Annotated in this window: 110 protein-coding genes and 1 pseudogene (2 of these 111 cut by a window edge); 64 read left to right on the top strand and 47 right to left on the bottom strand. The window is 72.2% G+C overall.

The features are described from left to right. The 10 genes and pseudogenes from DEJ48_RS06375 to DEJ48_RS06330 form a co-directional block, all read left to right on the top strand. Window positions 1-1032, top strand: partial view of a SpoIIE family protein phosphatase gene (locus tag DEJ48_RS06375; protein ID WP_150215235.1) — the 3' end only. The gene continues 1443 nt to the left of window position 1, outside the view; the window shows 1032 of its 2475 coding nt (coding positions 1444-2475); its start codon lies off the left edge, out of view; the stop codon is at window positions 1030-1032. A 144-nt stretch (window positions 1033-1176) separates the two neighbouring features. Then, window positions 1177-1902, top strand: a complete 726-nt coding sequence (locus tag DEJ48_RS06370; RefSeq protein ID WP_150215234.1) for a class I SAM-dependent methyltransferase — start codon at window positions 1177-1179, stop codon at window positions 1900-1902. Between the two features lie 37 nt (window positions 1903-1939). Further along, a complete protein-coding gene (locus DEJ48_RS06365; protein ID WP_150215233.1) occupies window positions 1940-2233 on the top strand; it encodes an ArsR/SmtB family transcription factor in 294 nt (97 codons plus the stop codon). Further along, entirely contained in the window at window positions 2230-2616 is a 387-nt protein-coding gene (locus DEJ48_RS06360) for a VOC family protein (RefSeq protein WP_150215232.1), read from the top strand. Before DEJ48_RS06365 ends, DEJ48_RS06360 begins: the two co-directional genes overlap by 4 nt. 107 nt (window positions 2617-2723) lie before the next feature. Further along, window positions 2724-3227, top strand: coding sequence for a DUF5709 domain-containing protein (locus DEJ48_RS06355; protein ID WP_150215231.1), 504 nt, complete (start codon window positions 2724-2726; stop codon window positions 3225-3227). A gap of 173 nt (window positions 3228-3400) precedes the next feature. Beyond that, window positions 3401-3652: pseudogene (locus DEJ48_RS06350) on the top strand (SDR family NAD(P)-dependent oxidoreductase); the annotation flags it as partial. Between the two features lie 304 nt (window positions 3653-3956). Beyond that, a complete protein-coding gene (locus DEJ48_RS06345) occupies window positions 3957-4565 on the top strand; it encodes a hypothetical protein (protein WP_223832437.1) in 609 nt (202 codons plus the stop codon). Next, on the top strand, window positions 4562-4816 hold the full coding sequence (locus tag DEJ48_RS06340) for a hypothetical protein (protein WP_150174055.1): 255 nt from the start codon (window positions 4562-4564) through the stop codon (window positions 4814-4816). The genes DEJ48_RS06345 and DEJ48_RS06340 overlap by 4 nt, the downstream gene beginning before the upstream one ends. Further along, complete coding sequence (locus DEJ48_RS06335) at window positions 4813-5553, top strand: metallophosphoesterase (RefSeq protein WP_150215229.1); 741 nt, start codon at window positions 4813-4815, stop codon at window positions 5551-5553. Before DEJ48_RS06340 ends, DEJ48_RS06335 begins: the two co-directional genes overlap by 4 nt. Before the next feature lie 122 nt (window positions 5554-5675). Beyond that, window positions 5676-6254, top strand: a complete 579-nt coding sequence (locus tag DEJ48_RS06330) for a GAF domain-containing protein (protein WP_150215228.1) — start codon at window positions 5676-5678, stop codon at window positions 6252-6254. A gap of 109 nt (window positions 6255-6363) precedes the next feature. Here the strand turns inward: DEJ48_RS06330 and DEJ48_RS06325 are convergent, their stop codons facing one another. From DEJ48_RS06325 to DEJ48_RS06295, 7 genes are all read right to left on the bottom strand, one after another. After that, window positions 6364-8100 (bottom strand): chitinase, encoded by a 1737-nt coding sequence (locus tag DEJ48_RS06325; protein ID WP_223831931.1) that lies wholly within the window; start codon window positions 8098-8100, stop codon window positions 6364-6366. A gap of 142 nt (window positions 8101-8242) precedes the next feature. After that, window positions 8243-9472: a multiple monosaccharide ABC transporter permease gene (gene mmsB / locus DEJ48_RS06320; RefSeq protein ID WP_223831930.1), complete on the bottom strand. Its 1230-nt coding sequence runs from the start codon at window positions 9470-9472 to the stop codon at window positions 8243-8245. 10 nt (window positions 9473-9482) lie between these two features. Next, window positions 9483-11042 carry a multiple monosaccharide ABC transporter ATP-binding protein gene (gene mmsA, locus DEJ48_RS06315; protein ID WP_190537234.1) on the bottom strand — a complete coding sequence of 520 codons (1560 nt, stop codon included), beginning with the start codon at window positions 11040-11042 and terminating at the stop codon, window positions 9483-9485. Then, complete coding sequence (gene chvE, locus DEJ48_RS06310) at window positions 11039-12157, bottom strand: multiple monosaccharide ABC transporter substrate-binding protein (RefSeq protein WP_150215227.1); 1119 nt, start codon at window positions 12155-12157, stop codon at window positions 11039-11041. The genes mmsA and chvE overlap by 4 nt, the downstream gene beginning before the upstream one ends. A gap of 3 nt (window positions 12158-12160) precedes the next feature. Next, window positions 12161-13147 carry a hypothetical protein gene (locus DEJ48_RS06305; protein WP_150215226.1) on the bottom strand — a complete coding sequence of 329 codons (987 nt, stop codon included), beginning with the start codon at window positions 13145-13147 and terminating at the stop codon, window positions 12161-12163. A gap of 138 nt (window positions 13148-13285) precedes the next feature. Continuing rightward, window positions 13286-14299, bottom strand: coding sequence for a zinc-dependent alcohol dehydrogenase (locus DEJ48_RS06300; RefSeq protein ID WP_150215225.1), 1014 nt, complete (start codon window positions 14297-14299; stop codon window positions 13286-13288). Further along, window positions 14296-15462, bottom strand: a complete 1167-nt coding sequence (locus DEJ48_RS06295; protein WP_150215224.1) for a mandelate racemase/muconate lactonizing enzyme family protein — start codon at window positions 15460-15462, stop codon at window positions 14296-14298. Before DEJ48_RS06295 ends, DEJ48_RS06300 begins: the two co-directional genes overlap by 4 nt. 229 nt (window positions 15463-15691) lie before the next feature. On the opposite strand from DEJ48_RS06295, the gene DEJ48_RS06290 reads away from it, so the two are divergent. Continuing rightward, on the top strand, window positions 15692-16462 hold the full coding sequence (locus DEJ48_RS06290; RefSeq protein WP_150215223.1) for an IclR family transcriptional regulator: 771 nt from the start codon (window positions 15692-15694) through the stop codon (window positions 16460-16462). Further along, the gene (locus DEJ48_RS06285) at window positions 16459-17310 is read left to right on the top strand and encodes an SMP-30/gluconolactonase/LRE family protein (RefSeq protein WP_150215222.1); all 852 of its coding nucleotides are present in this window, start codon (window positions 16459-16461) and stop codon (window positions 17308-17310) included. Before DEJ48_RS06290 ends, DEJ48_RS06285 begins: the two co-directional genes overlap by 4 nt. A gap of 13 nt (window positions 17311-17323) precedes the next feature. On the opposite strand, the gene DEJ48_RS06280 is transcribed toward DEJ48_RS06285, so the two are convergent. The 6 genes from DEJ48_RS06280 to DEJ48_RS06255 all read right to left on the bottom strand — a co-directional run bounded on the left by DEJ48_RS06280 (window position 17324) and on the right by DEJ48_RS06255 (window position 23432). Further along, on the bottom strand, window positions 17324-18331 hold the full coding sequence (locus DEJ48_RS06280) for an ABC transporter substrate-binding protein (protein ID WP_150215221.1): 1008 nt from the start codon (window positions 18329-18331) through the stop codon (window positions 17324-17326). A 40-nt stretch (window positions 18332-18371) separates the two neighbouring features. Continuing rightward, window positions 18372-19145: an ABC transporter ATP-binding protein gene (locus DEJ48_RS06275; RefSeq protein ID WP_150215220.1), complete on the bottom strand. Its 774-nt coding sequence runs from the start codon at window positions 19143-19145 to the stop codon at window positions 18372-18374. A gap of 1 nt (window position 19146) precedes the next feature. Further along, window positions 19147-20163, bottom strand: a complete 1017-nt coding sequence (locus tag DEJ48_RS06270) for a FecCD family ABC transporter permease (protein WP_150221000.1) — start codon at window positions 20161-20163, stop codon at window positions 19147-19149. A gap of 89 nt (window positions 20164-20252) precedes the next feature. Beyond that, window positions 20253-21545, bottom strand: coding sequence for an MFS transporter (locus DEJ48_RS06265; RefSeq protein WP_223831929.1), 1293 nt, complete (start codon window positions 21543-21545; stop codon window positions 20253-20255). Beyond that, on the bottom strand, window positions 21542-22381 hold the full coding sequence (locus tag DEJ48_RS06260) for a Rossmann-like domain-containing protein (RefSeq protein ID WP_150215219.1): 840 nt from the start codon (window positions 22379-22381) through the stop codon (window positions 21542-21544). Before DEJ48_RS06260 ends, DEJ48_RS06265 begins: the two co-directional genes overlap by 4 nt. A 40-nt stretch (window positions 22382-22421) precedes the next feature. After that, complete coding sequence (locus DEJ48_RS06255; RefSeq protein ID WP_150215218.1) at window positions 22422-23432, bottom strand: pyridoxal-phosphate dependent enzyme; 1011 nt, start codon at window positions 23430-23432, stop codon at window positions 22422-22424. 201 nt (window positions 23433-23633) lie between these two features. On the opposite strand from DEJ48_RS06255, the gene DEJ48_RS06250 reads away from it, so the two are divergent. Then, on the top strand, window positions 23634-24776 hold the full coding sequence (locus tag DEJ48_RS06250) for a kinase (RefSeq protein WP_223831928.1): 1143 nt from the start codon (window positions 23634-23636) through the stop codon (window positions 24774-24776). Continuing rightward, window positions 24773-25243, top strand: a complete 471-nt coding sequence (locus DEJ48_RS06245) for a Fur family transcriptional regulator (protein ID WP_150215216.1) — start codon at window positions 24773-24775, stop codon at window positions 25241-25243. Before DEJ48_RS06250 ends, DEJ48_RS06245 begins: the two co-directional genes overlap by 4 nt. On the opposite strand, the gene DEJ48_RS06240 is transcribed toward DEJ48_RS06245, so the two are convergent. Further along, entirely contained in the window at window positions 25174-25938 is a 765-nt protein-coding gene (locus tag DEJ48_RS06240; protein WP_150215214.1) for an NAD(P)H-dependent oxidoreductase, read from the bottom strand. The genes DEJ48_RS06245 and DEJ48_RS06240 overlap by 70 nt on opposite strands. Window positions 25939-26115: 177 nt before the next feature. On the opposite strand from DEJ48_RS06240, the gene DEJ48_RS06235 reads away from it, so the two are divergent. From DEJ48_RS06235 to DEJ48_RS06170, 15 genes are all read left to right on the top strand, one after another. Next, a complete protein-coding gene (locus DEJ48_RS06235) occupies window positions 26116-26346 on the top strand; it encodes a hypothetical protein (RefSeq protein ID WP_150215213.1) in 231 nt (76 codons plus the stop codon). Beyond that, window positions 26346-28655, top strand: a complete 2310-nt coding sequence (locus DEJ48_RS06230) for a heavy metal translocating P-type ATPase (RefSeq protein ID WP_150215211.1) — start codon at window positions 26346-26348, stop codon at window positions 28653-28655. Before DEJ48_RS06235 ends, DEJ48_RS06230 begins: the two co-directional genes overlap by 1 nt. Next, window positions 28652-29161 carry a copper chaperone PCu(A)C gene (locus DEJ48_RS06225; protein WP_150215209.1) on the top strand — a complete coding sequence of 170 codons (510 nt, stop codon included), beginning with the start codon at window positions 28652-28654 and terminating at the stop codon, window positions 29159-29161. Before DEJ48_RS06230 ends, DEJ48_RS06225 begins: the two co-directional genes overlap by 4 nt. Before the next feature lie 34 nt (window positions 29162-29195). After that, window positions 29196-29360, top strand: coding sequence for a hypothetical protein (locus DEJ48_RS40190; RefSeq protein ID WP_223831927.1), 165 nt, complete (start codon window positions 29196-29198; stop codon window positions 29358-29360). 46 nt (window positions 29361-29406) lie between these two features. After that, complete coding sequence (locus tag DEJ48_RS06220; RefSeq protein ID WP_223831926.1) at window positions 29407-29880, top strand: hypothetical protein; 474 nt, start codon at window positions 29407-29409, stop codon at window positions 29878-29880. 16 nt (window positions 29881-29896) lie between these two features. After that, on the top strand, window positions 29897-30730 hold the full coding sequence (locus DEJ48_RS06215) for a M55 family metallopeptidase (protein ID WP_150215207.1): 834 nt from the start codon (window positions 29897-29899) through the stop codon (window positions 30728-30730). Further along, complete coding sequence (locus DEJ48_RS06210) at window positions 30723-32078, top strand: M20/M25/M40 family metallo-hydrolase (RefSeq protein ID WP_150215205.1); 1356 nt, start codon at window positions 30723-30725, stop codon at window positions 32076-32078. Before DEJ48_RS06215 ends, DEJ48_RS06210 begins: the two co-directional genes overlap by 8 nt. A gap of 26 nt (window positions 32079-32104) precedes the next feature. Then, on the top strand, window positions 32105-34099 hold the full coding sequence (locus DEJ48_RS06205) for a prolyl oligopeptidase family serine peptidase (RefSeq protein ID WP_150220997.1): 1995 nt from the start codon (window positions 32105-32107) through the stop codon (window positions 34097-34099). Beyond that, a complete protein-coding gene (locus DEJ48_RS06200) occupies window positions 34096-35040 on the top strand; it encodes an LD-carboxypeptidase (protein ID WP_150215203.1) in 945 nt (314 codons plus the stop codon). The genes DEJ48_RS06205 and DEJ48_RS06200 overlap by 4 nt, the downstream gene beginning before the upstream one ends. Before the next feature lie 139 nt (window positions 35041-35179). Beyond that, window positions 35180-36964 (top strand): CocE/NonD family hydrolase, encoded by a 1785-nt coding sequence (locus DEJ48_RS06195; protein WP_223831925.1) that lies wholly within the window; start codon window positions 35180-35182, stop codon window positions 36962-36964. 136 nt (window positions 36965-37100) lie between these two features. Beyond that, a complete protein-coding gene (locus tag DEJ48_RS06190) occupies window positions 37101-37346 on the top strand; it encodes a DUF1049 domain-containing protein (protein WP_150174123.1) in 246 nt (81 codons plus the stop codon). Then, complete coding sequence (locus DEJ48_RS06185) at window positions 37343-37657, top strand: PASTA domain-containing protein (RefSeq protein WP_150215200.1); 315 nt, start codon at window positions 37343-37345, stop codon at window positions 37655-37657. Before DEJ48_RS06190 ends, DEJ48_RS06185 begins: the two co-directional genes overlap by 4 nt. 20 nt (window positions 37658-37677) lie before the next feature. Continuing rightward, complete coding sequence (locus tag DEJ48_RS06180) at window positions 37678-38259, top strand: GNAT family N-acetyltransferase (protein ID WP_150215198.1); 582 nt, start codon at window positions 37678-37680, stop codon at window positions 38257-38259. A 33-nt stretch (window positions 38260-38292) separates the two neighbouring features. Then, the gene (locus DEJ48_RS06175; RefSeq protein WP_150215196.1) at window positions 38293-39189 is read left to right on the top strand and encodes an arginase family protein; all 897 of its coding nucleotides are present in this window, start codon (window positions 38293-38295) and stop codon (window positions 39187-39189) included. A 40-nt stretch (window positions 39190-39229) separates the two neighbouring features. Then, window positions 39230-41203, top strand: a complete 1974-nt coding sequence (locus DEJ48_RS06170; protein ID WP_190537231.1) for a DUF5107 domain-containing protein — start codon at window positions 39230-39232, stop codon at window positions 41201-41203. A 13-nt stretch (window positions 41204-41216) separates the two neighbouring features. Here the strand turns inward: DEJ48_RS06170 and DEJ48_RS06165 are convergent, their stop codons facing one another. Next, window positions 41217-42542, bottom strand: a complete 1326-nt coding sequence (locus DEJ48_RS06165) for an amidohydrolase (protein WP_150215192.1) — start codon at window positions 42540-42542, stop codon at window positions 41217-41219. A gap of 34 nt (window positions 42543-42576) precedes the next feature. Then, window positions 42577-43875: an amidohydrolase family protein gene (locus DEJ48_RS06160; protein ID WP_150215189.1), complete on the bottom strand. Its 1299-nt coding sequence runs from the start codon at window positions 43873-43875 to the stop codon at window positions 42577-42579. A 255-nt stretch (window positions 43876-44130) separates the two neighbouring features. Between DEJ48_RS06160 and DEJ48_RS06155 the strand changes: the two genes are divergently transcribed. After that, entirely contained in the window at window positions 44131-44520 is a 390-nt protein-coding gene (locus DEJ48_RS06155; protein ID WP_150215188.1) for a VOC family protein, read from the top strand. A gap of 61 nt (window positions 44521-44581) precedes the next feature. On the opposite strand, the gene DEJ48_RS06150 is transcribed toward DEJ48_RS06155, so the two are convergent. From DEJ48_RS06150 to DEJ48_RS41025, 3 genes are all read right to left on the bottom strand, one after another. Beyond that, window positions 44582-45283: a GntR family transcriptional regulator gene (locus tag DEJ48_RS06150; protein ID WP_223831924.1), complete on the bottom strand. Its 702-nt coding sequence runs from the start codon at window positions 45281-45283 to the stop codon at window positions 44582-44584. Window positions 45284-45321: 38 nt separating this feature from the next. Then, the gene (locus DEJ48_RS06145) at window positions 45322-45678 is read right to left on the bottom strand and encodes a VOC family protein (protein ID WP_150215183.1); all 357 of its coding nucleotides are present in this window, start codon (window positions 45676-45678) and stop codon (window positions 45322-45324) included. Between the two features lie 150 nt (window positions 45679-45828). Then, window positions 45829-45906, bottom strand: a complete 78-nt coding sequence (locus DEJ48_RS41025; protein ID WP_370443954.1) for a 50S ribosomal protein bL37 — start codon at window positions 45904-45906, stop codon at window positions 45829-45831. Window positions 45907-46075: 169 nt separating this feature from the next. Between DEJ48_RS41025 and DEJ48_RS06140 the strand changes: the two genes are divergently transcribed. Both DEJ48_RS06140 and DEJ48_RS06135 read left to right on the top strand, forming a co-directional pair. Then, the gene (locus tag DEJ48_RS06140; protein ID WP_150215181.1) at window positions 46076-46633 is read left to right on the top strand and encodes a phage holin family protein; all 558 of its coding nucleotides are present in this window, start codon (window positions 46076-46078) and stop codon (window positions 46631-46633) included. A 7-nt stretch (window positions 46634-46640) separates the two neighbouring features. Next, complete coding sequence (locus tag DEJ48_RS06135; protein WP_150215179.1) at window positions 46641-46967, top strand: hypothetical protein; 327 nt, start codon at window positions 46641-46643, stop codon at window positions 46965-46967. 17 nt (window positions 46968-46984) lie between these two features. Here DEJ48_RS06135 and DEJ48_RS06130 read toward each other — a convergent pair whose 3' ends face one another. From DEJ48_RS06130 to DEJ48_RS06120, 3 genes are all read right to left on the bottom strand, one after another. Next, entirely contained in the window at window positions 46985-47374 is a 390-nt protein-coding gene (locus DEJ48_RS06130) for a VOC family protein (protein WP_150215178.1), read from the bottom strand. Window positions 47375-47451: 77 nt separating this feature from the next. Next, the gene (locus tag DEJ48_RS06125; RefSeq protein ID WP_150215176.1) at window positions 47452-48549 is read right to left on the bottom strand and encodes an enolase C-terminal domain-like protein; all 1098 of its coding nucleotides are present in this window, start codon (window positions 48547-48549) and stop codon (window positions 47452-47454) included. A gap of 31 nt (window positions 48550-48580) precedes the next feature. After that, complete coding sequence (locus DEJ48_RS06120; RefSeq protein ID WP_150215174.1) at window positions 48581-49573, bottom strand: TIGR03557 family F420-dependent LLM class oxidoreductase; 993 nt, start codon at window positions 49571-49573, stop codon at window positions 48581-48583. 221 nt (window positions 49574-49794) lie between these two features. On the opposite strand from DEJ48_RS06120, the gene DEJ48_RS06115 reads away from it, so the two are divergent. Both DEJ48_RS06115 and DEJ48_RS06110 read left to right on the top strand, forming a co-directional pair. Next, window positions 49795-51168, top strand: coding sequence for an NAD(P)/FAD-dependent oxidoreductase (locus tag DEJ48_RS06115; RefSeq protein WP_150215172.1), 1374 nt, complete (start codon window positions 49795-49797; stop codon window positions 51166-51168). Beyond that, the gene (locus DEJ48_RS06110; protein ID WP_150215170.1) at window positions 51152-53005 is read left to right on the top strand and encodes a transketolase; all 1854 of its coding nucleotides are present in this window, start codon (window positions 51152-51154) and stop codon (window positions 53003-53005) included. The genes DEJ48_RS06115 and DEJ48_RS06110 overlap by 17 nt, the downstream gene beginning before the upstream one ends. 15 nt (window positions 53006-53020) lie before the next feature. Here the strand turns inward: DEJ48_RS06110 and DEJ48_RS06105 are convergent, their stop codons facing one another. Beyond that, complete coding sequence (locus DEJ48_RS06105) at window positions 53021-53554, bottom strand: hypothetical protein (protein WP_150215168.1); 534 nt, start codon at window positions 53552-53554, stop codon at window positions 53021-53023. 222 nt (window positions 53555-53776) lie between these two features. Here DEJ48_RS06105 and ligD point away from each other — a divergent pair, with 222 nt between their 5' ends. From ligD to DEJ48_RS40185, 11 genes are all read left to right on the top strand, one after another. Further along, window positions 53777-54739, top strand: coding sequence for a non-homologous end-joining DNA ligase (gene ligD, locus DEJ48_RS06100; protein ID WP_150215166.1), 963 nt, complete (start codon window positions 53777-53779; stop codon window positions 54737-54739). Between the two features lie 47 nt (window positions 54740-54786). After that, entirely contained in the window at window positions 54787-55131 is a 345-nt protein-coding gene (locus DEJ48_RS06095) for a gas vesicle protein (protein WP_150215164.1), read from the top strand. A 69-nt stretch (window positions 55132-55200) separates the two neighbouring features. After that, window positions 55201-55629: a gas vesicle structural protein GvpA gene (locus DEJ48_RS06090; protein WP_150215162.1), complete on the top strand. Its 429-nt coding sequence runs from the start codon at window positions 55201-55203 to the stop codon at window positions 55627-55629. Continuing rightward, window positions 55626-56366, top strand: a complete 741-nt coding sequence (locus tag DEJ48_RS06085) for a GvpL/GvpF family gas vesicle protein (protein WP_150215160.1) — start codon at window positions 55626-55628, stop codon at window positions 56364-56366. The genes DEJ48_RS06090 and DEJ48_RS06085 overlap by 4 nt, the downstream gene beginning before the upstream one ends. A 7-nt stretch (window positions 56367-56373) precedes the next feature. Further along, window positions 56374-56613 carry a gas vesicle protein GvpG gene (locus DEJ48_RS06080; protein ID WP_150174161.1) on the top strand — a complete coding sequence of 80 codons (240 nt, stop codon included), beginning with the start codon at window positions 56374-56376 and terminating at the stop codon, window positions 56611-56613. A 2-nt stretch (window positions 56614-56615) separates the two neighbouring features. Continuing rightward, a complete protein-coding gene (locus DEJ48_RS06075) occupies window positions 56616-57305 on the top strand; it encodes a DNA primase (protein WP_150215159.1) in 690 nt (229 codons plus the stop codon). After that, window positions 57298-58473 (top strand): SRPBCC family protein, encoded by a 1176-nt coding sequence (locus DEJ48_RS06070; protein ID WP_150215157.1) that lies wholly within the window; start codon window positions 57298-57300, stop codon window positions 58471-58473. The genes DEJ48_RS06075 and DEJ48_RS06070 overlap by 8 nt, the downstream gene beginning before the upstream one ends. Next, complete coding sequence (locus DEJ48_RS06065) at window positions 58470-58895, top strand: gas vesicle protein (protein WP_223831923.1); 426 nt, start codon at window positions 58470-58472, stop codon at window positions 58893-58895. The genes DEJ48_RS06070 and DEJ48_RS06065 overlap by 4 nt, the downstream gene beginning before the upstream one ends. After that, window positions 58876-59712: a GvpL/GvpF family gas vesicle protein gene (locus tag DEJ48_RS06060; protein ID WP_223831922.1), complete on the top strand. Its 837-nt coding sequence runs from the start codon at window positions 58876-58878 to the stop codon at window positions 59710-59712. Before DEJ48_RS06065 ends, DEJ48_RS06060 begins: the two co-directional genes overlap by 20 nt. Beyond that, window positions 59709-59897, top strand: coding sequence for a gas vesicle protein (locus DEJ48_RS06055; protein WP_150215155.1), 189 nt, complete (start codon window positions 59709-59711; stop codon window positions 59895-59897). Before DEJ48_RS06060 ends, DEJ48_RS06055 begins: the two co-directional genes overlap by 4 nt. Before the next feature lie 4 nt (window positions 59898-59901). Further along, window positions 59902-60348: a gas vesicle protein K gene (locus DEJ48_RS40185; protein WP_223831921.1), complete on the top strand. Its 447-nt coding sequence runs from the start codon at window positions 59902-59904 to the stop codon at window positions 60346-60348. 28 nt (window positions 60349-60376) lie between these two features. Here the strand turns inward: DEJ48_RS40185 and DEJ48_RS06045 are convergent, their stop codons facing one another. Together DEJ48_RS06045 and DEJ48_RS06040 are read right to left on the bottom strand one after the other, a co-directional pair. Further along, a complete protein-coding gene (locus tag DEJ48_RS06045) occupies window positions 60377-61186 on the bottom strand; it encodes a methyltransferase domain-containing protein (RefSeq protein WP_150215153.1) in 810 nt (269 codons plus the stop codon). 93 nt (window positions 61187-61279) lie between these two features. After that, the gene (locus DEJ48_RS06040) at window positions 61280-62812 is read right to left on the bottom strand and encodes a bifunctional phosphatase PAP2/diacylglycerol kinase family protein (RefSeq protein ID WP_223831920.1); all 1533 of its coding nucleotides are present in this window, start codon (window positions 62810-62812) and stop codon (window positions 61280-61282) included. Between the two features lie 91 nt (window positions 62813-62903). On the opposite strand from DEJ48_RS06040, the gene DEJ48_RS06035 reads away from it, so the two are divergent. Beyond that, entirely contained in the window at window positions 62904-64532 is a 1629-nt protein-coding gene (locus tag DEJ48_RS06035) for an ABC-F family ATP-binding cassette domain-containing protein (protein ID WP_150215150.1), read from the top strand. A gap of 15 nt (window positions 64533-64547) precedes the next feature. Here the strand turns inward: DEJ48_RS06035 and DEJ48_RS06030 are convergent, their stop codons facing one another. Further along, window positions 64548-66098, bottom strand: coding sequence for an alpha/beta hydrolase (locus DEJ48_RS06030; protein ID WP_223831919.1), 1551 nt, complete (start codon window positions 66096-66098; stop codon window positions 64548-64550). Between the two features lie 277 nt (window positions 66099-66375). On the opposite strand from DEJ48_RS06030, the gene DEJ48_RS06025 reads away from it, so the two are divergent. Genes DEJ48_RS06025 through DEJ48_RS06015 form a run of 3 tightly spaced genes read left to right on the top strand, consistent with a single transcriptional unit; the run spans window position 66376 to window position 68242 of the window. After that, window positions 66376-66609, top strand: a complete 234-nt coding sequence (locus DEJ48_RS06025; protein ID WP_150215146.1) for a DUF6158 family protein — start codon at window positions 66376-66378, stop codon at window positions 66607-66609. Further along, entirely contained in the window at window positions 66606-67184 is a 579-nt protein-coding gene (locus DEJ48_RS06020) for a TIGR03086 family metal-binding protein (RefSeq protein ID WP_150215144.1), read from the top strand. Before DEJ48_RS06025 ends, DEJ48_RS06020 begins: the two co-directional genes overlap by 4 nt. A 50-nt stretch (window positions 67185-67234) precedes the next feature. After that, a complete protein-coding gene (locus DEJ48_RS06015; RefSeq protein WP_150215142.1) occupies window positions 67235-68242 on the top strand; it encodes a Ppx/GppA phosphatase family protein in 1008 nt (335 codons plus the stop codon). A 48-nt stretch (window positions 68243-68290) separates the two neighbouring features. Here the strand turns inward: DEJ48_RS06015 and DEJ48_RS06010 are convergent, their stop codons facing one another. Further along, window positions 68291-68851, bottom strand: coding sequence for a type 1 glutamine amidotransferase domain-containing protein (locus DEJ48_RS06010; protein ID WP_150215139.1), 561 nt, complete (start codon window positions 68849-68851; stop codon window positions 68291-68293). Between the two features lie 122 nt (window positions 68852-68973). Continuing rightward, window positions 68974-69411 (bottom strand): CBS domain-containing protein, encoded by a 438-nt coding sequence (locus tag DEJ48_RS06005; protein ID WP_150215137.1) that lies wholly within the window; start codon window positions 69409-69411, stop codon window positions 68974-68976. A 379-nt stretch (window positions 69412-69790) separates the two neighbouring features. Here DEJ48_RS06005 and DEJ48_RS06000 point away from each other — a divergent pair, with 379 nt between their 5' ends. Then, window positions 69791-70603 (top strand): RNA polymerase sigma factor SigF, encoded by an 813-nt coding sequence (locus DEJ48_RS06000; RefSeq protein WP_150215135.1) that lies wholly within the window; start codon window positions 69791-69793, stop codon window positions 70601-70603. On the opposite strand, the gene DEJ48_RS05995 is transcribed toward DEJ48_RS06000, so the two are convergent. After that, window positions 70584-71720: a PAS domain-containing protein gene (locus DEJ48_RS05995; RefSeq protein WP_150215132.1), complete on the bottom strand. Its 1137-nt coding sequence runs from the start codon at window positions 71718-71720 to the stop codon at window positions 70584-70586. The two genes, DEJ48_RS06000 and DEJ48_RS05995, sit on opposite strands and share 20 nt — an antisense overlap. A gap of 73 nt (window positions 71721-71793) precedes the next feature. Here DEJ48_RS05995 and DEJ48_RS05990 point away from each other — a divergent pair, with 73 nt between their 5' ends. Next, on the top strand, window positions 71794-72501 hold the full coding sequence (locus DEJ48_RS05990; protein ID WP_411757425.1) for an ANTAR domain-containing response regulator: 708 nt from the start codon (window positions 71794-71796) through the stop codon (window positions 72499-72501). A 102-nt stretch (window positions 72502-72603) separates the two neighbouring features. After that, window positions 72604-73851 carry an aminotransferase class I/II-fold pyridoxal phosphate-dependent enzyme gene (locus DEJ48_RS05985; protein ID WP_150215130.1) on the top strand — a complete coding sequence of 416 codons (1248 nt, stop codon included), beginning with the start codon at window positions 72604-72606 and terminating at the stop codon, window positions 73849-73851. Here the strand turns inward: DEJ48_RS05985 and DEJ48_RS05980 are convergent. The 3 genes from DEJ48_RS05980 to DEJ48_RS05970 are packed head-to-tail and all read right to left on the bottom strand — an operon-like array spanning window position 73845 to window position 76175. Continuing rightward, window positions 73845-74750: a phytoene/squalene synthase family protein gene (locus DEJ48_RS05980; protein ID WP_150215129.1), complete on the bottom strand. Its 906-nt coding sequence runs from the start codon at window positions 74748-74750 to the stop codon at window positions 73845-73847. The two genes, DEJ48_RS05985 and DEJ48_RS05980, sit on opposite strands and share 7 nt — an antisense overlap. A 34-nt stretch (window positions 74751-74784) precedes the next feature. After that, window positions 74785-75399 carry a DedA family protein gene (locus DEJ48_RS05975; RefSeq protein ID WP_150215127.1) on the bottom strand — a complete coding sequence of 205 codons (615 nt, stop codon included), beginning with the start codon at window positions 75397-75399 and terminating at the stop codon, window positions 74785-74787. Continuing rightward, window positions 75399-76175, bottom strand: a complete 777-nt coding sequence (locus DEJ48_RS05970; RefSeq protein ID WP_150215125.1) for an MBL fold metallo-hydrolase — start codon at window positions 76173-76175, stop codon at window positions 75399-75401. Before DEJ48_RS05970 ends, DEJ48_RS05975 begins: the two co-directional genes overlap by 1 nt. Window positions 76176-76285: 110 nt before the next feature. On the opposite strand from DEJ48_RS05970, the gene DEJ48_RS05965 reads away from it, so the two are divergent. The 3 genes from DEJ48_RS05965 to DEJ48_RS05955 all read left to right on the top strand — a co-directional run bounded on the left by DEJ48_RS05965 (window position 76286) and on the right by DEJ48_RS05955 (window position 80599). Then, on the top strand, window positions 76286-76690 hold the full coding sequence (locus DEJ48_RS05965; protein ID WP_150220992.1) for a hypothetical protein: 405 nt from the start codon (window positions 76286-76288) through the stop codon (window positions 76688-76690). A 346-nt stretch (window positions 76691-77036) separates the two neighbouring features. Beyond that, window positions 77037-79124 (top strand): alkaline phosphatase family protein, encoded by a 2088-nt coding sequence (locus DEJ48_RS05960; RefSeq protein WP_263399480.1) that lies wholly within the window; start codon window positions 77037-77039, stop codon window positions 79122-79124. An 83-nt stretch (window positions 79125-79207) separates the two neighbouring features. Then, window positions 79208-80599, top strand: a complete 1392-nt coding sequence (locus tag DEJ48_RS05955) for an amino acid permease (protein WP_150215121.1) — start codon at window positions 79208-79210, stop codon at window positions 80597-80599. A 13-nt stretch (window positions 80600-80612) separates the two neighbouring features. On the opposite strand, the gene DEJ48_RS05950 is transcribed toward DEJ48_RS05955, so the two are convergent. Then, window positions 80613-82250: a DUF6345 domain-containing protein gene (locus DEJ48_RS05950; protein WP_223831918.1), complete on the bottom strand. Its 1638-nt coding sequence runs from the start codon at window positions 82248-82250 to the stop codon at window positions 80613-80615. Between the two features lie 306 nt (window positions 82251-82556). On the opposite strand from DEJ48_RS05950, the gene DEJ48_RS05945 reads away from it, so the two are divergent. Both DEJ48_RS05945 and dnaK read left to right on the top strand, forming a co-directional pair. After that, window positions 82557-82982, top strand: a complete 426-nt coding sequence (locus DEJ48_RS05945) for an OsmC family protein (protein ID WP_150215119.1) — start codon at window positions 82557-82559, stop codon at window positions 82980-82982. Between the two features lie 149 nt (window positions 82983-83131). After that, window positions 83132-84991, top strand: coding sequence for a molecular chaperone DnaK (gene dnaK, locus DEJ48_RS05940; RefSeq protein WP_150215118.1), 1860 nt, complete (start codon window positions 83132-83134; stop codon window positions 84989-84991). Between the two features lie 21 nt (window positions 84992-85012). Here dnaK and narI read toward each other — a convergent pair whose 3' ends face one another. From narI to DEJ48_RS05920, 4 genes are read right to left on the bottom strand one after another with little or no spacing between them, the layout of a single operon-like run. Beyond that, complete coding sequence (gene narI, locus DEJ48_RS05935) at window positions 85013-85735, bottom strand: respiratory nitrate reductase subunit gamma (protein ID WP_150215116.1); 723 nt, start codon at window positions 85733-85735, stop codon at window positions 85013-85015. Continuing rightward, window positions 85732-86310: a nitrate reductase molybdenum cofactor assembly chaperone gene (gene narJ, locus DEJ48_RS05930; RefSeq protein ID WP_150215114.1), complete on the bottom strand. Its 579-nt coding sequence runs from the start codon at window positions 86308-86310 to the stop codon at window positions 85732-85734. Before narJ ends, narI begins: the two co-directional genes overlap by 4 nt. Beyond that, on the bottom strand, window positions 86307-87962 hold the full coding sequence (gene narH, locus DEJ48_RS05925; protein ID WP_223831917.1) for a nitrate reductase subunit beta: 1656 nt from the start codon (window positions 87960-87962) through the stop codon (window positions 86307-86309). The genes narJ and narH overlap by 4 nt, the downstream gene beginning before the upstream one ends. Window position 87963: 1 nt before the next feature. Beyond that, window positions 87964-91647, bottom strand: a complete 3684-nt coding sequence (locus tag DEJ48_RS05920) for a nitrate reductase subunit alpha (RefSeq protein ID WP_150215112.1) — start codon at window positions 91645-91647, stop codon at window positions 87964-87966. A 232-nt stretch (window positions 91648-91879) separates the two neighbouring features. Here DEJ48_RS05920 and DEJ48_RS05915 point away from each other — a divergent pair, with 232 nt between their 5' ends. Beyond that, entirely contained in the window at window positions 91880-92308 is a 429-nt protein-coding gene (locus DEJ48_RS05915) for a hypothetical protein (RefSeq protein WP_150215110.1), read from the top strand. Here the strand turns inward: DEJ48_RS05915 and DEJ48_RS05910 are convergent. Continuing rightward, window positions 92305-93174: a helix-turn-helix domain-containing protein gene (locus DEJ48_RS05910; RefSeq protein ID WP_150215108.1), complete on the bottom strand. Its 870-nt coding sequence runs from the start codon at window positions 93172-93174 to the stop codon at window positions 92305-92307. The genes DEJ48_RS05915 and DEJ48_RS05910 overlap by 4 nt on opposite strands. Before the next feature lie 71 nt (window positions 93175-93245). Between DEJ48_RS05910 and DEJ48_RS05905 the strand changes: the two genes are divergently transcribed. From DEJ48_RS05905 to DEJ48_RS05890, 4 genes are all read left to right on the top strand, one after another. Beyond that, a complete protein-coding gene (locus tag DEJ48_RS05905; protein WP_150215106.1) occupies window positions 93246-93557 on the top strand; it encodes a 4a-hydroxytetrahydrobiopterin dehydratase in 312 nt (103 codons plus the stop codon). A 6-nt stretch (window positions 93558-93563) separates the two neighbouring features. After that, window positions 93564-94316: a class I SAM-dependent methyltransferase gene (locus tag DEJ48_RS05900; RefSeq protein WP_150215104.1), complete on the top strand. Its 753-nt coding sequence runs from the start codon at window positions 93564-93566 to the stop codon at window positions 94314-94316. Window positions 94317-94412: 96 nt separating this feature from the next. Next, window positions 94413-95330: a class I SAM-dependent methyltransferase gene (locus DEJ48_RS05895; RefSeq protein ID WP_411757424.1), complete on the top strand. Its 918-nt coding sequence runs from the start codon at window positions 94413-94415 to the stop codon at window positions 95328-95330. A gap of 119 nt (window positions 95331-95449) precedes the next feature. Continuing rightward, window positions 95450-95797 (top strand): CU044_2847 family protein, encoded by a 348-nt coding sequence (locus DEJ48_RS05890; RefSeq protein ID WP_150215100.1) that lies wholly within the window; start codon window positions 95450-95452, stop codon window positions 95795-95797. Between the two features lie 73 nt (window positions 95798-95870). On the opposite strand, the gene DEJ48_RS05885 is transcribed toward DEJ48_RS05890, so the two are convergent. Further along, window positions 95871-96743, bottom strand: a complete 873-nt coding sequence (locus DEJ48_RS05885) for an aldo/keto reductase (RefSeq protein ID WP_150215097.1) — start codon at window positions 96741-96743, stop codon at window positions 95871-95873. A gap of 218 nt (window positions 96744-96961) precedes the next feature. Between DEJ48_RS05885 and DEJ48_RS05880 the strand changes: the two genes are divergently transcribed. Beyond that, window positions 96962-98020, top strand: coding sequence for a chitinase (locus DEJ48_RS05880; RefSeq protein WP_223831916.1), 1059 nt, complete (start codon window positions 96962-96964; stop codon window positions 98018-98020). A gap of 30 nt (window positions 98021-98050) precedes the next feature. Here the strand turns inward: DEJ48_RS05880 and DEJ48_RS05875 are convergent, their stop codons facing one another. The 4 genes from DEJ48_RS05875 to DEJ48_RS05860 form a co-directional block, all read right to left on the bottom strand. Beyond that, entirely contained in the window at window positions 98051-98851 is an 801-nt protein-coding gene (locus DEJ48_RS05875) for an ABC transporter ATP-binding protein (RefSeq protein ID WP_150215094.1), read from the bottom strand. 10 nt (window positions 98852-98861) lie between these two features. Continuing rightward, the gene (locus tag DEJ48_RS05870) at window positions 98862-101624 is read right to left on the bottom strand and encodes an ABC transporter permease subunit (protein ID WP_150215092.1); all 2763 of its coding nucleotides are present in this window, start codon (window positions 101622-101624) and stop codon (window positions 98862-98864) included. A 12-nt stretch (window positions 101625-101636) separates the two neighbouring features. Then, window positions 101637-102899: an ABC transporter substrate-binding protein gene (locus DEJ48_RS05865; RefSeq protein ID WP_150215090.1), complete on the bottom strand. Its 1263-nt coding sequence runs from the start codon at window positions 102897-102899 to the stop codon at window positions 101637-101639. A 135-nt stretch (window positions 102900-103034) separates the two neighbouring features. After that, the gene (locus DEJ48_RS05860; RefSeq protein WP_190537932.1) at window positions 103035-104834 is read right to left on the bottom strand and encodes an AMP-dependent synthetase/ligase; all 1800 of its coding nucleotides are present in this window, start codon (window positions 104832-104834) and stop codon (window positions 103035-103037) included. A gap of 322 nt (window positions 104835-105156) precedes the next feature. Here DEJ48_RS05860 and DEJ48_RS05855 point away from each other — a divergent pair, with 322 nt between their 5' ends. Further along, the gene (locus tag DEJ48_RS05855) at window positions 105157-105885 is read left to right on the top strand and encodes an alpha/beta hydrolase (protein WP_223831915.1); all 729 of its coding nucleotides are present in this window, start codon (window positions 105157-105159) and stop codon (window positions 105883-105885) included. Here the strand turns inward: DEJ48_RS05855 and DEJ48_RS05850 are convergent. The 4 genes in view from DEJ48_RS05850 to DEJ48_RS05835 are tightly spaced (at most 51 nt apart) and all read right to left on the bottom strand, a layout consistent with a single transcriptional unit that may run on beyond the window. Beyond that, entirely contained in the window at window positions 105861-108590 is a 2730-nt protein-coding gene (locus DEJ48_RS05850; protein ID WP_190537229.1) for a fumarate reductase/succinate dehydrogenase flavoprotein subunit, read from the bottom strand. The two genes, DEJ48_RS05855 and DEJ48_RS05850, sit on opposite strands and share 25 nt — an antisense overlap. A 51-nt stretch (window positions 108591-108641) precedes the next feature. Then, window positions 108642-109400 (bottom strand): ABC transporter ATP-binding protein, encoded by a 759-nt coding sequence (locus DEJ48_RS05845; protein WP_150215084.1) that lies wholly within the window; start codon window positions 109398-109400, stop codon window positions 108642-108644. Next, window positions 109397-110332: an ABC transporter permease gene (locus DEJ48_RS05840; RefSeq protein WP_150215081.1), complete on the bottom strand. Its 936-nt coding sequence runs from the start codon at window positions 110330-110332 to the stop codon at window positions 109397-109399. The genes DEJ48_RS05845 and DEJ48_RS05840 overlap by 4 nt, the downstream gene beginning before the upstream one ends. Next, window positions 110329-110843: the final stretch of an ABC transporter substrate-binding protein gene (locus DEJ48_RS05835; protein WP_150215079.1), read on the bottom strand. The gene runs 838 nt beyond the window's last position; only the last 515 of its 1353 coding nucleotides appear in the window; its start codon lies off the right edge, out of view — the gene reads right to left on this strand; it ends in the stop codon at window positions 110329-110331. Before DEJ48_RS05835 ends, DEJ48_RS05840 begins: the two co-directional genes overlap by 4 nt.

Here is a 110843-nt window from a genome sequence, read left to right as displayed (position 1 = left end):
GGCTGCGACATCGCCACCCGCTACCTCCCCGGCACGCTCCTCGGCCGGGTCGGCGGCGACTGGTTCGACTCGGTGAAGCTGCCCGGCTCCAGAACCGCCCTCGTCGTCGGCGACGTGATGGGCCATGGCCTCAACTCGGCCGCGATGATGGGCCAGTTGCGCACGGCCGTGCAGACCATGGCCGCCCTCGACCTGCCACCCGAGCAGCTCCTGCGCAACCTCGACGACCTCGCCCAGCGCCTCGGCGAGCACTACCTGGCGACCTGCCTGTACGCGGTCTACGACCCGATCGCGAGCGAGCTGTACCTCGCCAACGCCGGACACATCCCGCCCGTCCTGGTGCGCGCCGCGGACGGCCGCAGCGAGCTCCTCGACCTGCCCACCGGGGCACCCATCGGCGTCGGCGGTGTGCCCTTCGAGTCGGTCACGATGCGCGTGGCGCCCGGCGACCGGCTGCTGATGTGCACGGACGGCCTGGTCGAGGTCCGCGGCGAGGACATCGGCGTCGGCCTCGCCACGCTCACCGAGTCCGCCGCGCACCCCGCCGCCTCCATGGACGACGCCTGCGACACCATCATCCGTGCCCTCAACACGCGCGGCGGCCGCAAGGACGACGTGGCGCTCCTGATGGCGCGGCTCAACGGAATCCCGGCCGAGAACGTCGCGCACTGGCGGCTCGCCGTCGACCCCGCGGAGGTGGGCAGGGCCCGCGACATGGTCCGCGCCCAGCTGCGCGGCTGGTCCCTGGAAGGGCTGGGCGACACCGCCGAGCTGGTCGTCAGCGAGCTCGTCACCAACGTCGTGCGCCACTCCCGCAGCAGCCGGATCGACCTGCGCATGGTCCGCTCCGGGGTCCTGGTGTGCGAGGTCGAGGACGAGGACCAGACCCTGCCGACGCTGCTCAGCGCGGGCCCGACGGACGAGTTCGGGCGTGGCCTGCGTGTCGTGAGCGGTCTCGCGAAGGAGTGGGGGACCAGTCGCACGCGGGCGGGCAAGACGGTCTGGTGTGAACTGGCGCTGCCGCGACGGTAGGGCCTGTGCCGGCGGCTCCCCTCGCGTCGGCGCATCGAATGCACGGTGAAGGAACGCGCGGGCGCTTGTCCGTGCGACCGGAGCGCGGTAGACCGATCTTGTCGTCGGCTTCGGCGGCTTCGTCGCACCCCGGGGAGCACGGACATGAGCGTCACGAGTCGGTACAGGGCGGCGTGGGAAGGGTTCTGGCGGGAGGCCCCCGACGAGCCGGGGGCGGTCTTCTGGGACGCCGAGCCCATCCTCACCGCCGGCCTCCATCTCGCGCTCTTCGAACCGCACATGACCGCCGTCGGTCTTCCTGTCGTCGACCTCGGCTGCGGCAACGGCACCCAGACGCGGTTCCTCGCCGACCGTTTCCCGCGCGTGCTCGGCGTCGACCTGTCGGCCGCCGCCCTCGAACACGCCCGGCGCGCTGACCCCGCCGACCAGGTCGACTTCCGGGAGCTCGACGCCGTCGAGAAGAGCGAGGCGGAGCAGCTCCACGCGGAGATAGGCGACGCGAACATCTACATGCGGGGCGTACTCCACCAGTGCGACCCCGCCGACCGGCAGCCCCTGCTCGACAGCATCGCCACGCTGCTCGGCGAGCGCGGCCGCGCCTTCGTCGTGGAGCCCTCGGAGGCGGCGCGGCCCGTCCTGATGGGCCTGGCGCAGGGGCCCGCGGGGCCGCCGCCCAAGCTGGCGCCGATCTTCGCGCACGGTCTCGCGCCCGCCGAGGTCGAGGACGCGTCGGTGGGCTCGTACGTCGAGGCGGCCGGGCTCGTGGTGCTGGCCTCCGGTGAACTCCCGCTCACCACGACCGAGTTCACGTCCGACGGCACGCGCATCGAGCTGCCGTCGAGGTGGCTGGTGATCGGGGCCGGGCACTGACTTGTTAGGCAAGTCGCTGCTTGCATATGCTCTGGTCATGGATGAGGATGTCTTCAAGGCGCTGGCCGACCCCACCCGCAGGCGCATCCTCGACGGGCTCGTGGAGAGGGACGGCCAGACCTTGTTCGAGATCTGCTCGCGGCTGCTGACCGGGCCCGGACCGGCGCTGTCGCGTCAGGCGGTCAGCCAGCACCTGGCCGTGCTGGAATCGGCGGGTCTGGTCCACGCGCGGCGCCAGGGGCGCTACAAGTACCACGACCTCGACACGGCCCCCCTCGAACGCGTCATGACCAGATGGATCGGTCCCGAGACAACGGAGAGCACCCCATGAGGATCAACCTGACCAGCGTATTCGTCGACGATCAGCTCAAGGCCCTGGCCTTCTACACCGACGTACTGGGCTTCCGGCAGAAGAACAAGGTCGCGGTCGGCGAGGACTGGTGGCTGACCGTGGTCTCGCCCGAGGACCCCGAAGGGACGGAGCTCCTCCTCGAGCCCGACGGGCACCCGGCGGTGAAGCCGTACAAGGCGGCGCTGGTCGAGGACGGCATCCCGGCCGCCGCCTTCGCCGTGGACGACGTCGCCGCGGAGTTCGAGCGGCTGCGCGGGCTCGGCGTGTACTTCACCCAGGAGCCGCTCCAGATGGACGACGTCACCGTCGCGGTCCTCGACGACACCTGCGGAAACCTGATCCAGATCATGCACACGGCCTGACGGCTCGGCTGATCGTTTGGGGGAGTGCGTCGCGGGCACTACGAAGGGCTGTGCGCGACCATCAGAGGGCGAGCGCGACAAAACGGACCCCCGAGCGCGAGGTAGTCATGAGCGACCAGAACATGGCGGACGACGCCTACCAGCCCACCGGCGACAACGAGGAGCAGGCGGACGCGGCGCCGCTTGACCTGCAGGACGCGCTGGACGAGCGCACGTACGACGACATGCTCGACGAGGGCTACTCGCCGCCGGAGAAGCCGCTCGGCGTGACCAGGACGGGCACGACGGCTGCGGAGCAGCACGAGGGCGAGTCGCTCGACGAGCGGCTGCGGCAGGAAGTCCCCGACGAGGAGGTGCCCGACGCGGAGCGTCCGGGCCGCGACGGCATCGGGGACCTGCCGGACGGCGAGGGCGAGCCCATGGACCCGGAGGCCGGACAGGACCGCGCGGGCCGTCTGGTGGCCCCCGACGAGGGCGCCCACACCGACGTCGACAAGCAGGTCTTCGCCCGCGACGAGGGCATCGACGGCGGCGCGGCCGGCGCCGAGGAAGCCGCGGTCCACATCGTCTCCGACGAGGACCTGCCGTCGGCGCGGGACGACCGGGACTGAACACGGCCGACGGGCCCTTCCGCGCCGCCGGACTCCGGGTGACGGCGTCCGCGCCGGGTACCCGGCGGGCGCTCCCCGGTGTCCCGGCGCTCGCGGGCAGGCGGCACGCGGCGCTCTGTCCGAAGCTGGACGGAGGGCGACGCGTGATCCGTTCCACGAGCAGGAGGGCCTCCATGACCGTCCCCACCCCATCCGGTCCCGGCGTGGCCGTCGTCACCGGCGCGGACTCCGGCATCGGCCGGGCCACGGCCGTCCGGCTCGCCGCCGCCGGGATGGACGTAGGGATCACCTGGCACAGCGACGAGGACGGTGCGCAGCGGACCGCCGAGGAGGTGGGCCGGCACGGACGGCGCGCCGCCGTCGCCCGAATGGACCTGACCCGGCTGCCCGCTGCCGCGGACGTCGTCGACGACCTCGCCGAGCGCCGACCCCAGGCCGGTTCGCATCTGCGGAGCGACGAGTGGCGCCGTCCCTGAGACCGACCCGCGGGCCCGGGCCGCAACCGGCCCGTGTCGAACCCGGCGGCCCGGGTACCGGAGCTGCCTGGAGCAGGGATCGTCGGACATCGCCGACTCGCACGATCCGCACGTTCCGTGCGGGTGCGGACGCCGGTGTCCGGAAACGGAGCAGCAGGTGACGCCGAACGCAGAAGACCTCACCCGACAGGGCACCGCCCCCGACGCGCAGGGCGCGCAGGCACCGTACGCGGGCGGCTCCCCGCACCGCGACCTGCCCGCGGCGCACCACGACCTGCCCGCGGACGATCTCCCGCCGGACCTCAATCAGGCCATCCTGGAGGCCGCCAAACAGGTCGGTGCCCTCCTCAAGAGAGGCGGGCACGACTTCGCCCTCGCCGGCAGCGTCGCCGTGTACGCGCACGGCGGGACCGGCAACCTCCAGCACGACGCCGACTTCTGCGTCAGGCCCGAGAACGCCGAAGCGGTCGCGGCGACCCTGGAGGAGGCCGGCCTGACGGTGTACGCGCCGCCCGAGGACTGGCTGCTCAAGGCCAAGTGCCTCGGCCAGGACATCGACCTCATCTTCGTCCTGGGCGGCGAGCCGGTCACCTCGGAGCTGCTCGGCCGTGCCGTGCAGCTGCCGGTGGACTCCGTGCAGATGCCGGTCCTCGCCCCCACGGACCTCGTACGGGCACTGCTCGCCGCCTTCTCCGAGCACCACTGCGACTTCGGCGCCGTGCTGCCGATCGCCCGGCTGCTGCGCGAGAGGGTCGACTGGGAGTCGCTGCGCGACGCGTTCGGTGACGCACCGATGCCGGCGGCCTTCCTCTACCTGCTCGAACGTCTGGAAGTCATCGCACCGCGAGGAGGAGACGGATGAACGACCCGGCCCACGTCGAGTACCGCATCGCCCATCTGAAGGAGCGGCTCGCCGCGGAGGAACTGGGCGAGCTCGGCATCCGCGTCGAGCCCCGCGGATCGTCCGTGGCGGTCGTCGGAACCGTGCCCACCACCCACTGCCGCGACGAGCTGCTGCGCACCGTGAACGAGGAACTGGACGGCGAGACGGTCCACTTCGACGTCGTGGTCGCCGAATCCGCGGCCCCGGACCACCCGGAGGAACTGGCATGATCCGCATCGCAGCCGTGGGGGACATCCACATGGGCCTCGACAGCCAGGGCGTGCTCCGGCCCGCTTTCGAGACACTGCCCGACTGCGCGGACCTGCTGCTGCTGGCCGGGGACCTCACCCGCCACGGCACGCCGGAGGAGGCTGAGGTGGTCGCGCGGGAGGTGACCGGTCTGCCCGTGCCCGTCGTCGCCGTGCTCGGCAACCACGACCACCACGACGAACAGCCCGAAGCGGTCACCGCTGTCCTGCGCGAGGCGGGCGTCCGGGTCCTCGAAGGGGAGGGCACGGTCGTCGAGGTCGACGGGGCGCGTGTGGGCATCGCGGGCACCAAGGGGTTCGGCGGCGGCTTCGTCGGCCGCAGCGGCAGCGAGTTCGGGGAGCCCCTGATGAAGGAGTTCATCCGCTACACCCGCCGCTGCGCGGACGGTCTGCGCGCCTCCCTCGAAGACCTCGCCGAGCAGGGATGCGGTACGAGAGTGGCGCTGACGCACTTCGCGCCCGTGCCGGACACCCTCGCGGGGGAGCCCCTGGAGATCTACCCGTTCCTCGGCAGCTATCTGCTCGCGGAGGCGGTCGACGCGGCGGGTGCGGACCTGGCCGTCCACGGCCACGCACACGCGGGCACCGAACACGGCATGACCACCGGCGGCGTTCCGGTCCGCAACGTCGCCCAGCCCGTCATCCGCAAGGCGTTCGGCGTGTACCACCTGAAAAACCGCCACCCGGCCCGGGCGTAACCGGACTTCCTTACGGGCGTTCCCTCACAGGGGCCATAGGGAGTAGTCGCCGAATACGGAACGTGGCTGTGTTCCGGAGCCGGTACGCCTGACGAAGGTCGGCACCGTGAGTGGGCTGTGCGGTGCGCACCGAGGAGCCAAGGCGTCATGAGCCGAGAAAGAAGATCGCCGAAACCTTCGTCGAACTCGCCGGCACCCTCGTCGCGGACTTCGATGTCATCGACTTCCTGCGGCAGCTGACCGCTCGCTGCCGCGACATCTTCGCGGTCGCCGACGTCGCCGTCCTGCTGGCCTTCCCGGGACCGGAGCTGTACAGCCCCGCCCCGTGCGACCCCAGCCCCACCCTGGCCGCGGTCCTCGAACTCGCTCTCGGCGAAGGCCCGGCCCTGGAGGCCTACCGCACCGCGAGCACCGTCAGCCCCGGCAACCTCGCCACCGCCCCCGCGGAGTGGCAGGACTGCACCGCCCTGGCCCGCGAGGCCGGTCACACGTACGCGAGTGCCGTCCCCATGCGGCTGCGCGAGGACACGCTCGGCAGCATGCTGCTCCTGCGCGCCACCGACAGCCCGCTGCCCGCCGACGACCTCGTCATGGCCCAGGCGTTCGCCGACGCGGCCACCATCGGCCTGCCGCGTCGCCCGCATCCTCAGCGGCGAGTCGAGCCCGGGGAGGCCACTGGTCTAGACGGAGCTCACCGGTGAGTTCGGGGTCTCCAAGACGCCCGTGCGCGAGGCCCTCAGGGGGAGCGAGCGAGGGGGTGCCCGCTCTCACCCCCCGGGGGGGAGGAGGATGTCCGTCGGCCGTCGTTCGCTACGGCAGGCCGTGCACCTTCGGGCCGACCGCGTTCGACCACGCGTTGCCCGCCGTGGCGTCCCAGTTCGTCGACCACGTCATGGCGCCGCGCAGGGCCGGGTACGTCTTCGACGGCTTGAACGAGCCGCAGCCGGTGCCTCGGGTGAGGCAGTCGAGGGCGTTGTTCACGATCGTCGGGGAGACGTATCCGCTGCCCGCGCCGCGCGGTGACGCCGGGACGCCGATCCCGACCTGCGACGCGTCGAGGCCGCCCTCCAGCTGGATGCAGGCGAGCGCGGTCAGGAAGTCCACGCTGCCCTGGCTGTAGACCTTGCCGTCGCAGCCGAGCATCGAACCGCTGTTGTAGTACTGCATGTTGACGACGGTGAGGATGTCCTTCACGTTCAGCGCCGTCTGGAAGTAGCCGCCGGACGTGGACTGCATGTCGATGGTCTGCGGCGCCATCGTCAGGACCATCTTCGGGCCCGCCTTCGCCGAGAGCTGGCGCAGGGCCTTCGACATGTAGGTGGGGTTGAGGCCGTTCTCCAGGTCGATGTCGACGCCGCTGAAGCCGTACTCCTGCATCAGCGCGTACGCGCTGTTCGCGAAGGCGGTCGCGGAGGCGTCGCTGTTGACGGAGATGGTGCCCTTCTCGCCGCCGACCGAGAGGATCACGGACTTGCCCGCGGCCTTCTTCGCCGCGATGTCCGCCTTGAAGTCGGCGGTGGAGGCGTAGCCGACGGCGGGGTCCAGGTTGAAGGTGATCTGGCCCGGTGTGCTGGTGGCGTCGGCGAAGGAGACGGCGATGATGTCGTACTCCGAGGACACCTCGCGCAGCTTCTGCACGGTCGCGCCGTTGTTGAAGTTCTGCCAGTAGCCGGTCACCGCGTGCTTGGGCACCGTGCCGCCGTCCCCGCCGCCGCCCTTGGTGGTCCGCGCGGTCACGGCCGTCGACTTGGCCGACTCACCGGCCGCGTTGGACGCGCTCACCTGGAAGCTGTACGTCGTCTCGGGGGTGAGGCCGGTGACGGTGGTGGAGGCGCCGCTGACCGAGGCGACCTTCGTGCCGTCCCGGTAGACGGTGTAGCCGGTGGCCGTGGACACCGGGGACCAGGACAGGTCGACCGACGTGGACGTCGTCGTGCCCGCCGCGAGACCGGCCGGCACGGCCGGTATCTCGACCGGGTCGGTGCCGCCGCCCCCGTCGGGCCCGAAGACGCTCACATCGTCGACGTAGTACGCGCTCTGCCCGTACCAGCCGTGCGTGTACACGGTGACCGACGTGGTGTTCGCGCCGGTGGTGAAGCTGGTGGAGAGCTGCTGCCAGGACGAGGTGCCCGGCGTCCACGTCGACACGTCGGTGGTGCCGGTGCCGCGGGCGCCCAGGTAGGCATAGCCGCCCTGCACCCAACTGCTCAGCTTGTACGTCGAGTTGGGCTTCACCTTGACGATCTGGGAGCACTCGGCGTGGTTCTGGCCCGAGGGGGTGGCCTTCAGCGCCTTGGTGCCGCCGTGCACGGGTGACGTGACGGCGGCACCGCTGTTGGCGGCGCAGGTCCAGTTGCTCAGGTCCGACTCGAACCCGGCGTTCTTGGCGACGTTGACGTCCGCCGCCGCGGCGCCGGCCCGTGTGGCGTCCGCCGACTGCGCGGGCGCGGCGAGTGCGGTGACGGCGAGTGCGCTCGCCGCACCGACGGCGATCACCGCGCCGAGTCTCCGGCGAAAGCCGGGTCTGCCCTGACGTACACGGTCCACGGGGTGCCTCCAGGAAGAGGTGAGGAGCGGATGTGAACGACGGTGGCCACCGCTGCTGTGCGCATCGTTGGTCCAGACCAATCGGGTTGTCAAGATGTCAGGAGAGGGGAACCTGCTGGAGAGCCCCTGCCGGGGGCGGAGGTCAGCGGCCGACCTTGCGCTTGTTCCAGACGTCGAAACCGACCGCCGCGAGCAGCACCAGACCCTTGATGACCTGCTGGTAGTCCGTGCCGATGTTGACCAGCGACATGCCCTGGTTGAGCACGCCGAGGACCAGACCGCCGATCACGGCGCCCATCACCGTGCCCACACCGCCGCTCATCGACGCGCCGCCGATGAACGAGGCCGCGATCGCCTCCAGTTCGAAGTTCAGCCCCGCCTGCGGGGTGCCCGCGTTCAGGCGTGCCGCGTAGACACAGCCCGCGAGCGCCGCCAGCACGCCCATGTTGACGAAGATCAGGAAGGTGACGCGCTTGTCCTTGACGCCGGACAGCTTCGCCGCCGCCTTGTTGCCGCCCAGCGCGTACACGTGCCGGCCGATCACCGCGTTGCGCATCACGTAGCCGAGACCGATCAGCAGACCGCACATGATGAGCAGCACCACGGGCACACCGCGGAAGCTCGCGAGGGTCAGGGTGCAGGCGACGACGGCCGCGGTGATCGCCACCAGCTTGGCCACCCACAGGCTCGTCGGCGTCACGTCCAGGTCGTACGTCAGCTGCTGCTTGCGGCTGCGCCACTCCCGGAAGACCACGAACACGATCGTCGCGAAGCCGATCACCAGCGTCGGGTTGTGGTACTGCGTGTACGGGCCCATCTCCGGGATGAACCCCTTGGCGATGTTCTGGAAGCCGTCGGGGAACGGCGAGAGCGACTGGCCCTCCAGGACGATCTGGGTCAGACCGCGGAACAGCAGCATGCCTGCGAGCGTCACGATGAACGACGGGATGCCGACGTACGCGATGAAGAAGCCCTGCCAGGCACCCGCGACCGCGCCGATCAGCAGCGACAGGACGAGCGCCAGCACCCACGGCATGTCGTGCTTGACCATCATCACCGCCGACATGGCGCCGACGAAGGCGACCAGCGAGCCGACGGACAGGTCGATGTGGCCCGCGATGATGACGATCATCATGCCGATGGCCAGGATCAGGATGTACCCGTTCTGCTGGATCAGGTTGGAGACGTTGCTCGGAAGGAGCAGGACGCCGTCCGACCAGATCTGGAAGAGGACGACGATGAACGCCAGGGCGATGAGCATGCCGTACTGGCGCATGTGGGAGCGGACGCTCCGCAGCAGCAGCTCGCCGACGGAGGGCCGGGCGGGTGGCGCGGACGTCGTGTCGCGCGCGGGCTTGGTCGTGGTCGTCATGGCGGAGGCCTCAGCTTCTGTTCTTGGTCATGTGGCGCATCAGGAGTTCCTGGGTGGCGTCCGCGCGGTCGACCTCACCGGTCAGCCGGCCCTCGGCCATCGTGTAGATCCGGTCGCACATCCCGAGCAGCTCGGGCAGCTCGGAGGAGATGAAGAGCACCGCCTTGCCGGCCGCGGCGAGCCGGTCGATGACGGTGTAGATCTCGTACTTCGCGCCGACGTCGATGCCGCGCGTCGGCTCGTCGAGGATCAGCACCTCAGGGTCGGCGTGGATCCACTTGCTGAGCACGACCTTCTGCTGGTTGCCGCCGGACAGCCGCCCCACCTGCTCGAACACGGTGGGTGCCTTGATGTTCATCGACTTCCGGTAGCGCTCGGCGACGGAACGCTCGTGGTGGCCGTCCACGAAGCCGTCCCTGCGCCGCATGCCGGGCAGCGAGGCCAGGGAGATGTTGCGGTTGATGTCGTCGATGAGGTTCAGGCCGTACTGCTTGCGGTCCTCCGTGACGTACGCGATGCCGGCCTCGACCGCGGCGGGCACCGTCTTCGTCACGACCCCGCGGCCCCCGACCGACACCGTCCCGCCGACGTACTGGCCGTAGGAGCGCCCGAAGACGGACATCGCGAGCTCCGTGCGGCCCGCGCCCATCAGCCCCGCGATGCCGACGATCTCGCCGCGCCGCACGGTCAGCGACACGTCGTCGACGACCTTGCGCTGATGGTCTACCGGGTGCCGCACCGTCCAGTTGTCGACGGACAGGGCGAGCGTGCCCGCGTCCTCGCCCTCGTAGGGCGTGCGGTCGGGGAAGCGGTGGTCGAGGTCCCGGCCGACCATGCCGCGGATGATGCGGTCCTCCGACAACCGCGGTTCGCTGTCGGGGCGTTCGCGGACCGTGAGGGTCTCGATGGTCCGTCCGTCGCGCAGGATCGTCACCGAGTCCGCGACGGCCCGGATCTCGTTCAGCTTGTGGGAGATGATGATGCAGGCGATGCCCTGCTCGCGCAGTTCCACGATGAGGTCGAGGAGCTTCGCGCTGTCCTCGTCGTTGAGCGCGGCCGTCGGCTCGTCCAGGATCAGCAGCCTCACCTCCTTGGACAGCGCCTTCGCGATCTCCACCAGCTGCTGCTTGCCCACGCCGATGTCGGCGACCGGCGTCTGCGGCTTCTCGTCGAGACCCACCCGCTTCAGCAGCGCGCTCGCCCTGCGCAGCGTGCCGTGCCAGTCGATGAACCCGCGGCCGCCCTGCTCGTTGCCGAGGAAGATGTTCTCGGCGATGGACAGCTGGGGGACGAGCGCGAGCTCCTGGTGGATGATGACGATGCCGCGCCGCTCGCTGGCCCGGATGTCCTTGAAGGCCGTCCGCTCGCCCTCGAAGTGGATCTCGCCGTCGTAACTGCCGTGCGCGTGGACGCCGCTGAGGACCTTCATCAGCGTCGACTTGCCCGCGCCGTTCTCGCCGCAGATCGCGTGGATCTCCCCGGCCCGCACGGTCAGATTCACGTCGGAGAGCGCCTTGACGCCGGGGAACGTCTTGGTGATCCCGCGCATCTCCAGGACCGGGCGGCTCACCTGAGCTGTCCCGCAGTGAAGTACCCCTCGTCGACGAGCAGTTGCGTATTGCTCTTGTCGACGCTGACCGGGTCGAGCAGATAGGACGGCACGGTCTTCTTGCCGTTGTGATAGCCCGTGGTGTTGTTGACCTCGGGCTTCCTGTCGTGCAGGACGGCGTCGCCCATGGCCACGGTCTGCGCGGCCAGCTTGCGGGTGTCCTTGAACACCGTCTGCGTCTGCTCGCCCCGGATGATGGACTTCACCGACGCGAGCTCCGCGTCCTGACCGGTGATCACCGGCAGCGGCCGGCTCTTCGAGCCGTACCCCGCGCTCTTCAGCGCCGAGATGATCCCGAGCGAGATCCCGTCGTACGGCGAGAGGACCGCGTCCACCTTGGCCGAGCCGTAGTTCTTGCTGATCAGGTCGTCCATGCGCTTCTGCGCGGTGCCGCCGTCCCAGCGCAGGGTGGTGGCCTGGTTCATCTTCGTCTGCTTGCTGCGGACGGTGAGTCTGCCGTTCTCGAAGTACGGCCGCAGCACCTTCATGGCGCCGCTCCAGAAGTACTTGGTGTTGTTGTCGTCCGGCGACCCCGCGAACAGCTCGATGTTGTACGAGTCGCCGGACTTGTCCTGTGGCTTCCCCAGCTTCAGCTTGTCGACGATGTACTGCGCCTCCAGGCGGCCGACGCGCTCGTTGTCGAACGACGCGTAGTAGTCGACGTTCTCGGTGCCGAGGATGAGCCGGTCGTACGAGATCACGGGGATGCCCGCGTCGTGCGCCCGGCCGAGGACGTCGGTCAGCGCGGAACCGTCGATCGCGGCGACCACCAGGAGACTCCGCCCCTTGGTGATCATGTTCTCCAACTGGGCGACCTGGTTCTCGACCTTGTCGTCGCCGTACTGCAGATCGGTCTCGTAACCGGCCTTCCGGAACTGCTTCGCCATGTTCTCGCCGTCGGCTATCCACCGCTCGGAGGACTTGGTCGGCATGGCGAGGCCGATGGTGGCGCCCTTGCCGGCGTCCGGCTTGTACCGGCTGCCGCCCTTGGCCTCCTGGCCGCACGCGGTGAGCGTGCCGAGCAGGACGGCGGTGGTCACCGCGGCGGCGAGGCGGGTGCGTCTGCGGATGGTCACGGGTCAGCTCCCTTCGGGGAAGCGGTTCAGGTCGCCGGGCAGTCGGGAGCCGAGCGGCGACATGCCGGTGTCGGCACCGTGCCGGGCGAGGAGGTCAAGGGCGAGCCGGCCGCGGCGCACGCGCTCACGGGCGGTGTCGAGGGTGATGTCGCGCAGGTGGGCGCCGTAGGGATAGATGCCGGGCGCCTTCGCGAGCCCGAACTTCAGATACAGGGGAGCGCCGCGCCGGATCAGCTCACCGATCTCGTACATGCGGACGTAGCCGCCGAGGTCGTCCGGCGCCTCGACGTACAGGTCCATCGGAGCGGCCGACACCCGCCGGATCTCGGTGAGGTGAGCGGGCGTCAGATCACTCGGCACGTTCAGCGAGTCCGCGCCGAGCCGCTCGTACACGGCGTACGAGGCCGGATTGACCGGCCCGATCAGCGCCGACACCTTCAGCGTCGTGCCGCCCGGAATGATCCCGGCGGACCTGGCCCGGTGCAGCGTCCACAGCACGCCCTCATCAGCGACGAGCAGACACTTCACGCCCAACTCCGTGGCGCGCACGGCGTCTTCGACGCACCCGGCGACGGCATCGCGACCCCGGGCGCGCAGCCCGGCACCGTGCGAGTCGGTGCGCACGGAGGCCCCGGTGTCCCAGGTGCCGCGGGGCCCGGTGAACAGGCAGAGCTCGATGTCGCGCTCGGCGGCCGTCTCCACCATCTCGGTGATCTCGGCGTCGGACAGCATCCAGACGCCGCTGCCCTGACTGATCCGGTGGATCGGCACGTCGAGCCGCGCGGACTCCTTGAGCACGACGCCGAGCGCTTCCGGCCCCTCGACCGAGGGGATCTCGACCCGCCAGGTACCGCCGTCGGGGAAGGCGTGGGGTGACGTGTCGGCGGGATCGGGGGAGGGGGCGGCAAGCCCGAGGGTGCTGAGGGCGGGTTCGCCGGGTTGGCGGGGGAGGGGGGAGGGCTCGGTCACGGGTGTCCTTTGCAGGGTCATTGTGTTCGGCATATCGAACGAGGTTCGGGTCGTGTGGTGTACGCAGGTGCGGCTGTGTATGACGGGGGCGCCGCGGTGTCGTGCCCAGGGGCGCGGGGAACTGCGCGATCAGCCACACACAGCCCGCACCCGAACGGCTCAGGGCAGCAACAAGACCTTCCCGGTCTTGGGATCACCGCCCCCGACGAGGGCAACCGCCTCCCCGAACCGCTCCAACGGAAACTCATGCGTGATGAGAGGAGCCGGGTCGATCACCCCAAGGCCGAACGCCCGCACCGCATCCGCCCAAGCCGAGGATGACGCCCCGAAAACGGACCGCACCTCCAACTGACTCAAGGACAGATGCACCGGATCGATCCCCACGGCCCCCTCAGTGAACATCCCCGTGAGCACGACCCGCCCGCCCCTGCGCGCAAGCAGACAGGACGACGCGGCCGTGGTCGCCGCCCCCGCCGTCTCGACGACGAGGTCGAAGGAGCCGTACGCCGACGCCGCCTCGTCGGGTGACAGGGCCCGAGACCCCCCGAAGCCCAGCGCCAGCGCCCCGCGGGCCTCGCGCGGATCGACGACGGCCAGCTCGGCGGGGCTGCTCGCCGCGAGCAGCTGCACGGCGAGCAGCCCGAGCGTCCCCGCCCCCACCACCGCGACCCGCTCCCCGGGCCGCGCCCGCCCCGCCCGCACGGCCGCCACGATCACGGCGGCCGGTTCGAGCAGGGCCGCCGCCCGAAGGTCGGCGTCGTCGCGCAACGGATGCAGCAGCCGCGCGGGCACCACGACGTGGTCGGCGAAGGCGCCGGGCTCGGTGAAGCCGGTCTCCGCGTACCCGCCCGTGCACAGGCTCGTCTCGCCGCACCGGCAGCGCTCGCAGACGCCGCACGCCCGGAAGCCCTCGGCGACGGTCCTGCGGCCGACGAGCGCGGGGTCGGCGCCGGGGCCCGCGGCCACCACGGTGCCCGACCACTCGTGGCCCGGGATCACCGGGTAGCGGACGAATGCGGCGTCGCGGTGTCCGTCGTACACCTCGCGGTCGCTCATGCAGATCCCGGCGGCGGCGACCTCGACGAGGACCTCGCCGGGGCCGGGCTCGGGGCGCGGTCCGGTGGTGAGGCGGTGGCTGCCGGGGCGGTCGACGACGATCGCGCGGGACGTCATGCGCCGGCCCCGCCGGGCGCCCGCTTCTCCCAGCCCTCGGCCCACAGGTCGAACCGCGCCTGCTGCTGCGGGAACTCGGCGGCCGCGTCGACGTCCAGCTCGACGCCGAGGCCCGGTTCGTGCGACAGCTCGAAGCAGCCGGTCTCCGGGTCGACCCGCGGGGCGCCCTTGACGACCTTCTTGATGTCGGCGTCCGCGAAGTCGTTGAAGTGTTCCAGGACCTTGAAGTTCGGTGCGGTGAAACCGACTTGGAGGGACGCGGCGGTCAGCACGGGGCCGCCGACGTTGTGCGGGGCGACCAGCATGTAGTGCGTCTCGGCCGTGGCGGCGAGCTTGCGGGTCTCCCAGATGCCGCCGATGTGGCCGACGTCGGGCTGGAGGATGTCCGCGGCCTGGCTCTCGAACAGTTCGCGGAACTCGATCCGGTCGTGGATGCGCTCACCGGTCGCGATCGGCATGTCGACCTTCGCGGCGACCTTCTCCAGGGCCTTCAGGTTCTCCGGCGGCACCGGCTCCTCCAGCCACGCGGGACGGAACGGCGCGAGGTCGCGGGCGAGCCGGATCGCCGTGGCGGGCGAGAACCGGCCGTGCATCTCCAGCATCAGTTCCGCGTCGGGTCCGATCGCGTCGCGGACGGCCTCGATCAACGACACGGCGTACAGGCTCTGTTCGTGGTCCAGTTCGTAGTGCCCGGTCCCGAACGGGTCGATCTTCAGGGCGCGGTAGCCGCGCTCCATGACGCCCTGCGCCGCCTTGTGGTACGCCTCCGGGGTGCGCTCCGTGGTGTACCAGCCGTTCGCGTACGCCTTGACGCGGTCGGTGACCTTCCCGCCGAGCAGCTGCCACACCGGGACGCCGAGGGCCTTGCCCTTGATGTCCCAGCAGGCCATCTCGACGACGGCGATGCCCGACATGACGATCTCACCCGCCCGGCCGTAGTCGCCGTACTTCATCCGGCGCACGACATCCTCGACCGCGAACGGGTCGGACCCCTCGATGTGGTTCGCCGCCGCCTCGCGGAGGTAGCCGATGAGCGCGTCGGTGTGGCCGAGCATGCGGGTCTCGCCGACACCGGTCAGGCCCTCGTCGGTGTGGACCCGGACGTAGGTGAGATTCCGCCAGGGCGTTCCGACGACATGCGTGCTGATTCCCGTGATGCGCAAGGCAGTTGCCCCTTGACTTGTTCGGTATTTCGTCACACGTTCGAAATGTTGGCGTGACGGTATTCAGGGCGGCCTGAAGGTGTCAATGGGTCGCACGCAACCGCTCGGGCGGGGCCCCGGGCGAGCGGGCCGACGGCCATTGCGCGGCGAACTGCGCCGTGCCTAACCTGTGTTCGTCATACCGATCAGCGACCGAGGTTTCGGACGCGCAGGGTGGGAGGCCGAACTCATGGGACGACTGGTGCCCGCGGTGACCAGGTCGCTGGACATACTCGAACTGTTCCTGGAGGGCGACGGCACGTTCTCCGCGCCCGAGGTCACCCGCAGACTTCAGCTGCCGCGCACCACCGTGCACGAGCTCCTGACCACCCTGGCCGCCCGCTCGTATCTCGTCCAGATCCCCGACCAGCCGGGACGCTACCGCCTCGGCGTGCGCACCTACCAGCTCGGCAGCCGGTACGCCGAACAGCTCGACCTCGCCGCCGAGGGCAGGCAGGTGGCCCAGCAGGTCGCCGAGACCTGCGACGAGACCGTCCATGTGGCCATCCTGGAGGACACCGACGTCATCTACATCGCCAAGGTCGACTCCACGCACGCCGTGCGCATGGTCTCCGCGGCGGGCCGCCGCCTCCCCGCGCACTGCACCTCGGTCGGCAAGATGCTGCTCGCCTCCCTGCCGCGGGAGGAGCTCGAAGGCCGCGTCCGGGGAGGGGAGTTCACCGCCATGACCCCGGACAGCATCACCGACCCGGACGAGCTCCTCGCCGCGCTCGCCGACGTCCGCGAGCGGGGCGTCGCGGTCGAGCACCGCGAGTCCAACCCGGACGTCAGCTGCGTGGCCGCGCCGGTGCGCGACAGCGCGGGGCGGGTCGTCGCGGCCCTCTCCATCTCCGTGCCGGTGATCCGCTGGTCCGAGGAGCGGGAGCGCGAACTGGCCGATCTGGCGGCCAAGGGCGCGGGCGACCTGTCGGCCAGGCTAGGCCACCGGGGCGCGTGGTGAGCCGCGTGTTCGACGTCGCCGTGCGCGCGGAGGCATCGCTCGGCGAAGGCCCCACCTGGGACGCGGCGACCGGCCGCCTCATCTGGGTCGACATCCTCGGCTCCCGCGTCCACACGTACGCCCCCGGCGACGGCCGTCGTACGGTCATGGCCACCGAACAGCACGTGGGCGCGGCCAAGCCCCGCGCGGGCGGCGGCCTCGTCGTCAACCTCCGCGACGGCATCGGGCTCTACGGTCCGGGCGGCACGCCCTTCACCTGGCTGGTGCGCGATCCCGTGCCGGGCCGCCGCGGGAACGACGCGGCCGTCGCGCCCGACGGCGCGCTCTGGGCGGGCACGATGCGCTACGACGAGGCACCGGGCGGCGGCGGACTCACCCGGATCGCCCCCAACGGCACGGCCACCGACGTCGCCGACGACGTGGCCGTCAGCAACGGCACGGGCTGGAGCCCCGACGGGCGGCTCATGTACTACGTGGACAGCCCGACGCGCCGCGTCGACGTACTGGACGTCGACGGCCGACACGTCCTGAACCGACGGCCGTTCGCGCGCATCGAGGAACGGGCGGGCTTCCCCGACGGGCTCGCCGTCGACGCCGAGGGCTGCGTGTGGGTGGCGCTCTGGGACGGCGCGGCCGTCCGCCGCTACACGCCGGACGGCCGCCTCGACCGGACCGTCGATCTCCCCGTGCGCCGCCCCACGGCCTGCGCCTTCGGCGGCCCGGACCTGCGCGACCTGTACATCACGACGGCCCGCACCGGCCTCGACCGCCCGCACCCGCTCTCGGGTTCGGTGCTGGTCGTGCCGGACGCGGGCCGGGGCCTGCCGGGAACGGCCTTCGCGGGCTGAGATCAGACCGGGCTCAGCCCTCCAGACCCCTGAGGTACTCGCCGAACTTCTCCAGACCGTCGATGTTCCGCGGCCCGCTGATGCCTTCGTTGTAGTCGAGGACGAAGAAGTTGTTCTTCTTGACGGCGGGCAGCTCCCTCGTGTGCGGGGACTTCTTCAGGAACTCGATCTTCTTCTTCGCGGGCTGGTCGCCGTAGTCGAAGATGATGACGACCTCTGGCTCGGCCTTGGTCACGGCCTCCCAGTTGACCTGCGTCCAGCGTTCGTCGAGGGCGTCGAAGATGTTCCTGCCGCCCGCGCTCCTGATGATGTCGTTCGGAGGCACCTGGCTGCCGGCCGTGAACGGCTGGTCGGTGCCGGAGTCGTAGAGGAAGACGGGGACCCGCTTGCCGTCCGCCGCCTTCGGGGCCCTCGCCTCGACGGCCGCCACCCGCTTCTTCAGATCGCCGACGACCCGGTCCGCCTTCTCCTCGACCCGGAAGATCTTCCCGAGGCGTTCCAGGTCGCTGTAGAGCGCCTTGAACGGGGTGACCTTCTGGGGGTGGCCGGGGTAGTTGAAGCAGCTCTCCGTGTGCATGAAGCTCTGGATGCCGAGCTTGTCCAGGATCTTCGGGGTGATGCCGCGCTGGTCGCTGAAGCCGGAGTTCCAGCCCGCGACCACGAAGTCGGACTTGGCCTCGACGACCAGCTCCTTGTTGAGCAGATCGTCGCTGAGCATCTTGACCTTGGCGTACTCCGACGCCCAGGGCGACTCGTCGACCGGCGGGTTGGCGGGCGGCATCACGTAACCGTAAACGTGGTCGGTCAGGCCGAGGCTGAACAATTTGTCGGCGCTCCCGCCCTCGTACGCGACCGCACGCCGAGGGACCTTGTACGGGACGGGCTCGCCGCAGCGCTTGACGACGGTCTTCTTCCCGGCCGTCCCGGCGCCGTCGGACGAGTCGAGGTCGGCGCCGCAGCCGCTCAGGGCGAGTGTGGCCGTGAGCGCGGAGGCCAGGGCGAGGGATCTGGTGGGACGCATGAGGTGTCGATGCCTTTCGAGGTGACGTTTCAAAGGAAGCTCAGAGCGAGGGGTGCAGCGCGTACAGGAGCTGGGGGTCGCCCGTCAGCGGATGCGGGACGACCGTGGCCTTCACCCCGAACACGTCGGCCACCAGGGACTCGGTGAGCACCTCATCGGGGGTTCCGGACGTCACCAGGCGTCCCTGCGAGAGCACCCCGATGCGGTCGCAGGCGGCCGCCGCGAGGTTCAGGTCGTGCAGCACGACGAGGACGGTGGGACCGGCGCCGCGCAGATGGGAGAGGACCTCGATCTGATGGCGTACGTCGAGGTGGTTGGTCGGTTCGTCGAGTACCAGGACGCGGGGTTCCTGGACGAGGGCGCGGGCGAGCAGCACGCGCTGACGCTCGCCGCCCGACAGGGTGAGGATGCCGCGCCCGGCGAGGTGGGCGACGTCCAGCCGTTCCATCGCCCGGGCGCACAGCTCCCGTTCGCGGGCGGTGAGCGCCTGGTTGCCGCGCTGGTGCGGGGCGCGTCCGAGCGCGACGACCTCCGCGACCGTGAAGTCCAGGTCGACGGCGCCGTCCTGCGTCATGGCGGCCACGAGCTGCGCGCCGCGCCGCATGGTGAGCCCGGCCATGTCGTCACCGCCCACGAGGACGGCGCCCGAGGTCGGGCGCAGCGCCCGGTACACGCAGCGCAGCGCGGTCGACTTCCCGCTGCCGTTGGGGCCGACCAGGCCGACGATCTCGCCGTCCCCCACGTCGAGGGAGAGGTCGTGGACGAGGCGCTCGCCGTCGATGGTCACGCAGAGCCCGTCGATGCGCAGCTCCATCTCAACGACCCCCGAACGTATAGCCCTTGCGGCGCATCAGGCCGATGAACACCGGCACCCCGACGAGCGCCGTGATGACACCGAGCGGCAGCTCGCGCGGAGCGGCCGCCGTCCGCGACAGCAGGTCCACCCAGACCATGAAGAGCGCCCCGGCCAGGGGTGCGACGGCGAGCACGCGGGCGTGGGTGGCGCCGACCACCATCCGCACGAGGTGCGGCATGACGAGCCCCACGAAGCTGATGGCGCCGCTGACGGCGACCATCACGCCGGTCATCAGGGACACCACGACGAGCAGTGACGTGCGGTGCCGGTCGGGGCTGATGCCCAGGCTGGACGCCGTCTCGTCGCCCAGCGCGAGGACGTCGAGCGCCCTGCTGTGGCGGTACAGCACGGCGAGGCCGAGCAGGACCGCTCCGGCGACGACGGGCAGCGCGCCCCAGCTCGCGGCGCCGAAGCCGCCCATGGTCCAGTACAGGACCATCGACGTGGCCTCGCTGTCCGGCGCGAAGTAGATGATCACGCTCATCACGGCCTGGAACCCGAGGGACATCGCGACGCCCGTCAGGACGAGCCGCAGCGGTGAGAGCGCGCCGCCGCTGGAGGAGGCGACGTACACGAGGAACGAGGCGACGAGCGCGCCGACGAACGCCCCCGCGGACACGGCGTACACGCCGAGCGCGGCGAGGCCCCCGGTGACCGTGACGCCGACCGCGCCGACCGACGCGCCCGAGGAGACGCCGAGCACGAACGGGTCGGCGAGGGCGTTGCGCACCATGGCCTGGATGGCCACGCCGACGGCGCTCAGACCGGCGCCCACCAGGGCGGCGAGGAGGACGCGGGGCGCGCGGATCTGCCAGATGATCTGGTACGTCGTCGTCTCGTCGGCGTCGACCCGGCCGCCGGTGAGGGCGGCCCACAGGAGGCGTGCGGTGTCGGCGGGCGTGACCGCGGCGGCGCCGAGCCCGATGGCCACGACGACGGAGGCCAGCAGGACGAGGAAGAGCGCGACGCAGGTCAGCGCGAGCGCCTTCGGGGAGGCGAGCCGGTCCCGGAAGGCGGTCCGCGACCTGGGGGAGCCGTTCCCGGGAGGCGCCTCGACTAGGGTGCTCACGTGTCACCCGCCTTCGAGGCCACGGCCTTCGGAGTGCCGGCCTCCGGGGCGCCGCGCACCACCAGCACCGCCGCCCCGAGTGCCGCGACGACCAGCGCGCCGAAGACCGCGGCCGTGCCGGGGTAGCCCGCGAGGCCGAGGCCGGCGCCGCCGAGCGCGGCGCCGGCGAACACGCCGAGGCTCTGGCCCGCCGCGTTGAGGCTCAGCGCGGAGCCGCGCAGCGTCGTCCCGCAGCGCCGCACGACGAGGCTGACGACGCACGCGGCGACGACGGCGTGGCTCGCCGCGTGCAGCGCTGTCATGGCGAGGGCGAGCGGCAGCCAGTGTGTGAAGTAGAAGCCCACGACCGAGACGAGCGCGGCGACGAGTCCCGCGGCGAGCATGCGTTCCGAGCCGAAGCGCGGTTCGGCGGAGTTGGTGAGCCGCCCGGTGAGCAGGTTGCTGACGAAGAACGACGCGCCGCTCAGCGTCCACACGAACGCGAACAGCCCGGCGTCGACGTCGAACCGCTCCTCGTAGAAGGCCGCGAGATACGACAGGTAGCCCATGAACACGGCGGTGCGCAGGAACCCGATCAGGAGCAGCGGCACCACGCCGCGCACGGCGGCCAGGGCACGGAACGAGGCGAGGTAGCCGAGGCGCGGCCCGTCCTCGACGGCGTCGCCGTCCGGGTCCGCGTACCGTCCGCGCCGCGCCACGAAGACCGCTGCGAGCAGCAGCGACACCACGGTCACCCCGAGCAGGTCGCCCTGCCAGCCCCAGATCAGCGCGGGCAGCGCGATGACCGGCGCGGCGAGCATGGCGGTCATGGAGGTGGTGGCCGTGACGAGGGTGGCCGCGCGCCCGGCGGCCTTGCCGGAGCCGAAGCGGTCGGCGGCCGCGGCGGTGAGCGCCGGGTTGAGGACGGCCGTACCGGCGCCGACGAGCAGACAGAACACGGCGAGCAGGAGGAAGTTCCCGCCGGCGCCGAGCGCGGCCGCCGCGCCGAGCACGACGAGTGCGCCCGCGGCCGCCCACTCCTTGGACACCCGGTCGATGACCGGGGCGAGCGCGGTGCCGACCAGCAGGGCGGCGAGCCCGCCGAGCCCGCGCAGGCCGCCCATCGCGGCGACGCCGCTGCCCGCCTCGTCGGCGATGGGCACGAGGTACGTGCTGAAGACGGTGAACGGCAGCAGGCCGACCGCCGAGGCGAGCAGCACCGGCCAGAGCGTGCGCGCCATGTGCCAATCGCCCGGCAGCACCTCCGCGTCGGCGTCCTTCGCGCGGTCCTTCGTGGCGTCGGTGCTCACGCTGCCGCTCCGTTGGACGCGAGGGCGGCGCGGTAGCGGTACATGGGGGTGGCGTCCGCGCTGAACTGGGAGAACGTGAACGGCTCGGCGTTCAGGCCGGTGACGCCCGCGCCGAGGAAGGCGCGGGCGACGGCGCTGCCGCTCTGCGCGTACACGACGAGCGGCACGTCGTGTTCGACGCAGTGCCGCAGGATCAGGTCGAACGTGCCGTTGCTGAGCGTCATGCCGGTGGCGACCACGGCGTCGGCCCGCGCGAGCACCTCGGTCATGTCGTCGGAGACGGGATCGCCCCATGCGGTCGTGCGCAGGTTCAGGTCGCAGGGCAGGCAGACGCCGCCCCGCTCGCGTATCGCGGCGACGAGCGGGTTGACCACGCCGATGAGGGCGACCCGCGCGCCGGGCTCGATGTCGAGGAGTCCGGCGATGGCGGCGTCGCGGGCCTCCGCGCGGTGCTCGGGCGTGCCGGTCGGGAGCATGACGCGCTCGGCGTCGTCGGCGTCGCGGTGCGGGCGGACCCGGGCGAAGTAGGCGTCGAGCGCGGCGGTACGCACGGGCGCGGACTCGTCGCGCAGGAGCTTGTCCAGACAGTGGCCGGAGGCGTTCTCGCAGAAGCCCGGGGCGAGTTCGCCCGCCTCGAAGGAGCAGGCGCCGAAGGAGTCGCCGACGCGGAGCAGCAGGTAGTGGTTGTGGTACGTGACGTCGCCGTCGGCGAGCCGGGTGGTGTTGTAGAGCCAGAACGCGCTGGTGACGGTGAGCTCGGCCGGGTCGGGGCCGTGGACGCCCGCGAGGACGGCGTCCGTGAGCTCGGCGACGGTCTGGGGTGGGGTGTGCGGCATGTGTGTTCCCTAGGGCGTGTCAGGGGGCTTCAGCGGTGGTTCAGGAGGGGGTGGCGGCTGAGGGGGTGGCGGTGGGCCAGGCCGTCGTGGACCAGGGGTGCCTGAGCTCGTCGAGCGACGTGATCTCGTGCGGCTTCAACGTGTCGATGTCCAGGGCCTGTTCGTGCCGGGCGTAGGCGCTCTCGACGTAGCGGTGGCCGGTGTCCGCCGCGATGAAGACGAACGTGCGTGTGTCGTCCCTGCGCCGTTCCCACAGCGCCGTCAGGTAGGCGGCGCCCGCCGAGAGCCCGGCGAAGATGCCGCTGGTGCGCAGCAGGGAGACGGCGCCCGACACGGCGCTGTCGAAGTTCACCCAGTGCACGCGGTCGTACAGCTCGTGGCGGACGTTGCGGAACTCGATGGCGCTGCCGATCCCCGCGATGATCATGTCGGGGTCCGCGACGTGCTCGGAGCCGAAGGTGACGCTGCCGAAGGGCTGGACGCCGACGAGCGACACGTCGCGCCCCCTCTCGCGCAGGTAGGTGGCGAGGGCTCCGGTGGAGGCGCCCGAGCCCACGCCGCCGACCAGCGCGAGCGGCCCGGCCGGCAGATCCTCGTCCAGCTCGGCGGCGACGTCCCGGTAGCCGAGGTAGTGGATGTCGTCGTGGTACTGCCGCATCCAGTGGTACGACGGGTTGTCCGCCAGGATCTCGGCGATGCGCCGCACCCTCAACTCCTGGTCCAGGCGCAGGTCCTGGGAGGGCGCGACCTGCTCCAGCGTGGCGCCGAGTATCTCCAGCTGCACCCGGGTGGACCGGTCGACGGTGGTGGAGCCGACGATGTGGCACTTCATGCCGTACCGGTGGCAGGCGAGCGCGAGGGCCTGGGCGTAGATGCCGCTGGAGCTGTCGACGAGGGTGTCGCCGGGGCGGACGGCGCCGGAGGCGAGCAGGTGCCGGACGGCGCCGAGGGCCGAGTAGACCTTCATGGTCTCGAAGCGGAGGCAGGCCAGATCCGGTGCGAGGGATATGAGATCGGGCTTCTTCACCGCTTCGGCGATGTGTGGGTGCATGACGGAGATCCCCCGGTAGGGACGGAAGGGCAGGGAGGGGTGCCGGGGGAGTGCGGTCGGCCCCCGGAGCGGTCCGGAGCGGACCCCGGAACGCCGAGAGCATCACACTAGATGAAAATGATTGTCAAGAGCGTCTGGGTTCGGCAGACTGGTCCGTGCGGAGCGCCGTGCCGTGCGCGCCGCGATGTCGAGAGGAGTCGCGTGAAGCTGTACCAGGAGGCCGCACACCGGTCTCGCCCGCCGCATCGGGGCGCGCCCGTGACCGGGGTCGGCACCGCCTTCGGCACCTTCGGCGAGTTGCTCCAGGGGGTGCTGCCCGAGGAGGGCGGCGACTTCCTCGTGACGCTGCCCGTCGCCCGCTGGACGATGGCCACGTTCCGGCGGGGATCCCCGTCGGGCGAGCTCGAAGTCCGGCCGCGGCACAAGACGAAGGCGCTGCGACTGGCGCGCATGATCGCCGAGTCGGCGCCCGCGGGGCCGTCCGCCCATCCGCCCGGCGGAGTGCTCACCGTCAGCAGCGTCATCCCGGAGGGCAAGGGGCTCGCCAGCTCCTCCGCCGACCTCGTCGCCACCGCGCGGGCGGTCGGCCGGGCCCTCGGCGTCCCCATGCCGCCCACCAGGATCGAACGCCTCCTGGCCCGCATCGAACCCACCGACGGCGTGCTCTACCCCGCGATCGTCGCCTACCACCACCGCAGCGTCCGGCTCCACTCCGTCCTCGGCTCGCTGCCCGCCATGGCGGTCGTCGGCATCGACGAGGGCGGCTCGGTGGACACGGTGGACTTCAACCGCATCCCCAAACCGTTCACCACCGCCGACCGGCACGCCTACGCCGGACTGCTCGAACGGCTCACCGTCGCGGTACGCGGCCACGACCTGGCGGAAGTGGGACGCATCGCCACGCGCAGCGCCCGGATGAACCAAGCCCTGCGCCACAAGGCCTCGTTGGAGCCGATGCTGGACATCTGCCGCGAGGTCGGCGGCCTCGGCGTCGCGGTCGGGCACAGCGGTACGACGTCGGGGATCCTGCTCGACGCCACGGACCCCGCGTACACGCGCCGCGTGACGGCGGCGGCGGAGGCGTGCGGGGAGCTGACGGGCGGAGGGCCGGGGGATGGACCGGGCGGGGTGTCGGTCTACCGGACGCTGAGCTTCGGCACGGTGCCGTCGCCGCACGCCCTTCCCGGGCAGCACGCCCTCGCCGCGCGGCCTCTCGTTCCCGGGCGGCCTGCCGCAGCCGCGCGATCTGCCCTTCCTGCGCCGCGTGCCCTTCCTGTGACGCATCCCCTTCCCGAGCCGTCCGCCTTCCCGGTGCCGCCCGGGGCCGACGAGGAGGTCCCGTGACCGGCGGGGCGGAGGGCGTGCGCAGGACCCGGCAGCGCGAAGCCGTCCTCGAAACCCTCGGTCGACGCGCCGAGTTCGTCTCCGCGCAGGAGCTGCACGCCCTGCTCGCGGGAACCGGCAGGCCGGTCGGCCTGACCACCGTCTACCGGGCCCTGCGCGAACTGGACCGCGCCGGTCTCCTCGACGTCGTGCGCGACGAGACCGGCGAACGGCTCTACCTGCGGCGGCCCACCGACGAGCACCGCCACTACCTCATCTGCCGCGACTGCGGCCGGAGTCGCGCGGTGGACGCGGGGACCGTCGAGGCGTGGGTGGACCGCCTGGCGGAATCGACCGGCTTCGCCGAGCTGGAGCACACGCTCGAACTCAACGGGGTCTGCGGCCCCTGCCGCTCCGCTCAACTGTGCACGCCCAGGCCGGACATGCCCGGCGCGAGCTCGGGTCGCAGCACGAGGTCCTCGTCGTAGGCGCCTCCGTTCTCCTCGTGGAAGGGCAGCGGGTCCGTGTCGGGGAGGGCGCGCAGCCGCTCGCGCAGCCGCGCCGCGCTCCGCGCGTACCCCTCATCCGTGAGCCGGTCGGCGCCGTACACGACGAACGGCGGGAGCGCGGCCATCCCCGTGTACCAGAACGTGCCGTGCAGCAGCGGGAACAGCACCTGGTCCAGCTGGCCGTGGATCCCGCGCGGCCCGAAGCCGGACTCGCGGGCGCCGACCGACGTGACGACGAGGGCGCGCTTGCCGGCGAGGCCGCCGTCGCCGTAGCGCAGGGTCCGGCCGTCGGGGCCCTTGATGCCGAAGCCGCAGCCCTGGACGAGTACGCGGTCGAACCACCCCTTGAGGATCGCGGGCGGCCCGAACCACCAGAGCGGGAACTGGAACACGATCGTGTCCGCCCAGGCGATCTTCTCCTGCTCGTGGCGCACGTCCTCGCTCAACGTACGGTCCTTGTACGCGCGTTCCTGCTCGGGCCCCACGAAGAGGCGCCGGTCGTGCGGCGCGTCCCCGAAGTCGTCGGCGTCCACCACGGCCTTCCAGCCCATGCCGTACAGATCCGATGTGCGGTGCTCGTGTCCGAGCGACTCCAGCGTGCGCAGCCCGTCCGTCATCAGGGAGCCGCCCAGCGAGCGCCGGTCCGGATGTGCGAATACCCAGAGAATCTTCATGCTTCGATCTTGTGCCGCCGTCCCGGCCGCATCGAGTGGCCATATGGCCATGGTCCGCAAGGATCTGGCCACGAATTGGCCCAGTGGTGACCGCCCGGGAACTCGGACCCCGTCCCGTCCGACTCCTGGAGAGGTGCGGACCGGCCGGTCCGCACCTCGCGCGACCCGGGAGCGGTGATGGCTGAGGACAGACGGCGGAGATTCGTGCCGCCGCCCGCACTCTGCGGCTTTCTGTTGCTGTTGGTTCTGGTCTTCGCCGCGTCGTACGCCGTGGGCAGGGCGGTCGGACCGGTCGCGCCGGGCATGCACGACTCGCAGACCGGGTCGGGCTCCGGCACCCGGCCCGACAGTGACGGCGACATGGGCGGTACGGGTGACATGGGCGGCATGCACGGCGGAGGCCACTGATGGGCGTCGAGGCGGCGGACGCCGTGGTGAGCACGGACATCACCGTCGGCGGCATGACCTGCGCGGCCTGCGTGAAACGGGTCGAGAAGCGGCTCGGCAGGCTGGACGGGGTGACGGCGACGGTCAACCTCGCGACCGGCCGCGCCCGTGTGAGCCATCCGCCGTCCGTCACCCCGGCCGAACTCGTCACCACCGTCGAGCAGGCCGGGTACACGGCGGAGCTGCCGGAGCCGCCACGACAGGAGCGGGAGCAGGAGCCGGACGAACAGGGACGTCCAGGAGAACAGTCGGCCCTGGAAGACCGGCAACGGCGGCAGCTGCTGATCACCGCGCTGCTCGCTGTCCCCGTGCTGGTCCTCTCCATGGTCCCCGCCCTCCAGTTCCGCAACTGGCAGTGGCTGTGCTTCGCACTCGGCGCACCGGTCGCCACCTGGGGCGCGTGGCCGTTCCACCGTCGCGCGCTGCGCGGGCTGCGGCACGCGACGGCGACCATGGACACGCTGGTCTCGCTGGGTGTCGTGGCGTCCTTCGGGTGGTCGGCGTACGCGCTGTTCCTCGGCGGCGCGGGCACCCCCGGCATGACGATGCCGTTCACCTTGCTGCCCTCCGCCGACGACGGCGTCGCGCACGTCTATCTGGAGGCGGCCGTCGGTGTTCCGCTGTTCGTCCTCGCCGGGCGGTTCCTGGAGGCACGGGCCCGGCACGGCACAGGGCGGGCGCTGCGGTCCCTCGCGGGGCTCGCGGTCAAGGACGTCGCCGTAAGAGAGGACTCAGGGGACGAACATGTCATCCCTGTCGCTCGGTTGAGGGCAGGTCAGGTCTTCGTCGTGCGGCCCGGCGAGCGGGTCGCTACCGACGGTGTCGTGGTCGAGGGCAACTCCGCCGTGGACCTGTCGCTGGTCACCGGGGAGAGCGAACCCGTGGAGGTCGGGCCCGGGTCCGGCCTGACCGGTGGCGCCGTCAACGCGGGCGGGCTGCTCCTCGTCCGCGCCACGGCCGTCGGCGCCGACACCCGACTGGCCCGCATCACCCGCATGGTGACCGACGCCCAGGCGGGCAAGGCGAACGCGCAGCGCCTCGCGGACGAGGTGGCGGGCGTGTTCGTGCCGGTCGTGCTGTCACTCGCCGCGACGGTGCTCGGCTTCTGGCTCGGCGCCGGAGCCGACCCGCAGGCCGCCGTCACCGCCTGCGTGGCCGTGCTCGTCGTCGCCTGCCCGTGCGCTCTGGGCCTGGCCACCCCCACCGCCCTGATGGCCGCGACGGGCCGGGGCGCCCAGCTGGGTGTCCTGGTCACCGGAGCGCAGGCCCTGGAGGCGCTGAAGCACATCGACACCGTCGTCCTCGACAAGACCGGCACCCTGACCTCCGGACACATGAGCGTCACCGTGTGCACGGCGGCACCCGACGGCATCGGCAAGGAGGCGGCGCTGCGGCTCGCCGGAGCCGTGGAGCAGGGCTCGGAACACCCGCTGGGCCGCGCCATCACCGCGTACGCGCAGAAGTCCGCACCCCACGAGAAGCTGCCCGCCGTCCGCGAGTTCGTCGCCGAGGCGGGACGGGGCGTCCGGGGCGAGGTCGACGGACATCCCGTCGAAGTGCGTTCTCCCGGCGACGAGTTGAAGGGCCCGCTCGCCGAGGCGCTGGCGGCGGCCGAGGGCGCCGCGCACACCCCGGTCCTGGTCCTCATGGACGGCAGGCCCGAGGCGCTCGTGGCCGTCGGTGACCTGGTGCGGCCCGGCAGCTACCGTGCCGTGGACCGGCTGCGGCGCCTCGGAGTACGGCCCGTCCTCGCCACCGGCGACCGCGAGGCCACCGCCCGCGCCGTCGCCGAGGACCTCGGCATCGACGAGGTCCACGCGCGCTGCACACCCGAGGGAAAGGTCTCCCTCGTACAGGAGTTGAGGGAGGGCGGCCGCCGCGTCGCGGTCATCGGCGACGGCGTGAACGACGCCGCGGCGCTGGCGGGGGCCGACCTCGGCATCGCCATGGGCGGCGGCACCGATGTGGCGATCGGGGCCGCCGACGTGACGCTCGTCCGCGGCGACATCGAGGCCGTCGCGGACGCGGTCCGCCTCGCCCGCCGCACCCTGCGCACCATCCGCGTCAACCTCCTGTGGGCCTTCGGCTACAACGCCGTCACGGTGCCGCTCGCCGCGGTGGGCCTGCTCAACCCGATGGTCGCCGCCGCGGCGATGTCGGCGAGCTCCCTGCTGGTGGTCGGCAACAGCCTGCGCCTGCGCACCTGGCGCCCGGCCCGCGGTCCGGCCCCGCGCCGCGACCGCCGTCACGACCGTGGAGGTCACCGATGAGCGACACGCACTCCTGGCGGCCCTCCCGCCGCGGCCTGCGCGAGGGGCTGGGCGGCGCGCTCGGACCCGTCGCCGCGTGCGCCGTCGCCCTGGGGCTGCTCACCGCGTGGACCGGTTCCGGCGCGGCGGGCACTCCGGCGCGCGTCGAGGTCGCCGAGGGGACGGTCTTCCTGCCGTACGGCGGTACGAGCGTCAGCGCCGCGTTCTTCCGCATAGCCAACTCCGGCGGCTCCGACGACCGGTTGACCTCCGTGACGTCGCCCGCGTTCGACGACGTGATGCTCAGCCAGTACGCACCCATGGGAAGCGGTGCCGCCGGCATGAGCATGGTGGACTCCGCCGTCGTCCCGGCGGGCGAGGGCCTCACCATGTCGCCGTACGGCCTGGATGTCATGGTGCGCGTCCGGGAGCCGCTGCGTCTCGGCGAACGGGTCCCGTTCGTCCTGACCTTCCGGGAGGGCGGGACCGTCAGGACCGAAGCGGTCGTGATCCGCCCGGCTTACTGAAGCGGGCGAGGTACCCGCTGACTACTCTGTCCGGATGTCCGAGCGAAACGATCAGGTCGTCCGGGTCACCGCCGCATGGCAGCGGCTGACCGACTGGCTGCGGGTGCACGCCCCCACGTCGTACGCCTCTCTCCTGCCGCCCGCCACGGAGGACGAGATCCGTGGGGCCGAGGCCCGGTTGACGGCCGCCCTCGGGTAACGGGCTGCCCGCGGAACTCGTCGCCGTGTGGCGGCTGTGCGGGGGCGTGGCGCACCAGTACATCGAGGCCAACGAGGACGAGGGCGAGGTCGGCTCCGGGGCGTTCCTGCCGGACGGTGTGCTGCTCGGGCCCGCGGACGCGCCGCGACCGCGCCTGCCCGGGGCCGACGGACGCGACTACTGGGACGGGGCGCGGATCGTTCCGTGGCTCACGGGGGACGAGGCCGGTCCCGAGTACGGCCGGTACCTGTCCGAGGACGGCGTCGGCCGGTGGTCGACGATGTCGGGGCCCGACGTGACCGCACCGGACCACCCGTCGGCGGCCGCCTACCTCGAAGCCGTCCACCGCACGCTGGTCGAAGGACCCGGCGACCGGCTGGGCCCCGACGTCCCCGGCATCGTGTGGGGCTGCCTCGTGTGGGACGACCCGCGGGACCCGCGCCTGGACGACGCCCTGCCGCACTGGACACCCCTCCACCGCGATTCCCGGCGTGGTTGCGAGACTGGTGTCGGCACCTGATGCGAGGGAGAGGGTTATGAAGATCCTGATCAGCGCCGACATGGAGGGCGCCACCGGCGTGACCTGGCCGGCCGACGTGCTGCCCGGCACTGGGCAGTGGGAGCGGTGCCGGGCGATGTTCACCTCGGACGTCAACGCCGCCGTGCTCGGGTTCTTCGACGGCGGCGCCGACGAGGTGCTCGTCAACGAGGCGCACTGGACGATGCGCAACCTCCTCCTCGAGCAGTTGGACGACCGGGTGGAGATGCTCACCGGGCGCCACAAGTCGCTCTCCATGGTGGAGGGCGTGCAGCACGACGACGTGGACGGCATCGCGTTCGTCGGCTACCACGCGGGCGCCGGCATGGAGGGCGTCCTCGCGCACACCTATCTCGCCAACCAGATCACCGGCGTGTGGGTGAACGGCGTCCGGGCCAGCGAGGGCCTGCTCAACTCGCACGTCGTGGCCGAGTACGGCGTCCCCGTCGTGCTCGTCACCGGCGACGACCTGGCCTGCGAGGACGCCCTCGGCTACGCGCCGGGCGCGCTGAAGGTCGCCGTCAAGGACCACGTCTCGCGGTACGCCGCGGTCTGCCGCACCCCGGCCCGTACCGCCGCGGACATCCGCGCCGCCGCGAAGGAGGCCGCGTCGCTCGCCGTGCGCCACGAGCCGGTGCACGGCGGTCCGTTCACCGTGGAGGTCGAGTTCGACGCGGAGCACCTCTCCATGGCGTCGACCGTCGTGCCGGGTGTGCGCCGTACGGGGGAGCGCAAGGTCGCGTACGACAGCGAGACGATGTACGAGGGGATCCGTACCTTCAAGGCGGTTACGACGATCGCCTCTGCCGCCGTGGAGGAGCAGTATGGCTAGTCAGCAAGGTCAGGTGCAGGAGCCCGCCGATCACGTGGACGCGCGGGCGCTCGACGAGGTCGTGACGTTCACCTCCGAGCTCATCCGCATCGACACCACCAACCGCGGCGGCGGCGACTGCCGGGAGCGGCCCGCCGCCGAGTACGCGGCCGAGCGCCTCGCCGAAGCGGGGCTCGAACCCACCCTCCTGGAGCGCACCCCGGGCCGCACCAACGTCGTCGCCCGCATCGAGGGCACGGACCCGGGCGCCGACGCCCTGCTCGTCCACGGGCACCTGGACGTCGTGCCCGCCGAGGCCGCCGACTGGAGCGTCGACCCGTTCTCCGGCGAGATCCGCGACGGCGTCGTCTGGGGCCGCGGCGCCATCGACATGAAGAACATGGACGCGATGATCCTGTCCGTGGTCCGCCAGTGGGCCCGCGCGGGGGTGCGGCCGAGGCGCGACCTCGTGATCGCCTTCACCGCCGACGAGGAGGCCAGCGCCGAGGACGGTTCGGGCTTCCTCACCGACAGACACGCCGCGCTCTTCGAGGGCTGCACGGAAGGCGTCAGCGAGTCGGGTGCCTTCACCTTCCACGACGGCCGCGGCAACCAGATCTATCCCATCGCGGCGGGGGAGCGCGGCACCGGCTGGCTCAAGCTCACCGCGCGCGGCAAGGCGGGCCACGGCTCGAAGGTCAACCACGCCAACGCGGTCAGCAGGCTGGCCGGCGCCATCGCCCGCATCGGCGAGCACCGCTGGCCGGTCCGGCTCACCCCGACCGTGCGCGCCTCGCTCGTCGAGCTGGCCGCGCTCTACGGCCTGGAGACCGACCCCGACGCGCCGGGCTACGACGTGGACGCCTTCCTGGAGAAGCTCGGCCCGACCGCCGACCTCGTCGCGCCGACCGTCCGCAACAGCGCGAATCCGACGATGCTGCAGTCGGGTTACAAGGTCAATGTGATCCCTGGGGAGGCAGTGGCGTACGTGGACGGCCGCTTTCTGCCGGGCGGCGAGGAAGAGTTCCGACGAACGCTTGACCGACTCACCGGGCCTGACGTCGACTGGGAGTTCCACCATCGCGAGGTGGCGCTGCAGGCGCCGGTCGACTCGCCGACGTACGCGCGCATGAGGGCGGCCGTCGAGGAGTTCGCGCCGGAGGGACACGTCGTGCCGTACTGCATGTCGGGCGGTACGGACGCCAAGCAGTTCTCGCGGCTCGGCATCACCGGCTACGGCTTCTCGCCGCTGAGGACACCGGAGGGCTTCGACTACCAGGCGCTCTTCCACGGAGTCGACGAGTGCGTCCCGGTCGACGCGCTCCACTTCGGCGTCCGTGTCCTCGACCGCTTTCTGCGTACGGCCTAGCGAAAATGGGGGAAGAGAAGGACATGATGCAGACCCTGGCGTACGGATCATGGCCGTCGCCGATCGACGCCGAGCTCGCCGCCACCCACGACGGCGCTCCCGGGTTCGTGGGCTTCGTCGGCGCCGAGACCTGGTGGACCGCGCCGCGGCCCACCGAGGCGGGCCGGCGCGCGCTCGTGCGGCGCATGCCCGACGGCGAGGAGCGCACGGTGCTGCCCGCGCCGTGGAACGTGCGCAGCCGCGTCGTCGAGTACGGCGGCCGTCCCTGGGCCGGGGCCGAGCGCCCCGAAGGTCCGCTCGTGGTCTTCGTCGACTTCGCCGACCAGCGCCTGTACGCGTACGAGCCCGACGCCCCCGGCGCCGAACCGAGACCCCTGACCCCGGTCTCCGGCACCGGCGGCGGCCTGCGCTGGGTCGACCCCGTGCTCCGCCTTGACCGGGGCGAAGTCTGGTGCGTCCTGGAGGAGTTCACCGGCGAGGCGCCGACCGACGTGCGCCGCGTCATCGCCGCGGTGCCGCTCGACGGAACGGCGGCCGGGGACCGCGGTGCCGTGCGCGAACTGTCCGACGGCAGGCACCGGTTCGTCACAGGGCCCCGCCTGTCGCCCGACGGCGCCCACGTCGCCTGGATCGGCTGGGACCACCCGCGCATGCCGTGGGACGGCACGGAGCTGACGCTCGCCGACGTGCACCACGACGGCACGTTCGGCCCGGCCCGCACGGTCGCGGGCGGCCCCGAGGAGTCCGTCGCACAGGTCGAATGGGCCCACGACGGGCGGCTGCTGTTCTCCAGCGACCGCACCGGCTGGTGGAACCTGTACCGGGCCGACCCGCGCGACACCGGCGAAGCCGGCGACGCGCAGCCGCTCTGCCCGCGCGAGGAGGAGTTCGCGGGCCCGCTGTGGCAGGTCGGCTGGAACTGGTTCGCGCCGTTGGAGAGCGGACTGATCGCCGTCGTGCACGGCAAGGGCGCCACCTCGCTCGGCATACTCGACCCCGAGACCGGCGAGGTCGTCGACGCCGCGGGCCCCTGGACGGAGTGGGCCTCGACGGTCGCCGCGCACGGCTCGCGTGTCACCGGCGTCGCCGCGAGCCCCCGCAGCGCGTACGAAGTCGTGGAGCTGGACACCTGTACCGGCCGCGCCCGCGTCGTCGGCGCCGCCCACGACGACCCGGTGGACCCCGCGTACTACCCGGAACCGCACATCCGCACCTTCTACGGCCCCGCCGGACGCGAGATCCACGCGCACGTCTACCCGCCGCACAACCCCGGCCACATCGCGCCCGACGACGAACTGCCGCCCTACGTGGTGTGGGCCCACGGCGGCCCCACCGGCCGTGCGCCCCTCGTGCTCGACCTGGCCATCGCCTACTTCACCTCACGCGGCATCGGCGTCGCCGAGGTCAACTACAGCGGCTCCACCGGATACGGCCGCGCCTACCGCAACCGGCTGCGCGAACAGTGGGGCATCGCCGACGTCGACGACTGCGCCGCCGTCGCCCTCGCCCTCGCCGACGAGGGGACCGCCGACCGCGCCCGCCTCGCCGTCCGCGGCGGCAGCGCGGGCGGCTGGACCACCGCAGCCTCCCTCACCTGCACGGACGTCTACGCCTGCGGAACCATCAGCTACCCGGTCCTCGACCTCGCCGCGTTCGCGTCGGGGGAGACCCACGACCTGGAATCCCAGTACCTGGAATCCCTCGTGGGCCCGCTCGACGCCGTCCCCGGCCGGTACGCGGAACGCTCACCCGCCCGCCACGCCGAGCTGATCAGCGCGCCGTTCCTGCTCCTCCAGGGCCTCGACGACGTCATCTGTCCGCCCCCGCAGTCCGAGCGGTTCCTCGCCAGGATGGAGGGGCGCGGCGTGCCGCACGCCTACATCGCCTTCGAGGGCGAAGGGCACGGATTCCGCCGCGCCGACACCATGGTCCGCGCCCTGGAAGCCGAACTCTCCCTGTACGCGCAGGTGTTCAGGATCGACCTCGCGGGACGCGTCCCCACTCTGGAGCTCACCAAGTGATACCCCTCGTACGGCCCGCGCGCCTCACGCCCGGTGCGCGGGTGGCCGTCGTCGCGCCGAGCGGCCCTGTCCCCGACGACTGCCTCGACGCGGGCCTGGACATCCTGCGCGGCTGGGACCTCGACCCCGTCGTCGCGCCCCATGTCCGCGACCGCCACCCGGAGTTCGGCTACCTCGCGGGGGCGGACGCCGACCGCGCCCGCGACCTGGAACAGGCATGGTGCGACCCGTCCGTGGCCGCCGTGTTCTGCGCCCGCGGCGGATACGGCGCCCAGCGCATGGTCGACCTCGTCGACTGGCGGGCCATGCTGCGCGCCACGCGGACGGTGGGGCCCAAGGTGTTTCTCGGCTACAGCGACATCACCGCCCTGCACGAGGCTTTCGCCACCCGCCTCGGCGTCGCCACCCTGCACGGGCCGATGACGGCGACGGTCGGCTTCCTCAAGAACGCCCGCGCCCAGGAACACCTGCGCACCACGCTCTTCGCGCCCGAGGAGGCCCGCGTGATCCGCTCCGGCTCCCCGCGCGCGACCGTCCTCGTCGGCGGCCGGGCCCGCGGCGTCACGCTCGGCGGCTGTGTGTCGCTGCTCGCCGCCGACCTCGGCACGCCCACGGCACGGGCCTCCGCACGCGGCGGCCTGCTCTGCATCGAGGACATCGGCGAGGAGGCGTACCGCATGGACCGGATCCTCACCCAACTCCTGCGTTCCCGCTGGCTCGACGGGGTGGCGGGGGTCGTGCTCGGCTCGTGGGAGGAGTGCGGTGACCGCGACGAACTGCGCGCGCTCTTCGCGGACCGGCTCGGCGGGCTCGGCGTGCCCGTGGCGGAGGAGTTCGGGTTCGGGCACTGCGAGGGAGCGCTGACTGTGCCGTTCGGGGTGGCGGGTGAACTCGACGCGGACGCGGGGACGTTGACGCTGGACGAGCCCGCCCTTGTCTGACCGTCCTCCTTTGGAGGGGTGGTGAAAAAACACGGCACAGCCGTTGACCCCGACATGACACGTGTCACAGCATGACTCCGGCCGGTACTTACCGGCCGGTAGTCGCCGGTCGTCGGCCGTCCTCAGCGTGGAGGTCCCCTTGTCCCGTCGCCGTGCCCTGACCCTCGCCACCGCGGCGGCACTCGCCGCCCCGCTCGCCGTCGCCGCACCCGCCCCGGCCGGCGCGACACCGGACGCGACGACGCCCGGCCAGTACACCGTCACCGCGCTGAAGTTCACCGTCCAGGCGGGCGGCCGGAGCTGCACCGTCGACGCGGACCTGTACCGGCCCGCCGGGGTGGACGCCGCGCACCCCGCACCGGCCGTCGTCACGACGAACGGGTTCGGCGGCAGCAAGTCCGACGGGACCGCCGCGACCGGCAAGGCCTTCGCCGAACGCGGCTACGTCTCGCTCGTCTACTCCGGCCTCGGCTTCGGCAAGTCCGGGTGCCTGATCTCCCTGGACGACCCGGAGATCGACGGCAGGGCGGCCTCCGGCCTCATCGACTTCCTCGGCGGCAAGCGGTCCGCCGACGACGGGACCAGGGCCGACTACGTCACCTCCGACGCCGAAGGCGACCCGCGCGTCGGCATGATCGGCGGATCGTACGGCGGCGCGGTCCAGATGGCGACGGCCGCCGTGGACCACCGTGTGGACGCCCTGGTCCCGATGATCACCTGGAACGACCTGGCGTACTCCCTCGACCCGAACAACGCGGCGGACCGGAGCGTCCCCGGCGCCGCCAAGTGGCAGTGGATGAACGGCTTCTACCTCATCGGCGAGGGCCAGCCCCTGCTCGTCCCCGACCTGGACCCCTCCCGCATCAACCGCCTGGGCTGCCTGCACTTCGTCACCAAGGCCTGCGACACCATCCGCACCCTCAACTCCGGCCGCTACCCGGCCGACAGGACCGAGGCGCTGCAGAAGTTCGCACGCGGCGTCTCCCCGGTCTCCTACCTCGACAAGGTGAAGACGCCGACACTCCTCGTGCAGGGTCAGGCCGACAGCCTCTTCAACCTCAACGAGGCCGAGGCGACGTACAGGACGCTGAAGAAGCAGGGCACCACCGCCAAGATGATCTGGCAGTCCTGGGGCCACAGCGGCGGCATGACCGACCCGGCATCCGGCGAGCTCAACCTCGGCGAGGGCAACCTGGAGACCTCGTACGTCGGCAAGCGCGTCCTCGCCTGGTTCGACCGCTACCTCCACCACAAGAAGGGCGTCGACACCGGGCCCGCCTTCGCCTACTACCGCGACTGGATCGGCGACCCGGACAGCACCTACGCGACCGCCGCCGACGTCCCCGCGCGCAACCGCACGCTCTACCTGTCCGGCGACGGCAAGCTCGTCGACGACCGCGCGAAGGTGGCCCGCGGCAGCCGCGAGTACCGCAACTGGCTCATCCCCACGAGCCACTCCGAGTCCTCGCTCGCCGGGATGATCGGCCTGCCCGACCCGGCGCCGCACGACACCAAGGGCACCTACCTCGACTGGACGACCGACCCCTTCAGCGGCGCGGTGGACGTCGTCGGCGCGCCCGAGGCGACCTTGAAGGTGATCTCGCCGAGGACGGAGCGCGTGCAGCACTCCGGAGACGCCGCCGACAAGCTCGTCCTCTTCGCCAAGCTGTACGACGTCGCGCCCGACGGCAAGAAGACCCTCGTCCACCGTCTCGTCTCCCCGGTGCGGGTGCCCGACGTCACGAAGCCCTTCAAGGTGTCGCTGCCCGGCATCGTGCACCGCTACGAGAAGGGCCACCGGTTGCGGTTCGTGGTGGCGGCGAGCGACGGCGCGTACGGCGGCAACCGGGGCGTCAAGCCCGTCACCGTGACCAGCGCGCCCGAGGACACCGGCGTCCTGAAGCTGCCGGTCGTCCGCCACTGACCCGCGGGGGCCCCGCGCTCACCCGTACGGCCCACCGACCCACCCCGGAGGCACCCCCACCGCGCGCTCCGCCCCCCGGCTGCCCATGCTGGGGAGCGGGGGAGGCCGGAGTACCTCCGACGGAAGGGTCCACAACATGAGCCCCAACACCTCCACGGGCGGCTCCCAGGGCGGCGGCCCGGGCGGCGGGCTGATGACGCCCGGCAGGGTGGCCGTCGCCGCGGTCGTCGTCCTCACCCTCGTGTTCATCTTCGAGAACACCCGCAGCACCAAGATCCGCCTGCTCATCCCCGAAGTGACCGTCCCGCTGTGGATGGCTCTCCTCGGCACGGGCCTCATCGGCGCCCTGTGCGGGGCCTACTTCATGCGGAGGAGGCGGTGAGGGCACGGCTCGCCCGGGCGGGCACGGTCGTGGGCGGCACGGTCGCGGCCGGCCTGATGGCCGTCACCGCGGCCGTCGCGGCAGGGCCGCCGATGCCGGACTTCCGCGGCAGAACGCTGACCGACGTCCACTCCGCCGTCGGCTGGCGCACCCGCGTCGACGCCGCGGATCTCAGCGGCTTCCGGCGGCACGTCCTGTGGCCCGCCAACTGGAAGGTGTGCACTCAGTCCCCGGCGCCCGGCCAACGGCTGGACGGGGAGACGATCACTCTCGGCGTCGTCAAGACCGGCGAGCGGTGCCCCCGCACCTGAGAGCCCGCTAGCGTGGCCGGATGTCCGAACACCGCCCCTTCCTCGTCGAAGGCCCCAGCGTGGGCATACGCCCCCTCACCCTCGCGGACGGTGCCGAGTTCACCGCCCGCGCGAGCCAGAGCCAGGAGCTGCACCGGCCCTGGCTCTTCCCGCCGCGCACCCACGACGCCTTCCGCGCCTACGCGGGGACGGTCATCGAGGACCCCACCAAGGCGGGGTTCGTGGTCTGCGAACGGGACGGCGGCGCCGTCGCCGGGTTCATCAACATCAACAACATCGTCCGCGGCGGCTTCCACTGCGGAGCCCTCGGCTACGGAGCCTTCGCGCACGCCGCCGGGCGCGGCCTGATGAGCGAAGGGCTCGGGCTCGTCCTCACGTACGCCTTCGAGGAACTCGGCCTGCACCGCCTGGAGGCCAACATCCAGCCCGGCAACGCCGCCTCGATCGCACTGGTCCGCCGCGCCGGCTTCCGCCGCGAAGGCTTCTCGCCCGACTTCCTCTTCATCGACGGGGCCTGGCGCGACCACGAGCGCTGGGCGATCACTGCCGACATGCGGCCGTCTGTGCCCCGCTCTTCCGTTCGACGACACCGGCAGTGTTGAAAGGGCCTGTGCACGTCGCACAGGATGGGCGGCATGCGGAATATCGTGCTCGTCGACGCGCCCTCCAATCTGGGCCTGCGCCCGCCCGCCCCCGGCACCGTGCCCGGCTGCTACAAACTGGCCGGGGCCCTGCGGGAACGGGGCATCCTGCGGCGCCTCGGCGCCTTCGAAGGCGGCGTGGTCGTGCCGCCCCGCTACGACCGGGGTGACTGGCAGGAAGGCGACGGCGTCTTCAACGCCGCCGCCATCGCCTCCTACACCCGCAAGCTCGCCGACCGCATCGAACACCACGTGCGCGGCGAGGACTTCGTCGTCGTCCTCGGCGGCGACTGCTCGATCCAGCTGGGGGCCGCGCTCGCCCTGCGCCGCATCGGGCGGTACGGCATCGCGTCCATCGACGGCTCCGCCGACTTCCGGCACCCCGGCAACTCCGACCGGATCGGTGCCGCGGGCGGCGAGGAGCTCGCCCTCGCCACGGGCCGCGGCCAGGAGGACCTCACCGACCTCGAAGGGCTGCGGCCCTACGTCCGCGACGAGGACGTCTGCATCTTCGGCATCAGGGACGGCGACGAGGACCGCGCGGAGTTCACCACCCTGAAGATCGCCAACGCCACCGTCGGCGAACTGCGCAAATGGGGCGAGGAGAACATCGCCCGCGCCGTCGCGCAGACACTGGAGGAGCCCGAACTCGACGGATTCTGGGTGCACCTGGACGCCGACGTCCTCGACCCCTCGGTGATGCCCGCCGTCGACAGCCCCGACCCCGGCGGCCTGTTCGCCGAGGAACTCCTGGCCCTGCTGCGGCCGTTCGTGCGATCCCCGCGCTGCGTCGGCCTCAACGTCACCATCTACGACCCCGATCTCGACCCCGACGGCAAGGCGGGTGACCTGCTCACCGACGTGATCGTGGAGGCCTTTGCACAATCCTGACCTGGGCGGCCCCTGGCCGACGCTCCGCCGACCGTGTTCCATGGTGATCGTGAAGACGACCGTGCGACGCGACGTACTGACCCTGCCGGCGGCCGCGCCGGGGCCCGAGAACCCGCTGCCGCCGCTGCTGCCCCTGCGGAACGTGCACACCCTCGACGAACGCGCCAAGGAAGGGCTGCCGCGCGACATGGCGCGGCAGCTCGGGTACGCGCCGCTGAGCTCCCCGCTGCCCACCCGGGTCCTCGACGGCTACGGACGCGACCGCACCGACACGGACCTCGACGTGATCGTCGTGGAGAACGCCCGGCTGCGCGCCACCGTCCTGCCCGGGTACGGCGGCCGCGTCCACTCCCTCCTGCACAAGCCGACAGGACGCGAACTGCTGTACCGCAACCCGGTGCTGCAGCCCGCCGCCTTCGCGCTCAACGGCGCCTGGACGTCCGGCGGCATCGAGTGGAACATCGGCGCCACCGGTCACACCACCCTGTCCTGCGCCCCCGTGCACGCGGCCCGCGTGCGGGCGCCCGACGGCGGCGAGATGCTCCGCCTGTGGGAGTGGGAGCGGCTGCGCGACCTGCCCTTCCAGGTCGACCTCTGGCTGCCCGAGGACTCCGACTTCCTGCACGTCGGCGTCCGGATACGCAATCCGCACGAGAAGCCCGCCCCCGTCTACTGGTGGTCGAACATCGCGGTGCCCGACGGGCGCAGGGTCCTCGCCCCCGCCGACGAGGCCTGGCACTTCGCGTACACGGGCGCGCTGCGCAAGGTGCCGGTCCCTCGGTTCGAGGGCGCCGACCGGACGTACCCGCGCGACAGCGAGTACCCCGCCGACTACTTCTACGACGTGCCGGGCGGCGCACGCCGCTGGATAGCCGCGCTCGACGACGAGGGACACGGGCTCGTCCAGACCTCCACCGACCTGCCGCGCGGCCGCAAGCTCTTCGTCTGGGGGACGAGCCCCGGCGGCCGCCGCTGGCAGGAGTGGCTCACCGAACCCGGCACGGGCGGCTACGCGGAGATCCAGTCGGGTCTCGCACGCACCCAGCTGGAGCACGTACGCCTGGACGCGGAGACCGAGTTCAGCTGGCTGGAGTCGTACGGGCCGCTGTCCGCGTCCGCCGACCGCGTGCACGGGGAGTGGGCGGGCGCACGGGACGAGGTCGCGGCGCGCCTGGCCGACGCGCTGCCCCGCGAGGCGGTCGACGCGGCCCACGAGGCGTGGCTGGCCTCCGCCGACACCGAACCCGGCGAGACGCTCGCCACCGGGTCGGGCTGGGGTGCCCTCGAAGTCCTGCGCGCAGGCCACAAGTTGCCCGGCACGCCCTTCGCCGAGTCGACGCTCGGCCCCGACCAGGCGCCGTGGCTCGAGCTGCTGCACACGGGCGCCGTGCCCGAGCCGCGCAAGGTCGGGCCACCCGGACCGACCCTCGTCGCGCCGCACTGGCGGGACATGCTGGAGACGGCGCCCGCCCGGCCCCTCGCCGAGTACCACCTGGGGGTCGCCCAGTGGCATGCGGGCGACCGGGCGCAGGCCGTCCGCAGCTGGGAGCGCGGCCTCGGACTCGCCCCGTCCCGCTGGCCGTTGCTGCGCTGCCTCGCCGTCGCCGACCACGCCGAGGGCAACACCGAACGGGCCGCCGACCGGTACGCGGAAGCCTTCGACGACCTGTGCCAGGAGCGCCGCGACGACGGCCCCGTGTGGACCGTGGCCACCGCCGCGCTCGGCCGCGAGGCCATCACCGAGCTGCTCGCCGCGCACCGCACGGAAGCGGCCCGCGCGGTCTGGAACCGCCTGCACGAAGCGACCCGAGCGGAGGGCCGCTTCCGTCTGGTCGAGGCCCAACTCCTCTTCGCGGAGGGTGACATGGACGGCGTGCGCGCTGTCTTCGACGCCGGATTCGAGGCGTCGGACCTCCGCGAGGGCGCGGAGACACTGGGCGACCTGTGGGCGGCGGCGACGGGCGAGGCGGTACCGGAGCGGTACGACTTCCGGATGCGCCCCGCGGAGGGGTGAGACGGGTCAGGCCCTAGACCAGTTCGCCGTCGCGGGCCACCACCCGGCCGCCGTGCACCACCATGTCCCGCTGCGGCATGTCCACGATGGCCTGCGGCACGTTCTCGCCGCGTACGAGGATGAAGTCGGCCGGGGCGCCCGGGGTGAAGTCCGCGTGGCGCAGGCCCATGACGTCCGCGCCGCCGTGGGCGCCCACGCGGTAGCAGTCCGTGAGCTCCTCGTCGAGGCGGACGTCGGTGACCCAGCCGAGTATGTGCGTGCGGTGCAGCATGTCCGCGTTGCCGAACGGGCTCCACGCGTCCCGCACGCCGTCGGAGCCGAGCCCGACGCGCACCCCGTGCTCCCGCAGCTTCGCGATCGGCAGGACCAGCGACTCGTTCGGCGCCACGGTCGTCAGGGAGATGTCGAGGTCGCCCAGGTCGGCGGCGATCTTCCCCAGCTCGCCGTCGGACAGGTTCGGCAGGCAGAACACGTGACTGACCGTCACTTTGCCCCGCAGGGACAGCGCGCGGGTGCGGTCGATGATCGAGCGCAGCACCTTCGTGCCCTTCTCGTCCCGGTCGTGCAGGTGGATGTCGACGCCCACCCCGTGCCGGTCGGCGAGCCCGAAGACGAGGTCGAGCTGCTCGTCCATCGCGTGGTCGAAGCTGATCGGGTCGATGCCGCCGACGAAGTCGACGAGACCGGAGCGTGCGGCCTCCTCCAGGAGCTCCGCCGTGCCGGGCGCGCGCACCACGCCGTGCTGCGGGAACGCCACGATCTGCACGTCGAGGGCGTGCCGCAGCCGGTCCCGCGCGTGCGCGACACCTTCGAGGCCCGCCAGGTCGTAGGCCGGCGCCACGTCGGCGTGGGCCCGCATCGCGCGGGTGCCCCGCGTCACCGCGTGCGCCATCAGGCCGTACGCACGCTCGCCGACCGGGCGCCGCTGGCTCTTGAACAGCTCCACGTCCTGGGCGCAGTAGTCGGCGATGCCGCTCGCGGGCTTCCGCGTCACCCAGGAGCCGCCCCACGTCGTCTTGTCGGGGTGGATGTGCGCGTCCACGAGGGAGGGCAGCGCGACCCGGCCGCCGCCCTCGACGACCTTGGCGCCCTTCGGCGCGGGACGGTCGGAGATCTTCCCGTCGACCACGGTGAGGTCCACGGGGGTGCGTGCGCCGAGCGGGCGCACCTCACGGAAGACGACGGCCTTGCCGCGGCCGTGACCGCCGTGGTCGCCGTGACGGTCGTCGGACCCGCGGGCGCCGGCGGCCGCGTTCGCCGTGCCGGACGACAGGGCGGCTCCGGTGCCGGCCAGGGCGGCGGCGCCCGCGATGATTCCGCGGCGGGACAAGGGTGTCATGAGGACTCCTGGAGTATGGGTGGGAGGGAACGGGTCAGAGAGCGAAGCCCGAACGCACCACGCGTACGGGCTTCTTGAGGACCGTGACGTCCGCCAGCGGGTCACCGTCCACGAGCAGCGCGTCGCCCGCGAACCCGGGTGCCAGCCGACCCACCCGGTCCCGCAGGCCGAGCAGCCGTGCCGCGCCCGTGGTCGCCGTACGGATCGCGTCGAGGGCGGGCAGCCCCGCCTCGCGCATCAGCTCCACCTCGCGCCCGATGGGGTCCACCTCCCCGCCGGACGAGTCCGTGCCGGCCGCGAGCGGCACACCCAGCTCGTGGGCGGCGAGCACCGCGCGTTCGAGCACCGGCAGATACGTGCGGCCGCGCTCGGCCAGCACCGGGTCGGACGACTCGGCGAGCCCGGCGATGGCGGTGAGTGTCGGCGTGAAGTACGTACCCTTGCGCCGCATGGCGCGCAGCGTGCGCTCGCCGACGTACACCCCGTGCTCCAGCGAGCGCACGCCCGCGAGGACGGCGTCGTGGCACCCCTGCTCGCTGTAGCTGTGGCACAGCACGCCCTTGCCGCCCCGCGCGGCGGCCGCGACGACGGTCGACAGCTGATCGCGGTCGTACACCTGGGCCAGCGGATCCTGCTCGGGAAGCCCGGCACGTTCGTTGACGCGCGTCTTGATGACGTCGGCGCCGCGCGCGAGGTTGACCTCGACGACGCGCCGCAGTGCCTCGCGCGAGCGCACCCCGTCGCGCAGCGTGGCGAGGGGGGTGAGGTCGGGGTCGGCGAGGACCGTGTCGCCGAGGTCGGGCGTGACGAAGATGCCGGCGGCGCGCAGCCGGGGCGCCAGGCGCGGGGCCCGGTCCGCCAACTCCCGTACGGCGATGTCCTGGTAGAAGTTGGTCGAGCCGCTGCGGGCGGTGGTGGCGCCCGAGAGCACGGCGTCCCGCGCCTCCGCCGCGGTGTTCAGGTGGATGTGCGCCTCGACGAGCCCCGGCAGGACCCAGCGGCCGTGAGCCGCGAGCACGGGGGTGTTCCCGGGCACGCGCGTCCGGGCCCTGCTGCCCGCCGCGCGCACGATCCCGTCCGCGACGACGACCACCGCGTCCTCGGTGACCTCGCCGGTCGCGGGGTCGAGCAGGGTGCCGCCGTCGATGACGAGGTCGCCGCGGGTGCGGGTGCCGGTCCCGGTGCGGCCGTCGGTACCGGGGGAGGGAGATGCGGCTGCGGGCGGCGCGGAGGCCGAGAGTGCCGCCGCGGTGCCCGCGAGCGCGGCCGCGCCCGCGAGGACCCCGCGCCGGGTCAGGCGGGACGGGGGCGGCGGGGTGTTCTCAACGCACATCGGGCGACTCCTGGGGAGAGGGAGCGGAGGGGGGAGCGGAAGGGAGCGGAGGGGGAGCGTCCGCCAGTTTGTATACCAAGCGCCGACGGGGCGGCAAGGGTGCGAGAGAGGTGCGGCAGTAATTGCGGGTGTATTTCCGAATGGCGCCCCGGTGAGCGTTGTGCTCGGTATACAACCTGGCTCAAGAGGCGGGGCGATCAGGGCCGCTATAGCGTGACTCGCATCCGCCGCAACGGGGACAGCTAGGAGACCGCCATGTCATTGCAGGTGAGCGCCGTCATGCTCGGCGTCGAGGACCTGGACCGCGCCAAGAGGTTCTACGTCGACGGGCTGGGCTGCGAGGTCGACCAGGACTATCCGGGCTTCGTGCGGTGCAGCCTGGGGCCGGGGTCGTCGATGCTCGCGCTGTACGAGTGGGAGGCGGCAGCGCAGGACGCGGGCGTCCCTCCGGAGGGAGCCGGTTTCCGCGGCGTCTCGCTCCACTACCTCACCGACTCCCGCAACGAGGTCGACGAGACCGTGCAGGCCGCGGAGTCCGCGGGCGGCACCGTGGTGAGGGAACCGGCCGCCACCGAGTGGGGCGGCTACTTCGGCTACTTCAGCGACCCGGACGGCCACCTGTGGAAGGTCGCCACCGCCGTGTGACCGCGGCCCGGCAGCACGCGGGGCCGCACACCGACCGGCACGCGGGGCCGCACTCCGGCCATCACGCGGGACCGCTCTCGTCGAACAGTGCCCGCAGCGCCACCGCCTGGCTGTCCCGTACGTGCAGGAGCGTGCTCGCCGCCGCCGTGTCCTCGTCGCCCGCCGCGATCCGCCCGTAGATCAGCCGGTGCTGGGCCCGCATGTGGTCCGGCTCGGCGCGCATTCCGAACAGGAGCTGCAGCTGCCAGCTCAGCTGCTCCATCGTGCGGGCGAGCAGCGGATTGCCGGAGAGGGCGACGATGCCCTCGTGGAACGCCGTGTGGGCGGCGACCTCGCGCGCCCCGTCGTCCGCGTCCGACGCCTGCTCCGCGTGGCCGAGCGCGGCACGGAGCGCGGCGAGACCGGACGGCTCGTCCGGCGCGTGCTGCGCCACCCGTCGCGCGGCGAGCCGGGACGCCTGGACGGCGAGGGGCTCCCACACCTCGTACAGATGCCGTACGTCGTCGGGCTCCAGGCGCCGCACCCGCACACCGCTGTGCGGCAGCAGCTCCAGCAGGCCCTCGGCGACCAGGGAGCGCAGGGCCTCGCGGACGGGGACGCGGGACATCCGCAGCTCCTCGGCGACCTCCCGCTCCACCAGACGCGCGCCGAGGGCGTAACGGCGGTCGACGATGCGCTGCCGTACGGCCTCGCGGGCCTGGGCGCTCAGCGACGTCCGTCCGGCGCCGTCCGTCGCCGCGCCACTCGCCGTCCTGCCCGCCACGTGCACCGTCCTCCGCTCGGTCGGACCGAGGATACGGGTCAGGCCTCGGTGACGCGGCGGTCCACGTACTCGAACACGGAGCCGTCGGGGTGCATCGCGATGAGGTTGCGGCCCGCGGGGGTCGGGACGGGGCCCGCGATGACCCGTGCGCCGGACGCGTTCAGGACCATGTACGCCTCGTCGACGTCCTTGACCGCGATGGTCGCGGAGACCTTGCGGAGCACTTCCAGCTCGTGCTCCGGACCGCTCATCAGCAGGAAGCAGCCGATCGCCGCGACGGAGACGCCGCCGCGCTCGAAACGCATCGCCTTGCCGCCCGCGAGCCGTTCGTAGAACGCGACGGAGGACTCCAGGTCCTCGACGCAGATCCGCAGCGTGGTTCCCAGGATCTCCATGGTCGGAACGATTTCATGATTGACCGCCCGCTCGCCACCGCCTCCGGCGAGAAGATCCGCTGACTCCGTCCGCCGACTCCGTTCGACCGCAAGCACGTCGGAGGGCGGCACCGTTCGGTGCCGCCCTCCGTTCGCCGTGCCGGTCCTGATTCAGGACTGGGGACGGCTGCCGTGGTTCGCGCCGTTCTTGCGGCGGGCCTTCTTCTTGCGACGTCGCTTCGAGGACATGGATACCTCCGTGGTTCCGATGGTGCTTCCCGGGTGCGAATCCGGACGATCACGCGCCGCCTACCCTAGGGGACAACCGGCCATGGTGTGTCCTGCGTCACCCTGTGGGGTCGGCGTCGCACGCGCGGTGTTCTCGTTAAGCCGCCGGTCGGGCGGGTACCCGGGCGCCATGACTGGTCCAGAGAATCCACTGTCCGGCCTCGACAAGGGCCTGACCGACGAACTGGTGCGCACGATCCGCGCCGAACTGCGCGAGGAGTTCCGCGAGCAGACCAGGAAGCAGCGGCGCAAGGCCACGCTGTACGCGGCCTCGGGCGCCGCCGCCCTCTACGCGGGCGCCGCGGTCGTCCTGGCCCTCGGCCTCGTCATCGACCTCGGCCTGCCCGGCTGGGCCGCGGCCCTCATCATGGCCGCGGTGCTCGGCGCGGCGGCGTTCCTGCTGCGCAACGCGGCGCGGTCGGGCCCCGGCCACGACGCCAGGACGTCGGCCGCCGGCCTCCCCGGAGGCGAGGCACTGCCCGAGCCGGGCGGCAGCGGCCTGACGGCCCCCGCCACGGCCGCCACGTCTGCCACGCCTGCTGCCCCTCCCGCCCCCGCCACGGCCCCCACCGTCCCGCCGGGCACGCCCGACACCCCCGACGTGCCGCCGATGCCGCCCACCGCGCCCCCGACGGGCCGCGCGGGCGTCCGGCCGTGGGGCCGCGCCACCGACGGGTCCGGGTCATGATGGCCGTATGGCCGCGAAGGACGCAGACGATGTCGAACGCACGGAGGACGGTCACTTCATCGTCGTCAAGGGGCGACGGTGGCGGGCCACCGATCCGGACCTCGCCGAGGACGTGCGGGAGCGGCTGGTCCATCACCTGATGGCGGCCCGCAGGGCGGTCGGCGCCGCGCGTGACGACGAAGCGGCGCGCAAGACGGCGAGGGCCCGCGTGCAGCTGGCGAAGACGGGGCTCGGGGAGCGCGGCACGGCGTGGTGGGAGCTGCCGCCGGCCGAACGGAAGGAACGCGCCGCCGACAGCCTGCGCCGCCTCGAACAGCACGGCGACACCCCCTGAGTCCCGTCACGGACGGCTCAGTCCAGGCAGAACTCGTTGCCCTCGACGTCCTGCATCGTGATGCACGACTCGTTCTCCTCGTCGGCGAACTGCGTGTACAGGTGGACCGCGCCGAGCGCGACCAGCCGGGCGCATTCCGCCTCCAGGGCGGCCAGGCGCTCCGCTCCCACCAGCCCGGTGCCGGCCCGCACGTCCAGGTGCACCCGGTTCTTGGCGACCTTCCCCTCGGGAACGCGCTGGAAGTACATGCGCGGACCGGCGCCCGACGGGTCCTCGCAGACGGCCCACGCGCCGCTCGGCTCGGGCGGCCGCGGGACGACATAGCCCATCACCTCGCTCCAGAAGCGGGCCACCCGCTCGGGCTCCGCGCAGTCGAAGGTCACCTGGATCTGCCTGATCGTTGACATCGGCGCAACATAACAGGCGCGCAAGGGTGTTGATCACAAGCGTCCACACATCACACGTGCCGTACGCGGCACACGCATCACACGACCCGGAACTCCTCCACGTCCCCCGCGCGCAGTTCGAGGCCGTGCCCGACGCCGCCGTCCGGGCGCAGGACGCCGCCGGTCGGGTCGAGCGCCCCGTCGAAGAACATCGACTCGATGCGCACGTGGTCGTGGAACCACTCGACGTGCCGCAGGTTCGCCACGCACGCGGCGGCCGCGGCGTGCGCATGGGGCGCGCCGTGCGCGGAGACCTCCAGGCCGTGCGCCTGCGCGAGGGCTGCCGCGCGCAGCCACTCGGTGAGGCCTCCGCACCGCGTCGCGTCCACCTGGAGGCAGTCCACGGAGGGGATCATGCGGGCGAAGTACGGGAGGTCGTAGCCGTACTCTCCCGCCGTCACGTCGCACACCAGCGCGTCCCTGACCAGCGCGAGCCCCCGCAGGTCGTCCGACGACACCGGCTCCTCGAACCAGCCCACGCCGTGCTCGGCGAGCACCCGGCCCACCCGTACCGCCTGCTTGCGGGTGTAGCCGCCGTTGGCGTCGACGTACAGCTCGGCCTGCGGACCGATGACGTCCCGCGCGGTGCGGACCCGGGACACATCGCGTGCGGCCGCCCTGCCCCAGCCCTCACCGATCTTGATCTTGACGCGCGGGATGCGCTGGCCGTGCACCCAGCCGTTCAGCTGCGCCGCCAGGTGCGTGTCGTGGTACGTCGTGAAGCCGCCGCTCCCGTACACGGGCACCTCGTCGCGGGCCGCTCCCAGGAGGCGCACGAGAGGCAGTTCAAGGAGGCGTGCCTTCAGGTCCCACAGCGCGATGTCGAGCGCCGATATCGCGCATCCCGCGGCTCCGGCACGGCCGGTGTCGCGGACGGCCTTCGTCATCGCGTCGTGCGCGGCGGGGATGTCGAGCGCGTCGAGGCCCTGGACGACGGGGACGAGCACCTCGTCCATGAGGGCCGCCACGGACGCCGGGGCGTAGGTCCACCCGGTCCCCGTCGCGCCGCCGGCCGTGACCTCGGCGACGACGATGGTCGTGGTGTCCCAGGCGAGGGTGCCGTCGGCCTCAGGCCCGTCCGCGGGCACCGTGTACGCGGAGACGGCGGGTCGTTCAATGGGGACTTCGTGCTTCATCGGACCGTTCCTCAGTCGTACCCGAAGGGCGTCAACGGCGGATGCCGTCACCCGGTGTGGCAGGCGGCGCGCCCTGGACCTGCGGCAGCACCTTCGTGCGGTAGAAGTCGAAGAAGCCCCGCTGCTCCGGGCCGATCTGGCCCACGTACACCCGGTCGAAGCCCGCGTCTGCGTACGCGGTGAGCGCCGCGACGTGCTCGTCGACGTCGTCGCCGCACGTGAAGGACGAGGCGGCCGTCTCTTCGGTGACCAGCGGCTCCAGCTGCTCGAAGTGGCGGGGCGTCGGCAGGATCTGAGCCATCTCGCCGGGCAGCAGTTGGCTGCCCCACAGGTTGAGCGCCCGGCGCACCGCCTCCCGGCGGTCGGGGCCGTAACAGACCTTGATGCCGCCGCTGACCGGTTTTCCGCCGCCCCCGCCCTTGCGGTAGTGCGAGACCAGCGTCTCGTCGGGCGTCATCGTGACGAACCCGTCGCCGATGCGGGCCGCGAGCGCTGTCGCCTTGGGTCCGAAGCCCGAGATGTCGATGGGCACGGGCTCGTCCGGCACGGTGTACAGGCGGGCGTTCTCGACGGTGTAGTGGGTGCCCCGGTGGTTGACCTCCCCACCGGTGAAGAGGTTCCGCATCACCTGGACCGCCTCCTCCAGCATCTCCAGGCGGACGTGGACCGGCGGCCACGGGCCGCCCGTGATGTGCTCGTTGAGCGCCTCGCCGGTGCCGACCCCGAGCCGGAAGCGGCCGCCCGTCAGCACCGCGCTCGTCGCCGCGGCCTGCGCCACGACCGCCGGGTGCATGCGCACGGTCGGACAGGTCACGGCGGTCTGCAGAGGCAGTGACACCGCCTCCGCGAGCGCTCCGATCACCGACCAGACGAACGGGCTCTGTCCCTGGGACGCGTTCCACGGGTGGTAGTGGTCGGAGATCCACAGCGACTCGAACCCGGCCTGCTCGGCCATGCGGGCCTGCTCGACCAGCTCTGCGGGTCCGAACTCCTCGGTCGCCAGGAAGTATCCGTACTCGGGCATGAGGGTGCACCTCCGGTGCGGCGGGCGGAGCGGGGCGGGCGGATACGGCTGCGAGTAACCCCGCCGGGCGGGCGCAAACGGCCCTCGCGCGGCGCCCCTCGGGGGTGTCGACTGGTGAAGTGCCCCGGTACCGCACCGTGTTTGGCGGCCTCCGCGCAGGGGCACGCGTGGGGTCCCGACCCCGCCGGATTCGACCCCTTTCGACCCGCCGGAGGCGCACCGTGAGCCGAACCCGCATCGTCGTCGTCGGAGCCGGCTTCGCCGGATACCGCACGGCCCGCACCCTGTCCCGGCTGACCCGGACCACGGCCGACATCACCCTGCTCAACCCGACCGACTACTTCCTGTACCTGCCGCTGCTCCCGCACGTCGCCACCGGCGTCCTGGAGCCGCGCCGCGTCACCGTCTCCCTCTCCGGCACGCTGCCGCACGTACGCCTCGCGCTCGGCGAGGCCGACGGCGTCGACCTGGAGCGGCGCACGGTGTCGTACACCGACCCGGAGGGCGCGCGCGGCGAACTGCCCTACGACCGGCTCGTCCTCAGTGTCGGCAGCGTCAACAATCTGCTGCCCGTGCCGGGCGTCGCCGAGCACGCGCACGGCTTCCGCGGCATGCCCGAGGCGCTCTACCTGCGCGACCACATCACCCGCCAGATCGAGCTGGCCGCCGCGGCACCGGACGCGGCGACCTGCCGGGCCCGCTGCACGTTCGTGGTCGTCGGCGCGGGCTACACCGGCGTCGAACTCGCCGCGCAGGGACCGCCGTTCACCGACGCGCTGGTGCGCAAGCAGCCGCTCCGGCAGGGCATCCGGCCCCGCTGGCTGCTGCTCGACATCGCGGACCGCGTCCTCCCCGAACTCGACCGGCGCCTGTCGGCCACCGCCGACCGCGTCCTGCGGCGCCGCGGCGTGGACGTCCGCACCCGCACCTCCGTCAAGGAAGCCACCCCGGAAGGGGTGCTCCTGGACGACGGGGACGCCGTCGACACACGTACCCTCGTCTGGTGCGTCGGCGTACGCCCCGATCCGCTCGTCGCCGGACTCGGACGGCCCCTGGAGCGGGGCCGCCTGCGCGTCGACACACACCTCCAAGTGCCGGGCCACCCCGAGGTGTTCGCGTGCGGCGACGCGGCGGCCGTGCCCGACCTGACCGGGCCCGGCGAGTACACCCCGATGACCGCCCAGCACGCGTGGCGCCAGGGCGCGACGGCCGGACGCAACGTCGCCGCGTCCCTCGGCCTCGGCGCGCGCCGCCCCTACCGCCACCGCGACCTCGGCTTCACCGTCGACCTCGGCGGCGCCCAGGCCGCCGCCAACCCGCTCGGCGTACCGCTCTCCGGGCCCCTCGCCGGAGCCGTCACCCGCGGCTACCACCTGGCGGCCATGCCCGGCAACCGCGTCCGCGTCGCCGCGGACTGGCTCCTGGACTCCGTGCTGCCGCGCCAGGCCGTCCAGTTGGGCCTCGTCCGCTCCTGGTCGGTCCCGCTGGAATCGGCCTCACCCGAGGTGGCCCGCCTGCCGCACCCGGACGACCGCCCCTCACGAGCCACCGAGCACCCGCCACCCAAGGAGGCACCCGATGCCCAACAGCAGTGAACAACTCGATTCCATCGCACGGCAGTTGCGCGTCGACTCCGTCCGCGCCGCGGCCGCCGCCGGGTCCGGCCACCCCACCTCGTCGATGTCCGCGGCCGACCTCATGGCGGTCCTCATCGGACGCCATCTGCACTACGACTTCGACCGGCCGGACCACCCCGGCAACGACCGGTTCATCCTCTCCAAGGGGCATGCCTCGCCGCTCCTCTACGCCGCGTACAAGGCGGCCGGTGCGGTCACCGACGACGAGCTGCTGACCTTCCGCGAGCAGGGCAGCCGCCTTCAGGGGCACCCGACACCGCGCGCCCTGCCCTGGGTGGAGGTCGCCACCGGCTCCCTCGGGCAGGGGCTGCCCGTGGGTGTCGGCATGGCCCTGTCCGGCAAGCGGCTCGACCGGATCCCGTTCCGGGTCTGGGTGCTGTGCGGCGACAGTGAACTCGCGGAGGGATCCGTGTGGGAGGCCGCCGAGCACGCCGGGTACGAACACCTCGACAACCTCACCACCATCGTCGACGTCAACCGCCTCGGCCAGCGCGGGCCCACCCGTCACGAGTGGCAACTGAGCGCCTACGCCGACCGGTTCAAGGCCTTCGGCTGGCACGTCGTCGAGGCCGACGGACACGACGTCGACGCCGTCGACCGGGCCTGCCAGGAAGCGGCGTCCACCGTCGGGCAGCCCACCGTCATCCTCGCCCGCACCGTCAAGGGCAAGGGCGTCGCCTCCGTGGAGAACCGCGAGGGACTGCACGGCAAGCCGCTCCCGGACGCCGACGCGGCCGTCGAGGAGCTGGGCGGCGTACACGACGTACGCGTGGAGATGCGCAGGCCCGCCGCCGCCCGCGCCATGCACGCCGTGCGCAGCGGCCACCTCGAACTGCCGCGCCACGCCCTGGGCGACGCCGTCGCCACCCGCACCGCGTACGGCCAGGCGCTGGCCGCGCTCGGCACCGCACGCGGCGACGTGGTGGCCCTGGACGGCGAGGTCGGCGACTCGACGAGGACCGAGTACTTCGCCAAGGAGCACCCCGACCGGTTCTTCGAGTGCTACATCGCCGAGCAGCAACTCGTCGCCGCCGCCGTGGGGTTGGCGGCGCGCGGCTGGGTGCCGTACGCGTCGACGTTCGCCGCGTTCCTCACCCGCGCCCACGATTTCGTGCGGATGGCGGCGGTGAGCGGCGCCGACATCAACCTCGTCGGCTCGCACGCCGGTGTCGCCATCGGCGAGGACGGCCCGTCGCAGATGGGCCTGGAGGATCTGGCGCTGTTCCGCGCCGTGCACGGCTCCACGGTCCTGTACCCGTGCGACGCCCACCAGACGGGACGGCTCGTCGCGGCCATGGCCGGGCTCGACGGAATCAGCTATCTGCGGACGTCACGCGGGGACACGCCCGTCATCTACGGGCCGGACGAGGAGTTCCCCGTCGGCGGCTCCAAGGTGCTGCGCTCCGGTGACGCCGACCGGCTCACCGTCGTCGCCGCGGGCGTGACGGTCCACGAGGCGCTGGCGGCCGCGGAGGCGCTGGACCGCGAGGGCATCGCGGTGCGCGTAGTCGACCTGTACTCCGTCAAGCCCGTCGACGCGAGGACCCTGCGCGAGGCCGCGGAACGCACCGGCTGCCTCATGACCGTCGAGGACCACCGGGAACAGGGCGGTCTCGGTGACGCGGTCCTCGACGCGTTCACCGACGGCCGGCCGGTACCGCGCCTGGTACGCCTCGCGGTGCGGAGCATGCCCGGCTCGGCGTCGCCCGAGGAGCAGCTGCGGGCCGCGGGCATCGACGCGGAGTCGATCGCGGCGGCGGCCCGCCTCCTGGTGGAGGAGGGCGTGGTCCGGTGACACCGACGGCCGCGGTCAGCGGTGCACCGCCCTGAACCAGGCGTTGGCCGCCGGGCGGAACATCAGGACCGTCGCCGTGAGCGCCGAGGCGAGATGCAGCACACACCCGGCGCCCGCCAGGACGTCGGCGAAGCCCGGCGGCCACCCGGGAGAGGCGCCCGCCCACGCGGTGAGCGACAGCGTGCCGGTCGCCCCGAGCACGCAGGCCAGCACCCAGCGGGCCCACCGGTCGCCCCGCCGCATCCGCACCGCCACCAGGACGGCCGCCGAGCACACCGCCATGTGGAGCGGCAGGAACGGCAGGAGCGGGAGCCCGTCGGCGGCCGTCATGAAGACGCCCGCGGCGGCAGCGGTGAGCCAGAGCGCGAAGGCCGCCCTGACCGGGCCGGGAGCGGGCGGCCCGTCGGCGCCCGGCAGCATCCGGGCCAGCGCCGGGGCGAGGAGCCGCTGCTCGTGCGAGCGGGGGCGTGGCCGGGGGCGAGGGGTACTTGGCAGGTCGGTGCCGCGCTCCGCGCGCGAGGGGTTCGTCACTTCGGGGTGCTGCGGCATGGGGCGCCTCTCAGATGCGTACCGGATGCGGTACGTCCGATCCTTCCGGCCCCGCGGCCCAGGGGCACGCCCGTCCGCCCCCGACTTCCCGGTGGTGCCAGCCACCCTCCCGACCAGGGTGAACGCCACCGTGTCGGAACCGTCCCGCACGCGTGCAGGACCTGACGCTGGGTACCCGCCGAGGCACGTCGCACCCGGCGAACCGAGCCGAAGGGATTCCCCATGAACGACGTACGGACGGTACGGGCCGGCCGTCGCACCGTGGAGCTGCACCGGCCGCAGAAGGTCCTCTTCCCGGTCACCGACGCCAAGGGCAGGAGCAAGGACAAGGGCACGAACGGGGACGGCGGCGGCTCGGGCCTGACCAAGGCGGACCTCTTCGACTACTACCGGTCCGTCGCGCCGTTCATGCTGCCCCACCTGCGCGACCGTCCCCTCATGCTGGAGCGGCATCCGGACGGCGTCGAGGGCCCCCGCTTCATGCAGAAGGACACACCGGACCACTATCCGGACTGGATCACCCGCGCCGAGGTGGCCAAGCAGGACGGCACGGTCACCCACACCGTGTGCGACGACACGGCGACGCTCCTCTTCCTGGCCGACCAGGCCTGCGTCACCCTGCACCGCTGGCTCTCCCGGACGGGCCGGATCGACCGCCCCGACCGGCTCGTCTTCGACCTGGACCCCGCCGAGGACGACTTCGCGTCGGTGCGCGACGCCGCCCGTCTCCTCGGCGAGCTCCTCGACCAGATGAACCTGCCGTCCGCCCTCATGACGACGGGCTCGCGCGGCCTGCACGTCATCGTGCCCCTCAACGGCCACCACGACTTCGACGACGCCCGCGCCTTCGCCAAGGACGTCGCCGACACCCTCGCCGAGGCCCACCCCGAGCGGCTCACCACGGCGCCGCGCAAGAAGGACCGCGGCGACCGGCTCTACCTCGACGTGCAGCGCAACGGGTACGCGCAGACGGCCGTCGCCCCGTTCTCCGTGCGGGCGGCGCCCGGGGCACCGGTCGCCGTGCCCATCGCCTGGGAGCAGCTCGACGACCCCGCGGTGCACGCCCGCAGCTGGACCATCGACACCGCCGTGGAGCAGGCCCGCACCGAGCCCTGGGCCGGTGTCCTGCGCTCGGGACGCGCCCTCGGGCCCGCCCGCCGGAAGCTGCGGGCGCTCCGCGGCTGAGCACGTTTGGCCAAGGCTCAACGGGTAACCCGGTGGAGGAGGTGAACATGGCCAATACACCCCGTAAAACCACAGACAGCAAGACAACGGATGAAAAGGCATCGAGCAGCGAGAAGGAATCGCTGCCGGGCCCCATGGCAGTCCTCCGCAACGCGCGTGAGCAGCTCGCCGAGCTGACCGGCATGACCCCCGAATCGGTGTCGTCGTTCGAACGCACCGAGGACGGCTGGCTGCTGGAGATAGAGGTTCTGGAGCTCTCCCGTGTCCCCGACACGATGAGCCTCCTCGCGAGCTACGAGGTGCAGCTCGACCCGCAGGGCGAGCTCACCGGCTACCGACGGCTGCGCCGCTACGAGCGCGGACGTTCGGAGCCCCGCGGAACGGGCGGCTAGAGCCGGCAGCACGACCGGACAAGACACGGCCCGAAAGAGCAGGACAAGACTCAAGGAGGCACCGTCGGTATGACCGTAGTCCCGGCACAACAGTCCGGCGGCGGAGGCGGCACGAGTGGCCTGTACGACGTCGTGGAGCTCATCCTCGACCGAGGACTCGTCATCGACGCCTTCGTACGCGTTTCGCTGGTCGGCATCGAGATCCTGAAGATCGATGTCCGTGTCGTCGTCGCGAGCGTCGACACCTACCTCCGGTTCGCCGAGGCGTGCAACCGTCTCGACCTGGAGACCGGACAGAAGAAGGACCCCGGCCTGCCCGGCCTCGTCGGCGAGATCACGGAGTCCGGCGCCAAGGGCAAGTCGAAGGGCGCGCTCTCCGGAGCCGCCGAGACCATATCGGACGCTTTCAAACAGTCCCGTGAAGAAGGCGAGCGTCAGAGCGAGGAGCGGCCGAGGGCCCGCCGCTCGACCTCCCGCCGGAAGGAGGAGCAGGAATGACCACGTACGTCTACGGCATCGCGAGCAGCTCCCACCCGGCGCTGCCGGACGGCATGGAGGGCATCGGTCGACCGGCGCTCCCCGTGCGCGTCCTGAAGAACGGCGACCTCGCGGCGATCGTGAGCGACGCCCCCGAGGACCTCAAGCCCAAGCGGCGCGACCTGCTCGCGCACCAGAACGTCCTGTCGGAGGCCGGCGCGGCAGGGTCCGTGCTCCCGATGCGCTTCGGCAGCCTCGCCCCGGACGACGAGACGGTCGTCTCCGTACTGGGGGAGCGGGCCGGTCACTACGAGGAGCGGCTGCGCACCCTCGACGGCAAGGTCGAGTACAACGTGAAGGCCACCCACCACGAGGAGGCCGTCCTGCACCAGGTGCTCGCCGAGAACCCGGACCTGCGGGCGATGGTCGAGGCCAACCAGCGTGCGGGCGGCGGCTCCCACGAGCAGAAGCTGCAACTGGGCGAGGCGATCACCAACGGCGTGCGGGCCCGCGAGCAGAGCGACGCCGTCGAGGTGCGGCGCGCACTGGAACCGACGGCCGAGGCGGTCGGCGACGGGCCCGAGGGCACCGGCTGGCTGGCGAACATCTCGTTCCTCGTGGACCGCAAGACGTCCGAGGGATTCCTCTCGGCGGTCGAGGAACTCAAGGCCACGCAGCCGCACTTGGACCTGCGGGTGCACGGCCCGCTGCCCCCTTACAGCTTCGTCGACCCGGGGCCTTCCGAGCCCGCGGAGTGATGACGGCATGGGGCTCATAGGAGAACTGCTCATGCTGCCTCTGGCCCCTGCCCGTGGCTCCCTCTGGGTGCTCAGGCAGGTGGTCGACGAGGCGGAGCGGCAGTACTACGACCCCTCGGCGATCCGTCGTGAACTCTCCCGCCTCGAAGAGCTCCTGGAGGCGGGAGAGATCGACGAAGCCGAGTTCGAGCGGTGCGAGGACCAGCTCCTTGACCGACTGCAGCAGAGCACAGGACAGGACTTCTGATAATGAACCGACTTGCAGTAGGCCTGGCCGTGGGCGCGGGATACGTTCTCGGGCGCACGAAGAAGGCGAAGTTCGCGTTCGCCGTCGGCAGCATGGTGGCGGGCAAGCGGCTCAACCTGAGCCCCAAGGCGCTGGGCCAGATGGTGACCCAGCAGCTGGAGAACAACCCGCAGTTCAAGGAGATCGGCGACCAGCTTCGCCAGGACCTGCGGGGCGTGGGCAAGGCCGCCACCGGATCCCTCCTCAACCGCCAGCTGGAAGGCCTCGCCGACCGGCTGCACGACCGCACCCTCGGTGTCCAGGACCGCATATCCGGCGTCGTGCCGGACGAGGTCAAGGGCGGCGACGACAAGCGGGACCGCGAGGCGGACGACGACGCCGACGACGCCTACGACGACGAAGAACCCGAGAACGAACGGGACGCGGACGCCGACGCGGAATCCGATGACGAGACCCGGTCCGGGGAGCGGCGCAAGAAGGCGCCGGCCAAGAGGAGCGCGCCGAAGACGGGCGCGAAGACCGCGTCGAAGACGGCCGCGAAGAAGGCTCCGGCGAAGAAGACCGCGCAGCAGACGGCCCGCAAGACCGCCCAGAAGAAGACGGCCGCCGCGTCCCGCGGGACCGCCCGCAGGGCCACCTCGTCGGCCCGTTCGGGCGGCGGCAGGACGAAGGGAGGCAGCGACAATGGCTGACTCGCCCCTGAGCAACATCACGAAGAGTCCCGCTGCCGACCGCCTCAAGGAGGAGGCGCAGGCCTACCTCATGGCGCAGGCGGAGCGCATGCTCGTCGGCGTCGGACACAAGCTCGGTGACGCCACCGTCAAGCTCAACGACATCGCGGACGGCAAGAGCCCCGGCTTCGGCAAGCTCGCCGCGCAGGCGGGCAAGAAGGTCGCCGAGGGCAAGGGCCCGGTGCGCAGCGCGCTGGAACTCGGCGGCAGCCACCTGAAGGACAAGGTCACCGACGCCTTCAAGGGCCTCGGCGGCGGCAAGCGCAAGAAGGGCGGCGCGGGCCAGAAGCCGACGGTCATCCTGGAGTACATCGACGTCGGCGTGCCGCTGCGCGACGCATACGACCAGTGGACCCAGTACCAGGAGTTCTCCACCTTCGCCAAGGGCGTCAAGGGCGCCACCGTGGCGAGCGACACCGACTCCGACTGGCAGCTCAAGGTCTTCTGGTCCAGCCGCAGCTGGAAGGCGCACACCACCGAGCAGGTGCCGGACCAGCGCATCACCTGGACCTCCGAGGGCGGCAAGGGGACGACGAAGGGTGTCGTCACCTTCCACTCGCTCGCCGAGAACCTCACCCGGGTGCTGCTGATCATCGAGTACTACCCGAAGGGCCTCTTCGAGAAGACCGGCAACATCTGGCGCGCCCAGGGCCGCCGGGCCCGCCTGGACCTCAAGCACTTCGCACGGCACATCACGATGCGCGGCGAGGCGAGCGACGGCTGGCGCGGCGAGATCCGCGACGGCGAGGTCGTCCGCAGCCACGACGACGCGGTGGCCGAGGAAGAGGAGGAGCGCGAGGCGCAGGACCAGGCGCAGGACGACGAGGTGCAGGACGAGCGCGGCGCCGAGTCCGACGAGCAGCCCGAGTCCGAGTACGACGAGCCCGAAGAGGACGAGGCGTACGAAGAGGGCGAGCACGAGGACGAGCCGGCCGACGAGTACGAGGACGAGGAGGACGTCCCCGAGGAGGAGCTCGAGGACGAGCCCGAGGCCGAGTACGAGGACGAGGAGGAGCCGGAGTCCGAGGACGAGCCGGAGTCCGAGTACGAAGAGGACGAGCCCGAGGCCGACGACGAGAAGCAGCGTGAGTACGCCGGGTCGGCCGGCGGCGGGCGGGACCGTCGATGACGGTCTCACCCGGCGGCGGTGGCCTCCCCGGCCCGTACGGCAGCGGCGGTGGCGGGGCCAACCTCGCCGACATCCTTGAACGTGTCCTCGACAAGGGCATCGTCATCGCCGGTGACATCAAGATCAACCTGCTCGACATCGAACTGCTCACCATCAAGCTCCGCCTGATCGTGGCCTCGATCGATAAGGCCAAGGAAATGGGCATCGACTGGTGGGAGGACGACCCGGCGCTCTCCTCCGGAGCGCGCCGTGCCGAACTCTCGCGGGAGAACGCCGAGTTGAGGCAGCGTCTGGCGGAGCTCGAGGAGCGGGACGCCCTTGAGCCGGCCGAGACGAAGGCCGAGGCCGAGACGAAGGCCAAGGCCGGGACGCGGGCCAGGACCAAGGCCAGTGAGGAGACACGTGAACGCCGCGAACGCTGACCCGCACGGCGGCGGACCGCACCACGACGACCTGCGGTACGTCTACGCGGTCTGCCGCCCCCTCGCCGCGCCGCTCGCCGCCGACCTCACCGGGGTCGGCGGCGTGCCGCCCCGGCAGCTCGTCCACGGGGACCTGGTCGCCCTGGTCGGCCCGGTGCCGGAGCGGGACTTCGCGGAAGCGCCCCTGCGCGCCCACCTCGAAGACCTGGACTGGCTCTCCGAGACGGCCCGCGCCCACCAGCGCGTGATCGACGCGCTCACCACGGTGACCTGCCCGCTGCCGCTGCGCCTCGCGACCGTCTTCCGGGACGACAGCGGCGTACGCGCGATGCTGGAGGACGGCGCGGAGCGGTTCCACCGCGTCCTCGACCGCATCGACGGGCGCGTGGAGTGGGGCGTGAAGGTGTACATGGAGAACGCGCAGGACGCCGAGGACACCCCGTCCGAGGCGTCCGACGCGCCCCGCTCCGGGCGTGACTACCTGCGCCGCCGGCGCAGTCAGCGCACGGCGCAGGAGGAGAACTGGCAGCAGGCCGAGGGTTTCGGCCGGGAGCTGCACGAGCGGCTCGCGGAGCGGGCCGACGACTGCCGGCTGCATGCCCCGCAGAACTCGGAGCTGTCCCGCGTGCCGGGCCGCAACGTGCTCAACGCGGCCTATCTGGTGTCCCGCACGCACTCCGAGGAGTTCGTCGAGCTCGTGGACCGCACCAAGGACGAGGGCGCAGGGACGAGCAGGCTCCGGGTGGAGCTGACGGGGCCGTGGGCGGCGTACTCCTTCACGGGTGACGCGAACGACGAGGAGGACGCGACCGCATGACCGTCGTCGAACGCAGGGAAGTCGCCCTGGTCGATCTGCTCGACCGGCTCCTCGCGGGCGGCGTGGTCATCGCGGGCGACGTCACTCTGCGGATCGCGGACGTCGACCTCGTGCGCATCGACCTGAACGCCCTGATCAGCTCGGTCAACGAGCAGGTGCCCTCGCCGTGGCCGGAGTTGGAGTGACCCCATGAGCACAGAACTGGATGCCGCACGCGCGGAAGCGGACCGCCTGCGTGCGGAGGCGGATCGCTTGCGTGCGGAGGCGGATCGCCTGCGTGCGGAAGCGGACCGCATGTGTCCGGAGACGGGAACGGAGACGGGAACGGAGGCGGGAACGGAGGCGGAGCGGAACACCGACCGCCGCAAGCGCGTGGACCTCGCCCCCGACACCGTCGAGCGGGACCTGGTGAAACTGGTCCTGACCATCGTCGAACTGCTGCGTCAGCTGATGGAGAGGCAGGCCGTGCGCCGCTTCGACACCGGCGAGCTCACCGAGGACCAGGAGGAGCGGATCGGCCTCACGCTGATGCTCCTGGAGGACCGGATGGCCGAGCTCCGGGGGCGGTACGGGCTGCGTCCCGAGGACCTCAACCTGGACCTCGGACCGCTGGGCCCGCTGCTCCCCAGGGAGTGACGCACGAGGGGGCCGAGGGGCGGACGCGTCACTTCCGGCAGAGCACCTCCCCGTGCAGCACCGCGAACCAGGCATCCTCCCGCGCGCCCCACTCCCGCCACGCCCCGGAGATCGCGCGCAGCCGCGCCGCGTCCGTGTGACCGCTCTCCACCGCGCGCCCGGCGTAGGAGGAGTCGACCGTACGGTCCGCCCACAGCCCGCTCCACCAGGCGCGCTCGTCCTGCGAGCTGTAGCACCAGGTGTCCGCCGTCGCGGTGATGTCCGTGAAGCCGGCCTCCAGCGCCCAGGACTTGAGGCGGCGTCCCGCGTCGGGCTCGCCGCCGTTGGCGCGGGCCACTTTCCGGTAGAGGTCCAGCCACTCGTCCAGGACGGGCGTCCGCGGATGCCAGGTCATCGCCTCGTAGTCCGCGTCGCGCACCGCGACGATGCCCCCTGGCTTGCAGACGCGCCGCATCTCGCGCAGCGCCCGCACCGGATCGCCGACGTGCTGGAGCACCTGGTGGGCGTGGACGACGCAGAACGAGTCGTCGGGGTAGTCGAGTTCGTGCACGTCGGCGACCGCGAACTCGACGTTGTCCAGGCCGCGTTCGGCCGCGGTGGCACGGGCCCGTTCCAGGATGCCGGGGGCGCGGTCCACGCCGGTCACCCGCCCGTCAGGGACCAGCGCGGCCAGATCCGCGGTGATGGTGCCGGGCCCGCAGCCGATGTCGAGGACGGTCATGTGGGGCTTCAGCGAACCGACCAGATAGGCGGCCGAGTTGGCGGCGGTGCGCCAGGTGTGCGAGCGCAGCACGGACTCGTGGTGCCCGTGCGTGTAGACAGCGGTCTCCTGCGGCATGGCGGAGCTCCTTCGTGTGCGAGTACGAAGACTGCGAGTACGGAGACCGTACGCCGCCATGCCGAATGGTGAGACCCGTGTATCAGTATGTGGTCAGCGGAGGTTGCTCAGCGGGCGGTAGACGGTCAGCGCCTCCGGGAGCTTGTCGATGAGCAACGAGCCCTGCACGTGCGTCACTTCACCGTCGAACGCGACGGCCGTGCCCTCGCTGAGCCCGTCCACCCGCAGCCTCGGCAGCCGTGCGGCCGCCTGCGCGGGGGAGCGCACCTCTGGGCCCGTCAGCGCGGCGGTCAGGAGCCGCGCGCCCGGCCTGCGCCCGCCGTGCACGATGCGCACGTCGAGCAGACCGTCCGCCAGGTCGAGCCTGCGGCCCGGCGTGAGGCCCGGCCGGTGGTACGTGCAGTTGCCGGCGAACAGCAGCCACAGCGCCCGGTCCTTGCCGCGGAACTGAGCGGTCAGCGGGTGCTCGTCGGAGCGCAGGATCTTGAGCGCCGCGAGCACCGACGCCGGCTTGCCGCCGATGCGGGGCGACCAGTGCTCGCGCTGCCGCACCAGCTCCGGGTACACGCCCAGGCTGAACGTGTTGAGGAAGTACCCCTCCTTGGGCTCCCCGGACTTCGCGCCCTCCGCGGTGAACCGGCCGACGTCGACGGCGACCGCGTCACCCGCCTCCACCGCACCCGCCAGATCGCGGGCGTCCTCGACCCCGAGGTCGTACGCGAAGTGGTTGAGGGTGCCGCCGGGCAGCACCGCGAGCGGCATACCGTGGTGGAGCGCGACGCGGGCCGCGGCGTTGACCGTGCCGTCGCCGCCGCACACCCCGAGGACCGTCGCACGGGCCGCCGCCTTCTCCAGCTCGGCGCCCACGTCGGCGGGCTCGGCGACGACGACCTCCGCCTCCGGCAGCGCGTCGCGCAGCGCCTTCACGCGCTGCGGGGTGCCCGCCCCCGTGTTGGTCACCAGGACCAGACCGGCGCCGCCCGGCAGGGCGGGCGCCGTCACCCGGGGCCGTCCCGGCGGCGCCAGCTGCGAGCGCGTCGGCACCAGACCGCGCACCGCGAACGCCGCGCCCGCGCCCAGCGCACCGCCCACCAGGACGTCGCTCGGGAAGTGCGCCCCGGTGTAGACGCGGGAGACCGCCACGGCCGCCGCGAGCGGTGCGACCGCCGCGCCCCAGGCCCGCGACTCCAGCGCCACCCCGGTGGCGAACGCGGCGGCGGACGCCGCGTGGCCCGAGGGGAAGGACGTGGTGACGGGCTGCCGCTTCAGCTGGCGTATCAACGGCACCGAGTCGAGCAGCGGCCGGGCGCGGCGCACCGAACGCTTGCCCAGCGTGTTGATCGTCGCGGAGGCCAGCGCCAGCGAGGCCACGCCGCGCACCGCGGCGCGCCGGGCCCGCGGGGTGCGGGTCGCGGTGATCGCCGCGGCCGTCGCGAACCACAGCACGCCGTGGTTGGCGCTCTGACTGAGCCCGGGAAGGACCCGGTCGGCGCCGGGCCAGTGCCGCGTGGCGACCGCCTCGAAGAGCCGGCTGTCGAAGGAGACCAGACGGGCCTTGACCGGGCGGTGCCCGGCAGCGGGGCGGGACAGGTCGAGACCGGAGACGTCGGGGTTGTCAGCGCACATGGCGCACACGTACCCCCGCCTTCGCCGTTCAGGCCGCCCGCGTCGGGAAACGGTTTGCCCGGGCACCCTCCGGCCACGGAGAATCCCGCTCATGGGACATCTGGAAGCCGCACACCTCGAGTACTACTTGCCGGACGGGCGGGCGCTGCTCGGTGATGTCTCCTTCCGGGTCGGCGAGGGCGCGGTCGTCGCCCTCGTCGGGGCGAACGGCGCGGGCAAGACCACCCTGCTCCGGCTGATCTCCGGCGAGCTCCAGCCGCACGGCGGCAGTGTCACCGTGAGCGGCGGCCTCGGCGTGATGCCCCAGTTCGTCGGCTCCGTGCGCGACGAGTCGACCGTGCGCGACCTGCTCGTCTCCGTCGCCCAGCCGCGGATCAGGGCGGCCGCCGAGGCCGTCGACGCCGCCGAGCACCTGATCATGACGGTGGACGACGAGGCCGCCCAGATGAAGTACGCCCAGGCGCTCTCCGACTGGGCGGAGGTCCAGGGGTACGAGGCCGAGACGCTGTGGGACATCTGCACCACGGCCGCGCTCGGCGTCCCCTACGACAAGGCCCAGTTCCGCGAGGTCCGCACCCTCTCCGGCGGCGAGCAGAAGCGCCTCGTCCTGGAGGCCCTGCTGCGCGGCACCGACGAGGTGCTGCTCCTCGACGAACCGGACAACTACCTCGACGTCCCCGGCAAGCGCTGGCTGGAGGAGCAGCTCAAGGAGACCCGCAAGACCGTCCTGTTCGTCTCCCACGACCGGGAGCTCCTCGCCCGCGCCGCCGAGAAGATCGTCAGCGTCGAGCAGAGCCCCGAGGGCGCCGACGCGTGGGTGCACGGCGGCGGCTTCGCCACGTTCCACGAGGCCCGCAAGGAACGCTTCGCCCGCTTCGAGGAACTGCGCCGCCGCTGGGACGAGAAGCACGAGCAGCTGAAGAAGCTGGTCCGCACCCTGCGCCAGGCCGCCGACGTCAGCCATGAGATGGCGTCGCGCTACCACGCGGCCCAGACCAGGCTCCGCAAGTTCGAGGAGGCCGGACCGCCCCCCGAGCCGCCGCGCGAGCAGGACATCACCATGCGACTGCACGGCGGACGCACCGGCGTACGGGCCGTGACCTGCGAGAACCTCGAACTGACCGGCCTGATGAAACCCTTCGACCTGGAGGTCTTCTACGGCGAGCGGGTCGCCGTCCTCGGCTCGAACGGCTCGGGCAAGTCGCACTTCCTGCGGCTGCTCGCGGGCGACTCCGAGAACCCGGTGGCGCACACGGGGCTCTGGAAGCTCGGCGCGCGCGTCGTGCCGGGACACTTCGCGCAGACCCACTCCCACCCCGAGCTGATGGGCCGCCCGCTCCTGGACATCCTGTGGCGCGAGCACGCGCAGGACCGCGGCGCCGCGATGTCCCGGCTGCGGCGGTACGAGCTGACGCAGCAGGCCGAGCAGAAGTTCGAGCGGCTCTCCGGCGGCCAGCAGGCCCGCTTCCAGATCCTGCTGCTCGAACTGCAGGGCTGCACGGCGCTGCTCCTCGACGAGCCCACCGACAACCTGGACCTGGAGTCCGCGGAGGCGCTCCAGGAAGGTCTGGAGTCGTTCCAGGGCACGGTCCTCGCCGTCACCCACGACCGCTGGTTCGCCCGCTCCTTCGACCGCTATCTGGTCTTCGGCAGCGACGGCCGGGTCCGTGAGACGCCGGAGCCGGTGTGGGACGAGCGGCGGGTCGACCGCGTGCGGTAGACCCGCCGCCCGGCGTCAGCCGAAGGCCGGGGAGGCCGGGGAGAGCGGCTGCGTGGGCTTGACGCCCGGCGCGGCCCGGCACGTCACGTCCTTCGCCGGCAGCCTGCCGGCGACCAGGTAGGCCGTGGCGGTGTCCTCGGCGCACCGGTTGGCGGGGCCCGCCGACATGCCGTAGACGACGCCGTGCCCCTCGCCCTCGTCGACGGTCAGCAGCCGGGATCCCTTGAGCGCGCGGTGCATGCCGCGCGCGGTCGACAGCGGGGTCTGCGAGTCCCACTCGTTCTGCACGATCAGCGAACGCACGTGGTTGTCGACCTTCGTCAGGGGCTCCACCGGACGGTCCCAGAAGGCGCACGGGTTGATGTTGGACGCGAAGTCGCCGAAGAGCGGATGGCGCGCCGCGTCACGGACCGAGTCGCGGCGGTACGTCTCCGGGTCGCGCGGCATGGGCGCGTCGCCGCACACGACGGTCCAGAGCGCCGACACCAGGTTGTCCGGGCTCTCCGGCTCGGCCGGGAAGTCGGGGACCGGCTTGCCCGCGGCGGCGTCCTTCAGCATGCCGACGAGCTCGGCTGCGCTGCGCGGGGTGAAGAACTCGCGGCGCAGGAAGCCGCGGATGTCGGTGCCGGTGAGCTTGGCCGTGCCCACGTCGATCGGGTCGCGGTCCGCCCGCTCCACCAAGTCCCAGAAGGTCCGCGATACTTCGGCCGGCGTCTTCCCCAGGTCGTACGTCGCCGAGTGCGCGGCGGTCCACCGCGTCCAGCGCGCGAACGCCGGCTCGGCCTCCGACGCCCACACCTGGAACATCTTGCGCCACATCAGCTTCGGGTCGACGGCGCTGTCCAGGACGAACCGGTCGGCGCGCCGGGGGAACAGCTGTGTGTAGACGGAGCCGAGCGCGGTCCCGTACGAGACGCCGTAGTACGAGATCTTCTTCTCGCCGAGGACGGCCCGCAGGACGTCCATGTCCCGCGCGGTGTTGCGGGTCGTCATGTGCGCGAGCGCCGGGCCCGTCTCCTTGCGGCACTTGTCCGCGACGCTCTTCGCCCGGGCGACGCTCTCGTCGAACGGCCGGTACGAGCGCGGGAAGCGCTTCTCGTCGTCGGTGAGACCGCAGTTGACCGGTGTGCTCCGCCCGATGCCGCGCGGGTCGAACCCGATCAGGTCGTAGCGGTCGGTCACGGACTCGGGCATGGTCTCCGTGAAGTACAGCGGCAGGTCGAGCCCCGGGCCGCCGGGTCCACCCGGGTTGGAGAGCAGGACGCCGCGGCGCTTGCCGGGGTCGCCCGCCCGGATCCGGGATATCGCGACGTCGATGGCGGTGCCGCCGGGGTCGCGGTAGTCCAGCGGCACCTTGATGGAGGCGCACTGGTAGGCGGCGGGCGTGTCGGGCCCGCACCGCTTCCAGTCCGGCTGCTGGTCGGTGAACCGGCTGAGCGGGCGGCTCCCGGCGTCCTGCCCGGGTGCGGCCGAGGCCGGCAGCGCGGCGAGACCGGGGGTCAGTACGGCGGTGACAGCGAGAGCGACGAGCGATAAGCGGCGGCGTCTCGGTACGGAGTGGGGCACGTGGGCGGTCCTTCCCGTCGGAGTGGTGCGCAATGGTTCTGCCGCTCGTGTGGACGCGGAAACGGCATCCCCTGCCTCCCCGGCAGACGCCTCTGTTTCAGGACAATCCCGGGGTTCCTGTACGCACCGGTCGGCCCGTGCGGGGCGCGCGCGGCCCGTGCGCGGTGCATCCTGGGTAGTACGGGCCCAGCGGGTACCCGGAAGGCAGGGAGCGCCGCGACAGAGCGTTCGGACCGCGATCGGACAGCGGTCGCACGCAGAGCGATCGGAGCGATCCATGAACGGAGTCGATCCGGGCAGGCTGGACGACCAGCAGCTCATCAAGGAGCTGGAGACGATCCACCGCACCCGCCACAGCACCCTGCTGCACGGCTCGAACGACGCCCTGCGGGCCCACAACGACCGCATGGCGCAACTCGAAGGCGAATACCTGCGCCGCCACCCGCGCAGGTCGGTGGCCGGGGGCCGGACCCGCGCGGGCGCGCGGGAGAGGGGAACCACGAACACATGACGGACAACCGGACCCTGCTGGAGCGGCACGGCGAGGCGCTCGACCTGTTCACCGACCGCGTGCACGCCGTCCGCGCCGATCAGTGGGACGCCCCGACGCCCTGCACGGACTGGACCGTGCACGACCTGGTCAACCACCTCGCGTCCGAGCAGCTGTGGGTGCCGCCGCTGCTCCGCGACGGCGCCACCACGGAGTCCGTCGGCGACGCGTTCGACGGCGACATGCTCGGCCCCGACCCGCTCGCGTCCTGGGACACCGCGTCCGCCGCGGCACGCGCCGCCTTCCGCGAGGAGGGCGCCCTCGACCGCACCGTCCACCTGTCGTTCGGTGACGCCTCGGCGCCGTTCTACGCCGGGCAGATGATCACCGACCTCGTGGTGCACGCCTGGGACCTGTCCCGAGCGATCGGCGCCGACGAGGCGCTGCCCGAAGCCCTCGTCGCCTTCGCACTGAGCGAAGTGGAGCCGTACGCGGCCGAGTTGGAGAAGAGCGGCCTCTTCGCCCCCGCGGTGGAGCCGCCCGTGGGCGCCGACGAGCAGACGAAACTCCTGAACCTCCTAGGTCGCGAGGCCTGAGATCACCATCGCCTGTCTTTCGGCTCGCGAACAGAGGGAACCTGATGTTCATGAGAGTCGGAGTGGTGGATGTGGGTTCGAACACGGTGCGGCTCGTCGTCGCGGACGCCGACGGGCAGGTGCCGTTGCCGGTCCACACGGTGAAGAGACGCCTGAGGCTGGGAGAACAACTGGACGACGACGGGCGCCTCGGCGAGGAGCCGGTGCGCGAACTGGTCGACGCGGTGCGCGACGTACGGGAGGAGGCGCAGCGGTGGGGGGTGTACGAGCCCTTCGCCTTCGTCACCTCGGTCGTGCGGGACGCCCCGAACCGGGACGAGGTGCTCGAAGCGGTGGAGGCCGGCACCGGAATCCGGCTGCGTACCCTGTCGGGCGAGGCCGAGGCGGAGCTGACGTTCCTCGCCGCCCGCAGATGGATGGGGTGGCGCGCGGGGCCGCTGGTGCTCTTCGACATCGGCGGCGGCTCCCTCGAAGTGGCCTTCGGGCGCAGCCGCCTGCCCGACTACGCGGCCTCGCTGCCGCTCGGGGCGCGGCTGCTGACGAGGGACCTCTTCGACGGCCAGGACCCGCCCCGCCCCGAGGATTTGAAGGCGGTGCGCCGCCAGGTGCGCCACCAACTGCGGGACGTGGCCGCCCGCATCCGCTGGGAGATGCCGCACACGGCCGTCGCCACGTCCCGCACGTTCCAGCAGCTGGCCAGGTTGTGCGGCGCGGCGCCCGGCCGCTACGGCCCGTTCGTGGAGCGGCAGTTGCGCCGTGTCGAACTCGGCAGGGCGCTCAAGGAGCTGGCGTCGCTGCCCGCCGAGCGACGCGCCCAGCTGCCCGGGATCTCGGCGGCGCGCGCCGGTCAGTGCGTGGCCGGCGCGGTCGTCGCGCACACGGCGATGAAGCTGACCGGCATCGAGGAGGTCACCGTCTGCCCATGGGCCCTGCGCGAAGGCATCCTGCTCCGCTACATCGAGGACGGTGACGCGGACTGGTGGGCCGGTGAGCACGTGCACACGGGTGACACGAGCCGCACCGCCCAGATGCTGCTGCCGTTGCCCGCCGGGACCTGAGGCGCGCCACGGGACGTGACCTGATGCGGCCTGATGCGACCTGAGGGGTCAGCCGGACTGCGACTTGGCCCCCTTGGCGAACTCCGCGAGGAACGCCTCGCAGAACGCCTTCAGGTCGTCCGGCTTGCGGCTCGTGACGAGCGTGTTGGGACCGCCCGTGCAGACCTTGACCTGCTCGTCGACCCAGGTGCCGCCCGCGTTGCGGATGTCGGTCCTGAGGCTCGGCCAGGAGGTCAGGGTGCGGCCGCCCAGCACGTCCGCCTCGACGAGCGTCCAGGGGGCGTGGCAGATGGCCGCGACCGGCAGGCCGCGGTCGAAGAAGTCCTTCACGAACGCCACGGCCTTGGCGTCGGTCCGCAGGTAGTCCGGGTTGGCGACGCCGCCGGGCAGTACGAGTCCGTCGAACGCGTCGGCCCGGGCGTCGGCCACGACCTCCTGGACGGGGAAGGTGTCCGCCTTGTCGAGGTGGTTGAAGCCCTGCACCTCGCCGGGGTCCGTGGACACCAGGACGGCCTCGCCGCCCGCGTCCCGGACGGCCTGCATGGGGTCCGTGAGTTCGATCTGCTCGACGCCCTCGGGCGCCACGAGGAACGCGATGCGCTGCGGCATGGCGGGGTTCGTCCTTCCTGTCGGCTGATGCTGTACGGAGGTGCCTGCGGGTGATGCTCCGTGATGCTCCGTGGCTGCGAATGATCCTCCGTACAAGATCTGATTGTCCGTATGGGTAGGTTTTAAACCCTTCCATCCAGGCCCCCGTCCGGCGCCGCGCGGCTGATGTCGGCCAGCGCCGACGTCGGGTCCTGCGACACCGCGAGGTCGCCGAGGCTCACCATCCCCACCGGGTGGCCGTCCTCGACGACCGGCAGGCGCCGCACCGCGTGGTCGCGCATCAGCCCGATGGCCTCCGACACCGCGTCGTCGGGCGTCACCACGACCGGATTGGGCGTGCAGACCGCCTGGGCGCTGACCGTCAGCGGATCCGCGCCGTCCGCCACGGCGCGCAACGCGATGTCCCGGTCCGTGAGCAGGCCCAGGACCCGGCCCTCCGCCGCCACCAGGACATCGCCGATGTCCTGGGCGCGCATCAACTGTGCCGCTTCGACGAGAGAGGCGTCGGGCCGTACGGCCACGACACCCGGCGTCATGACGTCCCTTACGTAATCGGTCATGGCTGGAACCCTTCCTGCATGCGTCCGTCATACGTTCGGCGTGCTGACTCCGCCCGCAGTACCCCTGAGCCCTGAAGCCATGCCTCCGCGGGAGGGGCCTCCGACCGTTCTCCGCCGTCCTCGCGCGGCGGTCCCGGATCCGACCGTCGGGAAAAGGGCAGTCTCTCCGGGTGTCCTGCCCGACCGACGGGAAACCTGGCCGGTGTGTTTGCTGCCGAAGGCGCGGGGCAGGCGGAAGAAAGTGCTTCGGACCGGAGGCACGTCCGTGGGAGCGTCCCCGACGCTCGCCTCCCCGGGTGTGCCCGTGGCGGCCCGGCGTGCGCGCACTCCCACGGTGACCGTCCATCCCAAGGCACCCATGAGGGAGTTGCGACGCACCATGCGATCCCACACCACCACTGCAGTGGCCACGAGGCCAAGGCGTCACCCGCACGACGACGCCCCCGACACCGCGGAAGCCTTCGACCGCCTCGTCGAACTGGCACCGGGACCCGAGCGGGACACCCTGCGCCAGGAGATCGTCCAGGCCTGGCTCCCCATGGCGGAGCGGCTCGCCGGCCGGTTCCGCAACCGCGGCGAATCCCTCGACGACCTGCGGCAGGTCGCGGCGCTCGGCCTGGTCAAGGCCGTCGACCGCTACGACCCGCGGCGCGGCACCGCGTTCGAGAGCTACGCGGTCCCCACCGTCACGGGTGAGATCAAGCGGCACTTCCGCGACCACATGTGGACCCTGCACGTGCCCCGTCGCGTCCAGGACCTGCGCAACCGCGTGCGGTTCGCCCGCCAGGACCTGGCCCAGACGGTCTCCGGGCGCGCCCCCACCACCGCCGAGATCGCCCGCCACGCGCAGATGAGCGAGGAGGACGCGAAGGCCGGCCTGGAGGCGCTCGACAGCTTCACCGCGCTCTCCCTCGACGCCGAACTCCCCGGCAGCGAGGACGGCTACTCGCTGAGCGACGCCCTCGGCGGCACCGACCCGGCGCTCGACGTCGTCGTCGACCGCGAGGCCGTCAAGCCGCGCATCGCACAGCTCCCCGAACGCGAACGGACCATCCTCTACATGCGGTTCTTCGGCGACATGACGCAGAGCAGCATCGCCGACGAGATGGGCATCTCCCAGATGCACGTCTCACGGCTCATCAGCCGCTGCTGCGACCGGCTGCGCGACCAGGTCATGAAGGACGCGGCCTGACACCCCGCCGCATCGCCAGCGCGACGTGCCGTGACATCACGTCGACCGCCCGCGCCTCGGCCATCGAGAAGGCGAGCCGCGCGCCGCTCCGGAAGAGCGTGAGGACGCCCTCCACCGGACCGTGCGTGCGGGCGGTCAGCGGCACACACAGCAGGGACGTGACCTCGGCGCGGACGAGCACGTGCGCGCCGGACGCGTCCCTGCCGAACGCGTCCGGATCCTCCGGGCGCACCTGAAGCGAGGCCGCCCCGCCGCGTGCCGCCTCCACGACGAGGGGGCACGCGGCGGGGTCCTGCGCGAGGACGTCGGCGGCCGGGGCGTCCGGCGGTCCGAGGACCGTCGTGCGCCGCAGCCGGGCGGCGCCCTCGTCGGCGATCACCCAGTCCGCGAACCGTCCGTGCAGCACCCCGGCGGCCGCCTCCAGGACGGCCGCGCCGTCCGCCGCGGGCGCGGCGAGCAGCGCCGACGTCATGGCGTCCATCAGGTCGAGCTGGGCCGCGTGCCGGGTCGCCTCGCCGAGATCGGGGGCGGGCCACGCGACGCTCGGCCGCTGCTGCTCGTGGTCCTTCGCGGGCTGCAGCACCACGAGGACCGCCGTGCGCGGCTCGGCGCCGGGGCGCAGCGCGGTGAGGGTCGCGCGGACCGGGGTGCCGGGGCTCCGCTGGAGGTGCACGTTCAGGCTGCGGTCGCCCTCGCCGCGGGCGACCGCCGCGGTCTGCGTACGGAACGCGACCCGGTCCGCGTGCATCAGGAAGCCGGTCAGCGGCCGGCCCGTCGCATAGCCCGCGCGGACCCCGGTCAGACCCGTCGCGGCGAAGTTCATGCGCCGCACGACGGTCTCCCTGTCGACCAGCGCGACCGGCAGCGGCATCCGCTGGAACAGGGATCGCAGCAGCCGCTGCTCATCACGGTCCGACGAGGCGTCGTCCCACTGGCCGTTGACGGCCAGCCGTTCGAACGTGGGCCACAACTGGTCCGCCACATGGTCCAGTTCGAAGAGGGCGGCGTCCAGGACGGTGCTGAGGTCGCCGGCCGGGACGGAACGGGCCGACTTCAACTCGGCGACGCGGCGCAGAAAGTCCGCGAGCTCTTCACCGAACTGCTCCATCTGGGACATGTGCCGAACCTATCCGCTGCGGCCGTTTTCCGTGGGCCGTGCCGGGAAGCCGAGAAGGAGAGGAGGAACAGTCATGGCGCCCATGCCCGACCCGGACCTGCTTCGGCCCGAGTCATCCCTGCCCGGCCGCAGGCTGTCCGAACTCGCCGAGCAGGCCGTGCGCTGCACCCCCGCCTGCTGCGGCGCGAGCACGACGGTGTCCGACGGAGGCGACGAGCAGCCCATAGCCGTCACCCACCCCGACCTCGCCGGGCTCGTCTCGGTGCAGCTGCGCTCCGGCGAAGGACCCATCCCCGCCGCCGAGGAGCGGGGCGCGCCCGTCGACGCCGAGGACCTGCTGCGGGACGAGCGGTGGCCCGAGTACCGGGCGATGGCCCTCGACGCGGGCGTACGGTCCTGCGTCACGCTGCCCTTCCAGCGCGGCGGGCTCACCGTCACCCTCACCCTGTTCAGCTTCCGCCCCGGAGCGCTCGACGACCCCGGACACGGCCCCGCCCAGGCGCTCGGGGACCTCGCCACGACCAGCTTCGTGCGCGACCGGCACTACCGCGCCGCGCTGACCGAGCTGGACCAGCTCGGCACGGCCATGCGGACACGGCCCGTCGTGGACCAGGCGTCCGGGATCGTCATGCACGTCCTCGGATGCGACGCGGACACCGCCTTCGGAGTGCTGCGACGCGTCTCCCAGGCCACCAACCGCAAGCTGGCCGACGTCGCCGCCGCACTGGTCGAGACGAAGGGCCGCGGCCTGGAACGCGAACTGGTCTCACTGGCCCGCTGACGCAGGCCCCGAGGGCGGGAGTGGCGGCGCCGGGCCGTCGGGGATACGTATGGATACGTACCGCGGACCGGCGCGGCGGACCAGCACGGCACGGAGGCACGGATGCGGCGCACGGACACGGAGGGCCGCGGACCCGTCCGGTACGGGCCGCCGCAGCCGGAGCCGGGCCTCCCGGTCCTGCCCGAGCTGGCGGCGGCGGCCGCCGCGGCCGCGGGCCGATCCCCGGCCGAGCCCGCGGGCGGCGGCCCCGCGCTCCTCGACGCCGCGAGCGGCTACTGGGCCCGGCGCGGCCTGCCCGTGGAGCGCGACCAGGTCGTCGCCGCCCCCGGCGCCCCGCCGCTGCTGCTCGCCCTCACCGCCGCCCTCGGCGGCGACGTCCTGCTGCCCCGTCCCTGCCCCGCCTGGTGGGCGCCCCAGGCACGGCTGCTCGGCCGCGGCGCCTTCCACGTGCCGACCCCCGCGGAGTGCGGCGGCGTCCCCGACCCGTACGCCCTCCTGGAGACCGTGCGCCGGATCCGTGCCGAGGGCGGGAACCCCCGGCTCCTCGTGCTCTCCGTGGCCGACGACCCGACCGCCACCGTGCCGCCGCCCGAAGTGCTCCACGAGACGGTGGAGGCCGCCGCGGGCGAAGGCCTGCACGTCCTCAGCGACGAGACGTGGCGCGACACCCTGCACCACCCCCGCGACACCGTCCTGATCGGCCCCGCCGAAATGGACCACGAGCGGGTGACCGTCCTCTGCGACCTCGCAGGACCCTTCCTGCCCCCGGCGCTGCCCGCCGCCGTCGCCCGCTTCCCCGCCACCACGGAGGGCGCCGCCCTGCGCGCCCGCACCCTCGACGTCCTCACCGCGCTCGGCGCGACCCTCGCCGCCCCCGCCGCGGCCGCCGCGGCGTACGCACTGGGCGAACCGGACCCGGTCGTCGAACGCCTCGCCGCCGCCGTCCGCCTCCACGCGCGCGTGGCCGACGCCGCACAGCACGCCCTGCTCACCGCGGGCGCCCTCGTCAGACCCCCGCAGGCGGGCCGCCACCTCTACGCCGACCTGGGACCCCTGCGCTCCGCACTCGCCGCACGGAACGTGCATGACGCGCAGGACCTGGAGGACTACCTCGGCGCACGCCTGGGAATGCCCGCACCGGGCGGGCACCGCTTCGGCGACGACTTCGGCGCCCTGCGCGTACGGCTGTCCACGGGACCCCTCCTCGGCTCGACCCCAGCGGAACGCCGGACGTCACTCACCGCGCAGGACCCGCTGGGACTGCCGCACGTGGAACAGGCGCTGGCCGCGTTCGGCGCGGCCTTCGACGACCTGCGCGCGGCCGCGCAGCGAACGACGCCGCCTCACTGACCCCGCTTGCGGTACTCGCGCACCAGCAGACGCACGGCCGTGGGGACGGCGGGCCGCGCCGACGAGACGAGGAGCCCCGCCCCCTTGGCGCGGGCCGCGTCGGCGGTGGCCTCCTCCATCCCGATCAGCGCACGGCCGAAGGCACGGTGGGCGGCGGGCAGGTGCCCGACCAGCGCGTGGGCAGCGCGCAGGGACGCCCGGGCGTCGTCGAGCTGCCGGGCGATCAGCTCGCGGACCCCGGCGGTCGCCCGCCGCTCCACCAGGTCCGCACGCGTCACTCCGTGGCGGTCGAGCACGTCACGAGGGAGGGTGAGACGGCCGGCCCGGAGATCGTCGGCCAGGTCGTTGACGAAGTCCAGACGCTGGCTGCCGTCGATGAACGCGCGGCAGGCGTCGCGGAAACCGGCCGGCTCGCGCGTCGGCGCGAGCACGTCGGCCGGCAGCATGAACGCGGGCAGGGACCAGGCGTCGACGTAGCGCTGGTAGTCCGCCTCCGTGCCGAACCCGGCGAAGTCCAGCTCCACGGCCGCCCCTTCGAGGAACGCCTCGATGCGCTCGGCCAGACGCGGACGGGCCGCACAGGCGTGCAGCACCGGACGCAGCACGTCGTGATCGCTGCGCCCCGAGGCCAGCGCCTCGCGGACCTGCCCGGCCCACCGCTCGTACGCGGTCGAACGCTCGCGCAGCGACCCGTCCCCGTCCAGGAGGTTGTCGGTGTGGTGCATGAACGCCGTCGCGGCCAGCAGGTGGGGGACCGTGGGCCGGGGCAGGAGCAGTCGGACCGCCGCGTACTGGGGGAACCGGTACCGCGCCACTACGCGGCGCTGCCGCGTGAAGTCGGCGCGCAGCCGCTCGTCCCGTACCCCGGCCGCGTCCAGCGCGGCATCCCACGAACCCATTCCCGCGCCCGCCCCTACGTCTCGTTCCGCCGCTCTAGGCCAGCGCGTGCCTGACCTTGCGCCACAGTGCGGGCGCCACGCTGATCACCACGGTCAGTGCGACCGCCACCGCCACGCCCTCCCACGGCTCCTTGAAGAGCGACCCGCCGAGGATACCGATCAGCTGGTACGTCACCGCCCACGCGAGACACGCGGGCACGTCCCCGCGGGCGAACCGGCGCAGCGGCATCTTCGCCATCAGACACGCCAGCATCACCGGGATCCGGCCCGCGGGCACCAGCCGCGACAGGACCAGGACCATCACCCCGTGGTCCGCCAGCTTCGCCTGCGCCTGCGCGAGACGCTCCTCAGGGGCGCGGTCACGGATCGCCTCCAGCCAGCGCGACCCGTTCTTCGACTTCATGCCGCGCCGCCCCAGCCAGTACAGGGCGACGTCCCCGAGGAACGCGGCGAACGCCGCGACACCGAAGACGATGAGCAGCGAGAACGGCGCCGTCTGGTGGAAGGCCACCACCGCCGCCGAACTGACCAGCGCGCCCGTCGGCACCACCGGCACCAGCGCGCCGATCGCCACGAGCACGAACAGCGTCGGGTAGCCGACGGCCTGCTGCGTGCTCTCCGGCGTCACCTGGGCCACTGAGGCAAGCATTACTGGGACACCTCCGGCAGCACGCTCTCCCCGTGCGCGAGCCGGTGCACCGACACCTCAGGGGCGAGCCGGGCCGCATGACGCACGAACTCGTGCCCCGGCGCGTGGAACTCATGCGGACGTACGGCATCCATGCCAAGAGGCCAGTACGTTCCGTAGTGCACCGGAACCGCGCTCCGCGGCCCGATCCGTGCCAACGCCTGCGCCGCGCGTCCCGCGTCCAGGTGGCCGTGGCCCAGATACGGGCCCCAGCCGCCCACCGGCAGCAGCGCCACGTCGACGGCACCGACCTCGTCGGCCATCCCGTCGAACAACCCGGTGTCCCCGGCGAAGTACGTACGCGCCTCGCCCTCCACGACATAGCCGAGCGCGGGCGAACGGTGCGGGCCGACGGGCAGCCGCCGCCCGTCGTGCAGCGCGGACACCACGCGTACGACGACATCGCCGACCGGCACCTCGTCGCCGGGCACGACCTCCGTGAAACGCAGCTGCGGAAGCCGGCGCCGCAGTCCCGGCAGCGACCGTGTCGTGCCGTGCGGGACGAGGGCTCGGGTGCCCGGCGCGAGGCGGGCCAGCGAGGGCACGTGCAGGTGGTCGGCGTGCAGATGCGACAGGAGCACGACGTCGGCGACCGCCGCGTCCGGCGGCGGGAGGGCGCCTCTGCGCCGCCGCAGGTGCGCCAGGCGGCGGGCGAACAGGGGGTCGGTCAGTACGCGGACGCCCGAGTCCTCGACCGTGCATGTGGCGTGACCCCACCATGTGACCTCGACGGGCACCCGGTTCCTCCTTCGTGCGACTGTCTCCGAGCCTACGGCCAGGAGTAGGGTCGGCGGCTGAGACCGAAGGTCAGGGGGACGCCGTGGAGGATGCCGTGGGCACCGCCGTCGTGGGCGCCGTACGTGTGACGGCGATCGCCAGTCTGACCCCCCTGGAGGAGCTGGAGGCCGACCCCTTCCTGGTCGACTCGCGCAGCCAGCACGCGATGTGCGCGCGGTGGGCCGCCGCGCAGGGGTACGTGATCACGCGCGAACTCGTCGTACGGGGGCTGCGCGCCGATCACGCCGTGCTGTGGGGCGACGTCGAGGCCGGCCTCGTCGACCTCTTCGTCGTGCCGAGCCGCCGGGTCCTGGAGCGGGCGCTGCGGTCCGCGGACGAGTTCACCGCGGAGTGTGCGCGGCGGGGGGTGCGGGTCGAGACGGCGGGGCTCGCGGAGCCGGCGTACGACTCTCGCATGAAGGCGAGTGTTCATCGGCGGCTGTCCATGCCGACGGCCGGGTACGACGGCTGCTGACCGGGCCCTCTCCGCCGCTCCGCGGCGTGCCCTTGCACCGCTCCGCGGTGTGGCCTCTTCGGCGCTCCGCGCCGTGCACCCCCGCCGCTCCGCGGCGGTTTCCCACCCGCCCACCCGTACCCTGCGCCTCAGCACCCGGTAAATCTCCGCCGCTCCGCGGCGGTCCTCCCACCCACCCGCCCGTGCTCCGCGACCCAGCACCCGGTAAATCGCCGCCGCTCCGCGGCGGTGTGGCACGCTGGGCATCGCAGCGGGGGTCGGGAAAGGGTCTGACGTGGGGCGATGGCGGAGAGTCGGAAGCGCCCTGTGGCGCAGCGCGGCCGTATGGGCCGTCAGCACGCTGACGATGCTCGTGCTCGCCGGCATCCTCCCGGACTTCAAGCTCCAGTCGTCCGACGGCGACAGCGCCACCCGTATCGCGATCACCGCCGCCCTCGGCGCCGGCGCCTTCGGTCTGCTCTCGGTGCTGGTGTGGCCGCTGCTGGTGCGGGCCCTGCTGCTCGTGCCCGCGCTCGTGCTCGGCGTGCTCGCGTTCTTCCTCAACGGCTCCCTGTTGCTGCTGGCGCTGAGCCTCATCCCCGAGGGCCGCGGCGAGGCCGGTGCCGAGACCGCCGTCGTGGTCGCCGCGGTGATGTCGGCCGTCGCCTCGGCCACCGGCGGCGCGCTCGCCGTGCGGGACGACGACGCGTACCGGCGCCGCCTGTACCGGCTCGCGGACCGGCGACGCCGCCGCCGTCCCGACGGCACCCCCGGCCCCACCACGCCCGGCACTGTCTTCATCCAGCTCGACGGGGTCGGCCATGATGTCCTGACCGGTGCCGTGCAGAGAGGGCTCATGCCCACCGTCGGACGCTGGCTCGGCGACACGGGACCCGCCACCCACCGGCTCACCCCGTGGCGCACCGACTGGTCCAGCCAGACCGGTGCGAGCCAGCTCGGCATCCTGCACGGCTCGAACCACGACGTGCCCGCGTTCCGGTGGTACGAGAAGGACACCGGCGAGGTCATGGTCAGCAACCGGCCCGCCTCCGCCGTGGAGCTGCAGCGCCGGGCCGTCGAGCGGACCGGCGACGGGGGGCTCCTGACCGTGGACGGCGCGAGCCGCGGCAACCTGTTCAGCGGGGGCGCCGAACAGCTGGCCCTCGTGCTCTCCGTGGCGGCTAGGAGGGGGAAGGAGAACCGGTCGCGGGCCGGGTACTTCGCGTACTTCTCCGATCCCGCCAACGCCGTCCGCACCGCGCTCTCCTTCGTCGCGGAGGTCTTCCGCGAGATCGGCGAGTCCACGGGCGCCCGGTTCAAGCGGCGCCGCCCGCGCGTGGGCCGCGGTGGCCTGTACCCGTTCATCCGCGCCTTCGCGACCGTCGTCGAGCGCGACGTCGTGGTCGCCGCCGTCATCGGGGACATGCTCGCCGGGCGCAGCGCGGTCTACGCGGACCTCGTCGCGTACGACGAAGTGGCGCACCACTCCGGCCCTGCCGGGAAGGACGTCGACAAGGTGCTGCGACGGCTGGACCGGTCGCTCGCGTTGCTCGACCAGGTCGCCGACCACGCGCCGCGCGCCTATCGGATCGTGGTGCTCTCCGACCACGGGCAGAGCCCCGGCGAGACGTTCCGCACCCGCTACGGCCTGACGCTCGGCGATCTCGTCCGGGCGGGCTGCGGGCTGCCCGTGCCGCGCAAGGCGCGGCGCACGCACAGCGGCGCCGAGGCACGGGCGGCCGTGCGGGCCGCGCTGCGCAGGCCCGTGGAGGAGGGCGCGGAGCAGCGCAGGCCGGTCCGCCGCGCCGAGCCGATCGTGCTGGCCTCCGGCAATCTCGGGCTCGTGTCGTTCCCGGATGTGCGGCACCGCATGACGCGCGAGGAGATCGACCTCAGGCATCCGGCGCTGCTTCCGACGCTCGCCAACCATCCGGGCGTCGGGTTCCTCCTCGTGCGCAGTGCGGAGCGGGGGGCGCTGGTGCTCGGGGCGCGCGGGGCCGAGGTGTATCTGGACGAGGACCCGGCCGATCTCGGGCCGCTCGCCGACTTCGGGCCCGGCGCGGCGGAGGCCGTGCGGCGCACCGACGGCTTCCCGCACACCGCGGACATCATGGTCAACTCCTGGTACGACCCGGACGACGGTGAGGTGCTCGCCTTCGAGGAGCAGATCGGTTCGCACGGCGGGCTCGGCGGTGCGCAGTCCCGGCCGTTCCTGCTGTCGCCGCTCGTGCTCGGCGATCCGGTGGCGGACGGCGGGGAACTGGTCGGCGCCGAGCGGGTCCACCACGTCCTGCGGGGCTGGCTGGGGGAGGACTCGGGGCCCGAGGTGCCTGTGGTGGCCGACTCCTACTCCGCCTCCGCCGCCTCCGTCGACGTGAACGATTCCCTGTCCGGTGTGCCGGACAGCACAGCTTTTACTGTCCCCGACCGCGCCGCGCCGGACAAAACACTCTGATTTGTGGCAGCGTCCGCCGTGCCCGACCATGTCTTCCGCCCGGCGATCCCGGGCGCCGGGCACGACGAGAGGCGCACCACCCCATGCACGACACCGGAACCGTGGCACCGTCGGATCCGGGCCCTGACCAGGGAGAGTCCGCGCAGGGTACGAGCAGGCACGCCCGGCGCTTCGGGCTTCCGATCGCCACCTGCCTCGTCATGGGGAACATCATCGGCGGCGGCATCTTCCTGCTCCCCGCCTCCGTCGCCCCGTTCGGCACCATCAGTCTCGTCGCGTTCGCCGTCCTGACCGCGGGCGCCATCGCCCTCGCGCTCGTCTTCGGGCGGCTCGCGGAGCGCGATCCGCGGACCGGCGGACCGTACGTCTACGCCCGCGCCGCCTTCGGTGACTTCGCGGGGTTCCTGGCGGCCTGGTCGTACTGGATCACCACCTGGGTGTCCAACGCCGCGCTGGCCGTCGCCGCCGTCGGCTATCTCGACGTCCTGATCCCGGTCAACGACCACAAGTGGTCGGCCATCGTGGCCGCGCTGGTGCTGCAACTGCTGCCCGCGCTCGCGAACTTCGCGGGCACGCGGTACGTGGGCGCCGTCCAGCTCGTCGCCACCGTCCTGAAGTTCGTGCCGCTGCTGCTCGTCGCGGTCGGCGGTCTCTTCTTCTTCGACAGCGCCAACCTCGGTCCTTTCCAGGCGAGCGACGACAGCCCGATGGGCGCCGTCTCGGCCGCCGCCGCGATCCTGCTCTTCTCCTACCTGGGCGTGGAGTCCGCCGCCGTCAGCGCGGGCGAGGTGCGCGACCCGCGCCGCAACGTCGGGCGCGCCACCATCCTCGGCACCCTCGGCGCGGCCGTCGTCTATCTGCTCGGCACGCTCGCCGTCTTCGGGACGGTCGCGCACGACAAGCTGGTGGCGTCCACCGCGCCCTTCTCGGACGCCGTCGACGTCATGTTCGGCGGTTCCTGGGGCGGCACCGCGGTCGCCTGCGCCGCGCTCGTCTCGATGGTCGGCGCGCTGAACGGGTGGACGCTGCTGAGCGCGCAGACGCCGTACGCGGCCGCTCAGGACGGGCTGTTCCCGAGCGCTTTCGGGAAGAAGAAGCGCGGGGTGCCGACGGTCGGCGTCCTGGTCACCGTCGTCCTCGCCTCGCTGCTCACCGTCTACAACTACACGGCCGGCTCGGGCGGTGTCTTCGAGTCCCTCGTCCTGATCACCACGTTCACGGCGACGGTGCCCTACCTCCTCGCCACCGCCGCGCAGATCTACTTCCTGGTGTCCGGGCAGCGCGACCGCGTGCACCGCGGGCGTCTGGTGCGGGACGCGGTCCTCGCGGGCGTCGCGTTCGCGTTCTCCATGTGGCTGGTCGCCGGGTCCGGATACGCGGCCGTCTACCAGGGCGTGCTGTTCCTCTTCGTAGGTGTGCTCGTCTACGCGTGGATGGCGGCCCGCAAGCAGCGGGCCGCCACCGAAGGCCGCTGAAAGCCGGTCGCGCCTACCTCGCCAGAGGTGCGACGACCCAGCGGCGTGTCTTGAACATGCTGTCCCGCGCGCCGATCTCGATCAGCTTGCGGGCCGCCGGATAGGCCTCGTTGCCCTCCAGCTCATAGCCGACCTCGAACGTGCCGGGCACGTCCGTGACCTCGGGCTGCCGCTCGGCCGTCGCCCGCTGTCCGGGCTCGTCCGCCGTGACCGCGGCGATCTCGGCGAGCAGTTTCCGCTGCGCCGCGTCGAGCGCCTTGCGCGGGTCCCGCTCCAGCGGCGCCGCGGTGGCCTTGCCGCCCTTGGGCGGCGGGGGCGACACCTCGGTGCTCGGCTCGCGCGTGACGCCGGTGGCCCGGCGCGTCGCGATCTCCGCCTGGACGGCCGTGCCGTCGTTGTCGAGACCGACACGGATCAGGCCGCGTCCCGGCGTGATGACGGGCACGCCGTCGAAGACCTGCCGGAACGTCACGTGCGTCTGCAGCGACACGGGGCGCCCGACCTCGGAGCCGTCCTTCGTGCCGGAGTTCTGCATCAGGTCGTGCACGCTGTCGACGACGAGGTCGGCGCCGTCGGCGTACCGCTCGGCGAACGCGCGCGCCGCCTCGACCGCACGCTCGGTGGGCAGCTGCTGGGTGTTGCGGTGGTTGGGCTCGGCGAGCCGCACCCAGCGGACGCCCTCGGGGCCGGTGGAGATGGTGCGGTCGCCGGAGGACGCGTTGAGCACGCCGAGCCGGTCGACCTGGACCTCCTGGAGCGCCGCCGACGGGAACTCGGCGAGCTGCCCGAGCGCGCCGAGCTCGGCGCTCGGCTCGCGGGGCGCCAGCTGGATGATCTGCTGCTGCCCGGGGAGCTGGGCGAGCGGCTCCCTGATGCCTTCGCGGGCGTAGTACCAGCGCCACGCGTACCAGTTGTCCGGCACGTGGTCGCGGTAGAAGTTCCGCTCGGTGTTGAGGCGGTTGGTGGCCTCGGCCTGGGTGGCGCCGACGGCGCACACGGAGGGCGCCTGGCCGTGGTAGATGTCCCAGCTGGCGTTGAGCCACGCGTCGCAGTACGTCTGGCCCGACCGCCACTTCTCCCAGAACTTCTTGCCGTAGTCCGGGCTGTCGATGCTGACCGTCTCGAACCCGAAGATCATCCGGAAGCCGATGTTGGGCCCGGCCCAGGTGCGGATCGGGGAGTGCCCGCCGAGGACGCGCAGCGAGGTGCACGTCGACCAGAAGACGTAGTTCGCCTTCTCGTTGCCGAGCGCCATCCGGTTGGAGATGGCGTCGCTGCGGCCGTCCCAGACGGCGCCGAGCGGCGCGAAGAAGACGCCGTTGTTGTCCATGCCGCCGTGGCCGGAGTGGTAGACGGCGACGACGGCGTCCATGCCGTAGCGGTCCTGCCAGTTGTCGTACGTCTCCTCGTACGCCCACACCTGCGCCCCGCCGTCGGCGAACCAGAAGTTCCGGTCGTAGAACTGCTGGAGGTACGCCAGCCAGCCGGTGGCGTCGCCGTGGGTGTGGGAGAGCGGCGACTGGTTGACGAACTTCTGGATGCTGAAGGCACCCCACCAGCCGAAGGTCGAGTCCCGGTCGCCGGCCGCGCCGGGCTTCTCGGGTTCGAGCGGGGACGGACCGTGGTCCGAGTAGTTGATGCGCATGGCCATACCCCCTGAGAGGATCTCCTCGCTGACGTGCGCGAGGGGGCCTCAAAGTGTCACCGCGGGCGCGCCTTGCCCAGTTGCCATTCCGGCCATCGGCTCCCTGCCTCGGACCTGTTCCCGCACCTCAGAGGCCCCTTTGGCGCGGCGGCCCACACAACGTGTTCGTATCGCCCGACGCGTACCTGCGCACCCCGCTCGAACACCCCCGGCGGCCCGCTGCGCCCCGCGCGGCCCGTTTTCATCCGGAGTGTGATCGGATGGAGGCAACGGAACCTCCGTTCACGGATCCGCATTGAAGGGAAACGCATCGTGGCTACCACGCGCTCCGCGCACACGGTCTGGGAAGGCTCTCTGACGGAGGGCTCGGGCACCGTCACGTTCGACTCCTCCGGCATCGGGGAGCAGGCGGTGTCCTGGCCGTCGCGCGCCGAGGAGGCGAACGGCAAGACCAGCCCGGAGGAGCTGATCGCGGCCGCGCACTCCAGCTGCTTCTCCATGGCGCTGTCGCACGGCCTGACGGGCGCGGGCACCCCGCCCAGCCGGCTCACCACCTCCGCCGACGTGACCTTCCAGCCCGGCACCGGCATCACCGGCATCCACCTCACCGTCGAGGGCACCGTTCCCGGGCTCGACGAGGCCGCCTTCGTCTCGGCCGCCGAGGACGCCAAGGCCAACTGCCCGGTGAGCCAGGCCCTGTCCGGCACCACCATCACGCTTTCGGCCAAGCTGGCCTGACCTCGCGCCTGTTGACAGTGCCGTCACCCCTGTCGGGGTGGCGGCATTGTCGTGTGCGGCATTGACATCAGCCCGCTCAAGTTTTGTGATGGAGAACGGAGTAGACCGGGAAACGGGGGACGTGAGCTCGCGGCGGAAGGGACTGGACCATGGCACGTGCGGTCGGGATCGATCTCGGGACGACGAACTCAGTGGTGGCCGTGCTGGAGGGGGGTGAACCCACCGTCGTCACCAACGCGGAGGGCGCGCGCACCACCCCCTCCGTGGTCGCCTTCGCGAAGAACGGCGACGTCCTGGTGGGCGAGGTCGCCAAGCGGCAGGCCGTCACCAACGTGGAGCGCACCGCACGCTCCGTGAAACGCCATATGGGCGACGGGAGTTGGCGCTTCCCGGAGAGCGGCTCCGTGGACGGCACGCGCTACACCGCGCAGGAGCTCTCCGCGCGCGTCCTGCAGAAGCTCAAGCGCGACGCCGAGTCCTATCTGGGCGAGGACGTCACCGACGCGGTGGTCACCGTGCCCGCGTACTTCGACGACACCCAGCGCCAGGCCACCAAGGAGGCCGGCGAGATCGCGGGCCTCAACGTCCTGCGCATCGTCAACGAGCCGACGGCGGCCGCCCTGGCGTACGGCCTGGACAAGGGCGACGACCAGACCGTCCTCGTCTTCGACCTCGGCGGCGGCACCTTCGACGTCTCGCTCCTGGAGATGGGCGAGGGCGTCATCGAGGTGAAGGCCACCAACGGCGACACGCAGCTGGGCGGCGACGACTGGGACCAGCGGATCGTCGAGCACCTGGTGCGCCAGTTCAAGAACGGGCACGGCGTGGACCTCGGCAAGGACAAGATGGCGCTGCAACGCCTGCGCGAGGGCGCCGAGAAGGCGAAGATCGAGCTGTCCTCGTCAAGCGAGACGGACATCAACCTGCCCTACATCACGGCGTCCGCGGAAGGGCCGCTGCACCTCGCCGAGAAGCTGACGCGCGCCCAGTTCCAGGAGCTCACCGCGGACCTCCTCGACCGCTGCAAGGCGCCCTTCCACCAGGCGGTGAAGGACGCGGGCGTCAAACTCGCCGCCGTGGACCACGTCATCCTCGTCGGCGGCTCCACCCGCATGCCCGCGGTGACGGACCTGGTCAGGGAGCTCACCGGCAAGGACCCGCACAAGGGCGTCAACCCCGACGAGGTCGTCGCGCTCGGCGCGGCCCTCCAGGCCGGGGTCATCCGCGGCGACGTGAAGGACGTGCTGCTGCTCGACGTCACCCCGCTGTCCCTCGGCATCGAGACCAAGGGCGGCATCATGACCAAGCTCATCGAGCGCAACACCACGATCCCCACCCGGCGTTCGGAGACCTTCTCCACCGCCGAGGACAACCAGCCCTCGGTCGGCATCCAGGTCTTCCAGGGCGAGCGGGAGATCGCCGCGTACAACAAGAAGCTCGGCGTCTTCGACCTGACGGGCCTGCCGCCCGCGCCCCGCGGCGTCCCGAAGATCGAGGTCACCTTCGACATCGACGCCAACGGAATCATGCACGTCTCCGCGAAGGACGAGGCCACGGGACGCGAGCAGCGCATGACGGTGACCGGCGGCTCCGCGCTGCCCAAGGACGACATCAACAGGATGGTGCGGGAGGCCGAGGAGCACGCGGAGGAGGACCGCAGGCGCCGCGAGGCGGCGGAGACCCGCAACCAGGCCGAGCAGCTCGTCTACCAGACGGAGCGCTTCCTGCGGGAGAACGGGGAGCGGGTCCCGGCGGACACGAGGAACGAAGTGGAAGCCGCGACGGCCGAGTTGAAGGACATCCTCGAGAACCGCGCCGACGACACGACGGCCCTGCGCACCGGCGCCGAGAAGCTGGGGACGGTGAGCCAGAAGATGGGGCAGGCGATGTACGCGAACGCCGACGGGGGAGCCCGGCAGGAGACGGCCGCGGAGGCGCCCGCCGAGGAGAGCGTGGTGGACGCCGAGATCGTGGACGAGGACGACCCGAAGAAGGGCGGCGCCCAGTAGGTGCCGCGGGAGCGGGCGGGGTCACGACCCCGTGCGCTCCCAGCCCCGCCGGTCAGGGCGCGCCCCGACCCGCTTCGGGTCCCGGCTGCGGTAGACCACGTACGGCCGGAACAGGTACTGCACCGGCGCGCTGAACATGTGGATCAGCCGGGTGAAAGGCACCAGGGCGAACAGCACCATGCCGACCACCGCGTGGATCTCGTACAGCACGGGGACGCCCGTCATCCGGTCGATGTCGGGCTGGAGCGTGAACAGGCTGCGGGCCCAGGGGGCGATGGACTCACGGTAGTTGTAGCCGTCGCCGGAGGCGTGCGTCAGCTTGGCCACCATGCCGAGCACGATCGCAGCGAACAGGACGAGGTACATCAGCTTGTCGTTGGCCGTCGTCGCGCGGAACACCGGCGCGTTGGTCCGCCGCCGGTAGAGCAGCAGCAGGATGCCGAGGACGAGGAGCACACCGGCGGCCGTACCGCCGTACAGCGAGAACAGGTGGTACGTGTGCTCGGTCAGGCCGACCTTGTCGGTCCACGACTCCGGCAGGAAGAGGCCGACGAGATGGCCGACGAGCACGAACAGGATGCCGTAGTGGAACATCGGCGACGCGATGTTGAGCAGCTTCGACTCGTAGACCTGCGAGGAGCGGGTCGTCCAGCCGAACTTGTCGTAGCGGTAGCGCCAGACGATGCCCGCGACGAGCAGGACGAACGCGACGTAGGGGAGCACGCCCCACAGCAGTGTCTTCATGAGGGGCGCTCCCCGATGAGTGCGAAGGGCTGGAGTCCGACGTCCTCACGCGGCGGCCCGGAGCGGGCCAGGGCCTGCGCCTCGGCGCGGTCCTTCGGCGAGGGTCCCGGCAGGGTCGCGCACACCGCGTCGAGGACCGCCGCGTAGGGCGTGCCGAAGTCGGTGAGTGCGATCCGCAGCAGTTCGAGGCCGCTGCGGTGTTCCTGGAGGAGGGCGGGGCCCGCGTGCGCGGAGAACTCCAGGACGGCGGGCAGGAAGTCCGGCAGTTCCTCGCCGGTGAACTCCATGCCGTGCTCCCGGTAGATCTCCTTGAACCGGACCAGGGCCATGCCGCGCCGCCGTGTGTCGCCGTCGCGCCACCAGCTCAGGTACAGGCTGTGGCGGTTCTTGAAGTCGAAGACGCGGACGTAGTGCGCGGCGAGTTCGCGCGCGTCTGTCGTCTCGGCGTGGGTGAGGAAGCCGTCGAGGCCGGTGGGGGCGGCCGCTCGCAGCAGGGGCAGCCGCTCGTGGAACTCGTCGTCCGGGTAGGCCAGGCAGAGCGCCGCCGCCTGGTACAGGACCGCGTGCCGCGTCACTTGTCGTCCTCCTTGGCCGCGTGTGCCTTGTCGACCGCGCTGGGCTGTTCGTCGGCGGTCTGCCGGTCGCGCAGCGCGTGGAAGTTCTCGATGGTGACCAGCGGCAGCTGTCGGCGGCCGGAGTCCTGGCCGAAGGGTCCGTCGTCGCCCATGCCGGGGCCGCCCTCGTAGTCGAGGCTGCACGAGTCGGGGAGCGCGGACTCCTCCAGGCGCTGGGCGTCGGCGACGGCGGCGGTCGGGATGACGTACCGGTCCTCGTACTTCGCGATGGCGAGCAGCCGGTACATCTCCTCGATCTCCCGACCCGACATGCCGACCGCCTCGGCGGTCGAACCGTCCGGCGTGTCGCCGAGGTTGATGGAGCGCATGTGGGCCCGCATCGCCGCCAGCTTCTCCAGCGAGGCCCGTACGGGACCGACGTCCCCCGCGGTGAAGATCTCCGCGAGGTACTCGAGCGGGATGCGCAGCGTGTCGATGGCGCCGAACAGGTTGCCGAGGTCCTCGCCGTCGTGGCCGGTCTCCGTCAGCGCGTCCACCACGGGGGAGAGCGGCGGGATGTACCAGACCATCGGCATGGTGCGGTACTCCGGGTGCAGCGGGAGCGCCACCTTGTACTTGCTGATCAGCGCGTGCACGGGGGAGCGGCGGGCCGCCTCGATCCAGTCGTACGAGATTCCGTCCCGCTCGGCCGCGCGCCGCACCTCGGGGTCCTCGGGGTCGAGGAACACGTCCAACTGGGCTTCGTACAGCTTGTGTTCGTCGGGCTCGGACGCCGCGGCAGTCACCTTGTCGGCGTCGTACAGGATGACGCCGAGGTAGCGAAGGCGTCCCACGCACGTCTCGGAGCAGACCGTCGGCAGGCCCACCTCGATGCGCGGGTAGCACATCGTGCACTTCTCGGCCTTGCCGGTGCGGTGGTTGAAGTAGACCTTCTTGTACGGGCAGCCCGTCACGCACTTGCGCCAGCCGCGGCAGTGGTCCTGGTCCACGAGGACGATGCCGTCCTCCGACCGCTTGTACATCGCGCCGGACGGGCAGGACGCCACGCACGCAGGGTTGAGGCAGTGCTCGCAGATCCGCGGCAGATAGAACATGAACGTCTGCTCGAAAGCGAACTTGATCTTGTCCGTGACCTGTTGGCGCGTCTTCTCCACCATCGGGTCGAGGTCGCCGTGCTCGGTGGCGCCGCCGAGGTTGTCGTCCCAGTTCGACGACCACTCGATCTTCATGGGCTTGCCGCTGATCAGCGAGCGCGGCTCGGCCACCGGGTAGTCGTCGCCGAGCGGGGCGTCGGTGAGGTTCCGGTACTCGTACGTCCAGGGCTCGTAGTAGTCCTTGATCTCCGGCAGCTTGGGGTTGGAGAAGATCTCCAGGAGCGACTTGACGCGGCCGCCGTTCTTCAGCTTCAGGGCGCCGCGCTTGTTCAGCTCCCAGCCGCCGCGCCACTTCTCCTGGTCCTCGTAGCGGCGCGGATAGCCCTGGCCGGGGCGGGTCTCGACGTTGTTGAACCAGACGTACTCCATGCCGTCGCGGTTGGTCCACGCCTGCTTGCAGGTGACCGAACAGGTGTGACACCCGATGCACTTGTCGAGGTTCATCACCATCGCGATCTGGGCCATACAGCGTCCGATGGTGCCTTCGGCACGGGGCATCTCAGTACTCCACCTTCTGCGAGCGGCGACGGATGACCGTCACCTCGTCGCGCTGGTTGCCCGTCGGGCCCAGATAGTTGAACGCCCATGACAACTGGGCGTAGCCGCCGATGAGATGGGACGGCTTGAGGATCAGTCGGGTCAGCGAGTTGTGGATGCCGCCGCGCCTGCCGGTCGTCTCCGTCTTGGGGACGTTCACGGTGCGTTCCTGCGCGTGGTGCATGAAGACCGTGCCGGCCGGCATGCGGTGCGACACGATCGCCCGCGCCACCACCACGCCGTTCCGGTTGACCGCCTCGATCCAGTCGTTGTCCTTCACGCCGATCGCGTCCGCGTCCTGCGGAGCCATCCAGATGCACTGCCCGCCGCGCGAGAGGGACAGCATGAACAGGTTGTCCTGGTACTCGGAGTGGATCGACCACTTGTTGTGCGGGGTGAGGTAACGGACCGTCACCTCTCGTTCCCCGTCCGGGCCGAGCCGTGGCTCCCCGAACAGCCGGTTCATGTCGAGCGGCGGCCGGTAGACGGGCATCGCCTCGCCCAGCTCGTGCATCCAGTCGTGGTCGATGAAGAAGTGCTGACGCCCGGTGAGCGTGTGCCACGGCTTGAGGTGCTCGGTGTTGAGCGTGAACGCCGTGTACCTGCGGCCGCCGGACTCACTGCCGCTCCACTCCGGCGAGGTGATCACCGGGACGGGGGCGGCCTGCGTGTCGGCGTACGTGATGCGCTTGCCCTCGTGCTCGGAGGCCAGGTGCGCCATCTCCTGCCCGGTGCGCGCCTCCAGGGTGTGGAAGCCCTGGGTGGCGAGGCGGCCGTTGGTCGTGCCGGACAGCGCGAGGATGGTGTTGGCCGCCTTCACCGCCGTGTCCAGGGCGGGCCGCCCGTCCGCGGGGCCGCCGCGCACCACGCCGTTGCGCTCGCGCAGTTCGTCGACCTCCTGGTCGGGATGGAGCGCGATGCCCTTCGCGGGCAGGCCGAGCTGCTCCACGAGCGGGCCGAGCGCGGCGAACTTCGCACCGATCGCGGTGTAGTCGCGCTCCACGACCGCGAGGTTCGGCATCGTCCTGCCCGGCACCGGCTCGCACTCGCCCTTGCGCCAGTCCAGGACGATGCCGCCGGGCTGCGCGATCTCGCCCGGCGTGTCGTGCTGGAGCGCGGTGGCGACGACGTCCTTGCGCACGCCCAGGTGGTCCACGGCCAGCTCGCTGAGCCGGTCCGCGATGGCGCGGAAGGTGTCGAAGTCGGTGCGGGCCTGCCAGGGCGGGTCGACGGCCGGGGTGAAGGAGTGCACGTAGGGGTGCATGTCCGTGGTCGACAGGTCGTGCTTCTCGTACCAGGTGGCGGCGGGCAGCACCACGTCGGACAGGAGCGTCGACGACGTCTGGCGGAAGTCGAGGGAGACGAGCAGGTCGAGCTTGCCCTCGGGTGCCTCGTCGCGCCAGGTGACGGTGGAGGGCCGCTCGTCCGGCGCCGCCTCCTCCGCCCGCAGCGACGAGTGCGTGCCGAGCAGGTGCTTCGTGAAGTACTCGGCGCCCTTCGCGGACGAGCCGAGCAGGTTGGCGCGCCACAGGGTGAGCACGCGCGGCCAGTTCTCCGGCGCGTCGGGATCCTCGCAGGCGAACTTGAGGGAGCCCGCCTTGAGTTCGTCGACGACGTTGGCGACGGGGTCTCCCGGCACCGCCCCCAGATCGAGGGAGCTGCGGTCGAACGTCGGATAGGAGGGCATCCACCCCGTACGGGCCGACAGGGCCAGACAGTCGGCGCCGGTCATCCCGGCGAACCGCCCTTCCCCCAACGGCGAGGCGAGCACGTCCGCCGCGAACTTGTCGTAGCGCCACTGGTCGGTGTTGAGGAACCAGTAGGCGGCCCCGATCATCTGCCGCGGCGGTCTGCTCCAGTCGTTGGCGCTCGCGAGCGTCGCCCAGCCGGTGGCCGGGCGGCACTTCTCCTGGCCCACGTAATGCGCCCAGCCGCCTCCGTTGCGCCCCTGGCAGCCGGTGAGCTGAAGCAGCGCGAGGAAGGACCGGTAGATCGTCTCCGAGTGGAACCAGTGGTTGGTCCCCGCGCCCATCAGGATCATGCAGCGGCCCCGCGACTTCTCGGCCGTCGCGGCGAACTCCCGGGCGATCTTCACGCACTTGGCGGCGGGCACGGAGGTGTGGACCTCCTGCCAGGCGGGCGTGCCGGGCGCCTCCGCGTCGTCGTACGAGGTGGGCCACACGCCCGGCAGCCCCTCGCGCCCCACGCCGTACTGTGCGAGCAGCAGATCGAAGACCGTCGTCACCAGCGGCCCGTCCTGCCCGCCGAGCCGGGTCGCCGGCACCCCGCGCCGCATGACCTCGCCGCGCCCCTGGCCGTGCGTGCCGCCCTCGGTGTCGAAGCGGGGCAGCAACACCTCGACGCCCGCGGCGACACCGGAGCCGTGCAGTGTCAGGGCCGGCTGGATGTCACCGAGCTCCAGATTCCACTTGCCCTTGCCGGAGTCGGTCCAGCGGAAGCCCAGGGAACCGTTCGGGACGGCGGGCCGCCCGGTGTTCTCGTCCAGCACCGCCGTCTTCCAGTCGCCTCCCTCGCCGCCCTCGCCGAGGTCGGAGGCGCGCAGGAACTTGGCGGGCACGTAGGCGCCGTCCCGCTCGGTGAGCGTCACGAGGAAGGGCAGGTCGGTGAACTTGCGCACGTAGTCGTCGAAGAACTCCGTCCGCCGGTCGACGAAGAACTCCTTGAGGATCACGTGCCCCATCGCGAGGGCCAGCGCCCCGTCCGTGCCGGGGTGGGGGTGCAGCCACTCGTCGGCGAACTTGGCGTTGTCGGCGTAGTCGGGCGCCACGACCACGACCTTCTGCCCGCGATAACGCGCCTCCGCCATCCAGTGCGCGTCGGGCGTCCTGGTCACCGGCACATTGGAGCCCCACATCATCAGATACGCGGCGTCCCACCAGTCACCCGACTCCGGTACGTCGGTCTGGTCGCCGAACACCTGCGGAGAGGCGACGGGCAGATCCGCGTACCAGTCGTAGAAGGAGAGCATCGGCGCGCCGATGAGGCTCATGAAGCGGGCGCCCGCGGCGTGCGACACCATGGACATGGCGGGAATGGGGGAGAACCCCGCGACGCGGTCGGGCCCGACGGTCTTGATCGTATGGACGTGCGCGGCCGCGATGATCTCCACGGCCTCGTCCCAGGTGGCCCGCACGAGCCCGCCCTTGCCGCGCGCCTGCTGGTACGTCCTGCGGCGCTCCGGATCCCCCTGGATCTCGGCCCAGGCAAGTACGGGGTCCCTCAGCCGCGCCTTGGCCTCCCGGTACATCTCCAGAAGGACGCCGCGCAGATAGGGGTACCGGACCCGGGTGGGGGAGTACGTGTACCAGGAGAACGCGGCGCCCCGGGGGCACCCGCGCGGCTCGTACTCGGGCCGGTCGGGGCCGACGCTCGGATAGTCCGTCGCCTGCGTCTCCCACGTGATGATGCCGTCCTTGACGTACACCTTCCAGCGGCACGACCCCGTGCAGTTCACGCCGTGCGTGGAGTGCACGACCTTGTCGTGGCTCCAGCGGTCCCGGTAGAACGCGTCGGCGTCCCGCCCCCCGGTCAGCCGGACGCTGTGCAGGTCGGGCGCGGCGGCACCGCGCCGAAAGAACTTCCCCGCCCGCAACAGGGCGGCGCCGGGCTCGGTCGTCTCTGTCACCGTGAAGCTCCCTAGGTCTGCCTCCTGCCGAACCTAGGCGCGAGGAGACGGGGGCACCTTTCGGCTTCGGCCGTACGGGTGCGCGGCATTACCCGGGACGTAATCGACCGGTCCTCGCGGGGTCGGCAGAGTGGTGGCAATGGATCCGGTCCGGCGCACTCCGGGCCGGGTCCGGGGGCGTGCCGGGATCGGTGGCGCTCATCTCGTCGACGCCGCTTGGAGGCAGATCGTCATGGCTACGTCCGCTTACCCGCTCGCCGCTCTGGCCCGTACCACCGACTCCAAGACCATGCTGCGTCGCTTTCTCGGTCTTGACGCCGTCGTGACCGCGGGCAACGGCGTCGCGTACGCCGCCGCCTCGGGGCCCCTCGGGGACTTTCTCGGGGTGGACTCCGGGCTGCTGTTCGGGCTCGGGGTCGGGCTCTTGCTGTACGGGCTCGGGGTCGGGGTTCTCGCCGTGCGCAAGAGCCCGCCGCTGGTCGGCGTGCAGGCCGTCGTCGAAGGGAACGCCGTCTGGGCGGCGCTCAGTGTCGTCGCGCTCGTCGCCTGGCTCTCGCCGAGCACGGCCGGAGCGGTGTGGATCGCGCTCCAGGCCGCGACGGTGGGCGGCTTCGCGGCGGTGCAGTACGCGGCGCTGCGGGCGGTGAGGGCGGGCCGCTAGGACATCTGCTGCTGGAGGTACTTGGACGTCGCCGGGTCGGCCGGGAGCAGTGTCTCGATGGCCAGCTCGGCGACCGTCACGTCCATCGGGGTGTTGAACGTCGAGATCGACGAGATGAAGGACAGCACGTGACCGTCGTGTTCGATCCGCAGGGGCAGGGCGAAATAGGGGACCTCCGTGCCGGGGTCGAAGGCGTCCTCCCCGGGGTTCGTCACCGGGTACGCCGCCACCTCGTCGTACACCTCCCGCAGCGCGTCCGAACGCTGCAGCGCGATCTGCCGTTCCATCTGGTGCAGCAGGTGCCCCCGCCACTCCCGCAGGTTGCGGATGCGGGAGGCGAGGCCCTCCGGGTGGAGGGTGACGCGCATCGCGTTCAGGGGCCCCTCGAAGAGGTGATCGGGGAGGCCCGAAAGGATCATGGTGATGCCTCGGTTCGCCGCGATCACGTCGTACTTCGCGTCCACGACCAGCGCCGGATACGGCTCGTACCCCGCGAGGAGCTGTTCGAGGCCCTCGCGCAGCGTGCCCATCGTGGGGTCGTCCAGCGGCGTCTCGCGGAAGCGCGGCGCGTAACCCGCCGCAAGGAGGAGCGAGTTGCGGTCCCTCACCGGTACGTCGAGGTGGTCGGCGAGACGCAGCAGGAACTCCTCGCTCGGCCGCGACCTGCCCGTCTCGACGAAGCTGATGTGCCGCGCGGAGGAATCGGCCCGCAGCGCGAGCTCCAACTGGCTCACCTTGCGCCGCTCGCGCCAGCCCCGGAGCAGCGGACCCGCACCGGTGGCGTTCGCGTCGGTCTTCCCCTTGGCCTTGTCGGCCTTGGCGGCCTTGCCTCTGGCGCTCCCCTTGGCGGGCACGGCGGTTGTCATACGTAGAAGGTAATCGAAACGATTTGTGGCAGGGTGAGCCGAAGACCGACTCTTCATAAGGAGCGTGGCCCGTGACTCCCGAACCGCTGTCGCAGAAAGAGATCGAGGACCGTCTCGCCGAGCTGCCCGGCTGGTCCCTGTCCCCGGACGGCGAACGGATCACCCGCTCCTACCGGCTCGGCTCGCACTTCGCCGCGACCGGCCTGGTCGTCCACATCGCGCGGACGCAGGAGGAGCTCGGCCACCACAGCGAGCTGACCCTCGGCTACAACACCGTCTCCCTCGCCGTGAACACGCACAGCGCGGGCGGCGCCCTCACCGCCCTCGACTTCGAACTGGCCCACAGCGTCGAGAAGTTGGCCCCCGCGCACGGGGTGGAATGACCGTCGATGCTCGACTACAGCAAGGAAGCCGACCGGTACGACGCCTCACGCGGCGGTGAGCCCCGCGCCGCTGCCGCCGCCGACGCGGTCCTCGGGCTGCTGCCCGCCGACACGACCACGCTCCTCGACGTCGCCTGCGGCACGGGCCTCGTCACCCGGTGTCTCGCCGCGCGCGACGGGCTCCGGGTCACCGGCGTGGACGCCGCGTACCGCATGGCCCGCCTCGCCTCGGAGCGGGTCCCGGGTGCCGTGGTGCTCGGTGACAGCCGTCAACTTCCCTTCCCCGATGCCTCGTTCGACGCGGTCACCACCGTCTGGCTGCTGCATCTGCTCTCCGGCCCCGAGGAGACCTCGTCGGTGGTTGCCGAGTGCGCGCGGGTCCTCAGGCCCGGCGGTGTCTACGTCACCACCGTGGACAAGGCCGCCTCGCACGACGTACGCAGCGACATCGACGCCGTCCTCGCGCCGCGCCCGGTGCGGCTCGCGGTCGACCGGGTGGACGCCGTCGACGCGTACGCCGCCGAGCACGGGCTCGCACCGACGGGCCGCGCCCGGTTCCGCGGCCACGGCCAGGGCCGCTCGCCCCGCTCCACGGTCGACGACCTGCGGCGCGGCTGGTTCACCCAGATCCCGCCCGACGGCCCGCTGGCCGCACGGTTCTCCGAACGGCTCGCCACACTCCCCGACCAGGACGTGGCGCGCCCCGATCCGCTGTTCGGCCTGCGCGCGTACCGCAAGCGAGGCCGTTTTTTGCGGTAGCGGCAACTTGACTCGCCGGAAACCGGGAATCGGGAGCAGTCTGGTCCTGTTCACACGCGACGGCGGACCGGAAGGCGGCACAGGGCGATGGCAGCGATGGGGCATGACCACGGGCAGGGGCAGGGGCAGGGGCACAGTCACGGACATGGGCATGGGCATGGGCACAGTCATGACGGGGACATGGACTGGGCCGCCATGGGCACCATGCTGGAGCGGTACGCCCGTGTCGCCGCTCCGATGTACGGCGAGGTGGCCGACTGGCTCCGCCGCTGGGTCCCGGAGCCCGGCGTCGTCGTCGACGTCGGCAGCGGCCCCGGCGCCGTCTCGTTCTCGCTGGCCGAGTCGTTCCCCAAGGCGCGGATCGTCGCGGCGGACCCCGAGGAGGCCCTCCTGGAGCGCGCCCGGGACCGTGCGGCACGCGAAGGCCTGACCGACCGCTTCGACACGGTGCGCGCGGCCCTCCCCGACGCCATCGACGACGTGCCCGAGGCGGACCTCCTGTGGCTGTGCAAGTCGCTGCACCACGTCGGTGACCAGGGCGCCGCCCTCTCCGCCCTCGCCGGCCGGCTGGCTCCCGGCGGCGCCGTCGCCCTCCTGGAGGGTGGCCTGAGCGCCCGCTACCTGCCCCGCGACATCGGTTTCGGTCGCCCCGCCCTGCTGTCCCGCCTGGAGGCGGCGGACGAGGAGTGGTTCGCCGGGATGCGCGACGGGCTCGAAGGGTCGAAGGGCACGACGGAGGACTGGCCGGCCCTCCTCACCGCCGCCGGCCTGCGCCACGTGGCCACCCGCAGCTTCCTGCTCGACCTGCCCGCGCCGCTGTCGGAGGACGCCCGCGCCCATGTGATCACGGAGTTCACGCGCCGCCGCGAGATGCAGGCCGAGCGCCTCGCCCCGGACGACGCCGCGACCTTCGACCGCCTCCTGGACCCGGACGACCCGCAGGGTCTGCACCACCGCCCGGACCTGTTCGTGCTGACGGCGCAGACGGTGTACGTGGCGGTGAAGGACGCGTAAGGGCGGCGCGGGCGGGGGTGATGTGCCGTCAACCCCGCCCACGGTGAAGGGTGTTGACGTACGTTCGTGACGGGGCCGGGCCGCGAGGTCCGGCCGTCCGGCCGAGCGAGGGGACGTCTGTGAACGAACTGATGCGGTGGGAGTCGGACGAGGGGCCCGTCGTGGTCGAGGTGGACTCCCGTGACCCCGGGTTCAGATCGGTGTCGCGGCGCGGCGAGTCCGGCGGGATCCACGAGGTCGAGGGGCGCTTCGAGTCGGCCCTCGGCAACGTCCGCGGCGCCGCGATGTCCGCGCTGCGGACCTTCCGCGACCGGGCGCTCGACCCCGACACGATCGAGCTGGAGTTCGGCGTCAAGCTCAGCGCGGAGGCGGGGGCAGTGATCGCCAAGACGGCGACGGAGGGGCATCTGACGGTCAAGCTGACGTGGTCGCGGCCGGGGGGTCCGGGTCCGGGCCAGGGCGCGTAAAACGACGAGCCTCCGCCGCCGACCGTTACGGGTCGACGGCGGAGGCTCGGCGCGTGCCGGGTGACCTCGAACGTCAGGCGACGTCGAACGTCGCCGGGTCCGGGCCGAGGCGGCGGTCCTCGTTCAGGGCCGAGATCGCCGCCATGTCCTCGGGGTCGAGCTCGAAGCCGAAGACGTCGATGTTCTCCTGGATCCGGGACGGCGTCACGGACTTCGGGATCACGACGTTGCCGAGCTGGATGTGCCAGCGCAGCACGATCTGCGCGGGGGTGCGCCCGTGCTTCTGGGCGATGGCGATGATCGCGGGGACCTCGAGGAGGCCCTTGCCGGAGCCGAGCGGCGACCACGCCTCCGTGGCGATGCCCTGCTCCGCGTGGTACTCACGCGAGGCGCGCTGCTGGAGCTGGGGGTGCAGCTCGATCTGGTTGACCGCCGGGATGATCGACGTCTCGCCGAGCAGCCGTTCCAGGTGCTCGGGGAGGAAGTTCGAGACGCCGATGGACTTGGCGCGGCCGTCGGCGTGGATCTTCTCGAAGGCCTTGTACGTGTCGACGTACGCATCCTTGGACGGCAGGGGCCAGTGGATCAGGTACAGGTCCACATGGTCGAGACCGAGCTTCTCCAGCGACGTGTCGAAGGCGCGCAGTGTCGCGTCGTAGCCCTGGTCGCTGTTCCAGAGCTTCGTCGTGACGAACAGGTCCTCACGGGCGACGCCGGAAGCGGCGATCGCCTTGCCCGTGCCTTCTTCGTTGCCGTAGATGGCCGCGGTGTCGATGCTGCGGTACCCGGCCTCCAGCGCCGTGGCGACGGCCTTCTCGGCCTCGTCGTCCGGAACCTGCCAGACGCCGAAGCCCAGCTGGGGCATCTCGACGCCGTTGTTGAGGGTGATCGGGGGAACCTTGCTCACGAGCTCTCGATCCTTAAATAGTCGGGTGTCTCTGCCCATGGTCAACGATCAGTGGCCGTGCCGCATTCCTGAATGGCCGGATATCGAAGCCGTGTGGACACCGGATCGGTCCGGACCATTGACGGTGTTCCGTCATGCGGGAACTCTGTTGCACGTCACTGAACGCGGGACATCCATGTGAACGCTACAAGCGCATCGGTTGTCTGGTGTCCCTGTGGTCTGTTCCTGAAACGTGGCACGCAGAGAGGATTCCCCCGATGCCCCAGGCAGCCTCGTCCCCCCACCCCTCCCGCTCCCGTCGCAGAACCGCCCTCGCCCTCACCGCCGTAGGCGCGCTCACCGGCGCCGCCGCGCTGACCCTGGCCGCCGAGCCCGCCGCGCAGGCCGCGCCGGCCCCCACGGCCTCGACCCCCGCCGCACGGGCCTCCGGCACGATCCACGCGGCGCCCTACGAGTACCTCGGCTGGGGCAACCCGCAGAAGCCCACCGACGTGATGGCCGCGACCGGCGTCAAGTGGTTCACGCTCGCCTTCATCCTGTCCGACGGCGGCTGCAACCCGGCCTGGGACGGCAACCGGCCCCTGAAGGGCGGCTCCGACGAAAGCGCCATCAAGTCCATCCGCGGCGCGGGCGGCGACATCGTCGTGTCCGTCGGCGGCTGGAGCGGCGCCAAGCTGGGGGAGAAGTGCCAGAGCGCCGCCGCGCTCGCCGGCGCGTACCAGAAGGTCATCGACGCCTACAAGCTGAAGGCCTTCGACATCGACATCGAGAACACCGAGTTCGGCAATGCGACGGTGCGCCAGCGCGTCGTGGACGCGCTGAAGATCGTCAAGGCCAAGAACCCGGGCATCGTCACGTACGTGACCATGGGCACCACACCGAGCGGCCCCGACGCCACCGGCAAGGACCTCATCAAGCGCGGTGCCGCCGCCGGGCTGGCCAACGACGCCTGGGTGATCATGCCGTTCGACTTCGGCGGACACAGCGGCACCATGGGCGACGCTTCCGTCAGTGCCATGGAGGGCCTGAAGAGCGCGGTCAAGAGTGCGTACGGCTACAGCGACGCCGACGCGTACAAGCACACCGGGATCTCCTCCATGAACGGGAAGACCGACGTCGCCGGCGAGACGGTGACCACCGCCGACTTCCAAAAGATCCTGGCGTACGCCAAGCAGCGGCACATCGCGCGCTTCGCCTTCTGGGCCGTCAACCGCGACCGCGACTGCGGCTCCGGCGGCAACGCCGGCGACTCCTGCAGCGGCATCGGGCAGGCCCCGTACGCCTTCACCAAGATCGTCGCCCAGTACGGCGGCTAGGACGGGGCCGGTCGGGCGCCACGGCCGGGTTCAGACCGGAGGCCGGGCGTCGTCCGGCGGGGTCCCCAGGTAGGCGTCCCGCACCCGCGGATCCGCGCGCACCTCGGCCGGTGTCCCGTGGGCCAGGACCCGGCCGAGGTCGAGGACGACGACGCGGGCACAGAGCTCCATCACGAAGGCGACGTTGTGCTCGACGAGGAGCACCGCGCAGCCCTCGTCGTCCGCGAGGTGACGGACGACGGCCGACAGCCGCTGTCGTTCGTCGGCCGTCATCCCGGAGGCGGGCTCGTCCAGGAGCAGGACCGCGGGCGGGTCCGCGACGGCGCGTGCCAGCTCCACCATGCGGGCCTGCCCGACCGGCAGCGCGCCCGCGTACTGCCCGGCCAGCGCGTCGAGGCCGCACGAACGCAGCACCGACGCGGCCCGCGCGCGCCGCCCCGCCTCGTGCGCGCGCCGGGTCGGCGCGGCCAGCAGGTCCGCCGCGAAGCCGCCGCCACCGCCCCGCCACTCCTGGGCGACGACGAGGTTGTCGGCGACGGTGAGCTGGCCGAAGAGCTGCTGCCGCTGGAACGTGCGCCGCATCCCGTGCCGGGCGCGCCACACGGGGGAGCGGCGCGTGACGTCCCGCCCGTCGAGCAGCACCCGGCCCCGGTCGGGTCCGCGGATGCCGGACAGGACGTCGAACAGGGTCGTCTTGCCCGCGCCGTTGGGCCCGATGAGCCCGCAGACCTCGCCCCGCCGCACGCCGAGCCCCACCCCGTCGAGGGCCCGGACGCCGCCGAAGCGTACGCCGATGTCCTCGGCCACCAGGACGTGTTCCCGCTCCCTCATGGCCGCTCCTTCATGGCCGCGTCACGTCCTTCGCCGTCCGTCGTCCGTCGTTCGCCGCCATGCCCAGGTACGCCTCGGTGAGCCGGTCGGCCCGCACCTCGGAGCGCGGGCCGCACCAGGAGACGCTGCCCTGCGCCAGGTACGCCACCGTGTCCGCGACCCCGAGGATCTCGGCGGCCTTCTCCTCGACGAGCAGCAGGCCGGCGCCCGCGTCCCGCAGCTCGGCAAGAAGACGGAACACGTCGTCGACGACGCGCGGTGCGAGGCCGAGCGACGGCTCGTCCGCGATCAGGACCTTCGGCGGGCGCTGCAACAGCGGTGCGAGCGCGAGCAGTTGCTGCTCGCCGCCGGAGAGGGAGCCCGCCGCGACCTTGCGCCGCGCCGCGAGTCCCGCGAACCGCTCGTACACCGCGTCGCGTTCGTCCCGCCCCCGCAAGTACAGGGCGAGGTTCTCGTCGATGGTGAGCGAGGGGAAGATCCCGCGCCCCTCGGGGGCGAGGACGACACCGCCACGGGAGCGGCGGGCGGCACCTTCGCGGGTGGCGTCGTGCCCGGCGACGTACACGTGCCCCTGCGTGGGGGCGAGGAGGCCCGCCGCCGTGCGGCAGACGGTCGACTTCCCGGCGCCGTTGGGTCCGAGCAGGGCGACGATCTCCCCGGCGTGCACGGCGAGGTCCACGCCGTGGAGCACGGGGGCGCCGTCGTAGCCGGCGCGGAGTCCGTGGAGGGCGAGGACGGGTGGCGCGGCGTCGACGGGTCGCGGCGCCGGTGCCGACACCGACTGCGGGCCACCGCTGGCACGTTGGAGGATGCCGCCCCCACGCGCCGAAACCACCGCCCCCGGCACCGCCTCCGGCCGCACCCTCCCCTTCCTCCGCCGATGCATCCGTACCGGAACCGCCGCGCAATACCCGTCCGGATCGTTCGCCAGGGCCAGGCCCGCCAGGCCGAAGAGGATTACCGGGAGGTGCGCGGACTCGGTGACGTACTCCGTCGCCAGGTGCGGGACGATCGCGAAGACCAGGCCCGCCACCACCGCGAACTGTGGTCTGCGGACCCCGGCCGCGACCGCGACCGCGAGCCAGATCAGGCCCGTCATCGCGGTGAAGTCGGTCGCGGTGACGCGGGTGTTGTAGGACGCGTACATCACGCCGCCGAACCCCGCCAGCCCCGCCGAGAGCGTGAAGAGCAGGAGTTTCGTGCGGACGACCGAGACGCCGGACGCCATGGCCGCCGCGGGAGCGGACCGTACCGCCAGCATGGCCCGGCCCGAGGGGGAGTTCCGCAGTGCGGCGAGCGAGGCCACGGCCGCTGTGGCGAGGACGACCATCGCCACGCCCATCGCGCGGTCGTCCGAGAGGTCGACGGGGCCGAAGACCGGGCGGGGGATCTCCCAGCCCGTGTCGCCGTTGCGCAACCAGCCCATCTGGAAGAGGACCTGGTCGGCGAGGAAGGCGAGCGCCAGCGTGGCGAGGGCCAGGGAGCGGCCGCCGAGCCGCAGCGCGGGCAGCGCCACGAGCGCGCCGAGTGCCGCCGCCGCGCACGTGCCCACGAGCGCCGCCCCGGCGAACGGCCACCCGTGGCTCATCAGGAGCCCCGCCACCAGCGCCGCGCCCGTCACGAACGTGGCCTGCGCGAGCGACACCATCGCGCCGAGCCCCGTCACCACGGTGAAGGAGACGAAGACCAGCGAGATCGCGAGCCCCTGTGCGAGGAGGCCGCTCCAGAAGGGAGTGGTGACCGTGTAGAAGGAGAGGGCGAGGAGGAGTGCTCCTGCTGTCCACGGGCCCCAGCGGCGCAGCCATGAGCGTCCCGCGAGGTAGTCCACGGGCGGCGCGTCCACCACCGCCGTGCCCGCGGTCCGCTGCCGCCGCGTGAGCAGGAGCAGCCCGGCGAACAGGATCAGGAACGGCACGGCCGTACGGAAACCGGTGATCCTCTCGGCGAAGTCGGCGTACCCCGCGACGAGGTTCTGGAGCACGCCGAGTCCGAGGCCGCCCGCGAAGGCGAGGGGGATCGACAGGAAGCGGCCGAGCACGGCGGCCGTCGAGGAGACGAAGAGGAACAGGGTGAAGTCGTGCGAGGAGAGCCCGAGGAGCGGCGTGGCGAGGACGCCCGCGAGGCCCGCGAGACCGGACGACAGCATCCACGCCACCGACGAGAGGCGGTCCGCGCTCATGCCGCGCAGCTCCACGAGGGACCGGTTGTCGACGGCGGCGCGCAGCCTGAGGCCGAGCGGCGTGTGGCGCATCAGGATCCACAGGCCGACGGCCACGACGGCCGTCGTCACCCAGGTGATGAGCTGGTCGGAGTCGATGCCGACGCCGTCCGTCAGCTGCCAGCTGCGGGCCGGGCTCGGCCCGACGCCCGGCAGTCCGAACTGGTTCTCCGCGGGTTTCACCGGCGCCCCCGCGTCGTCGAGGAGCTCCACGATCCACAGGCCGAGCGCGGGCAGCGCGACGAGCAGGCCGATCGTCGCGACGATCTGCGCGGTCTCGCCGACCCGCGCCAGCTTGCGGAACATCAGCCGGTCGAGGCCCCAGCCGAGGGCGGGTGCCGCCACCAGGACCAGGAGCAGCGCCGTCGGTACGGCGGGCCAGCCGAAGCCGGAGTGCAGTTCGTGGAAGGCGAGGGCGCAGAGGTAGGCGGTCGCGCCGTGGGCGAAGTTGAAGAGGCCCGAGGCGGAGTACGACAGGACGAGGCCCGTGGCGAGCAGCGCGTACAGGGCGCCCGAGACGAGGCCGCTCAGCACGAATCCGAGGAGGTCCGACATGGCGGCCCGCCCTTACTTGAAGGGAATCGGTTCGTAGCACTTGAAGGGCGACGACACCGTGTACTTGCCGTCCCGCAGCTGGACGAGCGCGCCGCAGCCGAACGACTCCTTCTGCCCTTCGCGCAGCTTGCGGTCGCCGACCAGGGTGCCGGTGTCTGAGTAGCCGTCCGCCGCGTTCTGGAAGGAGTCGAGGGTGAGGTCCTTGCCCGCCTTCTCGGCGACGGCGAGGAAGAGGTCGGCCGACATGTAGCCGGTCATCATGTGCATATTGAGGGGGACGTCCCTGCCCGCCGCCTCCCTGACGTCCTTCTTGAACTGCCGCATGTCCGCGGTGTCCTGCTCGAACGGCTGGAAGGAGAGGAGCACGTGCACGCCGTCCAGCGCCTTCTTCGTGGCGCTCTTGGCGAGCAGGCCGGGGTCGTAGTCGGTGGGGTCGGTGATGACGCCCTTGAAGCCCGCGCGCTTGACCGCCGTGAACAGACCGATGTTGTACGGGGTCTGCATGACGGAGACGACGGCGTCCGGCGCCCTGCCGCCGTCGGAGCGCAGGATCTCCTTGGTGTACGCCGACCAGTCGCTCGGCACGGAGGTGGCGGGGACGGTCGACTTGGCGTACGTCACCTCGTAACCGGCCGCGGCGAAGGACTGCTTGTAGGTGCGGATGGCGAACGTGCCCGCGTCGTTGTCGTTGGCGAGGATCGCGACCGACTTGCCCTTCGCGCCGCCCATCACCTTCTTGAGCCCCTCGGGCCAGCTCTGCGTGATGGTGCCGCCGGGCATCGGCACCATGCAGCCGCCGAAGCCGTACATGTAGGTCGGGCCGCAGAAGGGCGGGATGGTGCCCCAGCCGAACGTGGGAACCTTCTGCTTCTGCAGGAAGTCCGCGCCGGAGAAGGTGACCGAGCTCATCGGGGAGATCGCGAACACCTTCTCCCGCTGGACCAGTTGACGCGCCGCCGCGAGGTTCTTCCCCGGGTCCTGCCCGTCGTCCTCCGCACCCAGGTAGTCGATCTTCCGGCCGTGCACGCCGCCCTCCGCGTTCGCGCGGTCGAAGCGGGCCTTCGCGCCCAGGTCGGTGTCCTTCTTGCTGTATCCGCTCGCGGTCGTCATGGAGACGATGCCGCCGACCTTGACGGAGTCGTCGGTCACGCCGCGCACGGAGCCGCCGCCCTTGTCGCCGCCGCCCGCTTCGCCGCCGGTGGAGGCGGAGTTGCAGGCGGTGGCGAGCAGCAGGGCCGCGGCGGCTGCGGTGATGGTGCGGATCGGTCGCGACACGGTCGAGCCCCCCTGAAGTCGAACCCGAAGTCGAAGTGGGGCTGATTCTGTGGGGGACCTGATGAACCGTCAATAAGCGGCGCGATGATATTTGATGGCCCGTCAGAAACGTCGGACGGTCCGGCCCCGTCCCGGCTAGCTGCTGTACAGCGCCTCGACCTCCGCCGAGTACACCGTCTCGATCGCCTTCCGCTTCAGCTTCAGGGACGGCGTCAGGAGGCCGTGTTCCTCGGTGAACTGGTGGGCCAGTATGCGGAACGTACGGATCGATTCGGCCTGCGAGACGAGCGTGTTGGCGGCGACCACGGCCCGCCGCACCTCGGTCTCCAGGTCCGGGTCGCGCACCAGCTCGCCGGGCGGCAGCATCGGCTTGCGGCGCATGGTCAGCCAGTGCTCCACGGCCTCCGCGTCCAGGGTGACGAGCGCGGCGATGTACGGGCGGTCGTTGCCGACGAGGATGCACTGGGCGACCAGCGGATGGTCGCGGACCCGCTCCTCCAGCTGGGCGGGCGACACGCTCTTGCCGCCCGACGTCACCAGGATCTCCTTCTTGCGCCCGGTGATGGTCAGGTAGCCGTCCTCGTCGAGGGCGCCGATGTCGCCCGTGGCGAGCCACCCGTCGTGCAGGGTCGCGTCGGTGGCCTTCGGGTTGTTCAGGTAGCCCTGGAAGACGTTGCCGCCGTTCAGCCAGATCTCGCCGTCCTCCGCGATGTGCACGGTGGTGCCGGGGATGGCCTGGCCGACCGTGCCGTAGCGGGTGCGCTCGGGCGGGTTGGCGGTCGCCGCCGCCGTCGACTCGGTGAGTCCGTACCCCTCGTAGATCGTCACGCCGGCGCCCGCGAAGAACAGGCCGAGCCGCCGGTCCATGCCCGAGCCGCCCGACATCGCGTGCCGCACCCGGCCGCCCATCGCCTCCCGCACCTTCGAGAAGACGAGCTTGTCGAAGAGCTGGTGCTGCATGCGCAGCCCGGCCGAGGGTCCGGGGCCCGTGCCGAAGGCCCTGGCCTCCATGGCGTCGGCGTACCGCACCGCGCACTCCACGGCCTTGTCGAAGGCGCCCGCCTTGCCGTCCCGCTCCGCCTTGCGCCGCGCCGCGTTGAAGACCTTCTCGAAGATGTACGGCACGGCCAGGATGAACGTGGGCCGGAACGCCGCGAGGTCGGGCAGGAGCGCGGCCGCGTTCAGGTTCGGCTGGTGGCCCATCTTGACCCGGCCGCGCACGGCGGCGATCTGCACCATGCGGCCGAAGACGTGCGCGAGCGGCAGGAAGAGCAGGGTCGTCGCCTCGTCGCCCCGCTTGGAGTGGAACACCGGCTCCCAGCGTCCGACCATCACGTCCGACTCGAACATGAAGTTGGCGTGGGAGATCAGGCAGCCCTTGGGGCGTCCTGTGGTGCCCGACGTGTAGATGATCGTGGCGATGGAGTCGGGGGTCACCGCGCGGCGGTGGCGGTGCACCACGTCGTCGTCGATGTCGCGCCCCGCCTCGGTCAGCTCGCCCACGGCGTCGGCGTCCAGCTGCCAGAGCCTGCGCAGCTGCGGCAGCCGGTCGACGACGGAGCCGATCGTCATCGCGTGGTCCTCGTGCTCGACCATCGCGGCCGACACCTGCGCGTCGTGCAGCATCCACAGGACCTGCTCGGCGGAGGAGGTCGGATAGATCGGTACGACCTGGGCGCCGATGGCCCACAGGGCGAAGTCGAAGAGCGTCCACTCGTAGCGGGTGCGGGACATGATCGCGACGCGGTCGCCGAAGCGGACGCCCTGCGCGATCAGGCCCTTGGCGAGGGCCAGCACCTCGTCACGGAACTCGCCCGAGGTGACGTCGCGCCACCGCCCGTCCGTCTTGCGGCCGAACGCGATGCGGAGCGGGTCCTCGAGGGCATGGTCGAACACGGCGTCGGCAAGGCCGCCCACCAGCGGCACCGACGCCATCGGAGGATTCGTGAACTCGCGCAATGATGCTCCTTGTGGCGCTCCGCACAGCGCCGTGACGGTACCCCACGGCGTCCGCGTGCGGGAGGGGGTCCATGGGTGGCGGGCACGGAACATCGGCACAGGTCAGCCGGTCAAAATACGGCCACAAGGGGAAGGGCCGGACAACTTACTTACGCTGGAGTAAGTTTCGGTGGCGTAATCTCCACGGAATCTGTACGCGGCCTGCAGAGTGTCGCCGCCGCGTGACCGCGTCCGGCTGCTCGGAACTCGTACCGGTCTCCCGACGTTGTACGAGGCGCCGCGACGCCGAAGGAGTCCCGTGTCCCCGTCCGCCGCCCCGCCCCGCTCCCCCCTGATCTTCCCTGCCACCTCCTTGCCCCCGCGGGCGGCCGTCCTCCTCCTGCACGGTGGCCGGGAGCACGGCACGTCGACGCCCCCTGCGCTGAACCTGCCGGGCCTGCGCATGCGGCCCTTCGCCCGCGCCCTCAGGAAGGCCTTCGGGGCGCGCGGCGTCGCGGTGGGGCAGGTCCGCTACCGCTGCCGGGGCTGGAACGGCGACCGGGAGGACGCCGCCCGTGACGCGAGCCGCGCACTCGCCGACCTGGCACCCCGCATCGGGGACGCGCCCGTGGTCCTGGTCGGCCACTCCATGGGTGCCCGCGCGGCCCTGCACGCCGCGGGCCACGCGTCGGTCCTGGCCGTCGTGGGCCTCGCACCCTGGTGCCCGCCCGGTGACCCGGTCACCCACCTGCGGGACCGCGGAGTGGTGCTCCTGCACGGCGACCGCGACGGTACGACCGATCCGGCGGAGTCCGCGGACTACGCGGCACGGGCGTCGGCCGCGGGCGCGGCAGCGGCCCTGGTGACGATGGACGGCGGCGACCACGCGATGCTGCGCCACGCCCCGGCGTGGCACGCGCTGACGACGGCCACGGTGGGTGCCCTGCTGGGCCTCGGGCCGGTGCCGGGCGAGGTGGCGCGCGTGCTGGGGCCACGGTGCCTCACCCGGCCCACCGGGCTCGGTCAGGAGGCCGAGCGGGACGCGTAGGCGCGGATGTCCGCATCCGGGTCCGTGGTCGCCGCGGTGAGGGCGGCCCGGGACTCGGGGGTCGTGGGGAGGGCGAGTAGGGAGAGGACCGCGGCCTTGCGGACGTCCGCCTCCGGGTCGGCCGCCGCCTTGACCAGGGCGGGGATCGCGGGTTCCGGCGGGGCCGCGCGCAGGGCGGTCGCCGCGCCCGCCCTGACCTGCCAGGCGGGGTCGCCCAGCGCGGTCGAGGCCCGCTCGGCGTACGGGAGCGGGCAGCCCGTGACCGCGAGCGCCGTCAGCGAGGCCGCCCTGACCAGCGCGTCGGGGTCGTCGAGGAGCGGCGCGAGCGAGGACGGCGACGGATCGCGTACCGCCGCGAGGCCTCGGGCCACCGCGACCCGCACCTCGCGGGCCGGGTCGTCCGCGGCGCCCGCGAGGTCGGCCGTCGCGTCCACCGACACCAGCGCCCGCACGGCGTGAATGCGGACGTCGATGTCGGTGTCCGCCAGCGCGGCGGCGTACAGCGGCGCGTCCCCGAGCCGCAGCCCCCGCAGGACGTCCAGCGCGGCACCCCGCACCGTCGGGTCCGTGACGTCGAGCGCGGCGCGCAGACCGGACTCCAACTCCGGTACGGCGGGCAGGACTTCGATGAGTTCGCGCAACGCGCCCGCTGACGCCTCCCGGACCTGACCGTCGGGGTCGCGGAGCGCCGCGGCGAGGGCCGGGCCCGTCCCCGCGGGAACCGTCTCCGCGAGGACGGCGACGGCCGCCGCCCGCACCGCCGGTTCGGAGTCCGTGAGGTAGGGGGAGAGGGCTTCCAGGTCGGCGGCCTCCTCGGCGAGGGCGAGGAGGCCGAGGAGAGTGGGGCTCGCGGCCCGGGTTGCGGTGGGAGAGGGGAGGGGAGCGGGCCGGTCGGTGGGCGTCTCCGGGCGTGCCGCGGGCGCCGCGTTCCGTGGGCCCGCCGTCGCCACCGGTACCAGCGCCACCTCTCCCAGCACCCGCTCCGCCCCCGCCACCGGATCGAACTCCGGCACCGGCACCACGTACGGCTCCACCGCACGCGCCCTGAACTCCATCGCCCCGGTGGGGGACTTGTACACGTCGAGATGGTGCAGCCAGCCCGCATCGTCCCGCTCCGGATGGTCGAGCCGCTCGTGGTACAGGCCCCAGCGGGACTCCGTCCTCGCCAGCGAGGAGCGCGCGGCCATCTCCGCGCAGTCACGGATGAACGACACCTCCGCGCACCGCATCAGCTCATGGGCGGTGCGCGCCCCCATCCCCGCGATCTCGCCCGCCATGCGGTCGAACGCCTCGACGGCCAGGGAGAGCTTCGCCCCGGTCTTCGGCGGCGCCACGTAGTCGTTCACGAACCGGCGCAGCTTGTACTCGACCTGCGGTTGCGGCGGCCCGTCGGGGTGGCGCAGCGGCCGGTACACGAGCTCGTGCGCGGCGGACAGCTGGTCGCCGGGCAACTCGCCCTCGTACACCCGGTACTGCGAGGCGTCCTCCCCGGCGAGGTCGCCGAAGACGAACGCGCCGATCATGTAGTTGTGCGGGACGCAGGCCAGATCGCCCGCCGCGTACAGGCGGGGCACGGTGGTGCGGGCGTGCGCGTCGACCCGCACCCCGGACGCCGAGTGCCCGCCGCACAGTCCGATCTCCGAGATGTGCATCTCCACGTCGTGCGTGCGGTAGTCGTGGCCGCGCCCCTCGTGGAACGTGGCGCGCGTGGGCCGTTCCGTCGTGTGCAGGATCGACTCGACGGTGCTGATCGTCTCCTCCGGCAGATGGCTGAGCTTCAGGTACACCGGCGCCCGGTCGGAGGCGAGTTCGGCCGCGAACTCGGCCATCATCTGCCCCGACCAGTAGTCCGACTCCACGAAGCGTTCGCCGTGCCGGTTCACCTGGTAGCCGCCGAAGGGGTTGGCGACGTACGCGCACGCGGGGCCGTTGTAGTCCTTGATCAGCGGGTTGACCTGGAAGCACTCGATGCCGGTGAGCGCGGCCCCCGCGTGGTACGCCATCGCGTACCCGTCGCCCGCGTTCGTCGGGTTCTCGTACGTCCCGTAGAGGTAACCGGACGCGGGCAGCCCTAGCCGTCCGCACGCCCCGGTGGCGAGGACGACCGCCCCAGCCCGTACGGTGACGAACTCGCCGGTGCGGGTGTTGAAGCCCGCCGCGCCCACCGCACGCCCCTCCACCGTGAGCACGCGCACCGGCATCACCCGGTTCTCGATGCGGATCCGCTCCCGCATCTCGCGGCGCCGCAGCTGCCGGTAGAGGACCTTCTTGACGTCCTTGCCCTCCGGCATCGGCAGCACGTACGAGCCGGAGCGGTGCACCTGCCGGACCGCGTACTCGCCGTGCTCGTCCTTCTCGAACTTCACCCCGTACGACTCCAGGCGCTGCACCATGGCGAACCCGCGGGTGGCGGTCTGGCGGACCGTGGACTGGTCGACGATGCCGTCGTTGGCGCGGGTGATCTCCGCGACGTAGTCGTCCGGCTCGGCCCGGCCCGGGATGACCGCGTTGTTGACGCCGTCCATGCCCATCGCGAGTGCGCCGGAGTGCCGCACGTGCGCCTTCTCCAGGAGCAGGACGTCCGCGCCGCGTTCGGCGGCGGTCAGTGCCGCCATGGTGCCGGCGGTGCCGCCGCCGATGACGAGGACGTCGCAGGAGAGCTCGGTCGCGTCGGCGAGGGCGGGGATGGCCAGGGGGGTGTCCACGGGCGCGCCTTTCACGGAGATACGGGGAGATGGGGGCTCAAGGACAGGCTCTTAGAGGGAAGAGAGGACGCGGCGGCGGAGTTCGGCGGTGCCGGGCGCGTTGCGTGCGTCCCGCTGCCGGGGGTGCGGCACGTCCAGGACCTCGCCGGAGGAGAGCAGGGCGATCCGGTCGCCGAGGTGGAGCGCCTCGTCCACGTCGTGGGTGACGAAGACGACGGTCGCGCCGGTGCCGCGCAGGATCTCCACGAGCAGGTCCTGCATGCCGGCGCGGGTGTGCGGGTCGAGCGCGCCGAACGGCTCGTCCATGAGGACCGCGCGGGGCCGCCCGGCCAGGGCGCGGGCCAGCTGCACGCGCTGCCGTTGCCCTCCGGAGAGCCGCCGCGGCAGCTTGTGGGCGTGCCCGGCGAGGCCCACCCGCTCCAGCCAGTCGTCGGCGGTGCGCCGCCGCTCGGCCCGCGCCACCCGCCGGATGGCGAGGGGGAGTTCGACATTGGCGCGCACGCTGCGCCACGGCAGCAGGGCGTCCTCCTGGAAGACCAGGGCCCGGTCCGCCGCGGGCCCGACGACGGGCGTCCCGTCCTGGGTGACGTGCCCGCCCAGCGGCGGCAGCAGCCCGGCGAGGGTCCGCAGGAGCGTGGACTTGCCGCAGCCGGACGGTCCGAGCACCGCGACGAGCTCGCCCGGCGCGATCCGCAGCCGCACGGTGCCGGGCAGCGCATGGCCCGCACGGTGCCCGAGCCGTACGTCGTCCAGGACGAGTTCGGCACCTTGCCGGGCGGGGACGGCCACGGGTTCTGCGAGGCGGCTCATGCGGCGGGCTCCTTGTCGAGTACCGGGGCGGGCGCGGGCGGCACGGCGGCGGCCGGGGGAGCGGCGCGCAGCGCGCGGCGTGCCGCACGCGCCGGGACCCGCTCGGGCGGGCGGGGCAGCCAGGCGGTGGCGCGGCGGCCGAGGAACTCCACCGCCGTGGAGGTCAGCCAGCCGAGCGCGCCGATGGTGGCCATGCCGACGAAGACGCCCGGGTAGTCGACGACCGTGTAGTCCTGCCAGGTGCGGTAGCCCACCCCGTACTCGCCGGAGATCATCTCGGCGGAGATCACACAGATCCAACCCACGCCGATGCCCACGGAAAGCCCGCCGAAGATGCCCGGCAGCGCACCGGGCAGCACCACCGAGAACAGCACGCGCAGCCGGCCGCCGCCCATGGTGAGCACGGCCTCCTCCCACACCGGCGCGAGCGCGCGCACCGCGTGCCGGGTGGACACCAGGACGGGGAAGAACGCCGCGGTGAACGTGATGAAGACGATGCCCTGTTCGTTGGTGGGCAGGAGCAGGATCGCCACCGGGACCAGCGCGATGGCCGGGACCGGCCTCGCCACCTCCACCAGCGGCCCGAGCAGGTCGGCGGCCCACCGCGACCGGGCGACCGCCGTGCCCGCCGCCACTCCGAGGACCGCGGCGAGCAGGAAGCCGATCACGATGCGACGCAGGCTGTGGATGAGGTCCTGCCAGTACGGGGCGGTGCCGATCCGGTCGCCGAAGGCGTCCGCCACCTCGACGACCGTGGGGAACTGGCCGAAGCGCAGCCAGAGTTCGATGTCCCACGTGGTCAGCAGCTGCCAGAGGCCGAGGGCCGCGGCGAGCGACGCCAACCGGACGAGCCGACGCGCGAGGCGCGCCACGCGCGTGCCGCGCTTGCCGCTCACGTCCTTCACGTCCTTCACGGCGCTCACGATGCTCATGACGCCAGCTCCAGGGCCTCCGCGTAGCCCACGACACGGGCGCCCGCGTGCTGTCCGATGTACGTCTTCGCATGGCCGGGCGTGACGAAGGCCCGCAGCTCGGAGCCGTCGGCGACCCACACCGCCCGGTCGGCGAACCAGAGGGTGCCGGTCAGCGCGTCCGGCACGTACGCGGCACGCACCTCGGACTTCTTCGCCGCCGCGACGGCGGCGAGGAGCTTTTCCGGGGTGTCGTACGTCCGGGTGGCGCCGTGACCCTTGAGCCAGAGCTCGGACTTGGTGTCGCCCGCCGTGACCTCGGGGTAGGCGGGTGCCTTCGCGGCCCGCTCCAGCGGCCTCGGGTCGAGGAAGGCATCCACGTCGACGTCGCGCACGAGCCCGGCGTTCTCCAGGATCGGCACGTCCTTCTTGAGTGCGGCGATCAACTCCGGGCGCAGCGCGGGGTCGAAGGTGGCGATTCCGTGGGCGCCGTTGTACAGGTAGACCGCCTCGGCGGGCAGTCCGGTCTCCT

This window comes from Streptomyces venezuelae, from assembly GCF_008642315.1.
GTDB classification, from domain to species: Bacteria; Actinomycetota; Actinomycetes; order Streptomycetales; family Streptomycetaceae; genus Streptomyces; species Streptomyces venezuelae_D.
This window is presented reverse-complemented; position numbering and strand designations above follow the sequence as displayed.

What these genes read in the sequence shown, in the direction of transcription:
- DEJ48_RS06370 (WP_150215234.1), top strand. Translation starts at nt 1,177, where the DNA reads ATGAGCGTCACGAGTCGGTACAGGGCGGCGTGGGAAGGGTTCTGGCGG.
- DEJ48_RS06365 (WP_150215233.1), top strand. Translation starts at nt 1,940, where the DNA reads ATGGATGAGGATGTCTTCAAGGCGCTGGCCGACCCCACCCGCAGGCGC.
- DEJ48_RS06360 (WP_150215232.1), top strand. Translation starts at nt 2,230, where the DNA reads ATGAGGATCAACCTGACCAGCGTATTCGTCGACGATCAGCTCAAGGCC.
- DEJ48_RS06355 (WP_150215231.1), top strand. Translation starts at nt 2,724, where the DNA reads ATGAGCGACCAGAACATGGCGGACGACGCCTACCAGCCCACCGGCGAC.
- DEJ48_RS06340 (WP_150174055.1), top strand. Translation starts at nt 4,562, where the DNA reads ATGAACGACCCGGCCCACGTCGAGTACCGCATCGCCCATCTGAAGGAG.
- DEJ48_RS06335 (WP_150215229.1), top strand. Translation starts at nt 4,813, where the DNA reads ATGATCCGCATCGCAGCCGTGGGGGACATCCACATGGGCCTCGACAGC.
- mmsB (WP_223831930.1), bottom strand. Translation starts at nt 9,472, where the DNA reads ATGACGACCACGACCAAGCCCGCGCGCGACACGACGTCCGCGCCACCC.
- DEJ48_RS06305 (WP_150215226.1), bottom strand. Translation starts at nt 13,147, where the DNA reads ATGACCCTGCAAAGGACACCCGTGACCGAGCCCTCCCCCCTCCCCCGC.
- DEJ48_RS06300 (WP_150215225.1), bottom strand. Translation starts at nt 14,299, where the DNA reads ATGACGTCCCGCGCGATCGTCGTCGACCGCCCCGGCAGCCACCGCCTC.
- DEJ48_RS06290 (WP_150215223.1), top strand. Translation starts at nt 15,692, where the DNA reads ATGGGACGACTGGTGCCCGCGGTGACCAGGTCGCTGGACATACTCGAA.
- DEJ48_RS06280 (WP_150215221.1), bottom strand. Translation starts at nt 18,331, where the DNA reads ATGCGTCCCACCAGATCCCTCGCCCTGGCCTCCGCGCTCACGGCCACA.
- DEJ48_RS06275 (WP_150215220.1), bottom strand. Translation starts at nt 19,145, where the DNA reads ATGGAGCTGCGCATCGACGGGCTCTGCGTGACCATCGACGGCGAGCGC.
- DEJ48_RS06260 (WP_150215219.1), bottom strand. Translation starts at nt 22,381, where the DNA reads ATGCCGCACACCCCACCCCAGACCGTCGCCGAGCTCACGGACGCCGTC.
- DEJ48_RS06255 (WP_150215218.1), bottom strand. Translation starts at nt 23,432, where the DNA reads ATGCACCCACACATCGCCGAAGCGGTGAAGAAGCCCGATCTCATATCC.
- DEJ48_RS06240 (WP_150215214.1), bottom strand. Translation starts at nt 25,938, where the DNA reads ATGAAGATTCTCTGGGTATTCGCACATCCGGACCGGCGCTCGCTGGGC.
- DEJ48_RS06235 (WP_150215213.1), top strand. Translation starts at nt 26,116, where the DNA reads ATGGCTGAGGACAGACGGCGGAGATTCGTGCCGCCGCCCGCACTCTGC.
- DEJ48_RS06230 (WP_150215211.1), top strand. Translation starts at nt 26,346, where the DNA reads ATGGGCGTCGAGGCGGCGGACGCCGTGGTGAGCACGGACATCACCGTC.
- DEJ48_RS06225 (WP_150215209.1), top strand. Translation starts at nt 28,652, where the DNA reads ATGAGCGACACGCACTCCTGGCGGCCCTCCCGCCGCGGCCTGCGCGAG.
- DEJ48_RS40190 (WP_223831927.1), top strand. Translation starts at nt 29,196, where the DNA reads ATGTCCGAGCGAAACGATCAGGTCGTCCGGGTCACCGCCGCATGGCAG.
- DEJ48_RS06215 (WP_150215207.1), top strand. Translation starts at nt 29,897, where the DNA reads ATGAAGATCCTGATCAGCGCCGACATGGAGGGCGCCACCGGCGTGACC.
- DEJ48_RS06210 (WP_150215205.1), top strand. Translation starts at nt 30,723, where the DNA reads ATGGCTAGTCAGCAAGGTCAGGTGCAGGAGCCCGCCGATCACGTGGAC.
- DEJ48_RS06205 (WP_150220997.1), top strand. Translation starts at nt 32,105, where the DNA reads ATGCAGACCCTGGCGTACGGATCATGGCCGTCGCCGATCGACGCCGAG.
- DEJ48_RS06190 (WP_150174123.1), top strand. Translation starts at nt 37,101, where the DNA reads ATGAGCCCCAACACCTCCACGGGCGGCTCCCAGGGCGGCGGCCCGGGC.
- DEJ48_RS06180 (WP_150215198.1), top strand. Translation starts at nt 37,678, where the DNA reads ATGTCCGAACACCGCCCCTTCCTCGTCGAAGGCCCCAGCGTGGGCATA.
- DEJ48_RS06175 (WP_150215196.1), top strand. Translation starts at nt 38,293, where the DNA reads ATGCGGAATATCGTGCTCGTCGACGCGCCCTCCAATCTGGGCCTGCGC.
- DEJ48_RS06170 (WP_190537231.1), top strand. Translation starts at nt 39,230, where the DNA reads ATGGTGATCGTGAAGACGACCGTGCGACGCGACGTACTGACCCTGCCG.
- DEJ48_RS06165 (WP_150215192.1), bottom strand. Translation starts at nt 42,542, where the DNA reads ATGACACCCTTGTCCCGCCGCGGAATCATCGCGGGCGCCGCCGCCCTG.
- DEJ48_RS06160 (WP_150215189.1), bottom strand. Translation starts at nt 43,875, where the DNA reads ATGTGCGTTGAGAACACCCCGCCGCCCCCGTCCCGCCTGACCCGGCGC.
- DEJ48_RS06155 (WP_150215188.1), top strand. Translation starts at nt 44,131, where the DNA reads ATGTCATTGCAGGTGAGCGCCGTCATGCTCGGCGTCGAGGACCTGGAC.
- DEJ48_RS06145 (WP_150215183.1), bottom strand. Translation starts at nt 45,678, where the DNA reads ATGGAGATCCTGGGAACCACGCTGCGGATCTGCGTCGAGGACCTGGAG.
- DEJ48_RS41025 (WP_370443954.1), bottom strand. Translation starts at nt 45,906, where the DNA reads ATGTCCTCGAAGCGACGTCGCAAGAAGAAGGCCCGCCGCAAGAACGGC.
- DEJ48_RS06140 (WP_150215181.1), top strand. Translation starts at nt 46,076, where the DNA reads ATGACTGGTCCAGAGAATCCACTGTCCGGCCTCGACAAGGGCCTGACC.
- DEJ48_RS06135 (WP_150215179.1), top strand. Translation starts at nt 46,641, where the DNA reads ATGGCCGCGAAGGACGCAGACGATGTCGAACGCACGGAGGACGGTCAC.
- DEJ48_RS06130 (WP_150215178.1), bottom strand. Translation starts at nt 47,374, where the DNA reads ATGTCAACGATCAGGCAGATCCAGGTGACCTTCGACTGCGCGGAGCCC.
- DEJ48_RS06125 (WP_150215176.1), bottom strand. Translation starts at nt 48,549, where the DNA reads ATGAAGCACGAAGTCCCCATTGAACGACCCGCCGTCTCCGCGTACACG.
- DEJ48_RS06120 (WP_150215174.1), bottom strand. Translation starts at nt 49,573, where the DNA reads ATGCCCGAGTACGGATACTTCCTGGCGACCGAGGAGTTCGGACCCGCA.
- DEJ48_RS06110 (WP_150215170.1), top strand. Translation starts at nt 51,152, where the DNA reads ATGCCCAACAGCAGTGAACAACTCGATTCCATCGCACGGCAGTTGCGC.
- DEJ48_RS06105 (WP_150215168.1), bottom strand. Translation starts at nt 53,554, where the DNA reads ATGCCGCAGCACCCCGAAGTGACGAACCCCTCGCGCGCGGAGCGCGGC.
- ligD (WP_150215166.1), top strand. Translation starts at nt 53,777, where the DNA reads ATGAACGACGTACGGACGGTACGGGCCGGCCGTCGCACCGTGGAGCTG.
- DEJ48_RS06095 (WP_150215164.1), top strand. Translation starts at nt 54,787, where the DNA reads ATGGCCAATACACCCCGTAAAACCACAGACAGCAAGACAACGGATGAA.
- DEJ48_RS06090 (WP_150215162.1), top strand. Translation starts at nt 55,201, where the DNA reads ATGACCGTAGTCCCGGCACAACAGTCCGGCGGCGGAGGCGGCACGAGT.
- DEJ48_RS06085 (WP_150215160.1), top strand. Translation starts at nt 55,626, where the DNA reads ATGACCACGTACGTCTACGGCATCGCGAGCAGCTCCCACCCGGCGCTG.
- DEJ48_RS06080 (WP_150174161.1), top strand. Translation starts at nt 56,374, where the DNA reads ATGGGGCTCATAGGAGAACTGCTCATGCTGCCTCTGGCCCCTGCCCGT.
- DEJ48_RS06075 (WP_150215159.1), top strand. Translation starts at nt 56,616, where the DNA reads ATGAACCGACTTGCAGTAGGCCTGGCCGTGGGCGCGGGATACGTTCTC.
- DEJ48_RS06070 (WP_150215157.1), top strand. Translation starts at nt 57,298, where the DNA reads ATGGCTGACTCGCCCCTGAGCAACATCACGAAGAGTCCCGCTGCCGAC.
- DEJ48_RS06065 (WP_223831923.1), top strand. Translation starts at nt 58,470, where the DNA reads ATGACGGTCTCACCCGGCGGCGGTGGCCTCCCCGGCCCGTACGGCAGC.
- DEJ48_RS06055 (WP_150215155.1), top strand. Translation starts at nt 59,709, where the DNA reads ATGACCGTCGTCGAACGCAGGGAAGTCGCCCTGGTCGATCTGCTCGAC.
- DEJ48_RS40185 (WP_223831921.1), top strand. Translation starts at nt 59,902, where the DNA reads ATGAGCACAGAACTGGATGCCGCACGCGCGGAAGCGGACCGCCTGCGT.
- DEJ48_RS06045 (WP_150215153.1), bottom strand. Translation starts at nt 61,186, where the DNA reads ATGCCGCAGGAGACCGCTGTCTACACGCACGGGCACCACGAGTCCGTG.
- DEJ48_RS06040 (WP_223831920.1), bottom strand. Translation starts at nt 62,812, where the DNA reads ATGTGCGCTGACAACCCCGACGTCTCCGGTCTCGACCTGTCCCGCCCC.
- DEJ48_RS06035 (WP_150215150.1), top strand. Translation starts at nt 62,904, where the DNA reads ATGGGACATCTGGAAGCCGCACACCTCGAGTACTACTTGCCGGACGGG.
- DEJ48_RS06025 (WP_150215146.1), top strand. Translation starts at nt 66,376, where the DNA reads ATGAACGGAGTCGATCCGGGCAGGCTGGACGACCAGCAGCTCATCAAG.
- DEJ48_RS06020 (WP_150215144.1), top strand. Translation starts at nt 66,606, where the DNA reads ATGACGGACAACCGGACCCTGCTGGAGCGGCACGGCGAGGCGCTCGAC.
- DEJ48_RS06015 (WP_150215142.1), top strand. Translation starts at nt 67,235, where the DNA reads ATGAGAGTCGGAGTGGTGGATGTGGGTTCGAACACGGTGCGGCTCGTC.
- DEJ48_RS06010 (WP_150215139.1), bottom strand. Translation starts at nt 68,851, where the DNA reads ATGCCGCAGCGCATCGCGTTCCTCGTGGCGCCCGAGGGCGTCGAGCAG.
- DEJ48_RS06005 (WP_150215137.1), bottom strand. Translation starts at nt 69,411, where the DNA reads ATGACCGATTACGTAAGGGACGTCATGACGCCGGGTGTCGTGGCCGTA.
- DEJ48_RS06000 (WP_150215135.1), top strand. Translation starts at nt 69,791, where the DNA reads ATGCGATCCCACACCACCACTGCAGTGGCCACGAGGCCAAGGCGTCAC.
- DEJ48_RS05995 (WP_150215132.1), bottom strand. Translation starts at nt 71,720, where the DNA reads ATGTCCCAGATGGAGCAGTTCGGTGAAGAGCTCGCGGACTTTCTGCGC.
- DEJ48_RS05990 (WP_411757425.1), top strand. Translation starts at nt 71,794, where the DNA reads ATGGCGCCCATGCCCGACCCGGACCTGCTTCGGCCCGAGTCATCCCTG.
- DEJ48_RS05985 (WP_150215130.1), top strand. Translation starts at nt 72,604, where the DNA reads ATGCGGCGCACGGACACGGAGGGCCGCGGACCCGTCCGGTACGGGCCG.
- DEJ48_RS05980 (WP_150215129.1), bottom strand. Translation starts at nt 74,750, where the DNA reads ATGGGTTCGTGGGATGCCGCGCTGGACGCGGCCGGGGTACGGGACGAG.
- DEJ48_RS05975 (WP_150215127.1), bottom strand. Translation starts at nt 75,399, where the DNA reads ATGCTTGCCTCAGTGGCCCAGGTGACGCCGGAGAGCACGCAGCAGGCC.
- DEJ48_RS05960 (WP_263399480.1), top strand. Translation starts at nt 77,037, where the DNA reads ATGCTCGTGCTCGCCGGCATCCTCCCGGACTTCAAGCTCCAGTCGTCC.
- DEJ48_RS05955 (WP_150215121.1), top strand. Translation starts at nt 79,208, where the DNA reads ATGCACGACACCGGAACCGTGGCACCGTCGGATCCGGGCCCTGACCAG.
- DEJ48_RS05950 (WP_223831918.1), bottom strand. Translation starts at nt 82,250, where the DNA reads ATGGCCATGCGCATCAACTACTCGGACCACGGTCCGTCCCCGCTCGAA.
- dnaK (WP_150215118.1), top strand. Translation starts at nt 83,132, where the DNA reads ATGGCACGTGCGGTCGGGATCGATCTCGGGACGACGAACTCAGTGGTG.
- narI (WP_150215116.1), bottom strand. Translation starts at nt 85,735, where the DNA reads ATGAAGACACTGCTGTGGGGCGTGCTCCCCTACGTCGCGTTCGTCCTG.
- narH (WP_223831917.1), bottom strand. Translation starts at nt 87,962, where the DNA reads ATGCCCCGTGCCGAAGGCACCATCGGACGCTGTATGGCCCAGATCGCG.
- DEJ48_RS05915 (WP_150215110.1), top strand. Translation starts at nt 91,880, where the DNA reads ATGGCTACGTCCGCTTACCCGCTCGCCGCTCTGGCCCGTACCACCGAC.
- DEJ48_RS05910 (WP_150215108.1), bottom strand. Translation starts at nt 93,174, where the DNA reads ATGACAACCGCCGTGCCCGCCAAGGGGAGCGCCAGAGGCAAGGCCGCC.
- DEJ48_RS05900 (WP_150215104.1), top strand. Translation starts at nt 93,564, where the DNA reads ATGCTCGACTACAGCAAGGAAGCCGACCGGTACGACGCCTCACGCGGC.
- DEJ48_RS05895 (WP_411757424.1), top strand. Translation starts at nt 94,413, where the DNA reads ATGGGGCATGACCACGGGCAGGGGCAGGGGCAGGGGCACAGTCACGGA.
- DEJ48_RS05885 (WP_150215097.1), bottom strand. Translation starts at nt 96,743, where the DNA reads ATGGGCAGAGACACCCGACTATTTAAGGATCGAGAGCTCGTGAGCAAG.
- DEJ48_RS05880 (WP_223831916.1), top strand. Translation starts at nt 96,962, where the DNA reads ATGCCCCAGGCAGCCTCGTCCCCCCACCCCTCCCGCTCCCGTCGCAGA.
- DEJ48_RS05875 (WP_150215094.1), bottom strand. Translation starts at nt 98,851, where the DNA reads ATGAGGGAGCGGGAACACGTCCTGGTGGCCGAGGACATCGGCGTACGC.
- DEJ48_RS05870 (WP_150215092.1), bottom strand. Translation starts at nt 101,624, where the DNA reads ATGTCGGACCTCCTCGGATTCGTGCTGAGCGGCCTCGTCTCGGGCGCC.
- DEJ48_RS05860 (WP_190537932.1), bottom strand. Translation starts at nt 104,834, where the DNA reads ATGGCGTCGGTGCCGCTGGTGGGCGGCCTTGCCGACGCCGTGTTCGAC.
- DEJ48_RS05845 (WP_150215084.1), bottom strand. Translation starts at nt 109,400, where the DNA reads ATGAGCCGCCTCGCAGAACCCGTGGCCGTCCCCGCCCGGCAAGGTGCC.
- DEJ48_RS05840 (WP_150215081.1), bottom strand. Translation starts at nt 110,332, where the DNA reads ATGAGCATCGTGAGCGCCGTGAAGGACGTGAAGGACGTGAGCGGCAAG.